This window comes from Actinomyces urogenitalis DSM 15434 (assembly GCF_000159035.1).
GTDB classification, from domain to species: Bacteria; Actinomycetota; Actinomycetes; order Actinomycetales; family Actinomycetaceae; genus Actinomyces; species Actinomyces urogenitalis.
Map to the genome: position 1 here is coordinate 1018594 of NZ_DS999574.1, position 102083 is coordinate 1120676.

At 68.4% G+C, this 102083-nt stretch carries 86 protein-coding genes, 1 CRISPR repeat array and 1 riboswitch; of the genes, 55 read left to right on the forward strand and 31 right to left on the reverse strand.

The window, feature by feature from the left end:
- Window positions 1–68 precede the first annotated feature (68 nt).
- On the reverse strand, window positions 69–938 hold the full coding sequence (locus HMPREF0058_RS04420; RefSeq protein WP_040319520.1) for an aldo/keto reductase: 870 nt from the start codon (window positions 936–938) through the stop codon (window positions 69–71).
- A 130-nt stretch (window positions 939–1068) separates the two neighbouring features.
- On the opposite strand from HMPREF0058_RS04420, the gene HMPREF0058_RS04425 reads away from it, so the two are divergent.
- Window positions 1069–1911, forward strand: a complete 843-nt coding sequence (locus HMPREF0058_RS04425; protein ID WP_006548493.1) for a LysR family transcriptional regulator — start codon at window positions 1069–1071, stop codon at window positions 1909–1911.
- 244 nt (window positions 1912–2155) lie between these two features.
- Complete coding sequence (locus HMPREF0058_RS04430) at window positions 2156–4591, forward strand: glycoside hydrolase family 3 N-terminal domain-containing protein (RefSeq protein WP_006548494.1); 2436 nt, start codon at window positions 2156–2158, stop codon at window positions 4589–4591.
- Window positions 4592–4722: 131 nt separating this feature from the next.
- On the opposite strand, the gene HMPREF0058_RS04435 is transcribed toward HMPREF0058_RS04430, so the two are convergent.
- Entirely contained in the window at window positions 4723–5250 is a 528-nt protein-coding gene (locus HMPREF0058_RS04435; protein ID WP_006548495.1) for an NAD(P)H-dependent oxidoreductase, read from the reverse strand.
- A 190-nt stretch (window positions 5251–5440) separates the two neighbouring features.
- Here HMPREF0058_RS04435 and HMPREF0058_RS04440 point away from each other — a divergent pair, with 190 nt between their 5' ends.
- From HMPREF0058_RS04440 to HMPREF0058_RS04455, 4 genes are all read left to right on the forward strand, one after another.
- Complete coding sequence (locus tag HMPREF0058_RS04440; RefSeq protein WP_006548496.1) at window positions 5441–6034, forward strand: cysteine hydrolase family protein; 594 nt, start codon at window positions 5441–5443, stop codon at window positions 6032–6034.
- Between the two features lie 52 nt (window positions 6035–6086).
- Window positions 6087–6674 carry a methylated-DNA--[protein]-cysteine S-methyltransferase gene (locus HMPREF0058_RS04445; protein ID WP_006548497.1) on the forward strand — a complete coding sequence of 196 codons (588 nt, stop codon included), beginning with the start codon at window positions 6087–6089 and terminating at the stop codon, window positions 6672–6674.
- Between the two features lie 162 nt (window positions 6675–6836).
- A complete protein-coding gene (locus tag HMPREF0058_RS04450) occupies window positions 6837–10319 on the forward strand; it encodes an ABC transporter ATP-binding protein/permease (RefSeq protein WP_006548498.1) in 3483 nt (1160 codons plus the stop codon).
- Window positions 10320–10418: 99 nt separating this feature from the next.
- Window positions 10419–11009 carry a DJ-1 family glyoxalase III gene (locus HMPREF0058_RS04455; RefSeq protein WP_006548499.1) on the forward strand — a complete coding sequence of 197 codons (591 nt, stop codon included), beginning with the start codon at window positions 10419–10421 and terminating at the stop codon, window positions 11007–11009.
- A gap of 108 nt (window positions 11010–11117) precedes the next feature.
- On the opposite strand, the gene HMPREF0058_RS04460 is transcribed toward HMPREF0058_RS04455, so the two are convergent.
- The 3 genes from HMPREF0058_RS04460 to HMPREF0058_RS04470 all read right to left on the reverse strand — a co-directional run bounded on the left by HMPREF0058_RS04460 (window position 11118) and on the right by HMPREF0058_RS04470 (window position 15361).
- Window positions 11118–11984, reverse strand: coding sequence for an aldo/keto reductase (locus HMPREF0058_RS04460; RefSeq protein WP_006548500.1), 867 nt, complete (start codon window positions 11982–11984; stop codon window positions 11118–11120).
- Window positions 11985–12548: 564 nt separating this feature from the next.
- Window positions 12549–13154 carry a hypothetical protein gene (locus HMPREF0058_RS04465; protein WP_006548502.1) on the reverse strand — a complete coding sequence of 202 codons (606 nt, stop codon included), beginning with the start codon at window positions 13152–13154 and terminating at the stop codon, window positions 12549–12551.
- A gap of 44 nt (window positions 13155–13198) precedes the next feature.
- Entirely contained in the window at window positions 13199–15361 is a 2163-nt protein-coding gene (locus HMPREF0058_RS04470) for a PspC domain-containing protein (protein ID WP_006548503.1), read from the reverse strand.
- A gap of 136 nt (window positions 15362–15497) precedes the next feature.
- Between HMPREF0058_RS04470 and HMPREF0058_RS04475 the strand changes: the two genes are divergently transcribed.
- The 17 genes from HMPREF0058_RS04475 to HMPREF0058_RS04555 all read left to right on the forward strand — a co-directional run bounded on the left by HMPREF0058_RS04475 (window position 15498) and on the right by HMPREF0058_RS04555 (window position 31083).
- Complete coding sequence (locus tag HMPREF0058_RS04475; RefSeq protein ID WP_081449151.1) at window positions 15498–16850, forward strand: ATP-binding protein; 1353 nt, start codon at window positions 15498–15500, stop codon at window positions 16848–16850.
- The gene (locus HMPREF0058_RS04480) at window positions 16847–17569 is read left to right on the forward strand and encodes a response regulator (protein ID WP_006548505.1); all 723 of its coding nucleotides are present in this window, start codon (window positions 16847–16849) and stop codon (window positions 17567–17569) included. The genes HMPREF0058_RS04475 and HMPREF0058_RS04480 overlap by 4 nt, the downstream gene beginning before the upstream one ends.
- Window positions 17570–17603: 34 nt before the next feature.
- Window positions 17604–18332, forward strand: coding sequence for an L-threonylcarbamoyladenylate synthase (locus tag HMPREF0058_RS04485; RefSeq protein WP_006548506.1), 729 nt, complete (start codon window positions 17604–17606; stop codon window positions 18330–18332).
- A complete protein-coding gene (locus HMPREF0058_RS04490; RefSeq protein WP_006548507.1) occupies window positions 18329–19465 on the forward strand; it encodes an MraY family glycosyltransferase in 1137 nt (378 codons plus the stop codon). The genes HMPREF0058_RS04485 and HMPREF0058_RS04490 overlap by 4 nt, the downstream gene beginning before the upstream one ends.
- Entirely contained in the window at window positions 19462–19908 is a 447-nt protein-coding gene (locus HMPREF0058_RS04495) for a hypothetical protein (protein WP_229082984.1), read from the forward strand. Before HMPREF0058_RS04490 ends, HMPREF0058_RS04495 begins: the two co-directional genes overlap by 4 nt.
- Window positions 19909–19991: 83 nt before the next feature.
- Window positions 19992–20819 carry a F0F1 ATP synthase subunit A gene (gene atpB / locus HMPREF0058_RS04500; RefSeq protein WP_006548509.1) on the forward strand — a complete coding sequence of 276 codons (828 nt, stop codon included), beginning with the start codon at window positions 19992–19994 and terminating at the stop codon, window positions 20817–20819.
- A gap of 79 nt (window positions 20820–20898) precedes the next feature.
- Entirely contained in the window at window positions 20899–21102 is a 204-nt protein-coding gene (gene atpE / locus HMPREF0058_RS04505) for an ATP synthase F0 subunit C (protein WP_006548510.1), read from the forward strand.
- Between the two features lie 18 nt (window positions 21103–21120).
- Window positions 21121–21720, forward strand: a complete 600-nt coding sequence (locus HMPREF0058_RS04510; RefSeq protein ID WP_006548511.1) for a F0F1 ATP synthase subunit B — start codon at window positions 21121–21123, stop codon at window positions 21718–21720.
- Complete coding sequence (locus HMPREF0058_RS04515; protein ID WP_024036060.1) at window positions 21717–22532, forward strand: F0F1 ATP synthase subunit delta; 816 nt, start codon at window positions 21717–21719, stop codon at window positions 22530–22532. The genes HMPREF0058_RS04510 and HMPREF0058_RS04515 overlap by 4 nt, the downstream gene beginning before the upstream one ends.
- Window positions 22533–22594: 62 nt before the next feature.
- A complete protein-coding gene (atpA, locus tag HMPREF0058_RS04520; protein ID WP_006548513.1) occupies window positions 22595–24226 on the forward strand; it encodes a F0F1 ATP synthase subunit alpha in 1632 nt (543 codons plus the stop codon).
- A 1-nt stretch (window position 24227) separates the two neighbouring features.
- The gene (locus tag HMPREF0058_RS04525) at window positions 24228–25172 is read left to right on the forward strand and encodes a F0F1 ATP synthase subunit gamma (RefSeq protein WP_006548514.1); all 945 of its coding nucleotides are present in this window, start codon (window positions 24228–24230) and stop codon (window positions 25170–25172) included.
- Window positions 25173–25226: 54 nt separating this feature from the next.
- Window positions 25227–26684 carry a F0F1 ATP synthase subunit beta gene (atpD, locus tag HMPREF0058_RS04530; RefSeq protein WP_006548515.1) on the forward strand — a complete coding sequence of 486 codons (1458 nt, stop codon included), beginning with the start codon at window positions 25227–25229 and terminating at the stop codon, window positions 26682–26684.
- A 2-nt stretch (window positions 26685–26686) separates the two neighbouring features.
- A complete protein-coding gene (locus HMPREF0058_RS04535) occupies window positions 26687–27034 on the forward strand; it encodes a F0F1 ATP synthase subunit delta/epsilon (protein ID WP_040319521.1) in 348 nt (115 codons plus the stop codon).
- 1 nt (window position 27035) lies between these two features.
- The gene (locus HMPREF0058_RS04540) at window positions 27036–27440 is read left to right on the forward strand and encodes a DUF2550 family protein (protein WP_006548517.1); all 405 of its coding nucleotides are present in this window, start codon (window positions 27036–27038) and stop codon (window positions 27438–27440) included.
- 244 nt (window positions 27441–27684) lie between these two features.
- On the forward strand, window positions 27685–28380 hold the full coding sequence (nucS, locus tag HMPREF0058_RS04545; protein ID WP_006548518.1) for an endonuclease NucS: 696 nt from the start codon (window positions 27685–27687) through the stop codon (window positions 28378–28380).
- Between the two features lie 56 nt (window positions 28381–28436).
- Complete coding sequence (locus HMPREF0058_RS04550; protein ID WP_006548519.1) at window positions 28437–29771, forward strand: DNA glycosylase AlkZ-like family protein; 1335 nt, start codon at window positions 28437–28439, stop codon at window positions 29769–29771.
- A gap of 82 nt (window positions 29772–29853) precedes the next feature.
- Window positions 29854–31083, forward strand: a complete 1230-nt coding sequence (locus HMPREF0058_RS04555; RefSeq protein WP_006548520.1) for an N-acetylglucosamine-6-phosphate deacetylase — start codon at window positions 29854–29856, stop codon at window positions 31081–31083.
- On the opposite strand, the gene HMPREF0058_RS04560 is transcribed toward HMPREF0058_RS04555, so the two are convergent.
- Window positions 31073–31507 carry a beta-class carbonic anhydrase gene (locus tag HMPREF0058_RS04560; RefSeq protein WP_006548521.1) on the reverse strand — a complete coding sequence of 145 codons (435 nt, stop codon included), beginning with the start codon at window positions 31505–31507 and terminating at the stop codon, window positions 31073–31075. The genes HMPREF0058_RS04555 and HMPREF0058_RS04560 overlap by 11 nt on opposite strands.
- Window positions 31508–31556: 49 nt before the next feature.
- A complete protein-coding gene (gene purU / locus HMPREF0058_RS04565) occupies window positions 31557–32468 on the reverse strand; it encodes a formyltetrahydrofolate deformylase (RefSeq protein ID WP_006548522.1) in 912 nt (303 codons plus the stop codon).
- A 322-nt stretch (window positions 32469–32790) separates the two neighbouring features.
- Between purU and HMPREF0058_RS12675 the strand changes: the two genes are divergently transcribed.
- The gene (locus HMPREF0058_RS12675) at window positions 32791–33222 is read left to right on the forward strand and encodes a hypothetical protein (RefSeq protein ID WP_024036065.1); all 432 of its coding nucleotides are present in this window, start codon (window positions 32791–32793) and stop codon (window positions 33220–33222) included.
- A gap of 675 nt (window positions 33223–33897) precedes the next feature.
- Window positions 33898–34206: a hypothetical protein gene (locus HMPREF0058_RS04575; protein ID WP_006548526.1), complete on the forward strand. Its 309-nt coding sequence runs from the start codon at window positions 33898–33900 to the stop codon at window positions 34204–34206.
- 134 nt (window positions 34207–34340) lie between these two features.
- On the opposite strand, the gene HMPREF0058_RS04580 is transcribed toward HMPREF0058_RS04575, so the two are convergent.
- Window positions 34341–35480, reverse strand: a complete 1140-nt coding sequence (locus tag HMPREF0058_RS04580; protein ID WP_006548527.1) for an ROK family transcriptional regulator — start codon at window positions 35478–35480, stop codon at window positions 34341–34343.
- A 124-nt stretch (window positions 35481–35604) separates the two neighbouring features.
- Here HMPREF0058_RS04580 and HMPREF0058_RS04585 point away from each other — a divergent pair, with 124 nt between their 5' ends.
- The 4 genes from HMPREF0058_RS04585 to HMPREF0058_RS04600 all read left to right on the forward strand — a co-directional run bounded on the left by HMPREF0058_RS04585 (window position 35605) and on the right by HMPREF0058_RS04600 (window position 40948).
- The gene (locus tag HMPREF0058_RS04585; protein WP_006548528.1) at window positions 35605–36501 is read left to right on the forward strand and encodes a carbohydrate ABC transporter permease; all 897 of its coding nucleotides are present in this window, start codon (window positions 35605–35607) and stop codon (window positions 36499–36501) included.
- Window positions 36494–37315 carry a carbohydrate ABC transporter permease gene (locus tag HMPREF0058_RS04590; protein WP_034237049.1) on the forward strand — a complete coding sequence of 274 codons (822 nt, stop codon included), beginning with the start codon at window positions 36494–36496 and terminating at the stop codon, window positions 37313–37315. Before HMPREF0058_RS04585 ends, HMPREF0058_RS04590 begins: the two co-directional genes overlap by 8 nt.
- A gap of 28 nt (window positions 37316–37343) precedes the next feature.
- On the forward strand, window positions 37344–38612 hold the full coding sequence (locus HMPREF0058_RS04595) for an ABC transporter substrate-binding protein (protein ID WP_006548530.1): 1269 nt from the start codon (window positions 37344–37346) through the stop codon (window positions 38610–38612).
- 140 nt (window positions 38613–38752) lie between these two features.
- A complete protein-coding gene (locus HMPREF0058_RS04600) occupies window positions 38753–40948 on the forward strand; it encodes a glycoside hydrolase family 31 protein (RefSeq protein ID WP_006548531.1) in 2196 nt (731 codons plus the stop codon).
- Window positions 40949–41079: 131 nt separating this feature from the next.
- Window positions 41080–46966: a CRISPR direct-repeat array (repeat unit 28 nt; unit sequence GGCTCATCCCCGCTCACGCGGGGTCGAC).
- A gap of 55 nt (window positions 46967–47021) precedes the next feature.
- Here the strand turns inward: HMPREF0058_RS04600 and cas2e are convergent.
- From cas2e to HMPREF0058_RS04630, 8 genes are read right to left on the reverse strand one after another with little or no spacing between them, the layout of a single operon-like run.
- Complete coding sequence (cas2e, locus tag HMPREF0058_RS11725) at window positions 47022–47477, reverse strand: type I-E CRISPR-associated endoribonuclease Cas2e (protein ID WP_316262849.1); 456 nt, start codon at window positions 47475–47477, stop codon at window positions 47022–47024.
- The gene (gene cas1e / locus HMPREF0058_RS04605) at window positions 47402–48346 is read right to left on the reverse strand and encodes a type I-E CRISPR-associated endonuclease Cas1e (protein ID WP_034237046.1); all 945 of its coding nucleotides are present in this window, start codon (window positions 48344–48346) and stop codon (window positions 47402–47404) included. The genes cas2e and cas1e overlap by 76 nt, the downstream gene beginning before the upstream one ends.
- A 5-nt stretch (window positions 48347–48351) precedes the next feature.
- Window positions 48352–49032, reverse strand: a complete 681-nt coding sequence (gene cas6e, locus HMPREF0058_RS12015; protein WP_081449152.1) for a type I-E CRISPR-associated protein Cas6/Cse3/CasE — start codon at window positions 49030–49032, stop codon at window positions 48352–48354.
- Window positions 49023–49739 carry a type I-E CRISPR-associated protein Cas5/CasD gene (cas5e, locus tag HMPREF0058_RS12020; RefSeq protein ID WP_081449153.1) on the reverse strand — a complete coding sequence of 239 codons (717 nt, stop codon included), beginning with the start codon at window positions 49737–49739 and terminating at the stop codon, window positions 49023–49025. The genes cas6e and cas5e overlap by 10 nt, the downstream gene beginning before the upstream one ends.
- A complete protein-coding gene (gene cas7e, locus HMPREF0058_RS04615) occupies window positions 49739–50863 on the reverse strand; it encodes a type I-E CRISPR-associated protein Cas7/Cse4/CasC (protein WP_006548545.1) in 1125 nt (374 codons plus the stop codon). The genes cas5e and cas7e overlap by 1 nt, the downstream gene beginning before the upstream one ends.
- A gap of 1 nt (window position 50864) precedes the next feature.
- A complete protein-coding gene (gene casB / locus HMPREF0058_RS04620; protein WP_034237044.1) occupies window positions 50865–51554 on the reverse strand; it encodes a type I-E CRISPR-associated protein Cse2/CasB in 690 nt (229 codons plus the stop codon).
- Window positions 51551–53206 carry a type I-E CRISPR-associated protein Cse1/CasA gene (gene casA, locus HMPREF0058_RS04625; RefSeq protein ID WP_006548547.1) on the reverse strand — a complete coding sequence of 552 codons (1656 nt, stop codon included), beginning with the start codon at window positions 53204–53206 and terminating at the stop codon, window positions 51551–51553. Before casA ends, casB begins: the two co-directional genes overlap by 4 nt.
- Window positions 53203–56148, reverse strand: coding sequence for a CRISPR-associated helicase/endonuclease Cas3 (locus tag HMPREF0058_RS04630; RefSeq protein WP_006548548.1), 2946 nt, complete (start codon window positions 56146–56148; stop codon window positions 53203–53205). Before HMPREF0058_RS04630 ends, casA begins: the two co-directional genes overlap by 4 nt.
- A 162-nt stretch (window positions 56149–56310) precedes the next feature.
- Window positions 56311–56386, forward strand: a riboswitch (ZMP/ZTP riboswitch).
- 121 nt (window positions 56387–56507) lie between these two features.
- Here HMPREF0058_RS04630 and glyA point away from each other — a divergent pair.
- Entirely contained in the window at window positions 56508–57818 is a 1311-nt protein-coding gene (glyA, locus tag HMPREF0058_RS04635; RefSeq protein ID WP_034237042.1) for a serine hydroxymethyltransferase, read from the forward strand.
- On the forward strand, window positions 57815–58711 hold the full coding sequence (locus HMPREF0058_RS04640) for a bifunctional methylenetetrahydrofolate dehydrogenase/methenyltetrahydrofolate cyclohydrolase (protein WP_006548550.1): 897 nt from the start codon (window positions 57815–57817) through the stop codon (window positions 58709–58711). The genes glyA and HMPREF0058_RS04640 overlap by 4 nt, the downstream gene beginning before the upstream one ends.
- 99 nt (window positions 58712–58810) lie before the next feature.
- On the opposite strand, the gene HMPREF0058_RS04645 is transcribed toward HMPREF0058_RS04640, so the two are convergent.
- Both HMPREF0058_RS04645 and HMPREF0058_RS04650 read right to left on the reverse strand, forming a co-directional pair.
- Window positions 58811–59719, reverse strand: coding sequence for a carbamate kinase (locus HMPREF0058_RS04645; RefSeq protein WP_006548551.1), 909 nt, complete (start codon window positions 59717–59719; stop codon window positions 58811–58813).
- 86 nt (window positions 59720–59805) lie between these two features.
- Window positions 59806–60630, reverse strand: coding sequence for an exodeoxyribonuclease III (locus HMPREF0058_RS04650; RefSeq protein ID WP_006548552.1), 825 nt, complete (start codon window positions 60628–60630; stop codon window positions 59806–59808).
- 89 nt (window positions 60631–60719) lie between these two features.
- Between HMPREF0058_RS04650 and HMPREF0058_RS04655 the strand changes: the two genes are divergently transcribed.
- Complete coding sequence (locus HMPREF0058_RS04655) at window positions 60720–61001, forward strand: hypothetical protein (RefSeq protein ID WP_006548553.1); 282 nt, start codon at window positions 60720–60722, stop codon at window positions 60999–61001.
- Window positions 61002–61006: 5 nt separating this feature from the next.
- Here the strand turns inward: HMPREF0058_RS04655 and HMPREF0058_RS04660 are convergent, their stop codons facing one another.
- The 4 genes from HMPREF0058_RS04660 to galK form a co-directional block, all read right to left on the reverse strand.
- Window positions 61007–62332 (reverse strand): ABC transporter permease, encoded by a 1326-nt coding sequence (locus tag HMPREF0058_RS04660; RefSeq protein ID WP_006548554.1) that lies wholly within the window; start codon window positions 62330–62332, stop codon window positions 61007–61009.
- Window positions 62329–63114 (reverse strand): ABC transporter ATP-binding protein, encoded by a 786-nt coding sequence (locus HMPREF0058_RS04665; protein ID WP_169305822.1) that lies wholly within the window; start codon window positions 63112–63114, stop codon window positions 62329–62331. Before HMPREF0058_RS04665 ends, HMPREF0058_RS04660 begins: the two co-directional genes overlap by 4 nt.
- A 38-nt stretch (window positions 63115–63152) precedes the next feature.
- The gene (locus tag HMPREF0058_RS04670) at window positions 63153–64217 is read right to left on the reverse strand and encodes an efflux RND transporter periplasmic adaptor subunit (protein WP_040319524.1); all 1065 of its coding nucleotides are present in this window, start codon (window positions 64215–64217) and stop codon (window positions 63153–63155) included.
- A gap of 173 nt (window positions 64218–64390) precedes the next feature.
- A complete protein-coding gene (galK, locus tag HMPREF0058_RS04675; protein WP_006548557.1) occupies window positions 64391–65683 on the reverse strand; it encodes a galactokinase in 1293 nt (430 codons plus the stop codon).
- 246 nt (window positions 65684–65929) lie between these two features.
- Here galK and HMPREF0058_RS04680 point away from each other — a divergent pair, with 246 nt between their 5' ends.
- From HMPREF0058_RS04680 to HMPREF0058_RS04745, 14 genes are all read left to right on the forward strand, one after another.
- Window positions 65930–67057 (forward strand): YihY/virulence factor BrkB family protein, encoded by a 1128-nt coding sequence (locus HMPREF0058_RS04680; protein WP_081449182.1) that lies wholly within the window; start codon window positions 65930–65932, stop codon window positions 67055–67057.
- Window positions 67058–67081: 24 nt separating this feature from the next.
- On the forward strand, window positions 67082–68227 hold the full coding sequence (locus HMPREF0058_RS04685) for a mannose-1-phosphate guanylyltransferase (protein WP_006548559.1): 1146 nt from the start codon (window positions 67082–67084) through the stop codon (window positions 68225–68227).
- A gap of 169 nt (window positions 68228–68396) precedes the next feature.
- Window positions 68397–69500: a BMP family lipoprotein gene (locus HMPREF0058_RS04690; RefSeq protein WP_006548560.1), complete on the forward strand. Its 1104-nt coding sequence runs from the start codon at window positions 68397–68399 to the stop codon at window positions 69498–69500.
- A gap of 173 nt (window positions 69501–69673) precedes the next feature.
- Window positions 69674–71245: an ABC transporter ATP-binding protein gene (locus HMPREF0058_RS04695; RefSeq protein WP_006548561.1), complete on the forward strand. Its 1572-nt coding sequence runs from the start codon at window positions 69674–69676 to the stop codon at window positions 71243–71245.
- Complete coding sequence (locus HMPREF0058_RS04700; protein ID WP_006548562.1) at window positions 71245–72510, forward strand: ABC transporter permease; 1266 nt, start codon at window positions 71245–71247, stop codon at window positions 72508–72510. The genes HMPREF0058_RS04695 and HMPREF0058_RS04700 overlap by 1 nt, the downstream gene beginning before the upstream one ends.
- Before the next feature lie 3 nt (window positions 72511–72513).
- Window positions 72514–73794, forward strand: coding sequence for an ABC transporter permease (locus HMPREF0058_RS04705; RefSeq protein WP_006548563.1), 1281 nt, complete (start codon window positions 72514–72516; stop codon window positions 73792–73794).
- A 201-nt stretch (window positions 73795–73995) separates the two neighbouring features.
- On the forward strand, window positions 73996–74463 hold the full coding sequence (locus HMPREF0058_RS04710; protein WP_006548564.1) for a cytidine deaminase: 468 nt from the start codon (window positions 73996–73998) through the stop codon (window positions 74461–74463).
- 73 nt (window positions 74464–74536) lie between these two features.
- Window positions 74537–75886 (forward strand): thymidine phosphorylase, encoded by a 1350-nt coding sequence (locus HMPREF0058_RS04715; RefSeq protein WP_006548565.1) that lies wholly within the window; start codon window positions 74537–74539, stop codon window positions 75884–75886.
- Complete coding sequence (locus tag HMPREF0058_RS04720) at window positions 75886–77175, forward strand: peptidase T (protein WP_006548566.1); 1290 nt, start codon at window positions 75886–75888, stop codon at window positions 77173–77175. Before HMPREF0058_RS04715 ends, HMPREF0058_RS04720 begins: the two co-directional genes overlap by 1 nt.
- 92 nt (window positions 77176–77267) lie before the next feature.
- The gene (gene deoC, locus HMPREF0058_RS04725) at window positions 77268–77921 is read left to right on the forward strand and encodes a deoxyribose-phosphate aldolase (RefSeq protein WP_006548567.1); all 654 of its coding nucleotides are present in this window, start codon (window positions 77268–77270) and stop codon (window positions 77919–77921) included.
- A gap of 179 nt (window positions 77922–78100) precedes the next feature.
- The gene (locus tag HMPREF0058_RS04730; protein WP_040319525.1) at window positions 78101–79303 is read left to right on the forward strand and encodes a metal ABC transporter substrate-binding protein; all 1203 of its coding nucleotides are present in this window, start codon (window positions 78101–78103) and stop codon (window positions 79301–79303) included.
- Window positions 79300–80085, forward strand: coding sequence for a metal ABC transporter ATP-binding protein (locus HMPREF0058_RS04735; protein ID WP_006548569.1), 786 nt, complete (start codon window positions 79300–79302; stop codon window positions 80083–80085). Before HMPREF0058_RS04730 ends, HMPREF0058_RS04735 begins: the two co-directional genes overlap by 4 nt.
- Complete coding sequence (locus HMPREF0058_RS04740; RefSeq protein ID WP_006548570.1) at window positions 80082–81116, forward strand: metal ABC transporter permease; 1035 nt, start codon at window positions 80082–80084, stop codon at window positions 81114–81116. The genes HMPREF0058_RS04735 and HMPREF0058_RS04740 overlap by 4 nt, the downstream gene beginning before the upstream one ends.
- Window positions 81113–81988 carry a metal ABC transporter permease gene (locus HMPREF0058_RS04745; protein WP_006548571.1) on the forward strand — a complete coding sequence of 292 codons (876 nt, stop codon included), beginning with the start codon at window positions 81113–81115 and terminating at the stop codon, window positions 81986–81988. Before HMPREF0058_RS04740 ends, HMPREF0058_RS04745 begins: the two co-directional genes overlap by 4 nt.
- Here the strand turns inward: HMPREF0058_RS04745 and HMPREF0058_RS04750 are convergent.
- Window positions 81900–82991, reverse strand: a complete 1092-nt coding sequence (locus HMPREF0058_RS04750) for a LacI family DNA-binding transcriptional regulator (RefSeq protein ID WP_169305813.1) — start codon at window positions 82989–82991, stop codon at window positions 81900–81902. The genes HMPREF0058_RS04745 and HMPREF0058_RS04750 overlap by 89 nt on opposite strands.
- A gap of 244 nt (window positions 82992–83235) precedes the next feature.
- Between HMPREF0058_RS04750 and HMPREF0058_RS04755 the strand changes: the two genes are divergently transcribed.
- Window positions 83236–84072: an MBL fold metallo-hydrolase gene (locus HMPREF0058_RS04755; protein WP_006548573.1), complete on the forward strand. Its 837-nt coding sequence runs from the start codon at window positions 83236–83238 to the stop codon at window positions 84070–84072.
- 71 nt (window positions 84073–84143) lie between these two features.
- Here HMPREF0058_RS04755 and HMPREF0058_RS04760 read toward each other — a convergent pair whose 3' ends face one another.
- Window positions 84144–85883 carry a phospho-sugar mutase gene (locus HMPREF0058_RS04760; protein WP_040319526.1) on the reverse strand — a complete coding sequence of 580 codons (1740 nt, stop codon included), beginning with the start codon at window positions 85881–85883 and terminating at the stop codon, window positions 84144–84146.
- 184 nt (window positions 85884–86067) lie between these two features.
- Here HMPREF0058_RS04760 and HMPREF0058_RS04765 point away from each other — a divergent pair, with 184 nt between their 5' ends.
- The gene (locus HMPREF0058_RS04765) at window positions 86068–87564 is read left to right on the forward strand and encodes an NAD(P)H-quinone dehydrogenase (RefSeq protein WP_141560463.1); all 1497 of its coding nucleotides are present in this window, start codon (window positions 86068–86070) and stop codon (window positions 87562–87564) included.
- On the opposite strand, the gene HMPREF0058_RS04770 is transcribed toward HMPREF0058_RS04765, so the two are convergent.
- Complete coding sequence (locus HMPREF0058_RS04770; protein WP_006548576.1) at window positions 87530–88177, reverse strand: GNAT family N-acetyltransferase; 648 nt, start codon at window positions 88175–88177, stop codon at window positions 87530–87532. The genes HMPREF0058_RS04765 and HMPREF0058_RS04770 overlap by 35 nt on opposite strands.
- 34 nt (window positions 88178–88211) lie before the next feature.
- Here HMPREF0058_RS04770 and dapE point away from each other — a divergent pair, with 34 nt between their 5' ends.
- The 3 genes from dapE (at window position 88212) to HMPREF0058_RS12025 (ending at window position 90603) form a co-directional block, all read left to right on the forward strand.
- Entirely contained in the window at window positions 88212–89405 is a 1194-nt protein-coding gene (gene dapE, locus HMPREF0058_RS04775; protein WP_006548577.1) for a succinyl-diaminopimelate desuccinylase, read from the forward strand.
- A 120-nt stretch (window positions 89406–89525) separates the two neighbouring features.
- Window positions 89526–90293, forward strand: a complete 768-nt coding sequence (locus HMPREF0058_RS04780) for an LOG family protein (protein WP_040319527.1) — start codon at window positions 89526–89528, stop codon at window positions 90291–90293.
- 142 nt (window positions 90294–90435) lie between these two features.
- A complete protein-coding gene (locus HMPREF0058_RS12025) occupies window positions 90436–90603 on the forward strand; it encodes a DUF3117 domain-containing protein (protein ID WP_006548579.1) in 168 nt (55 codons plus the stop codon).
- A 74-nt stretch (window positions 90604–90677) separates the two neighbouring features.
- On the opposite strand, the gene HMPREF0058_RS04785 is transcribed toward HMPREF0058_RS12025, so the two are convergent.
- Complete coding sequence (locus tag HMPREF0058_RS04785; RefSeq protein ID WP_006548580.1) at window positions 90678–91313, reverse strand: O-methyltransferase; 636 nt, start codon at window positions 91311–91313, stop codon at window positions 90678–90680.
- 138 nt (window positions 91314–91451) lie between these two features.
- Between HMPREF0058_RS04785 and HMPREF0058_RS04790 the strand changes: the two genes are divergently transcribed.
- Window positions 91452–92507 carry a twin-arginine translocase TatA/TatE family subunit gene (locus HMPREF0058_RS04790; protein WP_040319528.1) on the forward strand — a complete coding sequence of 352 codons (1056 nt, stop codon included), beginning with the start codon at window positions 91452–91454 and terminating at the stop codon, window positions 92505–92507.
- Window positions 92508–92632: 125 nt separating this feature from the next.
- Here HMPREF0058_RS04790 and HMPREF0058_RS04795 read toward each other — a convergent pair whose 3' ends face one another.
- On the reverse strand, window positions 92633–93781 hold the full coding sequence (locus HMPREF0058_RS04795; RefSeq protein ID WP_006548582.1) for a P-loop NTPase: 1149 nt from the start codon (window positions 93779–93781) through the stop codon (window positions 92633–92635).
- Window positions 93782–93934: 153 nt separating this feature from the next.
- Here HMPREF0058_RS04795 and HMPREF0058_RS04800 point away from each other — a divergent pair, with 153 nt between their 5' ends.
- Window positions 93935–95854 (forward strand): acyltransferase family protein, encoded by a 1920-nt coding sequence (locus tag HMPREF0058_RS04800; RefSeq protein ID WP_006548583.1) that lies wholly within the window; start codon window positions 93935–93937, stop codon window positions 95852–95854.
- 85 nt (window positions 95855–95939) lie between these two features.
- On the opposite strand, the gene HMPREF0058_RS04805 is transcribed toward HMPREF0058_RS04800, so the two are convergent.
- Complete coding sequence (locus HMPREF0058_RS04805) at window positions 95940–96521, reverse strand: DUF1003 domain-containing protein (protein WP_006548584.1); 582 nt, start codon at window positions 96519–96521, stop codon at window positions 95940–95942.
- The gene (locus HMPREF0058_RS04810; RefSeq protein ID WP_081449183.1) at window positions 96514–97821 is read right to left on the reverse strand and encodes a magnesium transporter MgtE N-terminal domain-containing protein; all 1308 of its coding nucleotides are present in this window, start codon (window positions 97819–97821) and stop codon (window positions 96514–96516) included. Before HMPREF0058_RS04810 ends, HMPREF0058_RS04805 begins: the two co-directional genes overlap by 8 nt.
- Before the next feature lie 78 nt (window positions 97822–97899).
- On the opposite strand from HMPREF0058_RS04810, the gene HMPREF0058_RS04815 reads away from it, so the two are divergent.
- Both HMPREF0058_RS04815 and HMPREF0058_RS04820 read left to right on the forward strand, forming a co-directional pair.
- Window positions 97900–98616, forward strand: a complete 717-nt coding sequence (locus tag HMPREF0058_RS04815; RefSeq protein ID WP_141560464.1) for a YflT domain-containing protein — start codon at window positions 97900–97902, stop codon at window positions 98614–98616.
- Window positions 98617–98649: 33 nt separating this feature from the next.
- Window positions 98650–99447, forward strand: coding sequence for a sugar phosphate isomerase/epimerase family protein (locus tag HMPREF0058_RS04820; RefSeq protein WP_006548587.1), 798 nt, complete (start codon window positions 98650–98652; stop codon window positions 99445–99447).
- A 26-nt stretch (window positions 99448–99473) separates the two neighbouring features.
- Here HMPREF0058_RS04820 and HMPREF0058_RS04825 read toward each other — a convergent pair whose 3' ends face one another.
- Both HMPREF0058_RS04825 and HMPREF0058_RS04830 read right to left on the reverse strand, forming a co-directional pair.
- Window positions 99474–100388 carry a cation diffusion facilitator family transporter gene (locus tag HMPREF0058_RS04825; protein ID WP_006548588.1) on the reverse strand — a complete coding sequence of 305 codons (915 nt, stop codon included), beginning with the start codon at window positions 100386–100388 and terminating at the stop codon, window positions 99474–99476.
- A 74-nt stretch (window positions 100389–100462) separates the two neighbouring features.
- Complete coding sequence (locus HMPREF0058_RS04830) at window positions 100463–102037, reverse strand: aminopeptidase P family protein (protein WP_006548589.1); 1575 nt, start codon at window positions 102035–102037, stop codon at window positions 100463–100465.
- Between the last annotated feature and the right edge of the window lie 46 nt (window positions 102038–102083).

The following is a 102083-nucleotide window of genomic DNA, read 5'->3' on the forward strand; positions in this document are numbered from 1 at the left end:
TCCCACCCGGGAGGGGGCCGGGTCTGGCAGAAGGGCGTGCTGAGGAGGGCGCGAGCCCGTGTGGCCTCTCAGACCTGCTGGGAGTAGTCGTTCGGGCCCCAGACCCACTCCGGGGCCTGATCGGGAACGGTGTAGTAGGCCTGCTGGGGGATGGCGTTGATCGCGTCAACCTCGTCGTGGCTCAGCTCGATCGAGGCAGCTGCGAGGTTGTCAGCCATGTGGGCCGGGTTGAGGGTCTTGGGGAAGATGACGTTGCCCTCGGCCAGGTGCCAGGCGAGGACCACCTGGGCCTGGGTGGCGCCGGTGCGCGCGGCTGCCGCGACGATGGCGGGCTCGGCCAGAAGGGAGGGGTCGCCGTGGCCCAGCGGGTACCAGCGTTCGTAGAGGATGCCGGTGTCCGCAAGCTCCTTCTTCAGGGCGTGCTGGTTCCAGCGGGGGTTGATCTCCACCTGGTTGACGGCTGGCGGAATCGTGGCGACGTCGAGGATCTCACGGGTCTTGGAGGCGGAGAAGTTGGACAGGCCGATGGAACGGAGCTTGCCGGCCTGAACGGCCTCCTCTATCGCTTTCCAGGCCGAGACGTACTCGCCGTAGGGCTGGTGGAGCAGGAGGAGATCAAGGTAGTCCAGCCCCAGACGCTCCAGGGTGGCGTCGATGTCCTTAACTGCCTGCTCATAGGGGTAGGACTGTGGGAAGAGCTTGGAGGTGATGAAGACCTCCTCGCGGCGGACCAGTCCGTCAGCGATCGCCTCATGCACCACCTCACCCACGGCAACCTCGTTGAAGTAGGCGTTGGCCGTGTCGATGTGGCGGTATCCGGCCTCAAGCGCCTGGCGCAGGTGAGTGCGCACCTGCTGGCTGGTCATCTGGAAGACGCCGTGTCCCAGGGCCGGGATAGTGCAGCCGTTGTTCATCGTGAAAACGGGGATCGTGGTCATGGCACTCCTGGTTGTCTTGTGCTGATCGTTCATATGTCTACGCGGTCTGACAACGAGTCTGCCCCTGGAAAAGAGGGTTGTGAAATGCCAAAATTGGAAAGAAATATGTTTTCAGTGCATAAGGGGCATCGTGGACTTTGATCAGCTGCGCCAGCTTGAGGCCATTGCGAGGCTCGGAACTGTCTCGGCTGCCGCCCGTGAGCTCCACCTGTCTCAGCCGGCACTGTCTCGTTCGCTGGCTCGGCTGGAGAAGGAGCTGGGGCATCAGCTCTTTGAGCGTGCGGGGCGTCGGCTGGTTCTCAGTGACGTCGGAGACGTGGGCCTGGAGCACGCGCGAGCCCTGCTCCGCGCCGAGGCTGCGATGCGTGCGGCGGTTGACGAGGCGGCGCGGCGACTGCGCACCCTGCGCGTTGGGACGGTGGCGCCGGCACCGTTGTGGCGGCTGACGGCTCTGACGGTCGAGCGCTTTCCTCAGCGGCTCATGACCTCTTCGATGCTCAGTGAGCAGGAGGTGGCCTCGGGCGTGCGCGAGGGCAGTCTCGACCTGGGCATCACGCTGCGTCCGCACAGCCTGCCGACGGTGCATTCGGCCCCGCTCATGGCCGAGAACCTCGCTGTTGTCCTGCCTCGCGACCATGGGCTGGCTGGGCACGAGGACGTCAGCTTTGCTGAGCTGGACGGTGAGACCTTTCTGCTCTTCTCGGACATCGGCTTCTGGCGTGGTGTGTGCGACGAGTACCTGGCGGGCTCGACCTTTGTGCTCCAGCAGGACCGCGAGGTCTTCCGGTCGATGGCGGCCAGCACGGAGCTGGCCTACTTTGTCACGGACGCTCCGTCACTGGCGGGGGTCCCAGCGGGCCGGGTCGTGGTGCCGATCCGAGACACGAGCGCGCACGCGACCTTCTACCTGGTGTGTCACGAGGAGGCTAGGCCTGAGGCTGAAGAGGTCTTCGCCTGGGTGCGTTCGCGCTGAGCCCTGTGGGGAGAGCGTTTGCAGGCCCAGCCTGCTGAGTCGCGAGTGTGCAGGTGCGTGTACGAACGAGCGCCCTGTGACTGCACACTCATGGGTGGACCTGCGCACTCGACGTCTTGTTTCGAGAACGGAAGCGAATCTCATCCACCCTATTGACCGATCGGCAAAAATGGGGGAGGTTAGTACCGGAGACAACACGGCTGCCCGACCGGGCGGACCGGCCCCCCTGCAAAGGAGCAATGCGATGGAGCAGTATGAGATCGACCACCTGGCGACGGTGAGGGCTGCTGCCCCCGAGTCCGTGGTGCTGCTGGCCAGTGACGGGAGCTTCCCGCTGGCCGCCCCCGGCAAGATCGCCCTGTTCGGCGCGGGCGCCCGGCGCACCGTCAAGGGTGGTACCGGATCGGGGGACGTCAACTCTCGCCACGTCGTCACGGTCGAGGAGGGGCTGGAGAACGCCGGTTTCGAGATCACCACCAAGGCGTGGCTGGACGCCTATGACGAGGTCGCCAACGCCAACCACGTCGCCTTCGTTGCGGACCTGAAGAAGCAGGCCAAGGCTGCGGGTGTGCCGGCCATCATCTTCGGCATGGGCGCCGTTGAGCCGGCACCTGCCTATGACCTGCCGCTGGAGGGTGAGGGCGAGGCTGCGGTCTACGTCCTGTCGCGCGACTCGGGTGAGGGCAACGACCGCAAGCCCCAGGCCGGGGATGTGCTGCTGACCGACTCTGAGGTACGTGACATCAAGGCTCTGGCCTCTCGCTTCGAGCGTTTCCTCCTGGTCCTCAACGTCGGCGGCGTGGTGGACCTGACCCCAGTGGGGGACCTGCCCAACATCCTCCTGCTCTCCCAGCTCGGTGCGATCACCGGTGACGTCTTCGCCGACGTCCTCCTGGGCAAGGTCTACCCCTCCGGCCGCCTGTCCACGACCTGGGCCGCCTGGGGCAGCTATCCCGACGCCGGTGACTTCGGCGACCCGGACGACACCTACTACACCGAGGGCGTCTACGTCGGCTACCGCTACCTCGACTCGGTCGGCAAGGAGCCGATCTTCCCCTTCGGTCACGGCCTGGGTTACACCACCTTCGAGATCGGTGAGGCTGCCATCGCGGTCGAGGGTGGCGAGATCGCCCTGACCACGAGTGTGACCAACACCGGTTCGCGGGTGGGCAAGGAGGTCGTCCAGGTCTACGTCTCCGTCCCGGCCGGCGACCTCGATCAGCCCTTCCAGGCCCTGGCTGCCTTTGCCAAGACCGAGGAGCTCGCTGCCGGCGCCAGCCAGGAGCTGACCCTGCGCTTCGACCTGACCGACCTCGCCTCCTACGACGCCGCCAAGGTCGCCACCGTCCTGGAGGCGGGCGACTACGTCGTGCGCGTGGGCTCCTCCAGCCGCGCCACCAAGGTCGCCGGCGTCCTCACGCTGGGTGAGAGCGCGATCGTGCGCAACGCTCACGACGTGCTTGGTGACCCCGGCTTCACTGACTGGCGCCCCGAGCAGCCGGTCGCCGTCGTCGTGCCCGACGACGCACCTCGCCTGGAGATCCAGGCCAGCGACCTGCGTCGCGAGGACGCTGGCAAGGCCGTGGACCTCACCGAGGCGCTGGAGTACACGTGTGGCCTGTCCGATGACGAGCTGAGCTACCTCGTGCTCGGCCAGTACCACGACTCAGCGGACAAGCAGTCCGTCATCGGCCAGGCCAGTGAGGACCTGGTGGGCGCTGCCGGCCAGACCACCACCCGTCTGGAGGGCCTGCGCACCCTCGTCATGCCGGACGGGCCCGCCGGCCTGCGCCTGGCCTCGAAGGTCGGCGTGGACGCTGACGGCCCCTTCCCCGTGGGCGCAGCCTTTGAGGGCCTGTTCGCCGAGCTCCTGGACGAGGAGTCGTTGGCGGCCCTGGGCGTGGACCCGAGTGTGGCTCCGCGCGTGCCCGAGCGCACCTTCGAGCAGTGGGCCACCGCGATCCCGATCGGCACAGCTGTCGCCCAGACCTGGAACCCCGAGGTGGCGCGTGCCTACGGTGACCTCGTGGGAGCGGAGATGGAGCACTTCGGTGCCCACCTGTGGCTCGCCCCGGCCTTCAACCTGCACCGCACCATCTTGTGCGGCCGCAACTTCGAGTACATGAGTGAGGACCCGCTCCTGGCTGGACGCATGGCGGCTGGCATCACCCACGGCGTCCAGGCGCACCCTGGTCGTGGCGTGACGGTCAAGCACTTTGCCTTCAACAACCAGGAGACCAACCGTCTGAACTCCAACAGCCACGTCTCCCAGCGCGCGGCCCGGGACCTGTACCTGCGCTCCTTCGAGATCGTGGTGCGCGAGGCGCAGCCCCACGCCCTCATGACCTCCTACAACCTGGTCAACGGTGTGCACACCTCTGAGAGCGCCGAGCTGCTGGAGACGATCCTGCGTGAGGAGTGGGGCTACCAGGGCCTGGTCATGACCGACTGGGTTGTGGACGGCATAACCCGCACCGACGCGCCGCACCCGCGGGCCACCGCTCCGGCCACGATCAAGGCCGGCAACGAGCTGTTCATGCCCGGCTGCGAGAACGACCGTCAGGCGATCCTGGCCGCCCTGCGCGGCGAGGAGGGGGCGATCGTCGCTCTCAGCCGTGAGGAGCTGGCCAAGCAGGCCGCGCGCGTGGTGCGCATGGTCTGGCAGCTCGCCGGGCGCTGATCGCAGCCTGGCCCCCGGGGCTGAACGCGTACGACGGCGACCGGGTGAAGAGACATATCCTCTTCACCCGGTCGCCGTCGCGTGTGCCGGGCGTTGCGCCTCAGCCTGGGAGCGTGGAAGCGCGGGGCGTGTCAGCATGCCGGCGCGCTCAGCCAGGAGCGGTAGGCCTCGGCCTGACGCTCCAGGTCCGCGTCGCTGATCTGCATGGCCCCGGCCGTGACGAAGGGCTCGACGAAGCGGGTGCCAATGAGCTTGCTGGTGGTGGCAAAGGGCAGCAGGAGCTGGTCCACGGTGACCTGGTACAGGCCGGTGGGCGTGTAGCGCTCGGCAGCCGCTCCTGGCGAGACAGCCACAGCCAGCTCCTTGCCGTGCAGGGCCGTGCCGGTGGACCCGTAGGCCCAGCCGTAGGTCAGCACGTCGTCCTCCCACTGCTTGAGCAGGGCGGGGGAGGAGTACCAGTAGAGGGGAAATTGCCAGACGATGCGGTCGGCTGCCTCCAGGACGCGCTGCTCGGCCTCGACGTCGATGCGGAAGTCAGGGTAGAGGCCATAGAGGTAGCGCACCTCGACGCCGTCGATGGCCTCGGCGGCGTGGGTCAGGCGCGCGTTGACGCGCGAGGTGGCGATGCTGGGGTGGAAGACGAGGACGGTGGTCTTCATGAGGATTCCTTCAGTGGTCTGAACAGGGTGAACGGCCCCACGGTAGGACCCATGCCTGTCACGAGCCAGGTACGGTCAGTGCCCGTCACCTTCGGTGGTCTTCCTCAGGCGCAGGGGCAGGAGTGGAGGGGAAGACATGCGGCCCGGGGATGCCTGCTAGTGTCAAGACACCTTGAGTGAAAGGACCGTCATGGCACTCCCACAGCCCCAGCCCACCACCTGGCAGCAGTCCACCGGCATCGACGCCTCCCGCGCGGCGCTGGTCGTCGTTGACGTCCTGGGAGGATCGGGTGAGGTGATCGAGCCGCTGCACGAGATGGCGGCCAACGCCGTTGCCCTGGCACAGGGGGCGCGCGCTGCCGGGGTCCCGGTGTTCTTCGCCTGCGACAACCACCTGCCCGGCACCGATCTGGAGACCGAGCTGTGGGGTGCGCACTCCGTGCGCGGAACCGAGGACTCCAAGCCCCTGGACGCCTTCCAGGTCACCGACGCCGACTACGTGGTCCCCAAGCGCCGCTACTCGGCCTTCGTGGGTACGGACCTGGACCTCACCCTGCGCGAGCTGGGGCGGGAGGTGCTCATCGTCGTCGGCTTTGACACGAACATCTGCGTCCTGCACACCCTGGCCAGCGCCTACTACCTGGGCTACCGCACGATTGTGCCTGCGGACGCCACCGCGAGCTTCCTCGTGGGTACCCAGGACGGCGGCCTGGAGTACTTCTCGCGCGTCTTCGACTCCCGCGTGGTGACGACGGCGCAGGTGCTTACCGAGCTTCAGGGCTGAGGGGGCGGCGCAGGCCCTGAGGCTAGGCCAGGGTGCGTGGCAGGATCGGGGCATGACCACCGGCGACTCTGCCCGTTCCACGTACGTCCAGGCCTACTCCTCGCCCCTGGGACCGATGACGCTGGCTGCCTCCACCGGCGAGGGCCTGCCTGACGGCGGCGCGCTCACCGGCGTCTGGTTTGACGGCCAGGCTCACGACCGCGCCGGACTGCCCGACGACGCCGTCCTCGTCAGTCCGGGGGACGACGGCGAGCCGGTCGTGCTCGCCGCCGTGCGCGTATGGCTGGACGCCACTTTCGCAGGCACCGACCCGGGCAAGCCTCCGCTGCTTGCACCGGCTGGTACCGACTTCCAGCTCCGGGTCTGGGAGCAGTTGCGTGCCATCCCGCGCGGGCAGACACTGACCTACGGGCAGATCGCTGCCCGGTTAGAGCCGGTCCTGGGCCGGCCCACCTCGGCCCGCGCGGTAGGCGGCGCTGTGGGGCGTAACCCGCTGTCCGTCGTCGTGCCCTGCCACCGGGTACTCGGAGCCGACGGGGTGCTCACGGGCTACGCCGGCGGCCCCGAGCGCAAGGCCTGGCTGCTCCGCTCAGAGGGAGCGGCCGTGACCGCGCTCGCTGGTGGTGAATCGCTCTCGTGACGCGACGCGTCGGTGGGTTACGCTCACGCGGCTGCAGGGCAGGACTATGGCCTGTGCTCACAGGCCAGGTTGAGCACGCCGTCTGAGGGCGGGACCGCGCTCGCGGACCAGGCCTCGCCCGCTGGCCTGACGCCTCACCACCTCACTGTCCCGGAAGGTCCCATGCTCGAGCTCCGCGCCGTTACCAAGGCCTACCGCACCGCCACGCTCGCCCAGACTGCCCTGGACGCGGTCAGCGTCTCCTTCCGGGACAACGAGTTCGTCGCGGTCCTGGGCCAGTCCGGTAGCGGCAAGACCACGATGCTCAACGTCATCGGCGGGCTGGACCGCTTTGACTCCGGGGACCTCGTCATCGACGGCATCTCCACCCGGGACTACAAGGACCGGGACTGGGATGCTTACCGCAACAACCGCATCGGCTTCGTCTTCCAGGCTTACAACCTCATTCCGCACCAGAGCGTGCTGGCCAACGTCGAGCTGGCGCTGACCCTGTCCGGGGTCTCCCGGGCGCAGCGGCGTGAGCGGGCCCTGGCGGCGTTGGACTCGGTGGGCCTGGCAGATCATGTGCACAAGCGCCCCAACCAGCTCTCTGGTGGCCAGATGCAGCGCGTAGCGATCGCCCGCGCCCTGATCAACGATCCCGAGATCCTGCTGGCGGATGAGCCGACCGGCGCCCTGGACTCGGCGACCTCGGTACAGGTGATGGACCTGCTGCGCGAGGTCGCTGCCGATCGCCTGGTCATCATGGTCACCCACAACCCCGAGCTGGCCCACGAGTACGCCACGCGGATTGTTGAGCTGGCTGACGGGCGAGTCGTGGCCGACTCTGACCCGTACGAGCCGGATAGCCAGGACGCTCGCGAGGCGAAGGAGGCCCGGCGCACGCGCATGGGGACGCTCACGGCGCTGTCACTGTCCTTTAACAACCTCATGACCAAGAAGGGCCGCACGATCATGACCTCCTTCGCGGGGTCGATCGGGATCATCGGCATCGCCCTCATCCTGGCTCTGGCCAACGGCGTCAACGGCTACATCGCGCGTACCGAGGAGGAGGCCCTGACCTCCTACCCGCTGTCGATCCAGTCCACCGGCGTGGACCTGGCCGGTCTCATGCGCGCCGGCGAGGGCGAGCGGGCCGAGGCCAAGGACGGGGAGATCCTCATGACCGAGGGGATCACCTCCACCATGGAGTCCACCACCACCAACGACCTGGCCTCGCTCAAGACCTTCCTGGACTCTTCCGGCTCGGGTGTGGCCGGGCACGTGGCGGCGATCGAGTACTCCTACGACGTCTCGCTCCAGATCTACCTCGCGGACACCTCCGACGGCGTCGTGCGTGTCTTCCCGGACCAGGCCATGAGCCCCATGACATCGGCGATGGGGGACAGCCCGCTGTCAGCGATGACCTCCTTTGACGCCTTCCACCAGCTGCCCGAGGCCAGCACGCTGTATGAGGACCAGTACGACGTCGTCGCCGGGCACTGGCCCCGGTCCGCCAACGAGCTGGTGGTGGTCACGAGCCAGCGGGGCACCCTGGACAACCTCTACGAGTACACGCTGGGCCTGCGCCCCCACGCTGAGCTGCAGACGATGATGAGCGACTTCATGGCTGGTCGCGCCGTGCAGATCGGGGCAGAACCAGCGGGCGCCTCCCCAGCCGCCACGAGTGCGGCGCGAGCCGACGGCGCAGGCCCGGCCACGCCGTCGGCCGGACCGAGTGCCACGGCGACGGCGGAGCCGAGTACGACGGCAACGGCGAGCAATGAGCCGGCCGTGCACAGCTACTCCTACGACGACGTGCTCGGGCGGACCTTCTCCCTGGTACCTGCAGCGGCGCGCTACGCCTACGACGCCGAGCACCGGGTGTGGACCGACCGCTCGGACCAGGAGGAGGTCATGCGCCAGGCGGTGGCCGCGGGGCAGCAGCTGCGCGTGGTGGGGGTGGTGCGTGCGACCGACGACACCACCACCCTCCAGCCCGGCATCGCCTACACCCCGGAGCTGACCCGCCAGGTGGTGCGCGAGGCCGCCGACGCCCAGATCGTGCGCGCCCAGCTCGACCACCCGGACACGGACGTCTTCACCGGACGCACCTTCGCTGATCTCGCCGAGGGCGTGGGCGGCGGGGAGCTGGATATGTCCTCGCTGTTCACCATTGACGGCGAGAAGCTCACGGCCGCCTTCCAGGTGGACCCCAGCGCCCTGCAGACTGACCTGACGGGTCTGGACCTGGGCGCGCTGAGCCTGCCTGACCTGGATACCAGCGGCCTGGACTTCAGCGAGGTGGACCTGAGCGGTCTCGACCTGGCTGCCCTGGCGGGTCAGGTGGACCTGTCGGGCCTGGACCTGGCGGACCTGGCCACGCGCTATCCGCAGCTCGGGCAGATCGACTACGGCGCCGTCGTCGCCTCGGCCCTGGAGGACGGCGTGATCAAGGACGGCGCCGGGGAGTACCTGGCGGGCGTGGCGGGCTCGTTGCTCCAGGGCTTCATGGACTACGTGGCTTCCCAACCGGGCCAGGACACCGACGGCGATGGCGTGCCTGAGCGCGACTGGGCGGGCCTGGCCCGCTCCTACCTCGCCCAACCTGAGGTACGCGAGCAGCTTGCGCAGGCGGCCGGCTCGGACCAGGTGGTCGACTCCGAGCTGCTGACCCAGCGGCTCATCCAGACGCTGGGTGAGGACCCTGCGGTGGAGGAGATCGCCTCGCAGGTCTCGGCGGACCTGGCAGGGGCAGTGGCCTCGCAGGTGGGTAGTCAGTTGACCGCCTCGCTCACGAGCGCGGTCTCCGGTGCGCTGGCCTCCTCGCTGGAGGCGAGTGTGGGCGGGGCGATGACGCAGATGATGACCTCGCTCCAGACCCAGATCGCCACTCAGCTCCGCACCGCGATGGAGGGTTTGGCTACCTCGCTGGCCAGTGCGGTGAGCCTGGACGGCTCGGCTTTTGCCCAGGCCTTCCAGCCCACGATGGACCAGGACGACCTGGCCGCCCTCCTGGCGACCCTCATGACGACGACGGTGCCCACCTACGAGGGCAATCTCGCCTCGCTGGGGTGGGCGGACGAGTCCCGCCCCTCCCAGATCGACATCTACCCCACGAGCTTCGCGGACAAGGACGCGGTCAAGACGATCCTGGACGACTACAACGCCTGGGCGACCGAGGCAGGGCAGGACGCCAAGGTCGTCACCTACACCGACCTCGTAGGTACGCTCATGAGCTCGGTGACGCGGATCGTCAACATCATCACCTGGATGCTCATCGCCTTCGTGGCGATCTCGCTGGTGGTCTCCAGCATCATGATCGCGATCATCACCTACATCTCGGTGCTGGAGCGGAAGAAGGAGATCGGCATCCTGCGTGCGATCGGGGCCTCGAAGTCGGACGTGCGGCACGTCTTTAACGCCGAGACCATCATCGAGGGACTCATTGCGGGCCTCATGGGCGTGGGGATCACGCTGCTCATCTCGGTTCCGGCCAACGCCTTTGTCCAGGCCCGGTTCAATGTCTACCCGATCGCCCACCTGCCGGTGAGTGCCGGGGTGGTGCTCGTGGTGATCTCGGTGGGGCTGACGCTTGTTGCCGGCATCCTGCCCTCGGGGCGGGCGGCCAAGGAGGATCCGGTCGAGGCGCTGCGGGCTGAGTAGCCGGGCCACGGCCCTGCGTGCCGTCAGTGGGGGCCCGCCCTGCCCGGGAGCGTAGGGTCAGCAGTGACCACGACGGTGCTGAGGGAAGGACGCAAGGCGATGGCTGAGTTCAGGGCGGCGACGGACAAGAAGGTCGCGGTGCTCGTGGCCCCGGGGCTGGAGGAGGTTGAGGCGCTGGCGCCGCTGGACATCCTCTTCCGCGCCGGTATCCCGGCGCACCTCATCTCCATCACGCACTCGCGGCAGGTGACGAGCTCTCACCAGGTGGTGCTCAGCTGCACCGCGACCCTGGACGAGCTGTCCGAGGCCGATCTGGACTCCTACGACATGGTTTTCCTGCCTGGTGGGATCCCGGGTACCCCGAACCTCAAGGCTGACGCGCGGGTACGTGAGCTGGTGACGCAGCGCGTGCGTGCGGACCGCCCGGTGGCTGCCATCTGTGCGGCGCCCTCGATCCTGGCCGAGTTGGGGCTGCTGGAGGGGCGCCGGGCGACAGCGAACCCGAGCTTTGTCCAGGTGCTGGCCGATCACGGGGCTCAGGTCAGCGAGGCGAGCGTCGTCGTCGACGGACGGCTGCTCACGAGCCGGGGTATGGCCACGGCCGTGGACCTGGGCCTGGAGATGGTGCGCTTCTACCTCGGTGACGTGGCTGTGGAGGAGATGAAGGAACGGATCGTCTACCAGGGCTGAGGCCTGGTGCGCCTACGCGCCCGGTGATGTGAACGTGGCCTGGCCAGGGCGGAGGCGTTTCCTCCTGCCTGGCCAGGCCACGTCATCAACGTGCCATGTAGACGAGCCTCAGAAGTCGACCTGGTCAGGGTCAGAGTGCTCGGTGTCGTCGACGACGGCGCGTACGGCCTCCATCTGGGCGGGACTGAGCTCGAAGTCGAACAGCTCGGCGTTGGAGCGGATGCGCTCGGGCGTGACGGACTTGGGCAGGATGGCGATGTCCTGCTGCAGCAGCCAGCGCAGGGCCACCTGGGCCGGGGTCCGGCCGATCTGGGCGGCGACGGCGCCCAGCGCAGGATCGCCCAGGACGCGGCCAGATCCCAGCGGGCTCCAGGCCTCGACCGCCAGGCCGTTAGCCTTGGAGCACTCGGCGGCGTCCCACTGGCCGAAGCCGGGGTGCAGCTCGATCTGGTTGACCATGGGGGCCACGCTGGCGTCAGACAGGAGCGCCTCCAGGTGCTTGCGGGTGAAGTTGGAGACGCCGATCGCCCGGGCGCGGCCGGAGGCGTAGATCTCCTCCATGCCGGACCAGGTGGAGGCATTGAGGGCGCGCCAGTCCTGCGGGTGCTGGCGGGAGTTGGCGGGCCAGTGGATGAGGTAGAGGTCCACGTAATCCAGGCCGAGGCGGGACAGGGACTCCTCGATCCCGGCCAAGGCGGCGTCGTGGCCGCGGTGGTCGTTCCACAGCTTGGTGGTGACGAACAGGTCCTTGCGGCTCAGGCCGGCCTCAGCCAGGCCTTCGGCGATACCGCGGCCCACGGCTTCCTCGTTGCCGTAGACGGCGGCGGTGTCGATGTGGCGGTAACCGGCGGCGATTGCCTCCTTGACGCCGGCCGTGGCCTGGGCGGCGTCGGTGACCTGCCAGGTGCCGTAGCCGATCATCGGCATCTGGGTGTTGTGAGCGAGAGGCGTGGTGCCATCCAGGGTGGTGATCATGAGGATCCTTCCGCAGGTGCGGGACGTGGGGGCGCGCGGTGCGGTGCCGTGGCCAGGCTAGGGGAGCAGGTGCTGGGACGGGACCGGTGTTGCTAGGAGCGAATCGGGGAACAAGGGCGTAGGAGAGCTCGGGGAGACGGGCGGCGAGTATTTCCCATGGATTTTTCAGGTTCCCGGGGGGTGATTGTTCAGGGTGAGCGGGTTACATATGAGTCACCGCCGGACGGAACAGGTCACGAGGGTTGGGGAACCCGATGACCGGCCTGGACCGAGACGGCCACGAGTACTAGGGAGCTCGGGGCAGTCGCTTCGGTGAAGGAGGAGCGCTCCGTGGGCCTGGGAACCCACGTCGAGCACCTCAGTGACACAGGCCCTCGGGCCCGGGAGACCGGGCCCGAGGGCTTCGTCCTGTGTGAGCCGCGGTGGGCTGGGGTTGCCTGGCTGGCTGCGTCAGTTCGTCGCTTTAGGTGGTGAACAGTCGGTTCCCATGCTTGCCGCACCCGAACCGACTGTCCAGGGCCTGAAGCGACGCGCTCGGGGGAGACGACCCGCCAGAACAGGACTTCAGCGAGCGGGACGGCGTTTGGGCAGGACCGCGATGACGAGCAACGCTGCCCCGGCCGCTGCCAGCAGGACGATCGCCGCGCTGACCGGGTCGATCCTCAGCCCTAGTCCCGTAGCCAGCAGCACCACGCCGATCGTGACCAGGATGAGGCCCCACAGGAGGGTCCCCGGGCGCGGGCCGGAGCGACGAGCCGGCTCCTCGGCCTCGGGCCCCCTGGCCAGCGAGGATCCGGACCACACGACCTCGGGGTCCTGCGGATTCGCGCCGAGGCTGCGTGCCTGCTCAGCGCTGGAGGCGGAGATGGCGGATGCGCGTCCGGCCTCCTCGCCGCTGCGTGCGCCAGGCCAGGGGCGGGTGGAGCGGATCGCCTCCAGAGGGTCGGTCGGCGCCAGGTCATCTGCCGTGGCAGGCGCGGACCAACCTGCCTGAGACAGCTGCTCGGTGGCGGCAGTCGTGGGCAACGCCTCGGTCGGCGCAGCGCCTGGAAGGACCTCAGTGACCTGAGGGGTCTTCTCCGCGGCTGCCTCAGCATCTTCCGGAGACATGACGGTGGTCGGCAGATCGGCAGGCGAGGGGGCGGACATCGGCTGGGTGGGGGAGGTCATGGCTTCTTCTCCTGGTAAGGGTTGCTGAGACGATGGGGTGGCGCTCATGCGGCGGGCTGAGCGGACTGGGTAGCGGTGGGCTCGGCCTCAGCGGACGGGCTCGGGGTGGCTGAGGGATCCGTGGCGGTGGTGGTGCCCTCCTTGGGCACGGAGCCCGTGGCAATGACCTGGTCTAGGCAGCTGGCCATCGCCGCCTTAGCGGTCGGGGTCAGCGAGCTGAGGTTGTCCAGCGTGACCCACTCGTCGGAGTTCTCATAGGAGTTCAGGTCCTCCTCGTCCTGGCTGGCGTACTGCTTGGCGGACAGGGCCTTGGCCTGCGTCAGGCACTGGTTGGCCTGCCCTGCGGAGACGACCGGGTGCGTCATGTCAGGAATCGGTAGATCAGAGTCGGAGTGAGTCTTGCCCTTGACATCCGTCCACGAGTCGACGATCCAGTAGTCGCCCATCTTGTAGCCGGCCCAGAATGGTGAGCCTGCTGCTCTCTCGGACACGGCGATCTCTCCCATGCCGAGCACGGCCTTGATGCTCAGTGCCGGTTCCTCCGCTGCGGCATTCTCCGAGCGCAGCGTGGCGTGGGTGGACAGGCCGTCGTTCTCGTAGATGACGGTGGACAGCAGGCGCTCTCCGGAGAAGGTGAATCTCTCCGGCCACGTCGTGCTGGTCAGGTCGGTCTGGGCACCGTCAGCCGTCCAGCGCCCGTGGACGTCGCCGTGCAGAGTGCCGAGGTTGACAGCGGTGATGGCCTCCATGCTCTGGGTCTGCTTGGTGAGCAGACGAATCGCGCCACTGCCGACCTCGATCGTGACGTTCTTGACCGGGTACGGGCCGTCGCCGAGCTTCGTGAGATCCACAGTCACGTCAGCGGCTCCGTAGGATCCAAGGTCCAGCACCTTGTCCCTCGACTGGGCAGCGTCCTGGAGCATCCGGTCAGTGACGGTCACGACCACGGGACGCAGCTCGACGGCGCCCGAGACAGATCCGGAGGGAAACGCGGTTCCCAGGGCGAGGACGGGGACGGCCGCGAAGGCGGCCAGCCAGCCGAAGCCGGTCATCCAGCCACCACGCCGACCTCGCAGCGCGCTGATGGTCACCCCCAGCCCCAGCAGGCCGACGACGGCACCCGCCGCCACGAGCCCGGCGCCCAGCACACCCAGCGTGCCAGTCGAGACCCCCAGGACGCTGGCTGCCAGCGCGAGGAGGGCCAGGCCCAGGACGATGAGCGAGACCGTGCGGCCAGGACCGGGGACTCGTGGCTTGGGGGGACGCGGAGGCTGGACCGGCTGGAGCGGGCGTGCCGGGGCGGCGGCCGACGGCGGTGGCGTCGACACTCTGGCACCTCCAGGTGCTCCGCTGTAGGTGTAGACCGGTCGTGGGCCACTGCCAGCCGGCGCCTGGGCAGTTGAGGGCGCTGGTCCGGGCTGAGGCGTAGCGGCCGGTGCCGGCGCGGGCTGAGGCGTAGCTGCAGGTGCCGGTCCGGGCTGAGGCGCGGCTGCCGAGCGCGGCGCCTGCCACGCCGCCGTGCCCTGAGGAGGCACAGGTCCTGCTGCCATTGCCGCAGTCTGAGCCTGACGGTGCTCACGCCGACGCTGGATCACCCGTACCACGGCCCAGACGACCAGACACACGACGGCCACGTTGAGACCGAACCATGCCATACCGGCGATCACGTGGCCGAGGCCCTCACCGACGAACCACCCAGGCAGTATGCCGTGGTCACTGAGCGCCGCACCGGCGAGGATGGCGGCAATCGCGCCAGCCAGGCCGGCGTCGACATCGCCCTCCAAGGCCTGCTGGACGTGAATGCGCCCGTCACGCTCCTCAGGCATGAGCGCCCAGCCCAGCCCGTAGATGATGAGCCCGACGCCGGTAAAGACGCACAGCACCGCCCACACGCAGCGCACGAGCACGGGATCGACGCCGAGGCGACGTGCCAGCCCACCAGCCACACCACCGACCCACCGCTGCTCGGTGCGGACCAGGCCGGTGCGACGCACGGAGTCAAAGAAGCCATCGGTGGGACGCGGACCCCCAGGGGCCTGGTAGTGGTAGCCGGTGGGGTCTGGCTGCGGGCCTGGGTGCCCAGGACCCGCCTGGTAGCCAGGGCCCGCCTGGAAGCCGGCTTCGGCCTGCGCGGACGGGCCAGCGGACTGCTCGCCGCCCTGGGCGGGATCGTGGGGGGCCTGTGAAGGCTGCTCGGGATTGCTCATGGCTCTATGCTCCCGGGCGGGCCTGTCCCAGCGCGATGAGGGGAGACCCTGAGCCGCCCCTGATTCCTCGACTCCGCGCCCCTGGTTCCACCCTCAGGGAGGTATTTCTGTCTCACCCACGTGCCACGATGGAGCCATGACGACGACGGCCACACCACGACGCGCCTCCACGCGCCTGCCGCTGCGCCGCCCTCTGCGTGCCTCTGCGTCCGCCGTGGTCCCCGGTGCTCACGGCACGCCCCTGCCCCAAGAGGCTCCACGCCGTGTGGTCGGCGGAGTCTGTGCCGGTCTGGCCGCGCACCTGGGACTGGCGGTGGCCGGGGTCCGTCTCGCTATGGTGGCGGCTGCCTTCATGGCGGGAGCGGGCGTCCTGCTCTATCTCCTGCTATGGGCCTTCGTGCCAGCCGGCGATCCCTGGGCTGAGGCCGCCGGTCAAGTCCCGCCAGCGCGCGCCCGGCTCGCCTCACGCCTGCAGTCCCCCTCCGACGGCGCCTCACGTCTGTCCGCCAACGCCACCACGCTGCTGGGTGGAGGCGCGCTCGTACTCGCCGCGCTGCTCATCACCGTGTGGCGGGCCGGCTACCTCCCGGCCGGGCAGTGGTTGCTGCCGGCCCTGGTCATCGCAGCAGGCGCAGCCCTGTCCTGGTCCCAGATTGACGCTGTGACCGGGCCTGAGCGTGACCGCGGCGCCACACTGCGCCTGGCAGGCGGGGTCGTCCTGGCCGCCGTGGGCATCCTCCTGGTCATCGGCGCGGACACCCCTCCACGGGTCCTGCTGACCGGAGCGCTGACGGGCGGTGCGCTGGTGATCTGCATCGCGCTCGTGCTCGCGCCCGTGTGGCTGCAGACCAACCGGGCCATGAACCAGGCCCGCGCCGCTGAGGTGCGCGAGGCCGAGCGCGCGGACATCGCCGCTCACCTTCACGACTCTGTCCTGCAGACCCTCACCCTCATCCGCAAGCGGGCGGACGAGCCTGAGACCGTGGCCCGTCTGGCGCGCTCCCAGGAGAGGGAGCTGCGTGCCTGGCTCTATACCGACCGTCCGGAGGCCGGCACCTCGGTGGCCGATGCCGTGCGGGACCTGGTGGGGGAGATCGAGGACCGCTACGGCGTGGGGATCGACCTGGTCATCGTCGGGGACCGTGCCCCGGACCGTGAGACCGAGGTCGTCGTGGCCGCGGCGCGTGAAGCCCTATCCAACGCCGTGCGCCACGGCGCCCCACCGGTCAGCGTCTATGCCGAGATCGCGGCGGAGAGCCTGGAGGTCTTCGTGCGAGACCGTGGGACCGGCTTCGATCTCGACGAGATCGCTTCCGACCGCCACGGCGTGCGCGAGTCGATCATCGCCCGCATGTCTCGCCACGGTGGCCAGGCCAGGATCCGCCGTCTGGAGCAGGGCACCGAGGTCCATCTGGCACTCACGTCCTCCCTCCCCGCATCTTCCTCGTCCTCCTCGCACCGTCCCACCTCCGTATCCTCAGGATCATGATGGCCTCGACCTCCTCCCTCCCCGCCGGCTCTGCCTCACAGGAGACTGGCAGCGGGGCTCCTGCCCGCCTACGACTCCTCGTCGTTGACGACCACGCCCTGGTACGTGCCGGGGTGCGCGCTGAGCTGACCTCCCACGCCGCCGACCTCGAGGTGGTGGCCGAAGCGGACGACGTCGAGGGTGCGATTGCTGCGGTCCACGCGCTTGCGCCCGACGTCGTCCTCCTCGATGTCCACCTGCCCGGCGGCAACGGTGGGGGAGGGACAGAGGTCGTGGCCTCCTGCCATGACGTGCCTGCCACCCGTTTTCTGGCGCTGAGCGTCTCCGACGCCTCCGAGGACGTCGTCGGCGTCATCCGCGCGGGCGCCCGGGGCTACGTCACCAAGGCCATCTCCACCGCGGACCTGGCCCAGGCCGTGCGGCGCGTGGCCGCCGGTGACGCCGCCTTCTCCCCGCGGCTGGCCGGATTCGTCCTGGACGCCTTCGGGGCAGGGACGGGAGAGGTCGCCGTGGCCGACTCCGAGCTGGACCGCCTGTCTGCGCGTGAGCGCGAGGTCATGCGGCTTATCGCCCGCGGCTACACCTACAAGGAGTGTGCCTCCGAGCTCTTCATCTCGGTCAAGACGGTGGAGACACACGTATCCGCTGTGCTGCGCAAGCTTCAACTGTCCAACCGCAACGAGCTCACTCGCTGGGCCGCCGCGCGGCGCATCGTGTGAGGCGGTCACCGGGGGTGAGCAGGATCGTGGGAGGATGACCGACGTGAACGAGGACCGGACCCTGAGTACCGTCGTCGCGCATGTGCGTGACGGGGGGCTCGTCATCATCCCGACCGACACGGTCTACGGCATCGGCACTCTCGCCTCGGACGCGGCCGCCGTTGCACGCCTGCTGGCAGCCAAGGGCCGCGGGCGCCAGATGCCCCCGCCCGTTCTCGTCGCAGGGCCTGACCAGCTCGACGGCGTGGTCGGAGCGCTGCCGCCTGCCGCCCAGGCGCTGATGGAGGCCTTCTGGCCCGGTGCCCTGACCATCATCCTGGACGCCGCACCGGACCTGGGCTGGGACCTGGGGGAGACCGGCGGGACTATCGCTGTGCGCATGCCTGACCACCCTCTCGCCCTGGAGCTGCTGCGCGCCACCGGCCCGATGGCGGTCACCAGCGCTAACCACACCGGTCAGCCCCCGGCTACAGACGCTGCCAGCGCGCGGGTGGCCTTCCCCGGCCGCGTGCGCGAGGCCGGCTCACCGGGCGCCGGCTCGCCCGACCGCAGCGAGGGGGACATTCTCCTGCTCGACGGCGGAGCCACCCCGGGCCCAGTCCCCTCCACGATCGTCTCGCTGGCCGGGGATCATGCCTACTCTCCCCGTATCATCCGCGACGGCGTGCTCTCACTCAGCCAGCTCGCCGTCGTCCTGGACCCGGTCCTCACGCAGGCGGGAGCGTCCCCGATGACGGCCGGCAGCGAGGTCCCGCGTCCGTGAGGCTCTACCTGCTCATCATGCTTATCGCGGCGGCTGTCACCTACCTGACGGTCCCCGTGGTCCGGCACGTCGCCTTGGTCACCAACGCCCTGACGCCGGTGCGTGCCCGAGACGTGCACTCCACGCCGATCCCCCGCCTGGGTGGGGTGGCGATGTTCGCGGGCTTCGCCACGGCGATGGCGGTGGCTTCGCGCGTGCCCTTCCTCGGAGGCGTCATCGACCGCTCGGCCTGGGCCGTGGTGCTGGGAGCGGGGCTGGTGTGCCTGCTGGGTGTCATCGATGACCTGTGGGACCTGGACTGGCTGACCAAGCTCTCCGGGCAGGTGCTGGCGGCCGGCCTCATGGCGTGGCAGGGAGTCCAGCTCATTACCTTCCCCATTGGCGGGCTGACCATCGGTTCCTCGCGCCTGTCACTGATCTCCACGGTGCTCGTGGTGGTTGCGGCAATCAACGCCGTCAACTTCGTCGACGGTCTGGACGGGCTGGCGGCCGGCATCATCGGCATCGGTGCCAGTGCCTTCTTCGCCTACGTCTACGTGCTGACGCGCATAACCTCGCCGGGCTCCTACACCTCGCTGGCGGCTACGGTGGTCGCGGCGCTGCTGGGCATCTGCCTGGGGTTCCTGCCGCACAACTTCCATCCCGCCAAGATCTTCATGGGGGACTCCGGCTCGATGCAGCTGGGGCTGCTGTCCGCCGCGGGCACGATCATCGTCACCGGCCAGATCGATCCTGGTGCCTTCGCCGGGCAGACGGCCCTGCCGGTCTTCCTGCCGATCCTGCTGCCCCTGGCCGTCCTCCTGCTGCCGCTGACGGACATGATGATGGCGATCGTGCGGCGTACCCGGGCGGGCCACAGCCCCTTCCATCCCGACCGTATGCATATGCACCACCGCCTCCTGGCTGCCGGGCACTCCCACCGCCGTGCCGTGCTCGTGATGTACCTGTGGGCCGCCGTCGCCTCCTACTCCGTGGCAGCGATGGCCTTCTTCCCCCTGCGCTGGGTGCTGCCCGGGGCAGGAATCGCCCTGGTGTTCACCGTCCTCATGACGGTTGACCTCATGCCGGGCCTGCGTCAGGCCTGGCGCCGACGCATGACGACCCGCCGGATCCGCCCGAAGGACCTTTCATGACTCCCACGCCACCGCCTCCTGGCCCGCTCAGCCACCAGGAGGTCTTCCGCCGTACTGCTCGGCGTGTGCTCGTCGTCGGCCTCGTGCTGGCGGCCCTGGCCTTGGCAGGGGGAGGGGTGACAGGCGGTCAGGCCTGGTCCGGTGTGCTGTGGGGAGCCGGGGCAGGAGCCGTGCTGACGATCGTGACGGCGGCGGCACTGGCTGTGCCGTGGGATCGCTACCCGCTGCTGGCCTCCAGCGGCGTCATGATCTCCTTCGCCGCCAAGATCGTGGTCATGGTCGCCGTGGTGGTGCTTGCCGGACCGTACAAGGCCAGCTTCTCTGCGGGCTGGTTCTTCGCCAGCCTGGCTGTGATCCTTCTCGCGGTCACGGCTGTCGAGGTCGGCAGCCTGGCCACAGGCCGCACACTGACCGTCCAACCTCCTCAGGACACCGACGACTGAGGTGGACCACGCGTCACTTTCGGCTAGAGTGACGCACGACGCCGTCCCGTCCCGACGGTATCCCATCATCCAAAGGAGGTCTGGTGATCAGGAGCGCTGCCCTGGCGGCCAGCCTGTCCGCACTCGCACCGGCTGCGAGCGAGGTCGACGGCTTCGAGCCTCCTTCAATCTCGGACTTCTTCCCGAAGAGTTTCGCCTTCGTCGGCACGCCCTTTGAGCTCAACCGCATCATGATGGTGCGACTGATCATGGTGGCCGCCCTCCTGCTCTTCTTCGGCATCGGTGCCGCGCGGGCCAAGGTTGTTCCCGGGCGCTTCCAGAACGTGTGCGAGATGCTGCTGGACTTCGCCCGCGTCAACATCGCCGAGGAGATCATCGGCAAGAAACGCGCCCACCCCTACGTCCCCATCATCACCACGATCTTCCTGGGCGTGCTGTTCATGAACATCTCGGGCATCATCCCGGGTCTGAACATCGCTGCCACCAGCGTCATCGGTATGCCGATCGTCTACGCGGTGGTGGCCTACATCGCCTTCGCCTACGCCGGGGTCAAGAACCACGGGGTGGGTGGGTTCCTGCGCGGATCGGTGCTGCCTGGTGGCGTACCCAAGCTGCTGTGGCCGCTCATCATCCCCATCGAGTTCCTCTCCAACCTCATCATGAGGCCGGTGACCCTGACCATCCGACTCCTGGCCAACATGGTCTCCGGCCACCTACTGCTGGCCCTGTGCTACGCAGCGACCAACTACTTCTTCCTCTACGCCGCAGGGGCCATGAAGGCTATGGGCGTGGTGACCTTCTCCGTCGCGATCGTCTTCGTGCTCTTCGAGCTCTTCGTCGCGGCGCTGCAGGCTTACATCTTTGCTCTGCTGACGGCTGTGTACATCGAGTCCTCGATCAACACGCACTGACCTGACCTTCCGCACATCTCAATACCTCTCACACCAGCGAGCAGGCACTGGCCCGTTCGTGCGAACACAAGGAGAAACCATGGAGGGAAACCTCGCGACCATCGGCTACGGCCTCGCCACGCTCGGCCCGGGCATCGGTATCGGCCTGCTCGTGGCCAAGACCCAGGAGGGCACTGCCCGCCAGCCTGAGGTTGCCGGCGCCCTGCGCACCAACATGTTCATTGGTGCCGCCCTCATCGAGGCTCTGGGTCTGCTCGGCTTCGCCGCGGGCTTCGTCTTCTGATCTGGGGCGGTCGCCTCCATGACCTCACTAACCCTGTCCACGGCCCTCGCGCCGGCGGTCCTGGCTGCCTCTGGCAGCGAGGGCAATATCCTGCTGCCGCACAGCTATGACCTGGTGTGGGGCACGATTGCCTTCCTGCTGATCGCTGGGCTCCTCATCTTCTTCGCTCTGCCCCGCTTCACCGCGGTGCTGGACGAGCGCACGAAGAAGATCGAGGAGGGCCTGGCCCTGGCTGACAAGGCCAAGGAGGACCAGAAGGACGCCGAGCTCAAGGCTGCGCGCCTGGTTGAGGACGCCCGCCGCGAGGCGGCCCAGATCCGTGACCAGGCCCAGGACGAGGCTCGACTCATTATCGCTCAGGCCCGCACCGAGGCCCAGGCTGAGGCCGGACGCGCCCTGGAGGCCGCCCAGCGCCAGATCCTGGCTGACAGGCAGGCCGCTCAGATCTCGCTGCGCTCCGACGTCGGCCTCCTGGCGACCTCGCTCGCGGAGAAGATCGTTGGTGAACAGCTGAGCGACGCCGCGGTCTCCTCCCGGGTCATCGACCGCTTCCTGGACAGCCTGGAGTCTGACACCGACGCCCTGGCCCAGGAAGCCGCCCACGGGGAGGCTCGGTGAACACCGGAACCTCCGCGTCTCGGGACGCGGCTCGTCAGGCCTGGGACCCCGTGCTCGTCGCTGCCGGCGCCGCGGGGCAGGAGCTGGGTGAGCAGATCCTCGCCCTGGCTCACCAGGTTGCCAAGGCCCGGCTCGCCGGGCCGCTGACGGACCCCGGTCGCGACGGCGAGGACAAGGCGGCGCTCGTGGGCCGTCTGCTGGAGGGCAAGGTCGACGCGCGCGTCGTCGAGCTCCTCCAGGGGATGGTGCGTGGGCGCTGGTCCGCCCCCGTCGACCTCATCTCCTCTCTCCACGACCTGGGTATCGCCTCGGTCCTGGCGGGTGCACGCGCCGACGGGACGGTCGACGACGTCGAGCAGGAGCTCTTCGACGTCACCGACGTCATCACGGCCAACCGTGACCTACGTCAGGCGCTCGAGCCCTCGCGGCGCACGACGACGGAGGACCGGGTACGTCTGGCCCGCTCCCTGTTCGCCACGCGCCTGTCGGCACCGGCGATGAGCCTGTTGACCTGGTGCGTGCGTCACCGTACTGAGGGCGGCGTCCCGCGCAACCTGCGCCGCGTCACCGAGCTGGCAGCCGCGATGCAGTCACGCGTCATCGCTGACGTCGTGACCGCTGTGCCCATGACCCGTCAGCAGGAGGGGCGCCTCATCGCGGTCCTGCAGCGCAGGCTGGGAAGCGACGTCGAGCTCAACACGATGGTCGACCCTGCCGTCGTCGGCGGGGCCAAGGTCACCGTCGGGAACGTTGTCATTGACTCCACCGTGAGCTCTTCCATCCACGACCTGCGGGCGGCTCTGGCGTCCTGACGCCGCCCACACCACACGTCCCGGTCCTTGGACCGGTTCCACCACCCACAAGGAGACGACAGATGGCTGACCTGACCATCAGGCCGGAGGAGATCCGCTCCGCGCTCGACGAGTTCGTCGAGTCCTACAAGCCCGCCGAGGTGGCTGCCGAGGAGGTCGGTCACGTCGTCTTCGCCGCGGACGGCATCGCCCACGTCGAAGGCCTGCCCGGCGTCATGGCCAACGAGCTGCTGACCTTCGAGGACGGCACCGCGGGACTGGCGATGAACCTGGACGAGCGCCAGATCGGCGTCGTCGTCCTGGGCGACTTCACCGGCATCGACGAGGGCCAGGTGGTCCGCCGCACCGGAGAGGTCCTGTCCGTGCCGGTAGGCGACGGCTACCTGGGACGCGTCGTCGACCCGCTGGGCCGCCCGATCGACGGCCTGGGCGAGATCGCCTCCGAAGGCAGGCGCGCCCTGGAGCTCCAGGCTCCCGGCGTCATGTCCCGTAAGTCCGTGCACGAGCCCCTGCAGACCGGGCTCAAGGCCATTGACTCGATGATCCCGATCGGTCGTGGTCAGCGCCAGCTCATCATCGGTGACCGCAAGACCGGTAAGACCGCGATCGCCCTGGACACCATCCTCAACCAGAAGGCTGCCTGGGACAGCGGGGACCCGGACAAGCAGGTGCGCTGCATCTACGTAGCTACCGGCCAGAAGGGCTCGACCATCGCCTCGGTGCGCGCCACCCTGGAGGAGCGCGGTGCCCTGGAGTACACGACGATCATCGCCTCCCCGGCCTCAGACCCGGCGGGATTCAAGTACCTCTCGTCCTACACCGGTTCGGCTATCGGCCAGCACTGGATGTACGCCGGCAAGCACGTGCTCATCGTCTTTGACGACCTGTCCAAGCAGGCCGAGGCCTACCGAGCGGTATCGCTGCTGCTGCGCCGTCCGCCGGGCCGCGAGGCCTACCCCGGTGACGTCTTCTACCTGCACTCGCGTCTGCTGGAGCGTTGCGCCAAGCTCTCCGACGACCTGGGCGCCGGCTCGATGACGGGACTGCCCATCATCGAGACCAAGGCCAACGACGTCTCCGCCTACATCCCGACCAACGTCATCTCCATCACCGACGGTCAGATCTTCCTTCAGTCCGATCTGTTCAACGCGGACCAGCGTCCCGCCGTCGACGTGGGTATCTCGGTCTCCCGTGTGGGTGGCGCGGCCCAGATCAAGGCGATGAAGAAGGTCGCCGGTACGCTCAAGCTCACGCTTGCCCAGTACCGCTCGATGCAGGCCTTCGCGATGTTCGCCTCTGACCTGGACGCCGCCACGCGCCAGCAGCTCACCCGCGGTGAGCGCCTCATGGAGCTGCTCAAGCAGCCGCAGTTCACGCCCTACCCCGTGGAGGAGCAGGTCGTGAGCGTGTGGACGGGCACCAACGGCTACCTCGACGACCTCGAGGTCAGTGAGGTCCTGCCCTTCGAGGCGGCTCTGCTGGGCTACCTGCGTCGCAGTTCCTCGGTGCTGGAGACCATCCGCTCCACCGGGCAGCTGACCGAGGAGACCGAGGCCCAGCTCAAGGCAGACGTCGAGGCCTTCCGCAGCTCCTACGCGGCTGGCGACCACTTGCTGACCGGCGAGGTCGCCGCTGCCGAGGACGAGGCCCCGGCCGAGCGCACGAGCGAGCAGATCGTGCTCAAGAGGGGCTGACGTGGCAGGCAACCAGCGCGTCTACAAGCAGCGGATCCGCTCCACCCAGACCCTCCAGAAGGTCTTCAGGGCGATGGAGCTCATCGCCTCCTCGCGGATCGGTGTTGCACGTCGCAACGCTCAGGAGGCGGGGCCCTATGACCACGCCCTGAGCCAGGCGGTGGCCGCCGTTGGTACCCACTCCAGCCTTGACCACCCCATCACCCAGGAGCGCAGCGACACCAAGCGGGTGGCGGTCCTCGTGGTCACCTCGGACCGAGGCATGGCCGGCGCCTACTCCGCCACCGTCCTGCGTGAGTCGGAGCGGCTGATCGACCAGCTCGTCGAGGAGGGCAAGGAGCCGGTGGTCTTCACCGCCGGACGCCGGGCCCTGTCCTACTTCTCCTTCCGCGAGCGTGAGGTCGAGCGGTCCTGGACCGGCGAGTCAGATCGCCCCGGCGAGGAGATGATCGAGGACATCGCCCAGGCTCTGCTGGAGAGCTTCCTGGCTCCTGCCGAGCAAGGGGGCGTCGCCGAGGTGCATATCGTCTTCACCCGGTACGTCTCCATGGTCTCCCAGGTCCCCGAGGTCCGGCGGATGCTTCCGCTGACCGTCGTGGACGTGGACGGTCCCAGCGAGCTGGACCGTGAGGACCACGTGCGCGGCACGGAGTACCAGAAGGCTGAGGCCACCGGTGCTGCCCCGCTCTACGAGTTTGCTCCCTCAGCTGAGCTGGTCCTGGATGCGCTGCTGACCCGCTACGTGCGCAGCCGCATCCGCAACGCCCTCCTCCAGGCCGCGGCCTCGGAGCTGGCCAGCCGCCAGCAGGCCATGCACACGGCCACGGACAATGCTGAGGACCTCATCAACACCTACACCAGGCTCGCCAACCAGGCGCGCCAGGGAGACATCACCCAGGAGATCTCTGAGATCGTCTCGGGTGCCGACGCCCTGGCCGCTGAGTAGCGATCCCACAAGCCCACCGACCACTGCCAGACACGGACACGGAAGATACGGATCATGGCTGACGAGACCACCACCGCCCCGGCGGCAACCCCCGGGACCGGACGCATCACGCGGATCATCGGCGCCGTCGTCGACGTCGAGTTCCCGCCCGACGCCATCCCGGAGATGTACAACGCCCTCAAGGTGACCATCAAGGGCACCGGCGAGGGGGACGAGGACCACGAGATCACCCTCGAGGTTGCCCAGCACCTGGGGGACAACATCGTGCGCACGATCTCCCTCAAGCCCACCGACGGCCTGGTGCGTGGCTCCCAGGTTCGTGACACCGGCGCCCCGATCACCGTGCCGGTCGGTGACGTGACCAAGGGTCACGTCTTCAACGTCACCGGTGAGGTCCTCAACCTCGCCCCGGGCGAGAGGCTTGAGGTGACCGAGCGCTGGCCGATCCACCGCCAGCCCCCGGCTTTCGACCAGCTCGAGGCCAAGGAGCAGATGTTTGAGACCGGCATCAAGGTCATCGACCTGCTCACCCCCTATGTCCAGGGTGGCAAGATCGGCCTGTTCGGTGGTGCGGGTGTGGGCAAGACCGTCCTCATCCAGGAGATGATCCAGCGTGTGGCCCAGAACCACGGCGGTGTCTCCGTCTTCGCCGGTGTGGGTGAGCGTACCCGTGAGGGTAACGACCTCATCGTCGAGATGGACGAGGCCGGCGTCTTTGACAAGACCGCCCTCGTATTCGGCCAGATGGACGAGCCGCCGGGCACGCGTCTGCGTGTGGCGCTGTCCGCGCTGACGATGGCGGAGTACTTCCGCGACGTCCAGCACCAGGACGTGCTGCTGTTCATCGACAACATCTTCCGTTTCACCCAGGCCGGCTCTGAGGTCTCCACGCTGCTGGGGCGCATGCCCTCGGCCGTGGGTTACCAGCCGAACCTGGCCGACGAGATGGGTCAGCTCCAGGAGCGCATCACCTCCGCGGGCGGTCACTCAATTACCTCGCTGCAGGCCATTTACGTGCCTGCTGACGACTACACCGACCCGGCTCCGGCCACGACCTTCGCGCACCTGGACGCCACCACCGAGCTCTCTCGTGAGATCGCCTCCCGTGGTATCTACCCGGCCGTGGACCCGCTGGCCTCCTCCTCGCGCCTGCTTGCCCCCCAGTTCGTGGGCGAGGAGCACTACGAGGTCGCCACCCGCGTGAAGTCCATCCTGCAGAAGAACAAGGAGCTGCAGGACATCATCGCGATCCTGGGTGTGGACGAGCTGTCCGAGGAGGACAAGGTCACGGTCAACCGTGCCCGCCGCATCGAGCAGTTCCTGTCCCAGAACACCTACATGGCTGAGAAGTTCACCGGCGTTCCGGGCTCCACGGTGCCGCTGAGCGAGACCATCGAGGCCTTCAAGCGCATCGCCGACGGCGACTACGACCACGTGCCTGAGCAGGCCTTCTACAACATCGGCGGCATCGAGGACCTCGAGCGTCGCGCCGCTGAGCTTGCCGAGAAGTGACCATGGCGGGTACGCGTGAGCTGAGCGCCGAGGTCGTCTCCCGTCGCGGGGGGACGGCCTGGCAGGGCAGCGCCCGCAGCGTCTCGGTCCCGCTGATCGACGGCGAGCTGGGTGTGCTGCCTGGTCGTCAGCCGGTCCTGGCTCTGCTGGGCCGTGGCGGGGTACGGATCGAGACCGTGGAGGGTGAGTCTGTGACCCTTGAGGTTGCCGGCGGCTTCTGTTCGGTGGACCAGGACGTCGTCACGGTGGCGGCCGACCGCGTCGACTCCGAGATCACCGGAGACGACGCCTCGGACATTGACCTGGTCAGCGAGCACGTCGTGGCGACCGACTCGGAGAACCTGGACTGAGATGACGGCAACGGGCTGGTGCGTGCTTGCGGTGCTTGCCGCCGCGCTGGTGCTCGTCGCCCTCATCCTTCTGCGGGTGCGCCTGCTGGCCAGCCAGGTCGGTTCCTTTGAGTGCGCGCTGCGCCGTCCGCAGGACCGCCGCTGGATGAGCGGGGTCGCCTGCTTCGGTGACGAGGCGGTGGAGTGGTACCGGCTCATCTCCCTGTCCTGGCGCCCGAAGTTCCGTATGCCTCGCGAGGACATGGTTCTGACGGACGCACGACGGCGGGGTACCGCCGGTCGCGTCGTCGACGTGGCCTGCCAGGTGGGCCAGGCACGCTACGACCTGGGCATGCTGGAGGACTCCCACTCGGCCCTGGTGGCGTGGCTGGAGTCGGCGGCGCCCACGCAGCCGCGACTGTTCTAGGCGTCCCCCGGCGCCATGCCTACCAGGGTCTGCCAGCCCCTCCGGTGGCAGGGCCTGGGACTAAGCGGGACGACGGCGCAGCCTGGCCGAGCGCTGCCACCCCGGCGCCGATCGAGGCGATCCTGGGGGTCGGGCTGTACGGCACGGCGGGGCCCTGGAGGAGGCGGGCCGGGTGATGGCGACAGGAGGCTACGGACTGCCGGGTGGCTAGGCCGTGCCAGGCAGTGCCGGTAGGCTGCCCGGCGTGCGTGTTGTCATTGCCTCCTGCTCCGTGGACTACTCCGGTCGCCTGGACGCCCACCTTCCCCGAGCCAAGCGCCTCATCATGGTCAAGGCCGACGGCTCGGTGCTTGTCCACTCCGACGGCGGCTCCTACAAGCCGCTGAACTGGATGAGCCCTCCCGCGCGGCTGGCGGAGGTCGAGGTAGACGAGGAAGACGCCGAGATCGGCGTGGTCCAGCGCTGGGAGGTCTCGGCCACCAAGACGGACGACCGGCTCGTCATTCGTCTGTTCGAGGTCTTCTCGGATGAGTCGATGGACCTGGGCGTGGATCCGGGACTGACCAAGGACGGCGTGGAGGCTCACCTGCAGGAGCTCCTGGCCGAGCAGACCGAGCTCATTGGGCCCGGCTGCCGACTGGTGCGCCGGGAGTACCCCACCCCGATCGGCCCGGTGGACCTGCTCGTCCGCGATGGCGAGGGCCACGCGATCGCGGTGGAGGTCAAGCGCGTGGGCGGGATCGACGGTGTCGAGCAGCTGACCCGCTACCTCGACATGCTCGACCGCGACCCGCTGCTGACCCCGGTCCGCGGTGTCTTCGCCGCCCAACAGATCAAGCCGCAGGCCCGGGTCCTGGCCGAGGACCGCGGTATCCGCTGCGTCGTGCTGGACTACGACGCCATGCGTGGGATGGACGATCCCAGCTCGCGGCTATTCTGAGCCCGTCCGCGCACGAGACCCAGGCCCCTGCTCCCGGTGCCAGGCAAGGAGGCTTGATGACGACGTCGAAGCGCAGCCCCGCCCGTCAGCTGGCGGCCCCGGGCTCGTCTGCCCGTGAGAAGTCGCTCCTGCGCATCGTGGCTCAGGGCCTGGTGGCACAGACCCAGGCGCCGGACCCGGCGGAGGCAGTGCGACGCCAGCTGGCCATCCAGGGCCAGCAGCCGTCAGCTGTGCCTCACGCGATCCTCTCGCGCGTGCCGGTAGGACTGACACGTCAGGACGTTGACGCCGCCTTCCAGGCCGGAGCACTGGTTCGCTCCTGGCCCATGCGCGGCACGGTGCACATCACCACGGCGGCGGACCACCACTGGATGCGGGTGGCCCTGGCCCACCGCATGGATGGCTGGATGGCAGGCGACCGCCGGGACTACGGCCTGGATGAGACTGTCCTCTCACGGGCAGGCACGACGGCGCTGGCGGCGCTCGGCGCAGCCCGCCGCGAGGGCCGGGCGGGGCTGACCCGCGCTGAGCTCGTCTCCGCCTGGCAGGAAGCCGGCGTGCTTCAAGGACTGCTTAAGCGCGGGATGCCGCAGCCCGCTGCACGCCGCCACCTCATCCTGGCCCTGCACGTCACCGGCGTCCTGGTCCAGGGCCCGCGACAGGGCAACGAGCACCTGCTCGTGGACGCCACACAGCTGCCCGGCGCGCATCTGGGGCCAGGGGGCAGTGGCGGCGGGCATGGCGGCGACGGACACCGCCAGGCGCTCGCCGAGATCGCCAGGCGGTATGCCACGAGCCACGGCCCGGTCAGCGCGGCCGACCTGGCCCGCTGGACCACTCTGCCGGTGGGTGAGAGCCGGCGGGCGCTGGAGGACGCCGTCGAGATCACCAACGCCGCGGGCTTCGCTGCCGGCCAGGTCGACGCTGCTGAGCGCGGCTTTGTGCCTCTGGTCCGTGCGGTCGCCAAAGGAGGCGATCGCGGCCGGGTACGGGCGCTGGAAGGCCAGGCAAGCGTGCAGGCGGCTGCGCCGTCGTCGGGCTCTCGGCGGGCAGATGACGTGCTCTACATGCGCGCTGATCTGCCCGACCTGTTGGCCGGCAGCCGGGCGGCCGCCCAGGGCACGCTGTTCCTGGCCTCCTTTGACGAGCTGCACGTGGGCTACAAGGACCGCCTGTGCCTGACGAACGAGGCGGGGGAGCACCTCATCTGTCCCTCCAGGAACGGCATGTTCCGACCCCTCCTGGTGGACCGGGGGCGCGTGGTCGCTGTGCGTCCGGTGGGTCAGGGGCTCACGTGGGCGCAGGACGCCAGACGATCAGCCAGGCTCGAGCGAGCTGTCGAGCGGGCGGTTGGGCGGATGGAGGCCCGGCTGAGCGCCGGTCGGGGCTGAGAACGTACGGGTGCCGGGCCAGCGCTCGGAGCCGGGGCGGCTCGCCTGGCTGGTCTGGACCACTTGGCATAGGCTGGCCCCTATGAGCACCGTTGCTTTCACTGGCCGAGTTGTTACCCCCTTCGAGATCATTGAGGACGGCGCGGTCGTCATCACTGACGGACATATCGCCTGGGTCGGCGAGACCAGCCAGGCCCAGCAGGCCGGTTTCGGTGAGGAGATCGCCCACGCCACCGCGGCGCCGGAGGACGGCTACCTCATCCCCGGCCTGGTGGACGTCCACTGCCACGGCGGGGGCGGGGAGTCCTTCCCCAACGCCACCACGCGCGAGCAGGCGATGACGGCGGTCATGGAGCACCGCCGTCACGGCACCACCAGCTTGGTGACCTCATGCGTGACGGCCAGCGGCGAGGTCCTCAAGGAGCGCACCCGCCTCTTCGCCGACCTCGCCGAGGAGGGCGAGATCGCCGGGATCCACTACGAGGGCCCCTTCGTCTCCGTCGAGCGCTGCGGCGCCCAGGACCCCACCTACATCACCGACCCCGACGCCACCCTGACACGCGAGCTGCTGGAGCTCGGGTGTGGGCACGTGGTCACCATGACCATCGCGCCGGAGAAGCCCGGGGTGACGGGGGATGACGGCGTCATCGAGGCACTGCTGGCTGGCGGCGCCCTGCCCTCCTTTGGACACACTGACTCCGAGTCGGCGCCGGTGCGCCAGGCGCTTGACGATGCTGAGGCCCGCATCCAGGCGCGGCTCATGGCCGGTGAGCCCGTGCGCTCACCGCTGCCGACGGTCACCCACCTGTTCAACGGCATGCGCCCCATCCACCACCGCAAGCCCGGACCGGTGCCCTCCTTCCTGGCAGGGGCAGCGGACTGGCGCTGCGTCGTCGAGCTCATTGGCGACGGCGTGCACCTGGCCCCGGAGATCGTGCGCGAGGTCTTTGACCTCGTGGGCAAGGAGAACATCGTCCTCATCACCGACGCCATGGCCGCAGCCGGGATGGCGGACGGCGAGTACGTGCTCGGCTCCCAGCCGGTCACGGTCGCCGGAGGTGTTGCTCGTCTGACCGACGGCGGTGCTATCGCGGGCGGGACCGCGCACCTCATCGACGTCGTGCGCACGACGTGGAAGGGAGGAGTGGACCTGCTCGACGCGGTCTACTCCGCCTCGGTCCAGCCGGCACGCGTCATCGGCGACGAGAGCATCGGTGCGCTTGAGGCCGGACGGTGGGGTGACGTCGTCGTCACGGACGCTGAGCTCAACCCTGTGACGGTGGTGCGCCGCGGCGCCGTCGTCAGTGACTGACCTCGGTCAGGGCGCCCGTGGCGACGTCGTAGACGAAGCCGCGGGCGCGCTGTCCTGCCGGGACGTGCGGGTCTGAGGCCAGGGCCGCCATCATCTCGCGCAGGTCCGCCTCGGCGGACCGGAAGCCCCCAGGCCGCCAGGTCGGGCGGATCCCGGTGCGCTGAGCCAGACGGTCCGCAAAGTCCTGGTCCGTCAGGCCCTCCATCCCACAGTCCGTGTGGTGGACCAGGGCGATCTCCTCCACCCCCAGGGCGTGCTGGGTGATCGCGAGCGAGCGGCGGACGTCGTCGGTCAGGACGCCGCCGGCGTTGCGGATGACGTAGGCCTCGCCGTCGTCCAGCCCCAGGACCGCCAGCGGGTCCAGACGGAAGTCCATGCACGCGACGACGGCCAGACGGGGCTTGGGAGAGCGTGAGGCAGCCATAGACCTAGTGTGCCGCAAAGGCGCTCGCGCGTGCGCGGACGCGCGAGCGTCAGGCGAAGACGACGGTGCGGTGGCCGTTGAGCAGCACCCGGTGCTCGGCGTGCCACTTGACGGCCTGGGCGAGCACCCGGCGCTCGACGTCCTGGCCCTTGCGCTGGAGCTGGAGGGCGGAGTCGGCGTGCGAGGCGCGGGTGACGTCCTGCTCGATGATGGGGCCCTCATCCAGGTCCGGGGTCACGTAGTGAGCGGTGGCGCCAATGAGCTTGACGCCGCGGTCGTGGGCCTGCTGGTAGGGCTTGGCACCCTTGAAGGAGGGCAGGAAGGAGTGGTGGATATTGATGACGTTGCCGTGTAGCGTCTCGCACAGGGCAGGGGAGAGGATCTGCATGTAGCGGGCGAGCACCACGAGCTCGACCTCCAGGGAGTCCACGAGCGAGAGCAGCTCGGCCTCGGCCTCCGCCTTGGTGTCCTTCGTGACGGGGATGTGGTGGAAGGGCACGCCGTAGAACTCAGCCACGTCCCGCAGGGTCTCGTGGTTACCGACCACGCCGACGACGTCGATGGGCAGGCCCTGGCTCTTGGCGCGGAAGAGCAGGTCGGACAGGCAGTGGCCCTCCTTCGAGACCATGAGGAGGGTACGGATGGGACGGTCGGCCTCGTCCAGGGACCAGCGCACCTCGTAGGTGGCGGCGAGCTCGGCGATATCCGCCTCCAGCTCGGTGCGCGGGACGCGGGTGAGGACGGCCACACGCATGAAGAACAGGCCGGACTCTGCGTCACCGAACTGCTGGGACTCAGTGATGTTGCCGCCCCGACGGGCCAGTGCCCCTGTGACCGCGTGGACGATGCCGGGGCGGTCCGGGCAGGACAGGGTGAGGACCAGGTGCTGGGCGTCGCCTGGGGTGGGACAGGAGACTGGGGTGGCCGCGGTCGCAGGCGTGGTGGTCGGGGCTGAACTCATGGCCAGAGGGTAGCGGCGGTGATTGACCGGGATGTTTCGGGTCCGCGAGGCGGACTGAGAGGCAGGTGGCCTTGGTAGTCTGTGAGTGTGACGCTCGACTCATCACGAGAAGACGAGAACGCCGACGTCGACGAGCCGAAGTTGGGGCTGCGTGACCTTCCTGCTCGGGACTGGATCATCATCGGCGTCGTGCTGGGCGCGGTGATCGGTGAGCTCATGTGGCTGGTGCTCTCGCCGATCGGCCCCTACGCGCTGCTGAAATACGCAGGGCGTGTACTGATACCGGCTGCGATGGCGGTGTTCGGCATCGGCGGGATCTTACGTGTGCCTCGGAACGTTCCAGCTCGCCTGGATGGGGAGGGGGCGGCCTCGCGCCCTCGTCGTCACGGGGGTGGCGGGGCTGGTGGTGCTGGTGCCACTGACTGCTGGGGCAAGCGCCTGCACGGTGTGGTGGGCCGCGCCGGTGGTCCAGGACGCGCTCAGCGGGCCGCAACGACGTGTGGTCGAGCGGTGCGAGGGCTGGCAGACGGGGAAGGACTCCAGGACCGAGGAGGAGAGTGGAGCCGCCGGCTACCGACTGGTGATGGCTGACGGCGTGGTCGAGGAGCGTCAGGACGTACTGCGGCACCGATCGGCCTGGGACAAGCGGCTGCCTGCGAGGTTGCAGGAGCTGTGCAGCGGCGAGGGCGGGCCCTCCTTCGAGCTGGTGGTCTACCCGCGCACCGGCGGGATCCGGGACGTGCGGGTGCGCTGAGACGAGACCTAAGGTCTGGGGTCTGTGTTTCCGTGGTCCTGGTGAAACCACGGTGCCTCGTCCTCGCGACCAAAGGGGATACGGCGACCGCAGGACCTGCAGACCCACTCGTAGCGGGTCTGGTCGGTTGTCATCCGTGCATAGCGGCAGCGCCAGCCACAGCTAGGGCCCTCGCCTTCGCTTGCCAGGGTTGAAGCGACGTAGCGGCTGCTACGACCTGGGTGGTCGGTCTGTGTGCGGCGTCTGCGGATGACGGTGCTGAGAGCCCACATCGCCGGGAGCACGACCAGGAGCACGAGCGCTGTGCGCCCGATCAGGAACGCGATGAGGTCGCCAAGGTTGGAAGGCATCAGTCTCGCATGCTGTCTGCGGGTGAGGAACAGATTCGTTCTGTCTGTGGTCTATCGGGGATAGATAGCTGCGAGGTAGACCAGGGACGACGAGGAGGTGAAGTCTCGGTGAGAGGTAGTGGAGCGGGGGTCTCGAGCCCGGACAGGTCCAGGAACAGGCTTAAGACAGCTCGTCGTCGAAGTAGTTGTTATCGATCTTGGAGAGCGTGAAGCGGCGGGTCTCGTGAACAGCGACGCCGTCGCTCCTTAGCGGAGGACAGGGTGACCGGAGGGGATGAACTGATGGTGACGATGACCTCAACGATCTGACGGTTACCATCAGTTCATGAGCGCTATCCAGACGCACGTTGAGGGGACTGACTACGACACTCTCCTCAACGAGGCGCTGCCGCTACTCCAGCTGAACTTCAAGAGCCGTACCCTCTCAGGGTTCCACGGAGGCGAACAATTCCTCGGCGCACATGACGTGGTCATGATGTGCGCCGAGCGAGGCATCCGCCTCAGCGACGAGGCGCTGGCGGACCTGGAGCTCGACGCGACAGACAGCCTGGACGACGACTGGCACACCTACCGCCGCTACGCCGCCCGGTCCCTGGACTTCATCGCCCAGATCCGCGCCCTGGACAACGCATAGAACCACCAGCCAGCACCTGGAAGGCCGCCCGCCGCGCTCGCGGACCGGGTGGTTCTGTTGTCTCAGCTTCCCGTATGCCTGTCTTCCTGAAACGGGCAGAAAGAATCGCTCGCGGGTACTGGGCCCAGTGGTTTCTAGGACGCCCGTCTGCCGACGATGGGCGAGGCGAAGACCAACGAGGCCGCTCCGTACGCCCAGGTGTCTTCGGACCAGGGCTGGACCGTGACCGGGATGTCCCGGCGGTGGATGGGCAGGCGCGACCTGAACCCGTGGGAGAAGCCGGCCTCCCACAGCGGCCATACATCGACTCCCTCGCCAGAGATCGTCACGGTGTCCGGATCGAGGAGATGGACGAGATTCGCTGCGGCGCGGCCCAGGAGCAGTGCGGCGTGGTAGAAGACTGACCGTGCCGCCTCATTGCCGCTCAGGGCCAGAGCATTGAGATGATCCTTGCCTTGGGTTGCGGTCAGCAGGCCGGCCTTGCGAGCCTGGCGGACAAGACCGTCGTCGCCGATGAGGGCCTCCAGGCAGCCGGAGAGGCCACAGGAACAGGGCACGTCGCTCTCAGTGATCATCGTATGGCCGAGCTCTCCGGCACCGCCGCGTCCGCCGTGGATGATCTGCCCCTGGCTGGTGAACGCCGCCCCGATGCCGATACCGATGGTGATGAGAAGGTCGTCTCCTGTGGGCTGGGGTGAGTACAAGCGGTGGGCGAGGAGGAGGGCGTTGACGTCGTTGTCTATGATGACCGGCAGACCCGTGCGCTCACGTACGAGCCGACCCAGGTCCACCTGGTTCCAGCCCAGAATGGGAGCAGTGACGATGTCCGGGTCCTGGGGCTTGCTGAATCCTGGGATCGCAAGCCCGACTCCCATGAGCTCGTCCTGGTGTGAGCGTGCGGCCTGGGCCACGGCCTGGGTGATCTGATCCAGAGCGCCGGGGGAGCGCATGTCAAGGTCGAGCGAGGTGCTGGGTCCTTGCTCCTTGTTCATCTCCACCTCGGTCACGGCGAGGTGGTTGGGCGTGATCTTGACTCCGAGGGCGTAGCGTCGCCTGTCATTGAGGTCGAGCAGGGTCGCTGGGCGGCCTCCGCTGGACGCGTCCGTCCCCGCCTCGCGCAGGACGCCTTCCTCGATGAGAGAACGGGTGAGGTGGGTGATGGAGGCGGGCGAGACGCCTAGCTGTCGTGCAATGGAGGCGCGTGACAGGGGACCTCTGGTGCCGATCAAACCGATGATGGCGTCGGAGAGGTCATTTCCCACGTTGTGTCCCACAAGTCCTCCTCGCTGGTGCTGCCGCAAACATACGTCCCCTTGATCCGGCTCGGAAGTTGCTTGACAGTCATTACTTCATGTCTTACTTTAGCGCTTAAGAAAGTACTGAAGGAGTCGAACTGACATGAGTACTGCTGCAACGACGCGGCGCTCGCGGGGTGGACATGGGCGGTGGGCGGTCTTCTTCCTCGCGCCCAGCTTCCTGCCGTTAGCGCTCTTCACCTTCTTCCCCATGGCGAAGTCGGTGTGGATGAGTCTGCACAACTGGAACCTCATCTCCGCGCCGACCTGGGTCGGCGTCGAGAACTACAAGAGGCTTCTCAGTGATTCGGCAACCATCCAGGCCTTCTGGCACACCCTGCTCTACGTCCTGGGATATCTGCCCTTGGTCTACTGCGGTGGTCTGGCTCTGGCGCTTGTGCTGAACACCCGCCTTCCAGCACGAGGCCTGCTGCGGGCGGTCTACTTCCTGCCGGTCATCACCTCCTGGGTCGTGGTGGCGCTGGTGTGGAAGTGGATCCTCAACCCCAGTAGCGGTGTAGTCAACACCGCGCTGGGGGCGCTCGGTCTGCCCGAACCAGGCTGGTGGACGGACCCCCACTGGGCGATGGCGTCAGTCATCCTGGCCTCGGCCTGGAAAGACCTCGGTTTCGTTATGGTCATCCTGCTGGCCGGGCTGCAAGGAATCCCGGGGGAGCTGTATGAGGCGGCACGAATCGACGGCGCGACCTGGTGGGCCCGGCTTCGCTACATCACCGTCCCGCTCCTGACTCCCTCAACGTTCTTCGTCGTCGTTATCAGCCTCATCAACGGCTTTCAGGTATTCGACCAGGTCTTCGTGATGACTGGCGGTGGACCGCAAGGGGCCTCACAAGTCGTCGTCGGGCAGATCTATGACCTCACGTTCCGGTACGGGCGAGCCGGCGAGGCGGCGGCCCTGTCCTGGTTGCTGTTCGGCGTGATCCTGACCATCACCCTCATTCAGATGTGGGGCCAGAGGAAGTGGGTGCACCATGCGTAACCGTCGTCTGCTTGGTCGCGGAGCCTTGACGGTCCTGGTCTGCGCCGGCGCCGTGATCATGGTGTTCCCGTTCCTGTGGACCCTCATCACCTCGATCACACCTGAAGGCTCCTTGGCAGGGGGGCCCTCGCTCGTGGTGAGGAACCCGACTCTTGACGCCTACCGTGAGCTCTTCACAAGCCTGCCGATGATGCGGATCATCGCGAACTCGATCCTGGTCTCCGTGGTCACTACTGGGCTTCAGCTCCTGACCGGCGCTATGGCGGGGTACGGATTTGCCCGGCTCGAGTTCCGTGCCAAGGGACTCCTCTTTGCCCTCTACCTCGCCACCATGATGATTCCGCTGCAGGTCCTGGTGGTGCCCCTGTTCATCATGTTCAAGGACCTGCACCTGCATGACACGTACTTCGCGCTGATCGCCCCGGCGGTGGCGTCAGCCTTCGGTGCGTTCATGCTGCGTCAGGCGGTCGAGGCCGTGCCGCGAGAGCTTGACGAGGCTGCCACGCTCGACGGCGCAGGTCATCTGAGGATCTTTGCGTTCATCATCCTTCCTCTCATTAAGCCCACACTCGCCACCGTCGGCATCCTCGCCTTCATGTCCACCTGGAACAGCTTCCTGTGGCCCCTGGTGGTGATCCGGTCTCCGGAGCTCCAGACGCTTCCCCTTGGTCTAGCGACCTTGCAGGGACAGTTCACCACGCGCTGGGACGTGGTCATGGCGGGCTCGGTGATCTCCATCCTCCCCATCGCACTGGTTTACCTCTTCGCGCAGCGTCACCTCATCGCAGGCGTGGCGCACACCGGCATCAAGTAACTACCCCACTGATGAAAGGTTCACGACAATGACGTCTTTGATGACTCGCCGAGGCTTCCTCGGCGCGACGGCGACGGCGGCCTTGGCCTCTGTGGCTGCATGCACGCAGGGCTCGGCCACCCGCGACAGTGAGGAGGTCGCCGCAGACGGGTCGGTGACCATCACTTATATGAATTTCTCCGCGAACGGAGGCCATGAGGAGGACCTGCAGGCCATCGCAGACGCGTTCCACGAAGAAAATCCTCAGATCACCGTCAAGCTGGAGACCGTTCCATACGACTCCTACTTCACCAAGCTCCAGACTGCTGTGGCAGGCGGGACGGCCTCGGACGCCTTTGAGCTGAACTACGAGAACTTCGTGACCTACGCCTCCAACGGATCGCTCAAGGCGCTCGATGGGATCGACTCCAGCTCGTACAGGCCCTCGCTCTTTGAAGCCTTTACTCGGGACGGCGCCCAGTACGGACTGCCAGAGTCCTTTAGCAATGTGGTCCTGTTCTACAACAAGACGCTCTTCGAGGAGCACGGTCTTGGTGTGCCGACGTCGGAGTGGACCTGGAAGGAGGAGCGGGAAGCGGCCGAGAGGCTGACTGACACTGCCACGCAGACATTCGGCGACTACCAGCCTGTCAGCTTCCACGAGTTCTACAAGGTACTGGCTCAGTCCGGCGGTCAGTTCCTCTCCGATGATGGCACCCGGACGGCTTTCAACTCTCCTGAAGGCGTTGCAGCGGCCTCATGGCTCGTAAGTAAGCCCGGCGCCGTCATGCCGACCGCCGCTGACGGGGCGGGAGCGCCAGACTTCGACTCCGAACTGTTCAAGTCCGGCAAGCTGGCGATGTGGCATTCAGGGATCTGGATGTTCGATGGCCTTCAGGACGTTCCCTTCGACTGGGACATCGTGGTCGAGCCTGGTGAGACGACGAAGGCCTCAGCAATGTTCACCAATGGTGCGGTTGTCAGCGCGACGACGGCCAAGGCTGAGGCCGCGACGAAGTGGATCACGTACCTCACCTCCTCGTCCACGATGAGCGAAATCCGGCTCTCGTCTGCCTGGGAGCTTCCTCCCGTAGCCGATGACGCTGCCTTCGAGAGCTATCTTGACAGTGGTCAGCCTGCCAACCGTCAGGCGGTCTTGGAGTCCTTGGACAAGACGGTGCTGCCGCCGGTGATTGCCTCCCAGCAGGAGATGCAGGATGCGATGACCCAGGCGCTGGAGAGCGCGGCAGCCGGGGCGCTGTCGGTGGAGGAAGCACTGGCGCAGGCAGCCTCGAAGATCGACAGCTTGCTGGGCTAGCTCCTCCCTCAACCGAATTCGGGGCCGAGGAGAGTCGAATCCCCCCCCCCGAGCCCCATGCCTGCCCGGTTCGGCCGCCGCTCGCGCGCCGAACCGGGCAGGGAGACCACTGCCCTCAACCGACGAGAGACAACAAGAATATGACCGACATGCAGATTCTCCATCGCCCCTACGGCGTCGAGCACCCCTATGCGCGCTCCTTGGACCAACGCAGCCCTGCCGTCGCGGTAGCAGGGGAGGAGCTCATCATTGCGGCCAGGACGACGGCGCCTGCCACGGCCGTTGAGTGTGTACTCTCGCTGCCGTCAGGGACGGTACGCCTACCAATGGCCGCCGTCGATGGCGCTGACTCCGACGCCGCCTTGCTGGCTGGGGGCGACGGGCACCTCGCGGCTGCCCAAGAGGCCGCCCTGGAGGCGGACAACGGATGGCAGGTGGTACTCGCCGCCACGCCGCACGAGACGGGAACCTACTCGTTCGTGGCCTCCGGCGCCGACGGCGTTGTGCGTTCGCAGGAGTTCTCCTTGCGACCGGCCTCCTGGACACAGGAGCCGTGTGGACGCCTTGAGCTGGACGACGAGCGCCTGATTCCTGGCTCGGTACGGTGGCTGCGCTCGGCCGCAGGCATTCACAAGGTCAGGTTCGGCATTCGGTTGGCGAGCGACGAGCACGTCGTTGGATTCGGGGAGCGTTACGACTGGGTGGACCAGCGCGGGCATTGCCTGGACGCCGTCGTATTTGAGCAGTACAAGTCCCAGGGGCAGCATCACCGGACCTACTTGCCGATGCCATGGGCGATGGTCGTCTCTGAGAACACCGGTCGGGCCTGGGGCTTCCACCTTCAGACCTCACGGCGCTCGTGGTACGACGTCGCAGCGTCACAGGACGGAGTCCTCCTCATTGAGGCAGATCTTGACCCCACCACCGATCCTGCCCTTCGTGTCGCGACGTGGAGCGGAACCCCACAGGAGACCCTCAACGGTTTCCTCAACGAGGTGGGGCGAGCGACCCAGATGCCCGAGTGGGTGTTTGGACTGTGGGCCTCTGGAAACGAGTGGAACAGCCAGGCTGCGGTGATGGAGCAGGTGCATCGTCACCAGTCCGAGGGGATCCCGATCAGCGCCGTCGTCATTGAGGCCTGGTCTGACGAGGAGAGCTTTACGGTGTTCCGAGACGCCTCCTACGACGTGGGCGGAGGGCAGCTGCCTGCAGCCGAGAACCTGGTCTATCCCGCAGACGGGGCCTGGCCGGACCCAGCAGGAATGATTCATGACCTTCACGAGCGCGGTATCAAGGTGCTCCTGTGGCAGATTCCCCTGCAGAAGGCGGAGCAGAGCGACAGCGCTCTAGCACAGGCGCAGAGAGACTCCCTGCTCGCCAGCGGGCACATGGTTAGGGAGGCTGACGGTTCGGCCTATCGCAACCGCGGGTGGTGGTTCCCTGGCGCTTACCTGCCTGACCTGTCAACCGCGGCTGGACGGCGATGGTGGACGGAGCAGCGGCGCTACCTGGTTGAGGACCTGGGTGTTGACGGATTCAAGACCGACGGCGGAGAGCACGCCTGGGGGCACGACTTGTGCTATGCCAATGGTCAGCGAGGCGATGAAGCCAACAACCTCTTCCCAGTCCACTACGCGGCGGCCTACGGGGAGCTGCTGCGGTCCGCCGGAAAGGATCCAGTGACCTTCAGCCGTTCAGGCTTTGCGGGGTCACAGCCACATGGGATCTTCTGGGCCGGGGACGAGAACTCGACCTGGGAGGCGTTCCGGTCCTCGATTACCGCTGGGATCACGGCTGGCGCTAGCGGCATCGTGTACTGGGGCTGGGATATCGGAGGTTTCTCCGGGCCGGTCCCGGACGCCGAGCTCTATATGCGTGCCTTTGCTGCGTCGGCGTTGATGCCGATCATGCAGTACCACTCTGAGTTCAACCACCATCGCCGTCCGTGCCGTGACCGCACGCCGTGGAACGTGGCGGAGGCTGCAGGTGAGCCACAGGTGGTGGAGGTAGCGCGTCGGTTTGTGGCACTCCGTCAGCAGCTGCGGCCGTATTTGGCCAGCGAGGCACAGGACTGTGTTGCTGGGGGAGCGCCGCTGATGCGGGCGCTGTTCTTCGACCACGCGGACGATCCGGAGATCTGGAACCACCCGTTGCAGTACAAACTCGGCAGCAAGCTGCTTGTTCATCCTGTCACGCAGCCGGGTGCCAAGGAGTGGCAGACCTACCTTCCTCAGGGTGATTGGGAGGACTTCTGGACCGGTGAGAGGCTCCACGGCGGGCAGATGGTGACCACGGCGGTCGACTTCTTCACGGTGCCTGTGTTCCGACGGGGCTGAGATCGGTGGCCGCGCAGCGCATTGCTGCGCGGCCACCGTCTGCTCTGAGCGGCTCAGTTGGGATCAACGCAATATCCCCGAGACGTCGGGGGAGAAGGTCGCGTTTCTCGGCGCAGGCGCCCATTTGCTCCTTCGCATCTCCGCTCACGCGGGGTCGACTTTGCGGTCACCCACCGGCGGCGGCGCTTGCCGGGCTCATCCCCGCTCACGCGGGGTCGACTCCAGGGCGAGGATCTAGAGGCCTCGGCTCTGGGGCTCATCCCCGCTCACGCGGGGTCGACCTGGCCGCTACTGGACCGCCCGAGGCAAGGGCGCGGCTCATCCCCGCTCACGCGGGGTCGACGCGCAGGTGGCCTCGACCTGGTACCAGCCCGCCGGCTCATCCCCGCTCACGCGGGGTCGACGGGGCAACTCCCGGACTGAGGCCGTGCGGAAACGGCTCATCCCCGCTCACGCGGGGTCGACTCGAGTTTCATCGCCTGGATACATGCCAGGACGGGCTCATCCCCGCTCACGCGGGGTCGACTCCGGGGTCGTGGCGGGGGTGGTGGGCTCATCCCCGCTCACGCGGGGTCGACGGACCCAGCAACCGGATCTGGTGGTGCATGCTGGGCTCATCCCCGCTCACGCGGGGTCGACGATGACGTGGATATCGCCAGCACGACCGCCGCGGGCTCATCCCCGCTCACGCGGGGTCGACCTGTGGGCTGACGACGGCGGCACCACCCGCGCCGGCTCATCCCCGCTCACGCGGGGTCGACGTGCCGTGGGCTTACACGATGGAGCAGGCCCGGGGCTCATCCCCGCTCACGCGGGGTCGACGAGATTGTCGAGGCCTACGACCTGCCTGAGGACGGCTCATCCCCGCTCACGCGGGGTCGACCACCTTTCCTGTGCTCAGTCAGGGGGCGGAGCACGGCTCATCCCCGCTCACGCGGGGTCGACCTCGGACCACCGTGTCAAGGGTGAGCATTTTGGGGCTCATCCCCGCTCACGCGGGGTCGACATAAAGGTGCTTAGCAACAAAAGCGCCTTCGAGGGCTCATCCCCGCTCACGCGGGGTCGACGACTGCTACGGGGACGTAGTGGCCAAGGGTGCGGGCTCATCCCCGCTCACGCGGGGTCGACCTCACCACTTCCTAGGGGCCAGTTCTTTTCCTGGGCTCATCCCCGCTCACGCGGGGTCGACTGGTATTCAGTGGACGGCTTACGGAAAGCCCGGGGCTCATCCCCGCTCACGCGGGGTCGACTAAGTACGGCAAGAATTATGTCGATGGTCGGCAGGCTCATCCCCGCTCACGCGGGGTCGACCTGTCACTGCCTCGGGGATGGACCTTCGTCCGGGGCTCATCCCCGCTCACGCGGGGTCGACCTGGCCGCCATTAGCCAGCAGCGCAAGAATCGGGGCTCATCCCCGCTCACGCGGGGTCGACCCAAGGCCGGGGGTCTGGACTGGAAGAGCCTGCGGCTCATCCCCGCTCACGCGGGGTCGACCTAATGGCGGCCAGGAAGTCGAGGCTAATACCCGGCTCATCCCCGCTCACGCGGGGTCGACTGCTGATCCGAGGTCTACCGCCGGGGGCTGGCCGGCTCATCCCCGCTCACGCGGGGTCGACAAGTCGCCACTTCGACTTCACGCCCTCGGGACCGGCTCATCCCCGCTCACGCGGGGTCGACCAAAGCCCGGCACGGAATCAGCGGGATCATCCGGGCTCATCCCCGCTCACGCGGGGTCGACCCCCGGTACCACACAAAAAATGGCCGAAAGGCCGGCTCATCCCCGCTCACGCGGGGTCGACTTGCGGCCAGTTTCAGAGACCGCGCGGATCGTGGGCTCATCCCCGCTCACGCGGGGTCGACCGGCGCCGGACGGGGCCAGGATACTGGCGCTGAGGCTCATCCCCGCTCACGCGGGGTCGACCGCGGCACCGTGGCAGAGGTGCGCCGGGGTTGGCGGCTCATCCCCGCTCACGCGGGGTCGACGTGGTCACCATCTAGACCCGACCGCGGAAGTTGGGCTCATCCCCGCTCACGCGGGGTCGACGTTTATAAAGGTTTTCAGGGGTCAGGCAAGACGGGCTCATCCCCGCTCACGCGGGGTCGACCCAAGACGCGGGAGGGGCAGAAACAGCACCGCGGGCTCATCCCCGCTCACGCGGGGTCGACTTCACCGGTCTACGCAGATGAGTACGCTGATCCGGCTCATCCCCGCTCACGCGGGGTCGACCAGGGGCCCGATCTTCTCCCCGATCCCGGACAGGGCTCATCCCCGCTCACGCGGGGTCGACTCTGCGCGCCTCCCACGATGTTGGGGGGCGCGGGGCTCATCCCCGCTCACGCGGGGTCGACACCGCCGCCGCCCTGGACCTGGCAGGGACCGTGGGCTCATCCCCGCTCACGCGGGGTCGACATGAGCACTTTGGTCGCCTAGTCCGCGCTCCAGGGCTCATCCCCGCTCACGCGGGGTCGACGCTTGAACTCAACGAGGCGGGCACGCGCTTCCGGGCTCATCCCCGCTCACGCGGGGTCGACTCTCCAATCACGCGGATCGGTCTCGAACCCAACGGCTCATCCCCGCTCACGCGGGGTCGACGCTCGCTCGCGTGCGGTGCTGCGTGATGTGCATGGCTCATCCCCGCTCACGCGGGGTCGACTGCGCAGGACCCGTAGGTTGCGGGAGTTCTCCTGGGCTCATCCCCGCTCACGCGGGGTCGACATAAGCCGCACCGACAGGCGTGACGGCCCGGCGGGCTCATCCCCGCTCACGCGGGGTCGACGTCGCCACCCAGCACCCCAACTACCCCGGCGAGGGCTCATCCCCGCTCACGCGGGGTCGACACGATCCGTCAGGCCCGCGCCGCTGGCTGCCAGGGCTCATCCCCGCTCACGCGGGGTCGACCCGACTCCTCGACAGACTTCAAGTTCACAGCGCGGCTCATCCCCGCTCACGCGGGGTCGACCCACTTCCCTACAGTGCTGGCACCTTTGACACCGGCTCATCCCCGCTCACGCGGGGTCGACAGGAACGCCGGATATGCGACGACTCTTCTTCCCGGCTCATCCCCGCTCACGCGGGGTCGACTAGGGGGCGACCGGCAGCGTCGTGCCGGTGACCGGCTCATCCCCGCTCACGCGGGGTCGACGCAGGCTTGCGGAAAGTTGGCCAGTCGATACGCAGGCTCATCCCCGCTCACGCGGGGTCGACGTGCCGTAGCACCAGTCCGTGGGCCATGCGAACGGCTCATCCCCGCTCACGCGGGGTCGACCCCGGGCGGCCCCCGGTGATGCCTCCGTACTCGGGCTCATCCCCGCTCACGCGGGGTCGACTGTGTGCCCGACAGGGGGCGGTCGTAGTCGTCGGGCTCATCCCCGCTCACGCGGGGTCGACTCGTCAGGCGGGACAGACAGCGGCGGCATCCTCGGGCTCATCCCCGCTCACGCGGGGTCGACTCGTCAGGCGGGACAGACAGCGGCGGCATCCTCGGGCTCATCCCCGCTCACGCGGGGTCGACGATCTCCTCATAGGTGGGGGCAACAAGACGCAGGGCTCATCCCCGCTCACGCGGGGTCGACTCCCGCTGCTTCCGTGGCAGCAAGAGACCTTGAGGCTCATCCCCGCTCACGCGGGGTCGACCCCGCCGGCATCCTGTCCTCCCCGTCCGCCACCGGCTCATCCCCGCTCACGCGGGGTCGACTCAGGGGCCCGATCTTCTCCCCGATCCCGGACAGGGCTCATCCCCGCTCACGCGGGGTCGACCACGGTACGGATAGACCGGCTCACTGGTCCGGGGGCTCATCCCCGCTCACGCGGGGTCGACGGCTGGCACCCTCATGTCCATGTGCTGCTGTTCGGCTCATCCCCGCTCACGCGGGGTCGACCATCGTCATCTCAAGACCGATGTCTGAAGCGCCGGCTCATCCCCGCTCACGCGGGGTCGACATGGCCCGTTATGCGGTGATGGGCGTGAAGTGGGGCTCATCCCCGCTCACGCGGGGTCGACGAGGGCCTGGCCGACGTGCGCCGCGATCTGGCGGGCTCATCCCCGCTCACGCGGGGTCGACTATCCGCCGAAGGTGCGGATGGGGGTGGTGACGGGCTCATCCCCGCTCACGCGGGGTCGACAAATACGCGACGTTATCGCGGATAGCGAGGAGGGGCTCATCCCCGCTCACGCGGGGTCGACGACGTCGGGGATACGGGCCTTGAAGAACTGTCCGGGCTCATCCCCGCTCACGCGGGGTCGACCAAGAGTTACGCGAGTTAAGCCTCGCCCATGCCGGCTCATCCCCGCTCACGCGGGGTCGACGAAACACTCACCTACGACAAATTAGAGGGCGCGGGCTCATCCCCGCTCACGCGGGGTCGACCCCTTAGTCTGAAAAGCCTGGTCATTGAGGCCAGGCTCATTCCCGCTCACGCGGGGTCGACGTCAGGGCTGCCAGGACCTTGAAGGTGTCCTTGGGCTCATCCCCGCTCACGCGGGGTCGACTACGCCACCACACGCAACCCCGCCAACCCCACGGGCTCATCCCCGCTCACGCGGGGTCGACTCGTCGTGGGAGTCGAGTGAGGGCGTGCGGTCCGGCTCATCCCCGCTCACGCGGGGTCGACATAAAGGTGCTTAGCAACAAAAGCGCCTTCGAGGGCTCATCCCCGCTCACGCGGGGTCGACGTCGTACGCGGTATATCGAGCTTCTGCGCTGCCGGCTCATCCCCGCTCACGCGGGGTCGACATCTTCCGCCCCAACAACAAGGGTGCCCTCGCCGGCTCATCCCCGCTCACGCGGGGTCGACCCGCCAATCCCTCGGGTCTACCCCATCAAGTACGGCTCATCCCCGCTCACGCGGGGTCGACACCGTCATGCCACGCGGCGAGTTCATCCGCGCAGGCTCATCCCCGCTCACGCGGGGTCGACTACCTGCGCCCCATCGAGGACGCCATGACCGCGGGCTCATCCCCGCTCACGCGGGGTCGACGTCGAGGGCCTGGGCGTTGTCGTCCATGGCGCGGGCTCATCCCCGCTCACGCGGGGTCGACGAGACCCCGGACGTGACGGCGGAGCGGATGCCGGGCTCATCCCCGCTCACGCGGGGTCGACTGCGCGAGGTCACCGTCGGCACTGAGGAGGTTGGGCTCATCCCCGCTCACGCGGGGTCGACGTCGTGGGCACGTTCGTCGCAGCCTGGCAGGCCGGCTCATCCCCGCTCACGCGGGGTCGACCACGCCAACTCCTCCCTAATAACGTGTGCGGGCGGCTCATCCCCGCTCACGCGGGGTCGACATCACCGCCGTCGTCTCCTTCGACACGCAGGCGGGCTCATCCCCGCTCACGCGGGGTCGACGGTCGAATCATCTAAAGGATGAAGCGGGCGTTGGGCTCATCCCCGCTCACGCGGGGTCGACGGCCGCGACCTCGCCACCAACTTCGCCGCCTTCGGCTCATCCCCGCTCACGCGGGGTCGACCGTCGGAGAGGATACGGATAGACAGAATCGCTGGGCTCATCCCCGCTCACGCGGGGTCGACCCGCAGGGTCCGGCCCATTGCGCGCTGTGTCGCGGCTCATCCCCGCTCACGCGGGGTCGACGCACGGCGACCATGGGTGGCACGTCCACGCTCACGGCTCATCCCCGCTCACGCGGGGTCGACTGTCATGGTTTCCTCATGAGCACAGCACCCGCCCGGCTCATCCCCGCTCACGCGGGGTCGACCGCCGTGATCAACGCGCTCATGGCCGATTCCGCGGCTCATCCCCGCTCACGCGGGGTCGACGTCACCAACCCGTTCAACCCCGCCACCCGGGGCGGCTCATCCCCGCTCACGCGGGGTCGACTCATCGGTCATCTCAGAAATGCCCGCAGCATCCGGCTCATCCCCGCTCACGCGGGGTCGACCTCGAAGGGTGCGCGCGACCCAGGCCTACCCGACGGCTCATCCCCGCTCACGCGGGGTCGACGCGAAGGCGGCGTAGTAGTACACGCTGAAGGCGGGCTCATCCCCGCTCACGCGGGGTCGACCCTTGGAAAACGCTGGAACTTCAAGCAAGCCAGTGAGCGTGTGGGCCGTATTCCTTTACTGCTGACCTAGAGAGCGTTCTGCGGAGTTCCGAAAACGCCGTCGTCGTGCTGCGATCGACCAGGACTCCTTGGCCGGCTTGACTGCTCCGGGTATGGCTGTCCAGCCCTCAGCGGCACGATAGGACGAACGCATCACCGTGCACCCCTCGATATCGATAGGTTCACGCTCATGCCCCAACGAGGCTACGGCGAAACGCTGTTCTGAACGGACCGACCAGATCAGGAGAGCGCGTCCGTCCCCGATGTAGGTCTGGACCATCTCCCACAGGTGCTCGCGCACTCGCGCGGACAACCGCCCGACGAATACTCCTGGAGAGACCTCCAGGAGCCATCTGGTCACGGCGCCGCGAAGGGAGGCTGGAGCGGCCGAGAGAATCAGGACGACCACGATGCATCCATCCCGATCGCATAATTGGCTCCACCTGCGACGGACTGCCGTTGGTAGTCCCACAGCGAGACGACATTGACGGTGAGATCCTCAGTATGTTCTTGGCCGAGAAGCCGATAGATGTCCGAGACGGAACGCTCAATGACATGCCGCTCGAAGATCTGGTCCCGCACACGACGACGCGTTGTTGCCGAAAGATCTTCCATACCTTCAGCAACAACGTCGAACGCCACGGGAATCGTCACCTCTGCCTTGTACAGGTCAGCAATGTCGTAGACGAACGATCGTTCGTGGCCGGTGTGGACAAATCCAAGGCCGGGAGAGCATCCGAGGGCCACGATGACCGCGTGCACGACTCCGTACAGGGCCGCGTGTGCCGCAGAAAGCGCCTGGTTTATGGGATCAGAGGCTTCGAAGTCGTCCGGCCGGTAATCACGGCGTGTCCACGGAACGCCGGTGCGACGGGAATGACTCCGGTAAATCTCGCGAACGCGTGCGCCTTCCTTTCCGCGAAGCTGCTGCATTGTCATGCGACTGACATCTTCATTCGCGAATCGCATGCAATACATCTCGCGAGCCACACGAAGCCGCTTCTGTGGCGAGGAAACTCTTGCAGCTTGCTCGAGAAGAAGACGAGTCGACGTAGCCAGGGAACGTCCGTGCGCGTAATAACGCACACCTCGCTCACCGACCCACACGGCAGTGGTACCGCACTCTCCGAGGAGCATCATGGCTTGGTGACTGACTGATGTTCCAGGACCGAAGAGGATCGAGGTCAGCGAGGCAGCCGGGAGCCGGATGATCCCCTTGTCATCCCTCGCCGTCACCGCGCCGTCCTCACGATGGACGACGCAGTGCTCCAGATAGAGAAATGACAACCGGTCCTGGACGCGGGGCAATGCGGAGACCGGAGCAGGAAGCACCCGCACCATGGTGGTTACCGCACTTTCGCGAGTGTCATGAGACCACAACCGTAGGCTTTGGAACGGCCAATGCCGGATATGAGCGCGGTACGCAGGAGATCAGGATCAGTGACCTGCAGAAGGCCTTCAAAGACCGTTCGGTTAATCGTCACGCGGTCCCGTCGTCCCTGTTCTGGATTCGACCGACCAAACACAGGCCGTGCCCGACGAACCACCGTCAGCGAGGACCCCACTGACTCCGCAGCCCCGTTAACTGGAAGCATGCGGAAACCATGTGCCGCCGCTCGCGAGAGCAGCCACTGGCGTTGCTGCTCGAGCGTGACGTGCCCTTGTCGTTTGCCTCGAACACCGATGCCCTGCGAAATCGCTCGGGAAGGGTTGGCGGCTAGGCGGAACGCCCACACCTGATGCTCAGTCAGCTTGCTCAGGAATGGCTCATAATCAAGGGTTCGGGCCTGCGCCCCGATGCGAGCGGCCTCGTCGAGGAACTGTGAGCAGTCGGGCCTTGACGGGGTCAGGAGGTACAAGGACATCGTCGAGGATGCCTCATCGACGCGCCACAATACGCGGCCTGGTCCGCTGGAGGCAGTTGCTCCGGCAGCCTTGAGAACGACGGCGTGCATCACCTGAGGGGAGCCGAGGTACCGGCGTGCCTGTCTCCTACTCGGGTCGAGCTCGATCTTCGTCAGGAACACCTTCCCGCCTCCTCGATATCAGACATTGGGTCGTGGCTGTCGGGCCGATCGCTGTCACCGACAGGCACGAAGAGCCTCTCGACTTCCCGAGCTTGGTAGTCACGTCGTCGCGGATCGAAGGAGACGGGGGAGTCGAGCGTTGTGTATCCGGAGCCTCGCTCATCTGGAGCTAGAGAGGCAGCATCGATGACGATCTCGGCGCGGAAGCTGTTGTCTTGCCGTAGGCGGAACCAATCTGCGGCCTGCCACGGCTCATCCGTGAGTGCCTGCAGTAGAGAGGCATGCCGGATACCAAGAGACAACGGTTGACTTGGCGGACAGGAGCGCCGCCCCAGGTAGAGAGGAAACACGGGGTGACGAACAGCTACGTCAAGGCCCTCGAGCAGAGTCTTCTCTCCCTCGATGGCCGCGAGATAGACGGCGTCGGCAAGGTAGTACCGCTCAGACAGCGGCATGCTTTGCTTGCCGTCCAGCGTTCGAGCGGTGTGGAAGTCACGCAGCACGGTGCCGGGTTGGTCCTTGCGGACTCCGAAACGTAGCGACAACAAGTCCTCAATCGGATCAGTCCGACGCCGTCCGACGGCGGCAGCCAGCATTCCGATGACGCCGCTCTTGGTGGGAGCGAGTTCAGTCCCACGAACAGTGAATCTGGACTTGACTCCCCACGACTGCAGAGGTCCAGCAAGTCGAAGGAGGAGGACAGACATCAGCTGTGCTCCGGGGTAAGTCCGTGAGCAGCAGCCTCGCACACCTTTCCAGGCAGGTCAGCGAAGGTGATGCGCTCGCCGAGGCTTGCGAGCTCTGGGACATCAGCGAGGGAGACCACGAACGAGGCCTGAGGCTTCAGCCCAAAGTTCTCCTCGATCGTGTGCTCGTACCTAGCCAGGGCCTCGACTGAGCGAGTCAGGAAGCCGTCGGACTCGGTGGTGCGGACGGGCTTCTCGAAGGCACCGACGAGTGAGACCGGCTGGTCGTCCCGCACCGAGACAACCACCGAGTCCGGCAGCGTCCTGTTGGCAAAGGTGTTCTGCTTCCCAGTGGGCATCGACAGGCAGAAGCCCTCAAGAAACACGCTCAGGGCTCGCAGAGCCGCGTCCCGGTCTCCCAGGTTCTCGACCAGCATGTCAAGGTTGACGGTCGCGTAGCGATACATCGTTGCCGAGGAGAACTCGACGGTTCCCATCATTCCAGCACCGGCGTCCTCTTCCATCGCACGTGACTTCTCGTCATCGACGGCGGTGAAGAAGTCATACTCGTTTTCTGCGGCGTGAGTCGAGATGGCGTGCGCGACCTGGCATGCAGCATCGACGTTGAGATCGGCGTCGTCGGCGACCATTCGCCCAAACAGGGCGATATCAACCGCATGCTCTTCCTTGAAGATCTTCTTTGTCTCCTTCGGGTCGATCTTCTCACCTGCGTGAGCAGCGCGGGTAGCCATCTCGGCCAGGCGATTGATCTGACTGGTGGACAGGAAGAGAAGATAGCCAGATTCAGCGGGTGCGTCCTTCTTGCCGCGAGGTGGCGCGACCTTGATCTTGGCTGCGGAGAACACCTGCTCGGCTAGAGCGAGGGCGGAGTCGGCAAGGTCGGGAGCGATCGCGCTGATCCGGTCTGCGAGGAGCTCAACGACTCGTTTGGTGCGGATGCCGACGTCAGTAGCATCGAGGTGCTCGTTGAAGTAGAGACGAGTGGCGCGCTTCCAGGACTGGCTCGAGACCCGCAGGCGTCGAACACCGCCGTAGAGAGCGGACTTGGGAGAGCCCGAGTCATCTCGGTTGACGCACGAGGGCGGAAGGCTCTGAATCAGGTGGATGTCGACGAAGGTGCTCATATCAGTGCTCCAAGGTTGAGTGGGAGTCAGTGGAATCGGTGTTGTCAGGGGTAGGGGTGTGCTCAAGGCCGGCGTACTGCCTCGCCCAGGTGAGTCGGACAGTCTTGGCGCCGTCCGCTTGTTGGAAACGAACAAGCTCGTCAGCTAGCGCTGCGTAGTCGAGTGGAATACGGCGAGCGCGCAGCTGCGAGACGAACGCCTGAAGGTGATGCGTCAGTTCGCTCGTCGTCGTCGAGGTCACGAGTGCGTTGAAACGTGCTCTGGCAGAGGACAGCTCGTCGTCAGGAGGCCCGATCAGGGTGCGGGCGGCCTGGCCGAGGCCTCGGCCAGGAACATGCATCGGTTCAGTGCGTGACTGCTGGTGGATACCATAGAGAGTCATCGCCGTGTGAACAGCGATTTCTTCTCTCGTCGGAGCGTCGCCGTGTCCGGGTGGCACCGGGCACTCGGTGAGCGCCCACACCTCGGGCAACGCACCAGGGGGCATGCGGGCCGCCCGACGCAAGGCAGCGAGCTCTGCTCTGCCGGAGGACTCTCCGCCGCAGTAGCGCTGCTGGAGGCCTCGTGGTCCGCCCAGCCGCCTTTCGACCAGGGAACCTTCCCGGCGCAGTGGTCGGCGGCGCCGTGTGGCGGAATCCGACGGGCCGCTGGTGCTCTCGGAGGGCTGAGGGTCTGAGATGGGTGCTGTCATTGATCTGCCCTTTCATCGTCATGGGCTGCGGGGATCTGGGAGCCTGGCCTCGGCAGGACTTCTGCGAGCTTTCTGCGGAAGAAGAACAGCGCTCGACCGACGTCCATGCGGGATGTTCCGTCCCCGCGGCCTGTGAATGCCGTGCTGGGTGCGTTCTGTGCGAGATGCTCAGCCTGGCGATGTGCCTCCGAGCGAAGGACCTCCCGCCATTGCTCGGCAACGGACTCGGGGTCCGCGTCTGCGATGTCAGCGAGCCACCGGGGGAAGCGCTCATCAATGGCTTGGTAGAACTGCGCTCCAGCCCGTTGACGGGCGGCAGAACTAGTATCGGGGCTTCCGCCAGCAGCACGGTCCAGGTTGGCCGCGAGGTTTCTCAGTGTTCCCGCCGCCTGCTCAGTGACCTCAATAGCGTCGCTCACCAGGGTCAGGAGCCGTGTGTTGTCCCGGCCGAGCAGGGCCGAGGGCACATGAAGAGTGTCCTCGACGAGCTCAGTAATCACGGCCTCCTGGGCGCCGTATTCCATACCGACGGCGTGGATTGGTAGAAGCTTGCGAGGCGGAATGACGCGCTGATACATGAGCCGCTGATAGAACGTGATCACTGCCGGCGGGAGGAAGCGACTGACCTGGCCCCCGGCTTTGGTCGACACCATCGGGCTGAGATGCGGGACGACCGTCGGGAGACCACGCCACATCGCGCGATCCGTTGGGAGCTTGCGAGGCATGTAGACCGTCGCCTTGGCCTTCTGACTCTGGGGCTCTGAGTAGCGCCAGGCTGTGAGGGGCTCGACGTGCTGCCGGTTTTGTGGCGTCGCCTTGTCTCCATTGCCGAGGAACAGGGAGGTAACCTCCTCCTTGCCGTGGAGAAGAACGCGTCGGGTTTGCCACGTGTAGCAGGACACTGGTCCAGTGGGCTGCTTTGACGCGGACCCTCCCGGTCCGTCTGCGGGGCGCTCCCACGGCGGTAGGTCTCGCGACAGGTCGACTTCCTGCAGCCCTTCGACGCAGTTGCACACCACGGTGTTGAGCAAGAGCGTCTGCTCGAGGTTGTCGCCAGCCAGCGTGATCGTCCCGATCTGTCCCGTCCAACCTGGTCCGATGGGATATCCCTTCCCATTTCTTACCTGAGGGTCCCCAACGGCGCCAGAACGGATTCCTGAAGGATCGAAAGCATGGACATGGATGAGCCAACGTGCTGCCTCGGCCCAGGTCATCTGGGACAAGCCCTCACCCATCCGGGTGGTGAAGAACGGATGCCCGTTCGGGATGTCTGCGATTAATGACTCTAGGCCGGAGCTCTTCCCTGAAGCAGTGTGGATACCGGCAACCTGGAAGAACGGCTGCTCGGGATCGCGCAGATCGAAGCGACTGCGGAACCGCTCCAGGTAGGTCGATGCGTCCTGTCCGAGGCTTCCTGGCGAGCTCCAGTATTCTCTCCAGACCTCGAGATCCTCTGGTCCGTCCATCGTCCTGTGGCAGATCGCCAGGAGTAGCCGAAGGATGGCGATGTTCTGGCTGGCGATCTCGCCGTGAATGCCCTCGATCTGTGTAGCGTCGCGAAACAGCGTCAGCAGCGATACCTCTTCTGACTCACCGCTCAGCCAGGTCACGCGGATCCAGGGTTCGTCAAGAAGATTGAAGCTCGGTGTCATCGGGGTGAGACCTCCTTGAGACCCGTAGACGAGGAGTACTCGAGCGTGATGCCTGCCAGGGTGGCTCGGCCGTGTTCCAGGGGGAGGACTAGCTGGCCAGCAAGCTCAGGAATACTCTGCCAGGCAGGTACGAGCCGTGTCTCGAGTTCGGAGATCACGGTGTCGATCACGCGAGGGTTGGAGAGCCGAGGAGGTAGCCGTACCGCGGACATCGCCATAGCTCGTGCGACTTTGGGCTCAGGAGCGTCGTCGTCAGGAATCGGGAGAGCCGGTGCTCCTGCCGTCGGCAGCGTGTAGAGACCGACCTGCCCGCCCTGCCGTCGAGCGTCGATGAGGATGACCTCGAGAGAGTCCTCGCCGTCGCGTACCTGGGCACGCCCCTTCTCATCATTGTCTAAGGCTGCGGAATGCAGCCATCCGATCAGCGACGATGCGCAGGACGCGCGTGGAGGTGATGACAGGAGGAAGGTCCGTGCGGCATCGGTCTTCGCTCTCTTGAGCTCGTCAGCCTTGCTCGCGGCTTCCGCGAGCGCTTTGTCCCAGGCTGGAGGAGTGGATACCAGCTCTCCGTAGACACCCTCGATCAGGGCGTGCACGTCCTGCGGGATGCGTACTTCTCCTGGTCCTTCCATGACCTTGTGCAGCACGGCAGCGCTGCGCAGCAGGTCCAGGGAGCCGTAGATCGCCTGAGCGCCGCCCTCCAAGGAGGGGCTCTCCGATGTCGGCGTCGGCAGCCAGTCAACGAGGCAGGTCGCCTCTGTCAGGCTTGCGGGTCGAGGTCGTTCATGGCGATGAAGACGTCCCATGCGCTGGAGGATCAGATCGATCGGCGCCAGATCGGTGATGAGCAGGTCGAAGTCGACGTCGAGAGACTGCTCGACGACCTGCGTTGCTACGACGACGGCGCGATGGGGACGGTCAGGGCCGCTGCGGGGAGGGCCGAACTTCTTCAGCAGCTCGTCGTCCTTGGCGAGCCTGTCACCGACCGTGAACCGTGCGTGGTGGACGCTCACCTCCTCTCCGAGCTCTGAGCGCAGCAGCTCGTAGGTCTCCTGCGCACGGCGCACTGTGTTCCTGACGACGAGTGCGCACCCGCCGTCGGACAGTGCCATACGCAGGGTGGGAACGAGCTGGTCCCGTCCGAGCCGATCAACGTGCACGCGGGCCGTACGACCGGCCGATGAGGAACCGACGACGCGGGATCCTGCCAGTCCGGTGGAGACCAGACAGGGGAAGGGCGTGCTCAGAGGATCTGGGGACGGGTGTCGTGGCACCCGCTGACCGTCGGCTAGGGCAAGCCCGTGCCGGTAAGCGGAGGTGAGCTCGGCGCAGCGCGCCTGCGAGAGTGTCGCCGAGAGCAGGATGACAGGTACCCCGTAAGCGGCGAGCCACGTCAGAGCGCGGTCAAGGTAGACGTTCATGTGTGTGGAGTAGGAGTGGACCTCGTCCACGATGACCACTTTGCGGGAGAGACCAAGATGACGCAGTGCCAGGTGTGGGGACCGCATCGCGCCGAAAAGGAGGTGATCAACGGTGGTGACGACGAAGTCAGCCAGCATGGCCTTCTTGCGTCCGTTAAACCACGCGCCGATCGCGATATCTGCGCGCCTGCCGTGGGAGCTGTCGAGCTCGCGACCGGCGCGCGCCTCGATCTCGTCCCAGCCGATCTGACAGGGGTGGGGGAGTGTCGAGTCGTCCCCACCAAGGGAACCGAGAAGCTGGCTGCGCAGCTCATATCCGCGGCGGCGGAGCTGACCTGCCTGCTTGTTCAGACGCGCACGGCCGTGAATGAGCTGGACCGCGAAGGTCGATGGAGCGCCGTCAGAGGCATATGCCTCCTCCAGGCTCTCCAACCAGGACAACTCTCGGGCGAACATGGCGTCTGTAGTGGCTTGGGTGGGAAGGGCGAAGAGCACCCCTGCACGTCCGCTGCGCGCGGCGAGCACCTCTGCCGCCATGAGTGCAGCCTCGGTCTTCCCACCACCGGTGGAGTCCTCGATGATGAGCATGCCTGGCATGGGCATCGTTCGGGCCATCTCGACGGCACGAGTCTGAACCTCGGTGGCCGTGGACCCTTCCGGCAGTGAGAACCGGTGTCTCAGGGTGTCGCTGACGCCAGCCTCCTCGTCCCTGGGCCTCCATGGTGCCGGAAGCTCGATTCGGGCCAGTCCTTGTGTGACGCGCTGGCGGTGTCGGTCAGGGGCAAGAAGGTCTCGGCCGTCGTCGTCGGCAGAGACAAGAGGGAAATAGTCTTCAGTGGAGGCCAGCCAGTCAGCAACGATGACCAGACCGGACAGAATGACCAGGAACGGCTGGGACCACGTGCGCTTAGACCAGTGGGCAAGTAATGAGCTGACCTCGCAGTGCTCCGTCACCAGCTCGAGCAGCTCGTTCTGGACCGTGGTCCACGTGCCGGTGCCGATGAGCGGCTCGCGTCCCTCGCTCTCCTGCAGGCTGGCGTACGTGGGCGGGATGCCATGGTGAGCTCCGACTATGCAGGCCAGTGCCTCGGCGGACTCGAAGGACCATCCGTGAACGTTCTCCAGCCATTGCTGAAAGATGCGATGTCCGGCTAGACCGTGGGGGACTTTACGGCGCTCGAGTGGATCTACTGGGACGCGCTCGAATCCGGACTCGCACATGCGGTCGTACAGCTCAGGAACCTTGCTGGCGAACGCGGGGGAGGCCTTGCCGATGTCATGGACGCCCGAGATCCATGCGGCTAAGGCAGTGAACTCCTCAGAAGGGGACAGGCCAGATGGGGACGTGGCGAACTCGCGGTCGATGATCGAACAGATCGATGGGGAGAGCCAGTTCTTGGCGAGGTGGCGGGAGACGGCGGCCGTATCAAGAAGATGGATCGGAAGTGGAAGCCATCTTTCGCGCTCAGGGTTGTAGCCAGATTTCGCCCAGGCTGCGGCGGCAGTGCTCGACAGGTTCATAGGGACTCCTTCGTCGTTCGGGTGCCACGATATGACCTGGCGCGAGCTGGGATGAGCCGGCATAACGTAACGGCGACACCGTTCACCCCGCGTCAGCGGGGATCTGCGCAGGCGAGGTGCTGAGACTTCTCACCCTCGCCTGCGCTCTTGGACGTACCATGGCCCCGTCGTCGTGACTGGCGTTTGGGTGGACCACCACCGGGGAGCGGCGATCGTGCTCACGGCCTGGCCGTCCACCAGCCTGGCTGGAGGCCTGCCGTACCCGGCCACGAGCACGCACCTGTACCTGGTCGCCCGCCTGGGCCGAGGTCGACGCCCCGCGCGGTACGCCGCGCTCAGACAACGCACCGAGGAGAACCATGACTGGTCCCGCCGCCACCTCACTCAACGCCATGCCGCTGGCCGAGCTCGACCCTGAGATCGCCGCCGTCCTGGACGGCGAGCTCGCCCGCCAGCGCGAGACCCTGGAGATGATCGCCTCGGAGAACTTCGTTCCCCGCGCGGTCCTCCAGGCCCAGGGCTCGGTCCTGACCAACAAGTACGCCGAGGGCTACCCCGGCAAGCGCTACTACGGCGGCTGCGAGGTCGTCGACGTCGCCGAGTCGCTCGCTATCGAGCGTGCCTTGAAGGTCTTCGGTGGTGACTACGCCAACGTCCAGCCCCACTCCGGCGCCCAGGCTAACGCCGCGGTCCTTCACGCCCTGGCGCAGCCGGGTGACACCATCCTCGGCCTGGCCCTGCCCCATGGTGGCCACCTCACCCACGGCATGAAGATCAACTTCTCGGGCCGCCTGTACAACGCCACCGCCTACGGCGTGGACGAACACACCCACCGCATCGAGATGGACCAGGTGCGCGAGGCCGCCCTGCGCGAGCGCCCCAAGGTCATCATCGCCGGCTGGTCCGCCTACCCCCGCCACCTCGACTTCGAGGCCTTCCGCTCCATCGCGGACGAGGTCGGTGCCTACCTGTGGACGGACATGGCCCACTTCGCCGGACTCGTCGCCGCGGGCCTTCACCCCAGCCCCGTCCCCTTCGCCGACGTCGTGTCCACCACGGTCCACAAGACCCTCGGCGGCCCGCGCTCGGGCATGATCATCTCCTCGCGCGGTGAGGAGCTGGGCAAGAAGCTCAACTCCGCCGTCTTCCCCGGCCAGCAGGGTGGCCCGCTCATGCACGTCGTCGCCGCCAAGGCGGTGGCCATGAAGGTCGCCGGCACCGAGGAGTTCAAGGACCGCCAGCGCCGCACCGTCGAGGGCGCCGCGATCCTGGCCGAGCGTCTCCTGCGCGAGGACGTGGCCAAGGCCGGCATCACGCTGGTCACCGGCGGTACTGACGTCCACCTGGTCCTCGTTGACCTGCGTGACTCTGCCCTGGACGGCCAGCAGGCCGAGGACCTCCTCCACGCCGCTGGCATCACCGTCAACCGCAACGCGGTCCCCTTCGACCCGCGTCCGGCCCGCGTCACCTCGGGACTGCGTATCGGTACCCCGGCGCTGGCCACCCGCGGCTTCGGCGCCACCGAGTTCACCGAGGTCGCGGACATCATCGCCACCGCCCTCGTGGCCGGTGCCGCCGGCGCGGCCGACGACGAGCTGCTCGCTGGCCTGCGCGCCCGCGTCCAGGCCCTGACCGAGGCCTTCCCGCTCTACCCGGGGCTGGACCAGTGAGGGCCCCCTGGACCGGCGCCGCCCAGGTCCTGGACGGCAAGGCCACCGCGGCCGTCATCAAGGCCGAGCTCAAGGAGCGTGTGGACGCCCTGCGGGAGCGCGGTATCACCCCGGGGCTCGGGACCGTCCTAGTGGGTGAGGACCCCGGTAGCGTCAAGTACGTGGCCGGCAAGCACGCCGACTGCGCCGAGGTCGGTATCGCCTCCATCCGGGTGGACCTGTCGGCCAGCGCCACCCAGGCCGAGATCGAGGCAGCGGTCGATCGTCTCAACGCCGACCCTGCCTGCACCGGCTACATCGTCCAGCTGCCGCTTCCCAAGGGCGTGGACACCAACGCCATCCTGGAGCGGATCGACCCGGACAAGGACGCGGACGGCCTCCACCCGACCAACCTCGGGCGCCTGGTCCTGCGTGGCTCTGAGCCGATCACCTCGCCTCTGCCGTGTACCCCGCGTGCCTGCATCGAGCTCATCACCCGTCACGGGATCGCTCTGGCGGGCAAGGACGTGTGCGTCGTGGGTCGAGGCGTGACCGTGGGCCGCTCCATCGGCCTGCTGCTCATGCGCAAGGACGTCAACGCCACCGTCGACGTCTGCCACACCGGCACCGCGGACCTGGCTGAGCACGTGCGCCGCGCTGACGTCGTCATCGCCGCCGCCGGCTCGGCCGGGATCATCAGCCCTGACATGGTCAAGCCCGGCGCCGTCGTCCTGGACGTGGGCGTGAGCCGCGTCGTGGACCCGGCCACCGGTAAGGGCCGGATCATGGGAGACGTGGCCGACGGCGTGGACCAGGTCGCCTCGTGGCTCTCACCGAACCCCGGGGGAGTGGGACCCATGACTCGCGCCCTGCTGCTGGCCAACGTCGTCGAGACGGCTGAGCGGCAGGCCTGAGACAAGCCTGAGAAACAGGCGGCGCCGTCGTTCCTGCGCTGAGGGACGACGGCGCCGCTCGTCCTCTCGGCCAGGCAGGGCCAGGTGGCCATGGCCGGCTCAGCCAGGCACCACCTGGGTCCCGGCCCGTCCCGCCACGATCTGAGCGGCCTGGCCCAGCGCCCCGATGACAGCGCGCCCGCCGGTGCGCTCGACGAAGGAGGCACACGCCCGCGCCTTGGGGCCCATCGACCCCTCCGGCAGCCCGAGGGCCCGTAGCCGGGCCGGAGTCACCTGCTCCAGCAGCTGTGCCTCGGCGGTCCCGTAGCCCTCCACCACGCCGGGCACATCCGTGAGCACAATGAGCAGCTCGGCCCCGATCTGCTCGGCCAGCACCGCGGAGGCCAGGTCCTTGTCCACCACTGCCTCCACGCCCTCGTGCGTCCCGTCCTCCCAGGTGCGCACGGCAACGCCCCCGCCACCGGTGCACACGACGACGGCGCCCTGGTCGAGCAGGCGGGCGACGACGTCGGCCTCGAGCACGGAGCGGGGCTCAGGGGAGGGGACCACGCGGCGCCAGTGCTCACCGTCGCGCGCCATCGTCCAGCCGCGCTCGGCGGCCAGCAGCCGCGACTCCTCCTCGCTGAGCACCGCGCCCACGAACTTGGTGGGCTGGGCCATCGCCGGGTCAGCGGGGTCGACGAGGGTGCGCGTGAGCAGCCCCGCCACCGCACGCCCGGGCAGGGCGTCAGACAGCGCCTGGGTGATCCAGAAGCCGATCATGCCCTGGGTCTGAGCCACCAGGGTGTCCAGCGGGTAGACATTCGCCGGTAGGTCCGAGGAGGCTGTGGCTGCCGCGAGCAGCCCGACCTGTGGTCCGTTGCCGTGGGTGATGACCAGCTCGTGGCGCGCGGCCAACGGCGCCAGCGCAGCGACCGCCAGGCGTACCTTGGCCACCTGGATCGCCGTGTCGGGCGTCGCGCCGCGAGGAAGCAGAGCGTTGCCACCCAGCGCGAGGACGATCCTCATACCAGTCCCTTCTTCCGGCACCTACTCACCAGGAGCCACCTGAGCGCAGCGCCTGCCAGCCTGCTGGATCGTGCGGGTGGCTGCGCCTAGAGCTGGTACTCCACCACCAGCGGAGCGTGGTCGCTCCACTGCTCGGCGTAGGAGGCGGCGCGGTCGACGACGGCGCTCACCGCCCGGCCGGCGAGGGATGGGGTCGCCACCTGGTAGTCGATGCGCCAGCCGGCGTCATTGTCAAAGGCCTTGCCACGCTGGGACCACCAGGTGTAGGGCCCCTGAGCCTCAGGTTCGAGGTGACGAGCCACGTCCACCCACCCAGAGGCGAACCAGCCCTCTAGGTGCGCGATCTCCTCATCCAGGACACCGGCGACCTTGTTGTGGTTCGGCTTCCAGTTCTTGATGTCCCGCTCGCTGCGCACCACGTTGAGGTCACCGGCCATGACCACCTGCGGCCCGCCGGCCTGGGCACTGGCCAGGAGCTCACCCATCCGGGTATCGACGAGCTCCAGGTGGGCGTACTTCTGGTCCATCTTCTCCGTGCCGATCTGGCCCGAGTGCAGGTAGGCGGACACGACGGTGAGGACGGTCTGAGCATCGGCGTCGGCCAGGTCCACCTCCAGCCAGCGCCCGGAGTCCACGTCCGGCTCCTCGGCCTGGCCAGCCACGCCGTAGCGGGACTCGCCCAGGCGGACCGGCCCGCCCTCGCGCACGGCGACGCCCACCCCAGCGCGCCCCTTGATCCGGCAGGGCCAGATCAGCGAGGAGTAGCCGGGCAGCAGGGCCGCGGCCGTCTCCTCGTCCGCCCGCACCTCCTGCAGCAGCAGGACGTCAGGAGCTGAGGCCTCCAGCCAGGTCCCCATGCCCTTGCGGGCGGCGGCCCGGATGCCGTTGACGTTGACAGTGGCGATTCGCATGCGACCAGACTACGTGGCCCCACGCCTCCTCCAGAGGCAAGCAAGTCATAGAATCGTGCTATCCCGAGGCCGGCGAAGGCGAGGAGACCATGAGGAGCAACGAGACCAGCGCTGCCACCCTCGCGCAGGCGGAGCTGGAGCGCGCGCGGCGCACTGACACCCGCGGTAAGCGGATGCTCATCGCAGGCCTGGTCATCATGCTCGCCGCGGCCCTGTTCCCGGTCCTCGCCTCCTGGGCGCTCGACGGCGAGGCCGCCACAGCACTGTGGCTCGCCTCGATGCCCCTGTGCCTGGCCGGGGCAGCGCTCGCCGCCGTGGGCCACACGCGCCGTCGTAGCGTCTCTAGCCTGCTGCGGGAGGACTGGGGCTGAGGCCGTCAGATCCTGATGGCGTCGATCGGGCGGATCCGCACCGCCACGATCGCCGGGATGATGCCGGCCAGCGCCCCGACCCCGCTGGCTGCCGCCAGGCCGATGAAGGCCGCGGACATCGGGAAGGGCGGGCGGTTCGTGATCTCGGTCTGCATGAGGGTCTCCAGGGGGATCACGCGCATGGCGATGATGGCGATGATGATGCCGACCACGCCGGCCACCACCGTGGCGACCACGGACTCCAGCATGATGGAGAAGAAGATGCGCCGGTTGGTCGCCCCGAAGGAGCGGCGCACACCGATCTCGTGGATGCGCTGGCGCACGGTGACCAGGGAGATGTTGATCAGTCCTAGGGCGCCCAGGACCATGATGAAGACGCCGGCCCCGGTCACGGACAGGGTGAAGACCCGGTTGAAGTCCTCGGACTGGCCGAAGTCGTTGTCGTAGACATTGGTCGCCCCGCGTCCGAAGACGCCGTCGAAGTAGGTCTTGGCCAGCGCGGTCATCTCCTTGCTGCGTCCGGCACCCGCCCACACCTCGAAGGTGGGCTCCTCAGGCTGGACGGTGGCGGGCAGGAGCCTCTCGAAGGGCTCGGCCAGGACGAAGGCCTTGAGCTCCTCGCGGCACACCATCTCCCTGTCCTCCCCCTTCGTGCAGAACTGACCGCCGTCGGGGTCGGCGGGCAGGACGCCCACGACCGTGTAGGTGGCCTTCATCGGTGCCAGGCCTGTGACCTGGACCGGCTCGGTGAGGGAGTCGATGCCTAGCTGGGTCAGCAGCGAGCGGGAGACGACGATGCTGGGGGACAGGTCGTCAGCGTCCTCGGCCCTGAACCAGCGGCCCTCGGCCAGCTGGGTGGGGTGCAGGAGGCCGTAACCGGGTGAGACCACGGTGGTGGACACCGCCGCAGGCCCGTCCGCCAGGCTCAGACGCAGGTTCTGGGAGTAGCTCGTGGCCCACCGCGTGATCTCGTAGCGGCTGACAAAGTCCGTGCGGGCCGCGGCCAGACGAGCCTTCGTGTCCGTGCCGGTGTCCTGGGCCGGGTCCTCCAGGCCAGCCGCGGCGTCGGCGTCCAGGACGCCGGAGGAGCCGTCCTGCGTCCCGGTGGCAGGCGAGACCATGATCTGCACCGTGCCTGGGCGCCCGGCCCACTTCTCCATCAGGTCCTGCTGGACCGCGGAGGAGACCTGCCCGAAGGCGATGATGAAGGTCATGGCGGCTACCGCCACGGCCACGCCGATGAGGGAGAGCATGACGCGCAGCTTGCCGATGCGCAGCTGGGCCCAGGCCTCAACGAGGGCGCCGACGACGCCGGTGACGAACCCGTTCATGCTGGCACCTCCTCCAGGGTCTGGAGCGAGCCGTGCGTACGACGCTCCACGCTGATGGGCGTCAGGCGCCCCTCCTCCAGCCGGTACTGCGTGCGCGCCCGGCTGGCCACGGCCAGGTCATGGGTGATGATGATCAGAGCCGCGCCGGTCTGCGCGCACTGAGCCTCCAGCAGGTTCATCACCGAGGCGCCGGTGTCCACGTCCAGGGCGCCGGTGGGCTCATCGGCCAGAATGATCCGAGGCTTGCGGGCCAGCGCACGTGCGATGGCCACGCGCTGCTGCTCGCCTCCGGACAGGCGGTTGATAGGCCCACCGATCTTGTCCTTCAGGCCGACTGCCTCCAGCAGCTCCTCGGCCCGGGCGGTGCGGCCCCAGAAGGCCAGGCCCCGGTCGTAGAGCAGAGGCGCAGCCACGTTCTCCGTGGTGGTCAGGCCGGGGATGAGGTTGAAGGTCTGGAAGACGAAGCCGAAGGTACGCCCGCGCAGGTGCGCCCGGCGGGACTCGCCCAGCGTCGCCGTGTCCACCCCGTCCAGCAGGTAGCTGCCGGCGCTGGCCTGGTCAATGAGGCCCAGGATGTTGAGCAGCGTCGACTTTCCGGTTCCCGAACGCCCCACGATGGCCACGTGCTCACCGGGGTAGACGTCCAGGTTGACGTCGGTCAGGATGTGGAGCGGATCGGCGTCGGGCACCTCGAAGGTGCGGGCAATGCCGCGCAGGCTGAGTACCGGCGCGTGGCCGGCGGGTGGTGCCGGCAGCAGGTCAGTGGCCTCCTGCGCCTCCAGCGGCTCCGGCGGTGAGGACGGCGTCGGGGCAGAGGTGGTCACAGGATCTCCTGACCGTTCTCGTCGTAGCAGACGTAGTCGTCACAGGTGTTGGGCTCACCTGTGCGGGTGGTGTCCTTGCCCGGAACGAACAGGAGGATCTCCTCGCCCTCGCTCAGCCCCTCGGTGACCTGGATGTTGACGCCGTCATTGATGCCGAGCATGACCTCACGCTTCTCGGCCTTCTCGGGCGCCTCGGGGTCGGTGACCACCCAGACGTTGCCCTTGGTCGTCGAGCCCTCGACGGCGGTGACAGGCACCAGCAGCGCCCCGGTGGCTGAGCCGGCGTCGATACCGATCGTCACCGGCAGGCCGGGGAAGACCTTCTGGTCACCCGGTACCGGGCAACGTACCTCCACGCTCGTGCCGTCACCGGTGGTCGTGGTGACGTCTCCGGAGGTCGGGTCGGTCGTCGTCGAGGTCCTGGCCTTGGTACCGATGCTCAGCCCCTGGCACTGGAAGGGCGCCGGGCCGCCCTCGAGCGTGAGCTCGGCCGTGGTGGGAGCGTTGGTCAGCTGGTACTGCTGGGAGGGCGTGATGGTGCCGGTGGCGGAGAAGGTGCCCGGTGCGACGGTAGCGACCACCATGCCGACGTTGGTCTGCTGGTCCTTGATGACGTTGAAGGAGACGACGCCGGCTGCCGGGGCGTAGACGACGGCGCGCGTGACCTTGTCTGGCTGGGGCACCTCACGCGTGGTGACCATGCCCTCCTCATCGGTCTCCTCGATGACCTGAGGGTCCTGCGCCTCGGTCTTGACGATCGTCAGCAGCGGCGCCCCCTGAGTGACCGTGGCTCCCTTGTCCACGGCGAAGCCCTCGATGACGCCCTCCAGGGTCGCCTGCGCCTCCAGTGCGGCGTCCTCGACGATCTGTCCCTTGACGTCGATGGTGTTGGAGATGTCGCCGAGCGTGGCGGTCGTCGTCTGGGTGCCGACGCTGAAGCCTGGGGTCGGGCCGGCGGAGGCACCCTCTGTCTGGCTGGGGAAGAAGGCGATCTTGGTCAGTGCCACGGCGATGACCAGGGCGATGAGGATCTTCAGGGCGGGCAGGACGTAACGCTTCACGGGTGCCTCCACCTAGGGCAAGAAGGGACGGGAGTCAGCGGCAGCATAAATAACGCTCGTCCCTCCAGGGCTCATCCTTGAGGAGGAGCTGCCCCTGAGACTCATCACCCGTGGGGCTCAGGGATGTGCCAGGCACATCCCTGAGCCCCACGGGCTGGACAGATCGCGATGGCTCAGGCCAGGCGGCCAGCCGGTGCGGAGGGCACGGCGTCCAGGAAGGCCGGGGCACCGAAGCCTTCACGGGCATAGGCCTGGACGACGGCGCGAGCCACCTGCTCGACGGCGTCGGCGTCCACCAGCGCGATCGCGGAGCCGCCAAAGCCGCCACCGGTCATCCGGGCCCCGTACGCGCCGGCAGCGCGAGCAGCGTCGACGGCGACGTCGAGCTCGGGGCAGGTGCACTCGTAGTCATCGCGCAGGGAGTCGTGGGAGGCGTTGAGCAGCGTGCCGACCTCGGCCAGCTTGTCACCGGCCAGCGCCTGGCCGTCGCTGAGCAGAGCGACCAGGTCCTTGGTTCGCTGGATCTCCGTGACTACGTGACGGGTGCGCTTGACCAGCTCCGCGCCGTCCTCGCCGCTGGCCTCCAGGCGCTCAAGCGCCTGGGGAAGGGCCTCGGGTGAGACCTCGACCAGCAGGTCCACCCCGAGCAGCGAGGCAGCCTTCTCGCAGGCCGCGCGCCGTGAGCCGTACTGGCCGTCAGCGTGGGAGTGCTTGGCCTTGGTATCGATCACCAGCAACGCGAGCCCTGCACCCGCCAGGTCGAGGGGGACCTGACGCACCTGGCCGCTGCGGCAGTCCAGCTCCAGGGCGTGCCCGGCCTGGCAACGCAACGAGGCGGACTGGTCCATCCCTCCGGTGGGGGCGCCGGCCATCTCGTTCTCCGCGCGCACGCAGGAGGTCACCAGCCGCTCGCGCCCGGCGTCATTGGGCTCCTCAGCGCTTCCTGCCAGTCCCAGGGCGTTGACCTCATCCAGCGCGACGACGGTGGCTCCCTCCAGGGCCGCCGAGGAGGACAGCCCGCCGCCCAGCGGCACGCAGGAGTACAGCGCTGCGTCGAAGCCGCTGACCGGTCCCAGCCCGTCCTGCTCCAGGGCCCAGGCCACGCCGGCGACGTAGGCGTTCCAGTGCCGGACCTCGCCCGGGGTGCCCTTGGGGCCGATCTGGTCCAGGTCGAGGACGTCGATCGTCTCGCGCGTCTGGGGCGAGACCAGGCGGATGGTGCGGTCCTCACGGCGACGCAGCGCCATGTGGGCTCGGTGCGGCAGGGCGATGGGCAGGGCCAGCCCACCGTTGTAGTCCGTGTGCTCGCCGATAACGTTGACCCGCCCCGGCGCGTACCACACGCCGTCGGGTTCACAGTCAAAGGCCTCGTGGAACAGTGCGGTGGCGGCAGCAACTCCCTCGTCGGGGGACAGTGCGGGGGAGAAGACAGGGTCGTGGGGGGCGGATGTGCTCTCGTAGGACATGGCTTCATCCTGCCAGATCAGGACGGGGACCGTACGGCCTGTGGTCCCCTCCTGCTCTGCCCGGCGTTAGAGTGGGGCGGCCACCCTCCTGCTGGCCCACCTGACCGTGCCCGCTCCCCACTCTGCCAGGAGACCTCGATGGATGCTGCTCGTGCCCAGGACCGTTCCGCCCCCGACACTCCGCCGGAGGGCTGGGGTGAGCCCGAGCGCGCTGAGGACCAGGAGCCGCGTGGCGCCGTCGGGCGCGTGCTGAAACGTGTCCAGGCCGTGCTGGAGTGGTGGAACCGAAGCCGGCTAGGGCGGATGCTGGCGCGTTACGGCAACGTCCGCGGTGGCCTGCTGGCCGGAGGTATCGCCTACACCGGGCTGTTCTCCGTCTTCGCGGGACTGGCCATCGGAGTCAGCGTCCTCATGGCGACCATCGGCCGCCACCCGCAGATCCGCGACGCGGTCCTCGACTCCATCGGCAGCCTCCTGCCTGGTGTGGTGGACGATGGCAGCGGCGGCGGACTGGTGAGCATCGACCAGCTCACCCTCGACTCCGCCCTCAACCTCGGCTCCGTCCTGGGTCTGCTCACCATGCTCTACTCCGCGATGGGACTGATGGGGGCGCTGAAGAACGGGGTACGGGCCATGTTCGGCATCGTCACTCTGCCCCACAACCCGGTGGTCAACCAGCTGGCGAACCTCGCCGGCTTCCTGGTCATCATGGTGGCGGTGCTGGCCACGGCCATGGCCTCGGTCCTGACCAGCGCGGTAGCCGGAGCGATGGACTTCCTGCCCTCCTGGCTGTCGGGGCCAGGGGTCAAGGCGGCCACGCTCGCGCTGTCCTTCCTCATTGACGCCGGGGTGCTGGCACTGATCATCCGCCTGTCCGGACCACGTGTGCCGCGCCGGGACCTCGTGGCTGGTGCGGCGATCGGCGCGCTGGCCTTCGGAGCGCTGCGCCAGGTGGGAACCAGCGCAGTGGGCTCAGTCTCGAGCAACCCCATGCTGGCCTCCTTCGCAGCGCTGGTGGTGCTCATCCTGTGGCTCCACCTGGCCAGCCGGGTGGTGCTGTACGTCTGTGCGTGGATGGCCAATCCGCCGCGGCCCCAGGCCGTTGACCACCCTGACGAGCTGCATGCCGGCCAGACCCCCAACTACGTCACGCTCTCGGTGCCTGCCACGCTGGCCTGGCCGCGTCAGTCGCTCACCGGCACCCTCGAGGTCGACTCCACTGCCCACCCCGACTACGTGCCTCCGGTGGCGCTGGAGGAGGCGGAGCCGGAGCCGGGCGGAAAGCGAGGGCTGCGGGCGCGCCTGACCCTGTGGCGCTACCACCGCGCCCAAGCCAGGGCGCAGGCGCACCTGGCCCGATATCGTGAGCTCTAGCCTGCGGTCGCCTACGCTGGAGAGGTGACTGAGCCCAACACCGCGCCCCGTATCCACGCGATCATCCCGGCCGGAGGCGCCGGAACCCGGCTGTGGCCACTGAGCCGCCGCAACCGGCCGAAGTTCCTCCTTGACCTCACCGGCACCGGACGCACCCTCCTCCAGGGCACCGTCGCCCGCCTGGAGCCCGTGGCGGACTCGGTCACCGTGGTCACCGGTGTGGCGCACCTGGACGCCGTGGCGGGCCAGCTGCCGCAGGTCCCGGCCGCCAACCTCCTGGCTGAGCCGAGCCCACGCGACTCCATGGCGGCCATCGGTCTGGCGGCCGCGGTCATCGCCCAGCGCCACGGGCGCCAGGCCCTCGTCGGCTCCTTCGCCGCGGACCACGTCATCGCCGATGAGCAGGCCTTCGCCCAGGCGGTCCTGCAGGCTGCCGCGCTGGCCCAGGAGGGCTGGGTCGTCACCATCGGTATCCAGGCCACCGGGCCATCCACCGCCTTCGGCTACATCCACGCCGGCCAGAGCACCGCGGTAGCCGGCGCGCCTGACGGTCGCGTGGTCCTGGGCTTCACCGAGAAGCCGGACGCCGCCACGGCTGCGCAGTACCTGGCCAGCGGCGACTACCGCTGGAACGCTGGCATGTTCGTCTCGCGGGCCGGAGTGCTGCTGGACCACCTCGCCCGCCAGCGCCCGGGGCTTGCGGCCGGCGTCGAGGAGATCGCCGCCGCCTGGGACACCCCGCAGCGCGAGGAGACCCTGGCCCGCGTGTGGCCGGGGCTGGAGAAGATCGCCATCGACCACGCCATCGCCGAGCCCGTGGCCGCGGCCGGGGGCGTCGCCGTCGTCCCGGCCTCGATGGGGTGGGACGACGTCGGTGGCTTCGACGCGCTGGCTGAGCTCGTTCCCGCCCGTCAGCAGGGTCCGGCGGCCGGCACAGCGGTGCTGGACGCCCTGGCCGAGGCGGGCCAGGAGACCGACGTCGAGGCCCGGGGAAGCGACGGCGCACTGGTCGCCTCGACCACCGGTCGTAAGGTGACGCTGCTGGGGGTACCCGGACTGGTCGTCGTCGACACGCCTGACGCCCTGCTCATCACGACGCCGCAGCACGCCCAGGAGGTCAAGGGCGTGGTTGACCGCCTGCGCGAGGAGGGGCGCACGGACCTGTTGTGAGCCGGGAGCCAGCGGCCTGGCGCGCCAGTGTGCTTGATGGGAATCTGTCGGGAAGATGTCCGGCAGGTGTCGTGCTCACAGGCCGAGCGTTTATTCTGAGCGGGTGCGCCGTCAGGCCACCTGGCGGCATGCTGTGACATCCCAACCTCCCCTGGAGATCGCAACCGTGATGAAGAAGACCTACTCCGCCCTCGCCCTGGGCCTGGCTGCCTCGCTGAGCCTGGCCGCCTGTGGCTCGGCCCCCACCGACTCCGCCTCCTCCGGCTCCTCTCAGGCCGCTGGCTCCTCCGACTTCAAGGCCTGCATGGTCTCTGACGAGGGCGGCTTCGACGACCAGTCCTTCAACCAGTCCGGTAAGGAGGGCCTGGACAAGGCCGAGTCTGAGCTGGGCGTGGCCACCGTCGCCGTGGAGTCCACTGACGCTGCGGACTACCCGACCAACGTCGACTCCCTCATCCAGCAGAACTGCAACCTCATCATCGGCGTCGGCTTCAACCTCGCCAAGGACCTGGGTGACGCTGCCAAGGCCAACCCGGACATCGAGTTCGCCCTCATCGACTCCTCCTTCACCGACGCCGACGGCAACACGGTGGAGTATGACAACGCCAAGCCCCTCATCTTCAACACCGCCGAGGCTGCCTACCTCGCCGGCTACGCGGCTGCTGGCAGCACGAAGACCGGCACCGTCGCCACCTACGGCGGCATGGCGATCCCCACCGTCCAGATCTTCATGGAGGGCTTCGCCAAGGGCGTCCAGAAGTACAACGAGGACAACTCCGCCTCCGTCAAGGTGCTGGGCTGGGACCCCTCCAACCCGGAGGGCGGCTCCTTCGTGGGTGACTTCTCCAACACCACCAAGGGTCAGCAGCTCACCGAGCAGTTCCTGTCCCAGGGCGCGGACATCATCATGCCGGTGGCGGGCCCGGTGGGCCTGGGCACCCTGGCTGCCGTCAAGGCTGCCGGTGCGGACACCAACGGCATCGTGTGGGTGGACGCTGACGGCTACAACTCCACCGACGGCGGCCAGTACATGGTGACCTCGGTGGTCAAGGAGATCGGCACCGCCGTCTACGACACAGTCAAGGAGGCCAAGGACGGCAAGTTCACCTCCGACCCCTTCATCGGCACCCTGGCCAACGACGGCGTGTCCATCGCCCCCTTCCACGACTGGGACTCTCGTGTCCCGGCTGAGGTCAAGACCAAGGTCGAGGAAATCCAGAAGCAGATCGTTGACGGCACCCTTGACGTCTCGACCGCTTACGACCCCTCCTGATCACCTGCTGGTGACCAGACCACAGTGATCACGCGTCAGGCGTGATGACCGCTTCGTGACGCTGACGCCGTCGGCCCACCACCGGGTCGGCGGCGTCAGTGCACAGGTAGCCGCAAGGCTCTATATTTCAGTTCGTCCTCTCCCGGCGTCAGCCCAGACGGAAGCGAGCACACGTGCAGCTGGAGCTCCGTGGGATCACGAAGGTCTTCGGGCTTCTCGTGGCCAACGACCACATCAACATCACCGTGGAACCCGGTCAGATCCACGCCCTGCTGGGCGAGAACGGCGCCGGCAAGTCCACCCTCATGAACGTCCTGTACGGGCTCTACCAGCCTGACGACGGTCAGATCCTCATCGACGGCGAGCCGGTGACCTTCTCAGGCCCCGGCCAGGCCGTGGCCGCCGGGATCGGGATGGTCCACCAGCACTTCATGCTGGTGCCGGTCTTCACCGTGGCCGAGTCGGTGGCACTGGGGTACGAGCCCGTAGGCAAGGTCGCCGGGGTGATCGATGCTCGCGCCGCTGCGGCCAAGGTCCGTGAGATCTCCGAGCGCTTCGGCTTCGACGTCGATCCGCACGCCTACATCGAGGACCTGCCGGTCGGCGTCCAGCAGCGCGTGGAGATCATCAAGGCGCTGTCACGCGACGCCAAGGTGCTCATCCTCGACGAGCCCACCGCGGTGCTCACCCCTCAGGAGACGGACGAGCTCATCGCGATCATGCGTGACCTCAAGGCTGCGGGCACCTCGATCGTCTTCATCACCCACAAGCTGCGCGAGGTCCGCGAGGTCGCGGACACCATCACGGTCATCCGCCGCGGCAAGGTCGTGGGGACCGCTTCTCCCAGTGCCTCGCAGACCGAGCTGGCCAGCCTCATGGTCGGACACGAGGTCTCCCTGTCCGTGGACAAGGAGCCTGCCCAGCCAGGCAGCCCTGGCCTGGAGCTGCACGACCTCAGTCTCGTCAAGGACGGCACGGTGCTGCTGGACGAGGTCAACCTGGCCGTGCACGACGGCGAGATCCTGGGCGTCGCCGGGGTCCAGGGCAACGGGCAGACCGAGCTGAGCGAGGTCGTCCTGGGCCTGCACCGTCCTTCCACCGGCACGGTGTCCTTCGCGGGCAAGGACGTCACCAGCCTCGACGTCCACCGCCGCCTGGGGGCAGGTCTCGGCTTCGTGCCTGAGGACCGCTCGACCGACGGCATGATCGCCGGCTTCTCGGTGGCCGAGAACATGATCCTCGACCGCTATGACGACCCTGCTTTCGGCTCCGGTCCCTCGATCAGTCCGGCCAGGGTCCGCGCTAACGCCGAGGCGCTGCGCGCGGAGTTCGACGTGCGCGTGACCGACGTGGCCGACCCAATCTCGACGCTGTCGGGCGGGAACCAGCAGAAGGCGATCCTGGCCCGCGAGCTGTCCCGGCCGCTGAAGGTCCTGGTGGCCTCTCAGCCCACCCGAGGCCTGGACGTGGGCTCGATCGAGTTCGTCCACCAGCGCATCGTCGCCGAGCGTGACCGTGGCACCGCCGTCCTCATCATCTCTTCCGAGCTGGACGAGATCTACTCCCTGTCTGACCGCATCGCCGTGATGTACCGCGGCCGGGTGGTCGGCATCGTGCCACCCGATACCCCGCGCTCGGTCCTGGGCCTCATGATGGCGGGCGTCCCGCTTGAGGAGGCCGTCGCCCGCGCCCAGGAGGACGAGGGCGCCACCGCAACGACCGCCGAGGCTGGAGAGGAGAAGTGATGAGCACCAAGACCACGACCGCCCCCGCCGAGGAGGCCGAGGCCCGTCCCGGCATCGCCCGGCAGATCGCTGAGTCCAACGCTCTCATGGGACTGCTGGCCGTCGTCACCGCCATGATCGTGGGATCGGTCCTCATCCTTATCGCCGATCCGGACGTGCGCGTCACCGCCGGCTACTTCTTTGCCCGCCCCTCCGACTTCCTCGGTGCCGTAGGAACCTCCCTGACCGAGGCCTACACCGCCTTGCTGCGCGGCGGCATCTTTGACTGGCAGGCCAGCACCCCGGCGCGCATGTGGCGTCCCATCACCGAGACCCTCACCGTGGCCACCCCGCTCATCCTGGCGGGCCTGGGCATGGCGGTGGCCTTCCGGGCCGGTCTGTTCAACGTCGGTGGCCAGGGCCAGATCATCCTGGGGGCGATGCTCGGCGGCTACATCGGCTTCACCTTCCACCTGCCTGCCGGGTTGGGACTGGTCGCCGCCGTGCTCGGCACGGTCGTGGGCGGCATGCTGTGGGGAGCGATCCCCGGCCTGCTCAAGGCGCTGACCGGGGCGAGCGAGGTCATCACGACGATCATGCTCAACTCGATCTCGACCTTCCTGCTGGCCCACGCCCTGACCACGGACGCCTTCATCGGCGAGGGCAACGCCAACCCCAAGTCCCTGCCGGTCCTGGCTGGTTCCCAGTACCCCAGGCTGCTGGGAGACTCCTTCCGCCTGCACCTGGGCTTCCTCGTGGCGCTGGCAGCAGCCGTCTTCGTGTGGTGGCTGCTGGAGCGCAGTGAGATCGGCTTCCAGTTCCGTGCCACCGGGCTCAACCCTGAGGCAGCCCGCACCGCCGGTATCTCGGTGCCGCGCGTGACGGTGCTGGTCATGCTCGTCTCCGGTGCCCTGTGCGGCCTGGCCGCCTCAGGGCCGGTGCTGGGTACCCAGCACTACCTGACTACCTCCATCGCCGGGTCAGTCGGCTTCGACGCGATGACCGTGGCCCTGCTCGGGCGCTCCAAGCCCCTGGGCACAGTGCTGGCTGGCCTGCTCTTCGGTGCCCTGACGGCAGGCGGCACAACCATGCAGGCCGCCACCGGTACCCCGATCGACATCGTGCTGGTGCTCCAGTCCACGATCGTGCTGTTCATCGCGGCGCCCCCGCTCGTCCGCGCCATCTACCGCCTGCCGGCACCCGGATCCTGGAAGCGCTCGCGCCGTGAGGCGGCTTCCTCGCCCGCGGCCGGTGCTGCCTCGACCACTGCCACCCAGGAGGCCTGAGCCATGATTGCCCTGACCGCAACCCAGTCCTCCACATCCTCCAAGGCCGCTGGGATCACCGAGCCGGTGGCCCTCAAGATGCCGGTGACCGGAGGCATCGTCACCGTGCTGTCCCTGCTCATGGCACTGGCCTCGCACGGATCCACCAGGTTCCAGCTGTCGACCTCGGCCGACTTCTTCGCCATCCCGGTCCTGGAGCTTGGCGCGCGGAGCGTCATCGCCATCATGGTCGTCCTGGCTGGGGTGGCGACGGCGGTCATCACCCGCCGCGCCCTGGCGCGAGCCAAGACCCCGGCCTGGGCCAGCGCCCTGCTGGGCCTGACCTTCATCGTCTCCTTCCTCACCTGGGCGGGTGCCGGGCGCGAGACGGTCATCCCGCTGGTGACCATCCTCTCCTCGGCCCTGGCCCTGTCCGTGCCCCTGGTCTTCGGCGGCCTGTCCGGCGTCGTGGGGGAGCGGTCGGGCACGATCAACATCGCGATCGAGGGCCAGCTGCTGGCAGGCGCCTTCCTCGGCTCGGTGGTCGCCTCGATCACGAAGAACCCGTGGATCGGCATGTGCGCCGCGCCGCTGGCCGGCGTGCTCATCGCTCTGCTACTGGCGCTGTTCGGCCTGAAGTACCGGGTCAACCAGATCGTGGTCGGCGTGGTCCTCAACGTCTTGGTCACCGGCCTGACCGGCTTCTTCTTCTCCACGGTGCTCACGGACAACGCCGCGAGCCTGAACACGGCCACGCGTCTGCCAGTGATCGCCATCCCGGTCCTGTCCCAGATCCCGGTGATCGGCCCGGTGCTCTTCCGCCAGACGATCCTCGTCTACCTCATGTACCTGGCGGTGGCCGTGCTGTCCTTCATGCTCTTCCACTCCCGCTGGGGACTGCGCATGCGTGCCGTGGGCGAGCACCCCAGGGCCGCGGACACGGTGGGTATCAAGGTCATGCGGACCCGCGTCAACAACCTCATGCTCGGAGGCGCCCTGGCGGGCCTGGGCGGTGCCTTCTTCACCGTCGGCTCGGGCCTGGCCTTCACCAAGGACATGTCCGCCGGTAACGGCTTCATCGCCCTGGCCGCCATGATCCTGGGGGCGTGGAACCCGGTCGGCACGCTGTACGCGGCGCTGCTGTTCGGCTTCGCCACCGCGGTGGGACAGACCCTGTCCGTGGTCGGCTCCCCGATCCCGGCGAACTTCATCCTCATGATCCCCTACGTCGTCACGATCCTGGCGGTGGCCGGCTACGTCGGCAAGGTCCGCGCCCCTGCGGCGGAGGGTGTGCCCTACCCGTGATCGGGACCTGCTCCTGAGCACCACGACGGCCCGGCTTCCTGGGAAGGAGACCGGGCCGTCGTGCTGGCGTGGGGGCGGCGCCCGGCAGGGGCTCCGGCGCCGTCGGCCAGGCGTCGTCGGTACTCGATACCGGGGCGAGGGCGGGTGTATCTTCAGTGTTCCACTGCGGGCCCGGGACGCGCGCAGCGGAGGAGGACACCGATGACCCAGCACGTGGTGCCAGGTTCCTACGCGCCGGCGCAGGTCGATGAGGCCACCTGGTCTCGCCTGCACGATCTGGCTGTCGAGGCCATGGAACACGCCTACGCCCCGTACTCACGGTTCCGTGTGGGAGCCGCGGCGATCACCAACGACGGCCGCTACGTCTCGGGCTGCAACGTCGAGAACGCGGGGTACGGCGTCACCTTGTGCGCGGAGTGCGGACTGGTCAGTGAGCTCGTGCGTACCGGGGGAGGACGGCTGGTGGCCTTCGCCTGCGTGGACGGGCGGGGCGAGGCCTGCGCTCCCTGCGGGCGCTGCCGCCAGGTCCTGTCCGAGCACGCTCACCCGCACATGCTCCTGGAGATGCCCACCGGCCGCATGAGCATTGACCAGGTGCTGCCCGGCCGTTTCACGGTCCAGGACATGGCGCAGGTCGAGGGAGCCGTGGCCCCTGAGAGCGCCCACTGACGCCGCGCCGGGCGAGGCGAGAGCCACCCGGTGCTGACCACCTACTGCACGCTGAGACAACCAGGAGCTGTCTATGACCACCCAGCCCAACCAGAGCCCCGCCGTCGAGCCCTTCGACGCCGTTGACGTCATCGCGGCCAAGCGCGACCGCCAGCGCCTGAGCGACGCCCAGATCGACTGGGTGATCGACGCCTACACCCGCGGCGTGGTCGCCGACGAGCAGATGAGCGCCCTGGCCATGGCCGTCTACCTCAACGGCATGGAGCGCTCGGAGATCGCCCGCTGGACCCAGGCCATGATCCGCTCAGGTGAGCGTATGGACTTCTCCAGCCTCGACCGCCCGACGGCGGACAAGCACTCCACCGGCGGTGTGGGAGACAAGATCACCCTGCCGCTGGCTCCGCTCGTGGCTGTCTTCGGTGTCAGTGTGCCCCAGCTGTCGGGGCGGGGCCTGGGGCACACCGGCGGCACCCTGGACAAGCTGGAGTCGATTCCTGGGTGGCGCGCGGCACTGTCCAATGACGAGATCATGGAGATGCTCTCCTCGGCCGGCCCCGGCGCCGTCATCTGCGCGGCGGGCGCCGGCCTGGCCCCGGCTGACAAGAAGCTCTACGCCCTGCGTGACACCACCGGGACAGTCTCCTGCGTGCCACTGATCGCCTCCTCGATCATGAGCAAGAAGATCGCCGAGGGGACCGGTGCCCTGGTCCTGGACGTCAAGGTCGGTTCGGGCGCCTTCATGAAGGAGCTCAGCCAGGCCCGCGAGCTGGCCGAGACCATGGTTGCCCTTGGCAAGGACGCCGGCGTGACCACCCGTGCCCTGCTCACTGACATGTCCACGCCGCTGGGCCGCACGGCCGGCAACGCCCTGGAGGTGCGTGAGTCCCTGGAGGTGCTTTCCGGCGGCGGCCCGGCCGACGTCGTCGACCTCACCGTGGCCCTGGCCAGCGAGATGCTCGACGCGGCGGGCCGTCCGGTGGGCGAGGACGAGATCCGCTCGGCCCTGGCTGACGGGCGTGCCATGGACGTGTGGCGCCAGATGATCCGGCGCCAGGACGGTGACCCGGACGCGCCCTTGCCGGTGGCCGCCGAGACCGAGGTTGTCACTGCACCGGACGACGGCGTGCTCACGCGGCTCGACGCGCTGGCGATCGGCGTGGCCGCCTGGCGGCTGGGGGCTGGACGCGCCCGCAAGGAGGACCCGGTCCAGGCCGTGGCCGGCGTCGAGATGCATGCCAAGCCGGGTGACACCGTGCGCCGGGGCCAGCCTCTGCTGACGCTGCACACCGCCACTCACGAGCGTTTCGCACGTGCCATGGAGGCGCTGGCCGGTGGGATCGTCATCTCCGAGACTGGCTCGCAGGCGGCCCAGGCCGCGCTGGCCCGTCGCGAGGCCGGTGTCGTCCTCGACCGCCTGGTGTGATGACGCCGCCCTCCGACCTCGCCCTCCAGGACGGCCTGGCCCGGCGGTTTCTGCGCTACAGCGCGATCGACTCCCAGTCTGATGCGGCCCGCGACGTCGTGCCCTCCACCTCGGGGCAGTGGGACCTGGCCCGCGTGCTGGCTGCCGAGCTGCGCGCGGCCGGGGCGGCTGACGTCCACGTCTCGGACACTGCCGTCGTCACCGCCCGGGTCCCCGCCACCCAGGCCGGTGCGAGCGCGATCGGCTTCTGCACGCACTTGGACACCGCTGACGCCGGGTTGAGCAGCCAGGTGCGGGCCCGGGTGGTCAGCTACCAGGGTGGTGACCTTGTTCAGGGCACCGGGCCCGACGGCGTCGAACGGCGGATCGCGGTGTCCGAGCACCCGGAGCTGGCTCAGTACGCCGGGCAGCGGATCCTGGTCTCCGACGGCACGAGCGTGCTGGGGGCCGATGACAAGGCCGGCCTGGCTACCGTCATGCAGCTGGCGACCGACCTGCTGGCCCATGACGCGGCAGACCACCCGCACCAGGGGGAGGCTGAGCCGCACGGGGAGGTCTTTCTCGCCTTCGTCCCTGATGAGGAGATCGGTCTGCGCGGGGTGCGTACCCTGGACCTGGACCGTTTCCCGGTTCGCTGGGCCTACACCCTGGACTCCTGCCAGATCGGGGAGGTGGTGGAGGAGACCTTCAACGCCGCCACCGTGACGATCCGCATCCAGGGCGTCAGCGCCCACCCGATGAGTGCCAAGGGCGTGCTCGTCAACCCGATCCTTCTGGCGCACGAGGTCATCGCGCGCCTCGATCCCGCCCAGACGCCGGAGTGCACCGAGGGACGCGAGGGCTACACGTGGGTCCATGACGTGCGCGGCAACCAGTCCACCTGCGTACTCACCGTGTCCGTGCGTGACCATGACCGCGCTCGCTACGAGGCGCGCAAGGAGGAGCTGCGCGCGGTGGTGAACGAGGTGGCGGCGGCGCACCCGCGCGCGGTGGTCTCGATCGAGGTCGATGACGTCTACGCCAATCTTGCCGACGCGCGCCGGCCTGGCACCGAGGAGGCCCTCGACCACGTCTACATCGCCCTGGACCGTCTGGGCATCTCGCCGATCCCGTTGGCTATGCGCGGCGGGACGGACGGCTCCTGGCTGTCGACGCAGGGCATCTTCACCCCCAACGTCTTCACCGGGGCCCACAACTTCCACTCCGCGGCGGAGTTCCTACCGTTGCCCAGCTTTGAGGCGAGCTATCGGGTGTGCCGTGAGCTTGTCCGTCTGGCTGCCGGGCACTGAGCCTTCTAGGCTGGCCCCAGTCCCTCCCGCGGCAGGTGGGCGGTGCCCACCGGCGCTCCTCCCTCGCCGCAGACCGATCGAAAGGACCCCTGATGACCACTCGCGCCGAGATCGCCGCGATCATTGACCACACCCTTCTCAAGCCCGAGGCCACTGGCGAGCAGGTGGCTGCCCTCATCGCCCAGGGCGCTGAGCTCGGCGTGTACTCGGTGTGCGTGTCCCCCAACCAGCTGCCGGTCCAGGTTCCGCAGGGCCTGCACGTGGCGACCGTCTGCGGCTTCCCCTCGGGTGCGCACGCCACGAGCGTCAAGGCCGCTGAGGCGGCTGACTCGGTGGCCAAGGGCGCGCAGGAGGTGGACATGGTCGTCAACCTCAAGCTGGTCAAGGAGCATGACTTCGACGGCGTCGAGGCGGATATCCGCGCCGTCAAGGAGGCCGTGGGCCAGGCCCTGCTCAAGGTCATCATCGAGTCGGCGGCGCTGACCGATGAGGAGATCGTGGCTGTGTGCCGGGCCTCGGAGCGTGCGGGGGCGGACTTTGTCAAGACCTCTACCGGGTTCCACCCGGCTGGGGGTGCCTCCGTCCACGCGGTTGAGCTCATGCGCGCCACCGTGGGGGACCGGCTCGGGGTCAAGGCTTCGGGCGGTATCCGTGACGCGGCGACGGCGGTGGCGATGGTCAAGGCGGGTGCCAGCCGCCTAGGGGTCTCCTCGACTGCCGCGATCCTGGAGGGCCTGGAGGCCTGACCGTGAGCTGGTGAGCAGGATGTGGGAATGCCACGTCCGATCATGACTCGTCCCCCGGTGGCCTTGGCCGCCGGGGGACGAGTCATGACGGGGTCCTGCGACACGCAGATAAAGGCTCTGTAAGCAGAACGAGGGCCTTGCTTGCAAATTTCGGCTACCCGAAACTATGATCGGGGTCCATGAGAACGACTGTCCGATGCTCTCGCCGTACCCTCGCTGTCCTGGGCGGAGCCTCCTTCCTGTCCCTGGCGGCTTGTCAGTCGCGCAACGCCTCGCCTCGAGCCTCAGCCTCCTCGCCGGCTCGGCTCAGGGTCGTGGCTTCCACCACCCAGATCGCCGACTACGTCACCCAGCTGGCCAGCGGCGGTGATGACCTGGCCTTCACCCGCACCGGAGCCGACGGCGCCATCCAGGAGCTCGGTGCCAGGCCGAGCCAGGCCACGCTCCACTTGGAGCTGACCTGCCTGCTGGCTGCCAATGCCTCAGCGCACGAGCACGAGATGACGGTGCCGCAGTCACAGGCCCTGGCTCAGGCCGATCTCTTCCTCGTCTCTGGGGTGGACCTGGAGCACTTCCTGGACGACGCCGTCCTCGCCACGGGATTCAAGGGGACGATGGTGGTCACCTCCGGGGTGCTCGGGGCGGCCGACGTTGATGACCTGGCGGCCCAGAAGGAGAAGGAGGCCGAGCTGGCCTACGCCGTCGATCGGGGTCAGGCTGCGGTTGAGGTCTCCCCGTGGCCCTTCGGGGCTGAGGACGCCGGCAGCGAGCCGGAGTTCCGTTACGACCCGCATGTATGGACCTCGCCGCGCGGCGCTGCGGTCCAGGTGGCCAATATCGGTAAGGCGCTGGAGCGCGCGGCTGGGGCTGGGGTGCGCACGCTGCGCGACCACGTTGAGGCCTACACCAGGCGGCTGGAGCGGCTCGATCAGTGGGTGCGCGACAGCCTGGCTACCGTCGAGGCCAGCAAGCGCGTGCTCTTTACCTCCCACGACGCCTTTGGCTACTTCGCGAGGGACTACGGGGTGCGTTTTGAGGGTGCGGCTCTCAGCGACTTCAACGCCCAGCAGGACGCTACGGCGGACAAGATCCAGCAGACGGTCGATGCGATCCGGTCCAGCGGCGCCGTGGCAATCTTCGCAGAGACCTCGAACAATCCCCGCTCCGTGAACAGGATCGCCGAGCTTGCCGGAGTGCGGGCCGTGATCGGGGATGAGGCCCTGTACGGCGACTCGCTGGGTGAGCCAGGGTCCGACGGCGAGACCTACATCGGCTCGATCCTGCACAACGTCACCAACATGACCACCGCCTGGGGTGGCACGGCGGCGGAGCTGCCGCAAGAGCTCCGGCCGTGGGCGCCGCAGGACGTGCTCGAGCCATGAGCTGGCGGCGGCAGGCAGATGGGGCGCGCCGGCGACGGGCACAGCCCGCGGCTACCGGCCCTGTCCTGGTCCTAGAGGAGGCTTCCTTCGCCTACGGGCGCAGGATCGCCCTGGAGAGGATGACGGGGAGGCTTCAGCCAGGCGAAGGGCTTGCCCTCATCGGTCCCAACGGCTCTGGCAAGACCACGCTGCTGCGGGGCCTTCTAGGGATGGTGCACGTCCCGCAGGGGCGGGTGGAGGTGGCAGGAGCGCCTCCAGGCCGCGCGAGGCCCGGCAGCATTGGCTACGTCCCGCAGGTCAGTGACCTGGACCAGAGCTTTCCCGTCACCGCCCTCGGCGTTGTCCTCATGGGCACCTACCCGTCGCTGGGACTGGGGCGCCGCCCTGGCAGACGCGAGCGTGAACGGTGCCTGGACGCGCTGGAGGCCGTTGGGCTGAGCGGGGTGGAGCGTCGTCGCTTCGGTGAGCTGTCCGGAGGCCAGCAACAGCGAGTCCTCCTGGCCCGCTGCCTGGCCTGCGACCCCGTCCTGGTCCTGCTCGACGAGCCCTTCAACGGTCTGGACCAGCCCAACCGGGAGGCGCTCCTGGAGATCCTGGCTGGTCTGAAGGCGCGGGGGGTCGGCGTCGTGGTCTCCACCCATGACCTGGTCCTGGCTCGCGAGTCCTGTGAGCAGGTCGCGCTGCTGCGGGGGCGCCAGATTGGCTTTGGTCCTCGTCAGGAGGTCCTGGTGCCGGAGATGATCGAGCGGGCCTACGGTGCCGGGGCGGTGGTGCCTGGATGAGTGCGCTCATCGGGCTCTCGGGGGCCACGCCCGCGCTCCGTGCTCTCCGCCTGCCAGCTGCGGTACCTGAAGGGCTTGCCTCCTGGCCGGATCTCGGCGAGCTGGTCCTGACACCCTATCTGCTGCGAGCGCTGGTGCTCATGGTGGTCCTGAGCGTGACCTGCGGCCTGGTGAGCGCCCTGGTCAACCTTCGGTGCGCTGAGTTCCAGGCGGAGGCGCTGGTGCACGCCGTCTTTCCTGGCATCGTGGCGGGGCTGGCCTGGCACGGACGCTCGGGCATCGTCCCGACCGCTTTCGTGGTCGGGCTGGGGGCTGCCGGCGCGCTGACCTGGATCGGGGCGCACAGGCGCGGGGAGTCGTCCGAGGCCGGCACAGCAGTGGTGCTGACCTCCTTCTTCTCTATTGGGCTGGTGGCGCTGCTGAGGGTGGGGGACAGGTCCGGTCAGCTTGAGGCCCTCATGTTCGGCCGCCTGCTGGAGATCACCGATGAGCGCCTAGTCCAGGCGCTGGTGACCTGCGGCGTCGGAGCCTTGGCGGCGCTGCTGACCTGGAAGGAGGAGGTGTGCCTGGCCTTTGACGTCAGCGCCGCGCGCGCCAGCGGCCTGCGGCCCGGATGGCTGGATCTGGTCCTCAACGTGGCGGTTGCGGCCGTGGTGGTCAGCGGTGCGAGCGCGGTGGGGACCTTGCTGGTGATCGGCTACGTGGTCCTGCCTGGCGCCACCGGACGTCTGCTGGCGACCAGCGTGCGCGGGATCGTCCTGGTCGCGGTAGCCACGGGTCTGCTCGGGGCGGTGGTGGGCCTGGCGTTGGTGACGGCCCCGACTGCTCGGCCGGTCTCGCCTCAGGCGGCGATCATCCTGGTGATGGCTCTGGGCCTCATCTCCGCGGCGCTGTGGTCGCGGTGGGTGCGCCGGTGGAGAGGTCAACGCCCTGGGCAGGCGGCTCGGCCGGCGGAGGTGGCAGGCTCCTTCGCGGGACGAGGCTCTGGCCCTGCCGATGCCCGGTGCGTTGGTCCAAGGAGGCGAGGATGAGCCCCAGTCTGGAACTCCTGTGGCTGCCGGGCCTGCAGTGCCTTGTCATGGGAGGGCTGGCGGGAGGCGTGGGAGCCCTGGCCGTGGTGGCACGGAGGGTCTTCACCACGGAAGCCCTCACGCACGCGACCTTTCCTGGTGGCGTCACCGGCGTCGTCGTGGCGGCCTGGCTGGGGGAGCAGGTCGGTGGCGGTCGGGTTGGCGAGCAGGCCCTCAGCCTCGCCCTCATCCTCGGGGCGGTGGCGGCCTGCGCGCCGATTGTCGCCATGACGCGTTGGCTCGTCTCCGCCTGCGGCCTGTCCTCGCAGGCTGCCGGCGGTGTCGTGCTGTCCGTGGGCTTCGCGGCAGGGCACTTCCTGAGTACGTGGTTCGCCCCGCTGCCCCTCAAGGTCGACGCCTTTCTGACCGGGTCGGTGCTCAACGTCAGCCGCAGCGACTTGGTGATCACCACGGCGGTCCTCGCGGTGGCCCTCGCCCTCTACACGCTGACCGGTCACCGGATGGTCAGTGCCGCCTTTGATCCCCTTGGCTACCGTGCGGGCGGGATGAGTCCTGGCGCGGCCGAGGCCTGCATCATGGTCCTGGTGTGCCTGACCATTGGGGCGCTCGTGCCTGCCGTCGGCACGATCCTGCCCATTGCCTTGGTGGCGGCGCCGGCTGCGGCGCTGTGGCGGTGGGTGAGGTCCCTCGACGCCCTCGTCTACGGCTCGGCCCTGCTCGGTGGCCTGACGAGCCTGGCCGGGCTGGCGCTGGCAGCCTGGTGGGGGCTGAGCGCAGGAGGCGTCATCGCCGTGCTGTGCGCACTCGTCTACGCCGCCTCAGCGCTGCTTGGCCGGGTGCGATGGGGCAGGGCCAGGCCGACTGCCGGATGACGACCCTGACTCCGGGAGTCGGTGCCGGTGGTGAGTCCGCCTCCTCCGGGTCCGCTGCTGTCTGGTCCAGGGCGGCCATGACGGTGCCGACCACGTGCCGCGTCCACGCACCATTCGCATCGAGGGCGACTGTGGTCAGGGCAGGGGTGAGGAACCGGCCGAGGGCGAGGTTGTCGACGCCGATGACGGCGACGTCCTGCGGAACTCGCTGGCCGGTCTGCTCCAGGGCCTGGAGGCAAGCCGCCGCGACGTCGTCGTTGAAGGCGGCGACGGCGTCGAAGTGCGTATCGTGTCCGTCCGCCAGCTCATCGAGCTGCTGGCTGAGATCCTCCACCGCCTGGGGTGAGTGCGGGTCGCACTGGAGGGCGGCGACGAGTATGGCCTCATCGCTGGCGCTGATCGCAGCGAGAAAGGCGGCACGGCGCTCCAGCAGCACCGCGTTGGTGGCGGGGACGGCGGCCGATGAGACATAGAGGAACCGACGGCGTCCACGTGAGAGCAGATAGCCGGCCTGCGTGGCACCGAGGGCGCGCTGGAGGTCGTCAAAGAGGGCGTCATAGGTGGTGCCGGGCGAGACCAGCGGGATGCCGAGTCGGGAGACCAGGCTGGCGTCATCGGGGGAGAGCGGGACGAGGGAGAGGATGACGCGCGGGCGCAGCTCCTCCAGGAGCGCGCGTAGCGGGGTTGTGGCGCCGGCTGTGCGCGAGAAGATCGTGGTCAGACCGCGTTCCTGGAAGCCCTGGGCGAAGGCCTCCCACATGTAGTCGCTCAGATCGGCTGCGCCTCCACCGGCGGTGAGGACCAGGACGAGGTCGCTGCCGCCCTTGCGCAGTGCCCGTCCCGCGGCGGAAGGGACGTAGCCGAGGGAGGCTGCGGCCGCCAGGACCCTGCGTCGGGTCTCCTCGGGGATGGAGTCGGCGCGGCCGTTGAGCACGAGGCTCACGGTGGTGCGCGAGACCCCGGCCCGATTGGCCACGTTCTGGGCGGTCACTCGTCTGGTCACGCTGCTCCCTGGGGCTTTGAATCCTGCTGCTCGGGTTGCTCGGGTTGCTCGGGCCATTATGCGGCAGCCGAGGTGGGGATCGGCCGCGTAGATAATACGTGCTACTGTCACGTATCAGTCACTCGTGTTACCTCAAAAGGGCATATCCCTCACCCGCGGGCGGCGATGCTGCGGGACACAGGGACGAGGCTGTTGCAGCAAAGGCGGCTTCAGACCTGGTTGAGGGTGAGGACAGGGGAGCAGCATGCTGAGCTATTACACCGCTGAGCCGGTGACCGAGCGGGTCACGGCGATCCGGTCGCTGACGGGAGAGATTCTCTACCTGGTCCGGGGCAGGGACAGGGCCATCCTGATTGACACCGGGGTCGGGGTGCGCGGGCTGCGTGCGCTCGTGGAGTCACTGACTGACAAGCCCCTGACCGTCCTGCTCACGCACGGGCACGTCGATCATGCTATGGGAGCCGGAGAGTTTGACGAGGTCCACCTCAACATTCTGGACCTGCCCGTCTATCGCGAGATGGCGGGTCTGGAGGTGCGCCGCGAGTACATCGCCATGGGGCTGGGTGAGAGGGTGCAGATGCTGGAGGACGGAGACTTCGTCCCGCCCTTCCCGGTCAACGTCCGGGCGATGAATGACGGTGAGATCTTCGACGCCGGTGACCTCCAGGTTCAGGCGCTCCACTTTCCCGGGCACACACCAGGCATGACCGCCTTCCTCATCGTCGACGAGCGCGTCCTGGTCCTCGGCGACGGCTGCAACCAGCGCACCTTCCTGTTTGACCACAACTCAGTCAGCGTCGAGGAGTACCGGGACAACGTCGTCACGCTCGATGAGCGGACGCGCGGGCGCTACGACCGCGTCTTGATCACCCACGGCGTCATTGACGTCCCAGTGACCATTCTGGGCGAGGCGAGCAGGCTGTGTGACGAGGTCCTGGCCGGGCACAGCGACGAGGTTCCTTTCGAGTTCCTCGGCCACCACGCCCTGGTGGCTCGGGCCTTCGACGAGCAGACCGGGGCGCGCCGCGACGGAGGCTTCTTCAATCTCGTCTACGACCCGGCGCGCCTGCACCGCGCCTGAGGCGCGAAGCGACGACGGCGCCGCTCACCGATGGTGGTGAGCGGCGCCGTCGGACATCCACCCGGGACGGGTCAGATTCCGAGGACCCCACGCAGGTCTGCCTTGATGGCCTCCAGGCGATCGGCGGCGGTGCGCCGGGCGACCTCCACCGGCTCATCGACATCCACCGGAATGACGACCTCGCAGTAGCACTTGAGCTTGGGCTCGGTGCCCGAGGGGCGCACCACCACCCGGTCGTCCGCCGCGGTCTTGAAGATGAGGCCGTTGGTGGGGGGCAGCTGGCCCCCGTTGCCGTCCGAGGCGCCGTCGAGCAGGTCGAAGACGTCCACCACCGGGGACCCAGCTAGCTTGGCCGGTGCCCCACCCGCCCGCAGCCGCTCCATCGCGTCGGTAATGAAGGACAGGTCCTCCACACGCACGCTCAGCGGGCTCGTGGCGTACAGACCGTGCTCGCGGGCCAGGCGGTCGAGCAGGTCCGTGATGGTGCGTCCCTGCTGCTTGAGCACCGAGGCCAGCACAGCCAGACGGACCGAGGCCGAGATCCCGTCCTTGTCACGCACGTGCTCGGGGTCCACGCAGTAACCGAGGGCCTCCTCGTAGCCAAAAACGAGCCCGGGCACGCGGCTGATCCACTTAAAGCCGGTCAAGGCGTTGCGGTGCCCGAGCCCGTGGGCCTGGGCGATCCTGCGCAGCAGGCGCGAGGAGACGATCGAGTTCGCCAGGATCCCGGTGCCGGCGAAGGCGGCCAGCTCAGCGGCCTGCTCGCCCAGGACGGAACCGACCTCGTCACCAGTGAGCTGGCGCCAGCCGCCGGGCGCGTGCTCGTCCGGGATCGCGGCCGAGCAACGGTCCGCGTCAGGGTCATTGGCCAGGACCAGGTCCGCACCCACCTCACGGGCCAGGGCAAGGGACAGGTCCAGCGCGCCAGGCTCCTCCGGGTTGGGGAAGGTGACGGTGGGGAAGTCGGGGTCTGGCTCGAACTGCTCGGGCACCACGACGATGTCGTCAAAGCCCGCCTGCTCCAGCGCCTCGCGGCAGATCTGTCCACCCACCCCGTGCATCGCGGTCAGCACGATCTTCAACGGCGCGGCGGCACCCATCCTGGCGGCACGGGACGCCGTCTGGGTGTACTCGGCCAGCGTCTCCTCACCGATCGTGTCCCAGCCCGAGTCCGGCATCGCTACCTCGGATAGCGGGCCGACGGCGGCGATCTTGGCCGCGATCTCAGCGTCGTAGGGCGGGACGATCTGAGCTCCCTGGCCGGCGTCCGTCACGGCGCGTCCGCCCAGGTAGACCTTGTAACCGTTGTCCTGCGGTGGGTTGTGGGAAGCCGTCACCATGACGCCGGCGTCGTAGCCCAGGTCGCGCAGCGCGAAGGCGAGAGCCGGGGTGGGGCAGGAGCGGTCGAAGAGGATGGCGCGCCCGCCGGCGCCGGTGACCACGCTGGCGGTATCGCGGGCAAAGACGTCCGACAAGTGGCGGGCGTCGTAGCCGATGACGACGGTGAACCCCTCGCCCAGCTGTTCACGCAGGTAGGCAGCCAGGCCAGCAGCAGCCCGGATGACCACGACCCGGTTCATCCGGGCAGGCCCGCCGCCCAGCTTCCCGCGCAGTCCGGCGGTGCCGAACTGGAGGGTGCCGGAGAAGGCGTCAGCGAGCTCCGCCGTCGCCTCGGCGTCCCCGGCCTCATGGCGGGTGAGCAAGGAGCGCAGCTCCTCTCGCGTGGTCTCGTCCGGGTCCTCGTTGATCCAGGCGGTGACGGCATCGGTGTCGAGAAGCGGGAGGGAGGAGCCCGCGGGAGACTGACTCATGACAGGTGACGCTACCGTTCTGACGGTCTTTTCCGTGTGCTTCGTGATGGCTGTCATGCGTGGCGCCAGACACAACAGATCTCGCTCCCGGCGGGGGCCTGCCCGAGCGTCCTGTCAGGGCGGTGGTGGAAGGTCAGTCCTCCGAACTGGCTCCTGGGACTAAAGGCTCGGGCATCATGGAGGGGTGAGCAACGCTGCTACCTCTGCCCGTCCCGACGACGTCTCACCGGTCCGACGCGGTCAGCGCGTCGTCATCATCGGAGGCGGGCCAGCGGGCTACGAGGCCGCCTTGGTGGCCGCCCAGCTCGGGGCCCAGGTGTGGTTGGTCGAGGATCGGGGCCTGGGTGGCTCGGCCGTCCTGACCGACGTCGTCCCTTCCAAGACCCTTGTTGCCGCCGCGGAGTCCCTGGCAGGATCCCTCGCCGACGGGCAGGAGCCGCGCCAGGAGCACGCACCTGAGATGGCGGCGCTCAACGCCCGCGTTCGGCGCCTGGCCAGTGAGCAGTCCCATGACCTGACGGTGCGCATGGCCCAGAAGGGTATTGAGGTCATCCACGGCCGCGCCCGCCTGGGGAGCCTGGACGCCATCGGCACGCGGACCGTGCACGTGCGCCCTGCGCCCGGACCGTGGCTGGGAGCCGGGGAGCAGTGCACCGGTGCGCCGGTCGGTTGCGACGTGCCGCAGGACCTCGCCGCTGACATCATCCTGGTCGCCACCGGTGCCCGACCCCGACGCCTGTCCAGCGCCGAACCGGACGGACGCAGGATCCTCACCTGGACCCAGCTCTACGACCTCGATGGGCTGCCCGAGCACCTCATCGTCGTCGGCTCAGGCGTGACTGGGGCCGAGTTCGCCGGGGCCTACCTGGCGCTAGGCAGCCGCGTCACGCTGGTCTCCAGCCGCGAGCGCGTCCTGCCTACCGTGGATGCCGACGCCGCCGAGCTGGTGGAGGGGCGCTTCCGCGCTCGCGGCATGCGCGTGCTGTCCGGCGCACGCGCGGTTGCCGCGCGCGTCATCGCGGACGACGGTGCGCCAGCCGATGAGTCCGTGGAGGTCGAGCTGGCTGATGGTCGTGTCGTGGTCGGCTCGCACTGCCTCATGGCTGTGGGCGCTGTTCCGGCCACGGCGGAGCTCGGCCTGGCCGAGGCGGGAGTTGAGCTCACCGACTCCGGTCATATCAAGGTCGATCGGGTCTCGCGGACCACTGCCTACCGGGTCTACGCCGCCGGGGACTGCACCGGCGTCCTGCCGCTGGCCTCCGTCGCAGCCATGCAGGGCAGGATCGCCATGCGTCACGCTCTGGGCGACGCCGTGTCCCCGCTGGAGGTTGGCACCGTAGCGCAGGCCGTCTTCACGATGCCGGAGATCGCCTCGATCGGCATCGGGGAGGCAGAGGTCAAGGCCTACGACGCCGTGTCCACCACCGTCCCCCTGGCACGCAACCCCCGGGCCAAGATGGCCGGAGTCAGCGAGGGCTTTGTCAAGCTCTTCTCCCAGCGTCGCAGCGGGGAGGTGCTGGGTGGGGTCATCGTGGGCCGGGCTGCCAGCGAGCAGGTCCTCGCAGTGACCCTTGCCGTGACCCACCGCCTGACCGTGGAGCAGGTGATGAACGCCTTCAGCGTCTACCCCTCGCTGTCAGGCACGATCACTGAGGCCGCCCGCCAGCTGCACGTGCGCTGAGCGGCGCTTCGGGGTACCCCGGAGGTGCCAGCGTGTGCCACTGCGGCTCCAGGACGAAGCCCAGCGACCGGTTCATCGTCAGGGACGCGGTGTTGACACCTGCTCCTCCGGTGCCCCAGCACCGGGCGCCCAGGGCGTAGGTAGCCAGGATTGAGGCGGCCTTGACCGCACGAGCCAGCCCACGACGTCGGTGGGCCGCCGCGACACCCGTGCGGTCGACCTCCCAGCGGTCCGGCAGGCGGCCCATCCAGGTGTAAGCGACCATCTCACCCTCGGTGTCGACGGCGACGAACCCCAGGCTGCTGCCATCATCCAGCCGGGTGCCAAGGTCAGTGGGCACAGGATCGTGGTGGGAGGCTGGGGTGTCAGGAAAGTCCGGCGCTACTTGTTCGTCCAGGGACCGCAGCGCGATCATGTCCGTGCCGACCAGGCGGCGGAGCTCATAGCCGGCCGCCTGGGCCGCCGCAGCTGCCTCGACCATCGGTCCCAGGTCCGCGTCCCCGGCCAGGACCAGCCTGGCACCCCAGGAGCGATGCGTCACCGTCCACCCCTGGGCGAGGAGCACAGCGTGCTCGGGGTCGTCCTCACGCAGGATCCGCGAGCTGTCACTCATGGTGTGCCCCTATCGCTGCGCCTATCGTTCCCACATGAGCTCGACCGTCCGTCCTCCCGCCTCCCGCAGCCCGCGCCTGCCTGCCCTGGAGGGCTGCCTGGCAGAGCTCGCCCTCGGCCTGGTCAACGTGCCCAGCGTCTCGGGCACGGAAGAGACCCTGGCTGACGCGGTCGAGGCCGCGCTCGCCGCCTGCTCCCACCTGGAGGTGGTGCGCCACGGCAACACCGTCGTCGCCCGTACCCACCTGGGGCGGCCCCACCGCGTCGTCGTCGCCGGCCACCTCGACACCGTCCCGGTCTCCGAGGTGAGCTCGAACCTGCCCGGTCGCCTGGAGGAACGCGACGGCCAGCAGGTGGTGTGGGGGCGCGGCGCCGTCGACATGAAGGGCGGCGTCGCCGTCATCCTCCACCTGGCCGCCATGCTGACCGCCCCACGTCACGATGTGACCTGGGTGCTTTACGACCAGGAGGAGGTCGCCGCCGAGCGCTCCGGCCTGGGCAGGGCAATGGTGGCGCACCCAGACTGGTTCGAGGCGGACTTCGCGGTCCTGGGCGAGCCGACGGCCGGAGGGATCGAGGGCGGCTGCAACGGCACGCTGCGCCTGGTCCTGGACGTGCCCGGCCGCGCTGCCCACTCCGCCAGGGCATGGCACGGAGCCAACGCGATCCACGCCGCCGCCGAGCTGGTACGCCGGGTCGAGACCGCGCCGGTTCGCCAGGTCGAGGTCGAGGGGCTGACCTACCGGGAGTCCTTCAGCGTCGTCCTCATCGAGGGCGGCACGGCCACGAATACCGTCCCGCCCGCCTGCCGGGTGACGGTCAACTACCGCTTCGCCCCGGACCTGAGCGCCCAGCAGGCGCTGGGTCGGGCGCTGAGGATCCTGGCCGCCCACAGCGCCGACGACGGTGAGGTCGGGGCAGGTGAGACGTGGCCGGTGATCGACGTGGGCACCGGGGCCGTCGCCGTCACGGTGGACGACCTGTGCGAGGCCGCACGCCCCGGCTTGACCTCCCCGCTGGTCGGTGAGCTGGCGGGTCTCGTCCGCGCCCGCGGGGGAGCGGTCGGCCCCAAGCTCGGGTGGACCGACGTCGCCCGCTTCAGCGCCGCCGGGGTGCCTGCGGTCAACCTGGGGCCGGGGGACCCCATGCTCTGCCACACCGACGACGAGCACTGCCCGGTCTCCCAGCTCGACGACGTCGCCGCGACCGTGCGCGACTGGCTCTCCTGATCCCGACGCTCACAGCCCGCGCCGCCGCGGCTGGCAGCCGGCAGCGTTCACCGAGTGTTCGCCAGCCGCTCAGGTGTGGCGGCCCGCCAGAGCACCAGCGGGTGAGGCAGGATCATGGGCATGAGCAAGAGAGAGTCCTACCGCAAGGGCCCGGTGCTGCTGCGCGGCACCCAGATCCCCTCCCAGACCACGGACGCGCGCCTGCTGTCCAGCCGCGATGACACTGACTGGCTGCACAAGGACCCCTGGCGGGTCATGCGCATCCAGGCTGAGTTCGTCGAGGGCTTCGGGGCCCTGGCCGAGCTCGGGCCGGCTATCAGCGTCTTCGGCTCGGCCCGGACCTCTCCGCAGGCGCCGGCCTACGCCCTGGCTGAGCAGGTGGGAGCCGGGATCGCGCGGGCCGGCTACGCCGTCATCACCGGCGGCGGACCTGGCGTCATGGAGGCTGCCAACAAGGGCGCTCATGAGGCTGGCGGGGTGTCCGTGGGCCTGGGCATCGAGCTGCCGCACGAGCAGGGAATGAACGACTACGTGGACCTGGGAGTGAACTTCCGGTACTTCTTCGCCCGCAAGACCATGTTCGTCAAGTACTCCGACGGCTTCGTGGTGATGCCAGGCGGCTTCGGGACCATGGACGAGCTCTTCGAGGCCCTCACCCTGGTCCAGACCCGCAAGGTCAAGGAGTTCCCCGTGGTCCTGGTGGGCCGGCAGTTCTGGTCCGGGCTCGTGGACTGGCTGCGTGGGACCCTCGTGACCGAGGGGGTCATCTCCGCAGACGACCCCGGTCTCTTCCACCTCGCGGACACCGCCGAGGAGGCCGTGGACTATGTCGTGGGTGCTGCCCGGCGCGTGCGCGCGGGGGAGGCCGGGCTGGCGGACGAGGCCTGACGCACGAGTCTGCAGCGGGGCGCACAGTAGCCGACCCTGAGTGGATTTGGCCACCTTTTAAAGGTTGCTTAAGGCCCCATGTCGTACAATAAACGGGGTCGCGCGGTGAGGATCCGCGTGTGTACACGTGAAAGGGGAGCACATGGCTGCCATGAAGCCCAGGACCGGTGACGGTCCCCTCGAGGTTGTCAAGGAGGGGCGCTCCATCATCATGCGGGTCCCGCTGGAGGGCGGTGGCCGTCTCGTCGTTGAGATTTCGCCTGATGAGATCCGTGAGCTCCAGGAGGCTCTCAGCTCAGTCAAGATCTGACGCGTTGTGGCTCCCAACGGAGCCGACGGCGGTGGGGCCGGGTCCGCAAGGATCCGGCCCCTTTGCTGTGCCTCCTAGGCGCGGCGCACGGCCACCAGCAGCCCGTCGCCCACTGGGAGCAGGCTCGTCAGCAGCGCCTCCTCCTCACGCAGCGCCTTGCCCAGCTCGCGTGCGGCGACCGTGGCAGCATCACGCCGGGCCGGGTCAGCCACGTGGTCATTCCACAGGGCACGGGTGACGGCCAGGACCCCGCCCACGCGCAGCATCCTCAACGCCTGGGTCGCCAACGCGGCCGCCTCCTGCGGGCCGACGTCCAGGACAACCATGTCGTAGGAGCGCGGTGCCATGCGAGGCATGACGTCGGAGGCTCGTCCCTGGATGATGCGCGTACGCGAGCTGGCGTATCCGGCAGCGTCAAAGGCTCGGCGAGCCTCCCGCTGGAGCTCTGGCTCGACGTCGATCGTCGTCAGCACGCCGTCAGGTCCCATGCCGGCCAGCAGCCACAGACCGGAGGTGCCGGTGCCGGTGCCGATCTCCGCGACCGATCGTGCTGCCACTGAGGCGGCCAGCATCCGCAGAGTCGCACCCGTGGCCGGCGAGACGGGCGAGGTGCCCAGCTCCAGGCCACGCAGGCGCGCCTGGGTCGTCAGCTCGTCCTCGAGGGGAAACTCCTCGGTGTAGGACCAGCTCAGCGTCTTGTCGGCACCCATCGGCGTCCTCTTCCTGCGTCAGTCGTGCCCCGGGGCAGGGCGTGCACGTGCCCTATTGTTCCAGGTCCTGGCGATGGCGCAGGACGCCCACGGCGGACGATGCGGCCCGGGTGCCTCCTGCTCCATATACTGGCAACCGTGTTTGGCATCTCCGGCGGCGAGTTCTTTGTCATCCTGCTCGTCATTGTGATCGTGGTGGGGCCTCAGCGGCTGCCTGAGTACACGCGCAAGCTCACCCAGCTTGTTCGTCAGCTGCGGCTGTTCATTGACAACGCCAAGGAGCAGATCGCTGAAGAGGTGGGTCCTGAGCTCGGGGACCTCAACCTCAAGGACCTGGACCCGCGCAACTACGACCCGCGCAAGATCGTGCGTGACGCGCTGGGCGAGGACCTGGACGCGATCCGCAAGGACCTGACCAGCCCCTTCGAGTCGGTCCTGTCCACCGCCAAGAAGACCTCCGACGACGCCGCTGCCGCCCTGTCCCAGGACGCCCAGTCGCGGTCGGGCAAGTCCCTGTCCCAGATGATCGAGGACAAGGCAGAGCAGACCCGCAAGGCCAAGGAGGAGAGCAAGGCCGGCGCCCAGCCTTCCCCGCAGCCTGGGACGCAGACTGACAGCCAGCAGGACGACCTCGACGGTGACCAGGCACCTGCTGACGCTGGCGAGCAGAGCGCCCCGGAGGCAGAGGAGGCGGCGACGCCAGACGCCGGGGCGGCCGAGCGCGAGGCGGCGGCCGCGGCCTCAGCCGACGACCAGGACGAGACCGAGCCGGAGACGGCCGGGGAGCCGGAGCCTGCGGATGCAGGGACGACAACCGCTGACGACGTCGAGGAACCAGGGGAGGGGCTGGATCCGCAACAGGCTCCTGAACCTGCTGACCAGGCGCAGGAGCAGCAGGAACCGGACGAGTCCGAGCAGGCCGACGAGGCTGCAGAGCCGGATCCGGCTGAGGAGACCAGCCGCCGTGAGCTGCTCACCGACGCCGTCGACACCGTGACCGAGGCGGTGACGGAGATGGGCGACGCCATGACGGACGTTGCGGACGGCGTCTCCGGGCTGGCCGAGATCCCCTCGACCCTCGCGGTCGAGAACACCGCTTCTCCAGCGCGTCCGCTGTCTCCGCGTGAGATCGTGCGTGCTGCCAACGCCGCCGCGCGCACGCGCCGGGAGGCGGCCACCGCCGTCGTCGAGTGAGCCGATGAGACGGGTCGAGAAGGCTCGCCGTAGTCGTTGCGTGCGCACAGAGCCCGGCTCGCAGGTACGGGGAGGGGCCGACCACCATCGTGGTCGGCCCCTCCCCGTACCTGGTCAGCCGCCGCTCAGCCCACGGGGCTGATACCGAGCTTCATACCTGACAGTCCACGCTGCTTGTGGCCCAGCTGCTGGGCCACCTTCGTCAGCTCCAGCGCTGCCGGGGCGTCGGCGGCAGGCTTGCCGTCCTGGCCGATCGTGGCCGGCACGCCCACGTCCGAGCCCTCACGCAGCTTGATGTCCAGCGGAAGCTGGGCCAGGAGCGGCACCTCGTAGCCCAGGGTCTGGGACAGCGACTGGCTGACGGCCTGGCCGCCACCAGATCCGAAGACCTCCAGGCGCGAGCCGTCGGGCTGGGGCATGTAGGACATGTTCTCGATGACGCCGACGACCTTCTGCTTGGTCTGGGTAGCGATGAGACCTGTGCGCTCGGCCACCTCGGCGGCAGCGGTCTGCGGCGTGGTCACCACGAGGATCTCGGCGTTGGGCAGGAGCTGGGCCACCGAGATGGTCACATCACCGGTCCCGGGGGGAAGGTCGAGCAGCAGCACGTCCAGGTCGCCCCAGAAGACGTCGGAGAGGAACTGCTGGACGGCTCGGTGCAGCATGGGACCGCGCCAGACCACCGGCTGCTTGTCCTCGACGAACATGCCGATCGAGATGACCTTCACGTCGTGCGCCACCGGCGGGACGATCATGCCGTCCAGCTGGGTGGGAACCTGGTCCACACCCAGCATGCGCGGGATCGAGAAGCCGTAGATATCGGCGTCCACCACGCCCACGCTCAGGCCCTGGGCGGCCATGGCGGCAGCCAGGTTGGCCGTCACGGAGGACTTACCGACCCCGCCCTTGCCGGAGGTCACGGCGTAGACGCGGGTGAGGTTGCCGGGCTTGGAGAAGGGGATCTCGGGCTCGGCCGCGCCGCCGCGCAGGTGGCTGCGCAGGGCGGCCCGCTGCTCGTCATTCATCACGCCCATACGCACCTGGACGTCGGTGACGCCCTCCAGCGCACCGACCTCCTTGCGGGTGTCAGCGGTGATGGTGTCCTTGAGCGGGCAGCCGGCCACGGTCAGCAGGACGCTGACGGTGACGACGCCGGCGTCACTGATCTCGATGGACTCCACCATGCCGAGGTCGGTGATGGGCTGACGGATCTCAGGGTCGATGACGCGTCCGAGCGCCTGGCGCACCTGGTCCTGTGTAGGGATGGTCGACATGCGTCCCATCCTATGTAGGAGGGGACGGGTGCTGATCGTGGTGAGGAGCACGTAGCGCGTGTATCACCCTGTCGTGCCACAGCAGCGGCGCAGATCCTGCCTAGGCTGAAGGCATCCCGACCCCGGGACCACGACCCCCAGAGAGACCCGCACATGTCCCGCTTCCTCCACCCTCAGCCGGCACCCCACTGCGGGGAGCCGGCCTCAGCCGCTGCCCAGGGGCGTGCCGGCACGCGTGTGGCAGGACTCGACGGGCTCAGGGCCGTCGCCGTGGTCCTCGTGCTCGTCTACCACCTCGTCCCCGGGCTCCTGCCCGGCGGCATGGTCGGGGTCGACGCCTTCTTCGTCATCTCCGGCTTCCTCATCACCAGCCTCCTGGTCAGCCAGCACCGCGCTACCGGCGCCATCGACCTACGCCGTTTCTGGGTACGACGCCTGCGCAGGATCGTGCCCGCCCTGCTCATCGCGGTCGTCGTCGTGGTCTCGCTCGCGGCCTTCCTGGGAGGTGACGTGCTGCTGGGTGTGCGCCGTCAGGTCCTCGGGGCGGCGACCCTGGTCTACAACTGGGTCGAGATCGCGGCAGGCTCGTCCTACTTTGACCTTACCCAGCCGCTGCTGCTGACCAATGTCTGGTCGCTGGCGGTGGAGGAGCAGTTCTACCTGCTGTGGCCCTTCGTCATCATCGCCGTCCTGCGCAAGGGCACGGGCCGTGAGCGCACGCGCCGCGGCGCCTGGCTGTGCCTGGCCCTGTCAGCGACCTCGGCGGCCGTGGCCGTCATCGCCTCGCTGGCTGGCGCCTCGGCCTCCCGGGTGTACATGGGCACCGATACCCACGCCTTCGGCCTCATGCTCGGCGCGGGGCTGGCGCTGTGGCACGGGCAGGCGACCGACGCCGAGGCGTGCCGGGCCATGAGCGTGGGAGTGCGTGAGCGACTCCTGCGAGGATCGCTGGGCTGGCTCGGCCTCATCGGGCTGCTGGCCTGCGCCTACCTCGCCAGTGACTCCAGCCAGGCCGGTGCCTGGCCGCCGGCCTCCACGTTGTGGCTGGTGGGAGCCTCGCTGTGCGCGCTGGCGGTAATCCAGGCCGTCACCGCGGAGGTCAGCCAGCGTCCCGGCCCGGCCCGCTGGCTGACGGCGGTGCTGGACCTGCGGCCCATGACCTGGCTGGGACAGCGCTCCTACGGCTTGTACCTGTGGCACTGGCCCATCTGGGTCCTGGCCTTCTACTCCATGCCGCCCTCGACCGACCCGCGCCTGGTGACAGGAGCCGTCATGGCCCTGACCCTCGGCGTCGCCGAGCTGTCCTACCGCTACGTCGAGACCCCGATCCGCCTCAAGGGGCTCAAGGGCTGGCTGCGCGGTGCGGCTCATGCCGGCCCGCGCTCGGTGCTGGCGATGTCCGGCGTCGTGACCTGTCTGGCTCTGCTGGTCGCTCTCGCCTTCGCCGCCCAGCCCCGCCACTCCAGCGCCGAGGAGGCCATCGCCACCGGTGCTCGCGCGCTGGCCTCCTCCCAGGCCTCCGCCTCACCCTCGGCTGCGCCCTCGCCGACGGCGAGCCCCACGCCGGCCGCCGAGGTGAGCGGAGACCAGGTCGAGGTCGTCGGAGACTCCGTCACCCTGGCCTCGGCTCCCGGTCTGGAGGCCGTGCTTCCCGGCATCGCCATCGACGCGAAGGTCTCGCGCTCCTTCTACGCGGCCGTGACCACGGTGCAGGAGATGGACGCGCAGTACGGCCCGCGCCCCTACGTCGTCGTCGCCCTGGCAACCAACGGGACAGTGAGCACTGAGCAGCTCGACGACGTCCTGTCCTACCTCGGCACCGAGCGGCGCCTGGTGCTGGTCACCGGCTACGGGCCGGCCCGCACCACCTGGATCCCGGGTGCCAACCAGGCCATCCAGGAATTCGCCGCCGCACACAGCGATCAGGTGGCCGTCGCTGACTGGAACGCCGCGATCGCCCCGCACCTGGACCTGCTCGCTCAGGACCAGGTCCACCCCGGGGCCGAGGGCGGGCAGCTGTACGCCGACACCGTCCGCCAGGCCCTGGAGGTCGTGGCGAACGCAGGGCGCTGAGGCCCTGCCGGCCCTCCGGCGCTGAGCTGCGCGGCCTGCCCCCTAGCCCGGTCCCAGGCACGGTGCCCCGGTCCCGGCGTGGGCCTCACGGGTGATCGTGCTCGCGCTCCTCGTCGCTGAGCTCCTCGACCACCTCGGTGACCTCGGCGACGATCTCCTCGCGGCCACGGCGCTCCTCGGCCAGGATCTCCTCGAGCATGTCGCGCAGCTCCCCACGCACGAAGTCACGCGTGGCGACGTCGTTCATCGCCAGGCGCAGCGAGGCGATCTCGCGTGTGAGGAACTCGGTGTCCTGGAGGTTGGACTCGCTGCGCTGACGGTCCTGCTCGGCGGTGACGCGGTCGCGGTCGTCCTGCCGGTTCTGGGCCAGCAGGATCAGGGGCGCGGAGTAGGACGCCTGGAGCGAGAGCATGAGGGTCAGTGCCGTGAAACCGAGCTCGGCCTTGTCGAAGCGCAGGGACTCTGGGCCGTAGGCGTTCCAGATCATCCACACCGCCACGAAGACGGTCAGCCAGATGAGGAAGGTCGGGGTGCCGGAGAACCGAGCGATGGCCTCAGCCACGCGGCCCGAGGTGTCCGAGCGCGAGGCTGAGCCGCGGGCAGGATTAGTCCACCGCATCCACCGGGCACGGCCCTTGGGCAGCGGCTGGTCAAGAGGCTCAGGCATTGGCGCTCCTCTCAATCATCTCGTCGGTGACGTCGTCATCGGCCTCGCGCCAGTCATCGGGCATGAGGTGGTCAAGCACGTCGTCCACGGAGACAGCGCCGAGCAGGCGTCCGGCGTCGTCTAGCACGGGCAGGGCCGTGAGGTTGTAGGTGGCCAGCAGACGGGTCACGGTACCGATGGAGTCCTCAGGATGGACCTTGTCCAGGTCCTGGTCGAGGATCGAGCCCACCAGGCGCTGGGGCCGCTCGCGCAGTGCGCGCTGGAGGTGGACCATGCCCAGGAACTGACCGGTGGGAGTCTCCAGCGGCGGACGGCATACGAAGGCCACCGTCGCTAGCGCCGGGGGGATCTCCGCCTTGCGGGCGTGGGCGAGGAACTGCGCCACGCTCGCCTCCGGAGGCAGGATGATGGGCTCGGTGGTCATCAGGCCACCGGCGGTGTACTCGTCATAGGTCATCAGCCGCCGCACGTCCTCGGCCTCCTCGGGCTCCATGAGGTCCAGGAGCACGGTGGCCTGGGGGGCAGGCAGCTCAGCCATGAGGTCGGCAGCGTCATCAGGCTGCATGGCGTCGAGCACGTCCGCGGCGCGCGAGACCTCCAGGGCGGAGATGAGGGCGACGGCGTCGTCGTCACTGAGCTCCTCGACGGCGTCAGCCAGCCGCTCGTCCTCCAGCTCGGCCGCCACCTCCACCTGACGGGCCAGGGGCAGGTCGGACAGGACGTCGGCGAGGTCGGCCGGCTTGAGGTCCTCCATCGTGGCCAGCAGCGCCGTAGCGCCCTGCTGGTCCACTGATCCTGCCAGCCCTGTGACGTCCTCGGGACGCAGGGTGAGCGTCTCACCGCGGCGCAGGCCCAGCGGTCCGGAGGAGCCTCGCTGGACGAACAGGCGCGTGACCTTCCAGTCCTTGTTACGGTCCCTCTCGATGGCGACGTCGCGGATCGTGACCTTGCCGGTGCCGTCACGCAGCGTCACCACGCGGTCCAGCAGCTCGCCGACCACGAGCGTCTCGACCTTGCGCTGGGAGAAGCGGCGGATGTTGACCAGCCCGGTGGTGATGACGGCGCCGGGCTCGATCGCCGTGACACGGGACAGGGGCAGGAAGACCCGGCGGCGCCCGGAGACGTCGATGACGAAACCGACCGCTCGGGGCTCCCCGCGCAGACGGATGAGGACGACGACGTCATGCACCTTGCCCACCGCGTCCCCCAGGGGGTCGAAGACGGTGGTGCCCACCAGCCGGGCGACGTAGACCCTCGTGGTGCTGGAGCGTGAGCTTGCGCGTGCCATCGTGTTCTCCACGAGCACAGAGTATGCGCCAGCAGCGTGAACGTCCCGTTGACCGCTGCCTGCCGGGGCCAGGCGTGGGACCATACACTCATGAGTCAGCCCATTGGAAGCGCGAGCCCACACTTGTCCGGCGCGTCTCACGGCCGGACCATGCCTCCTGGGCAGGAGGTGGCCTCCTTCGCGACCTACCCCGAGGCCCAGCACGCCGTCGACATGCTCAGCGACGAGGGCTTTCCCGTCGAGCACCTGGCGATCGTCGGCACCGACCTGCGCCAGGTGGAGAACATCACCGGTCGGATGAGCTGGGGCAGGGCCATCATCTCCGGGGCGGCCTCGGGCCTGTGGCTCGGGCTGTTCTTCGGTGCGCTGCTGGCGCTGGTGGGCCCCAGCCAGATGGGAGGCGCGGCGCTGATCGCCTCGGCGGTGGTCATGGGTGTGCTGTGGGGGACCCTCTTCCAGGTCGTCGGGTACGCGATGACCCGCGGACGCCGTGACTTCACCTCCACCAGCGCCGTCATCGCCTCGCGCTACTCCATCATCGCCGCCGAGCACATCACGGACGCTGCTCGTGCGCTGTCCGGCCTGCCGGGCAACCTCACTCGTGGTGGCGAGGCGGCCAGACGCGCCGAGGAGCGCCGTGCGGCTCGCCAGGCCGCCCGCGACGGCGCCCCGACCGCCTTCGGCTCGCGCCCGGACGAGCAGCCTCGCTTCGGGGTGCGCGTGAGCTCGGCGGAGCAGGTCCACGGACAGTCTCCTGCCGAGCCTGCCGCGCCGTCCTCGACGCCGTCGACGGACCAGGACGCCTGAGCGCCCGTACGGCTAGGGACGAGGGAGACTGGCGTGAGGACCCCGGTCGGGCTGTCGACGGCCTCGTGCCCGCTGGGCAAGGCGGAGAACACGTTTCGCCTGGCCGCCGAGCTGGGCTACGACGGCGTCGAGGTCATGGTCTGGTCCGAGCGCTCGACCCAGGACCCGCAGGTCCTGGCCGAGTTGGCACAGCGCTACGGCCAGCCCGTGCTGGCGGTCCACGCTCCGACCCTGCTCCTGACCCGCTCGGTGTTCGGCGTGGACCCGTGGCGCAAGATCGATCGCTCGGCCGAGCTGGCCATGGCGCTGGGCGCACCGACGGTCGTGCTTCATCCACCCTTCTTCTGGCAGACGCGCTACGCCCGCTCCTTCGTGCGTGGCATCCAGGATCGTGAGCAGGCCGGTGGCGTCTTCTACGCGGTGGAGAACATGTTCACCTGGAGGCCGCGCGACCCGCACTCCAGCCGGGACTTCCAGGCCTACTCACCCACCTGGGACCCGGTGGGGCAGGGGTACCGCTCGGTGACCCTTGACGTCTCGCACGCGGCGACCGCCGGCTGTGACGCGCTGGCGATGGCCCGCTCGCTAGGGCCGACGCTGCGCCACCTGCACCTGACTGACGGCCTGCCCGGCTTCCGCGACGACCACCTCCTGCCTGGCCAGGGGAACCAGGACTGCGCCGGGCTGCTGCGCTACCTCACCCGCACCGGCTTCGCTGAGCGCGGTGGCCAGGTGGTGGTGGAGGTCAACACCCGTGGGATGAGCGAGGCGGAGCGTCGCCAGGCGCTGGCGGGCGCGCTGTCTTACGCCCGCCGTTTCATGGAGGACTGACCTCCTGGTGGTTGCCGCCGGGTGACCTAGCAGCACTCGGCCTCGTGCTCGCTGTGACCAGCTGGCTCGATCTGGAAGGTCGCGTGGGTGATGCGCACGGGGAAGTGCTCGGCCACGCACTGCTGGAGGGCATCGAGGAGCTCCTCGTAGCGTCCGGCGTCCAGACAGGCGTCCTTGACCACCACGTGGGCGGAGAGGACCGGAAGGTCGCTGGAGACCCGCCAGGCGTGCAGGTCGTGGACGGCCAGGACCTCGGGAAGCTCGCCCAGGTGACGGCGGACCTCAGCCAGGTCGAGCTCGGTGGGAGTGAAGTCCATGAGGACCCGGCCCGCGGCACGCAGGAGAGCCCCCGCGCGCGGGACGATGAGGGCGGCGATGAGGAGGGAGGCGACGGCGTCAGCCTGGACCCAGCCGGTCAGGCGGATGACGAACCCGGCCACGATGACCCCGAGGGACCCGAGCGCGTCACCGGTGACCTCAAGGATGGCAGCGCGCATGTTGAGGCTGGCGGCGTGCCCACCTGAGAGCACGAGGAGGCTGGCTAGGTTCGCCGCCAGCCCGATGACCCCCATGACGAGCATGCCATCGGCGTGGATCGTCTCGGGCCGCACGAGGTTGAGCACGGCGCGGACCGCCACGGTGACCCCGACCAGGCTGAGCATGCCTGCCTGGAGGGCTGCGCCGATGACCTCGCTGCGCCTCATGCCCCAGGTCGAGCGGTCCGTGGAAGGGCGGGAGGCCAGGTGGGCGGCGAGCAAGGCCACGACCAGGCCGGCTGAGTCGGTGGCCATGTGCCCGGCGTCGGCCAGAAGCGACAGGGAGCCGCTGAGCCAGCCGACGACGACCTCACCCAGAAGCACCGTGGACGTCAGGGCCAACGCGACAGCCAGGCGGGTAGGACCGGCACCCTGGGCGTGATCGTGCTCGTGCGTCGTCGTCATGGCACTACACTATCGGCGGGGCAAAGAGATGAGAACACGCCACAGGCGCGTTCTCGCCAGCGACTGACGCGATCTCAGTCAGCGATAAGACCGCTGACCCAGGCCTCGACCTCGTCCGCGGTCCGCGGGACCCCCGCCGTCAGATACTCCACGGTGCCGTCCTCACGCACGACGACGTCGTCCTCGATACGCACGCCGATGCCGCGCAGCTCCTCAGGCACCAGCAGGTCATCGGCGCGGAAGTACAGGCCCGGCTCAATGGTGAAGACCATGCCAGGGGCCAGCTCGGCGTCCATCGACATCTCGCGACGCGCCTGGGCGCAGTCGTGAACGTCCAGACCCAGGTGGTGGCTGGTGCCGTGGACCATCCACCGACGGTGGTACTGGCCGTCAGTGGACAGGGTGTCTTCGGCGCTCACGCCCTCGGGCAGCAGGCCCCACTGGGCGATCTTGGCCGCGATGACCTCCATCGCCGCGGTGTGGACGTCGCGGAAGCGGCAGCCGGGCTCGTTCGCGCGGGCGAAGGCGGCGTCAGCGGCAGCCAGAACAGCCTCGTAGACGCGGCGCTGAGGCTCGGTGAAGTGGCCGTCGACCGGGATGGTGCGGGTGACGTCTGCGGTGTAGAGGGAGTCGACCTCCACACCAGCGTCCACGAGGACCAGCTCGCCGGGGCGCACGGCGCCGTCGTTGCCGATCCAGTGCAGGGTGTTGGCGTGGTTGCCCGCGGCCGCGATGGTCTCGTACCCCAGACCGTTGCCCTCCTCGCGCGCCTTGGCGCCGAAGGCACCCTCCAGCACGCGCTCACCGCGCCAGTGACCGGTGGCACGGGGGATCGAGCGAATGAGGTCGTCGAAGCCCTCCTTGGTCACGTCCACGGCCTTCTGGAGCTCGGCGACCTCCCAAGCGTCCTTGACGATGCGCAGCTCGCTTGTGGCCTCGGCCAGGGCGTCGTCGATCTGCGTGGCCTCCTGGCCGGCGGCCAGGCCCGCCGCCTGACGGACCTGGTTGACCAGGGCCGTGACCGCGGCGTCAGCCTCAGCGACCACGCGCAGCTGGACCCCGTCGACGCCGGCGTCCTTGGCCAGGGCGTCACCGAGGGTGTCAATGTGGGCGGCGCGGATACCGGTGACGGCCTCGACCTCCTCGATCGAGGGACGCACCCCCACCCACAGCTCGCCGTAACGCGGGTTGGCGTAGAACTCCTCGCTGGAGCGCGAGGCGCGGGGGCGGAAGTAGATGACAGCCTCGTGGGTGGGCTCGCCGGCAGCCGGGGCCTGACCGGGCGCGGTCAGCGGGTCCAGGACTAAGACGGCGTCGGGCTCGAAGTCCGTGCCGGTGCCAGCCAGGTGGGCGAAGGCCGAGTGCGGGCGGAAGCGGTAGTCGCAGTCGTTGTTGCGGGTCTTGAGCGGACCGGCTGGGATGACCAGGCGCTCGCCGATGAACTTCGCTCCCAGCGCCGCCTGGCGCTTGGCCGCCCACGGCTCAGCCTCGCTGCGAGCCGGAAGCTCGGCCGGACGCGGGCCCCAACCTGAGCCGATGAAGTCGCGGAAGGCCTGGTTGGCGGGCTGACGTGAGCGGTTGTTGCCACGCTGGGCGAGGGACTGGGGCTCCTCTTGGGCGGAGGTCGAGGTGCTCTGGGTGTCGTTCATAGCCGCATCCTGTCACTGCTTGGCCTGCGGGGCCACAGCGCCCCAG

What these genes read in the sequence shown, in the direction of transcription:
- HMPREF0058_RS04420 (WP_040319520.1), bottom strand. Translation starts at nt 938, where the DNA reads ATGACCACGATCCCCGTTTTCACGATGAACAACGGCTGCACTATCCCG.
- HMPREF0058_RS04430 (WP_006548494.1), top strand. Translation starts at nt 2,156, where the DNA reads ATGGAGCAGTATGAGATCGACCACCTGGCGACGGTGAGGGCTGCTGCC.
- HMPREF0058_RS04435 (WP_006548495.1), bottom strand. Translation starts at nt 5,250, where the DNA reads ATGAAGACCACCGTCCTCGTCTTCCACCCCAGCATCGCCACCTCGCGC.
- HMPREF0058_RS04440 (WP_006548496.1), top strand. Translation starts at nt 5,441, where the DNA reads ATGGCACTCCCACAGCCCCAGCCCACCACCTGGCAGCAGTCCACCGGC.
- HMPREF0058_RS04445 (WP_006548497.1), top strand. Translation starts at nt 6,087, where the DNA reads ATGACCACCGGCGACTCTGCCCGTTCCACGTACGTCCAGGCCTACTCC.
- HMPREF0058_RS04450 (WP_006548498.1), top strand. Translation starts at nt 6,837, where the DNA reads ATGCTCGAGCTCCGCGCCGTTACCAAGGCCTACCGCACCGCCACGCTC.
- HMPREF0058_RS04455 (WP_006548499.1), top strand. Translation starts at nt 10,419, where the DNA reads ATGGCTGAGTTCAGGGCGGCGACGGACAAGAAGGTCGCGGTGCTCGTG.
- HMPREF0058_RS04460 (WP_006548500.1), bottom strand. Translation starts at nt 11,984, where the DNA reads ATGATCACCACCCTGGATGGCACCACGCCTCTCGCTCACAACACCCAG.
- HMPREF0058_RS04465 (WP_006548502.1), bottom strand. Translation starts at nt 13,154, where the DNA reads ATGACCTCCCCCACCCAGCCGATGTCCGCCCCCTCGCCTGCCGATCTG.
- HMPREF0058_RS04470 (WP_006548503.1), bottom strand. Translation starts at nt 15,361, where the DNA reads ATGAGCAATCCCGAGCAGCCTTCACAGGCCCCCCACGATCCCGCCCAG.
- HMPREF0058_RS04475 (WP_081449151.1), top strand. Translation starts at nt 15,498, where the DNA reads ATGACGACGACGGCCACACCACGACGCGCCTCCACGCGCCTGCCGCTG.
- HMPREF0058_RS04480 (WP_006548505.1), top strand. Translation starts at nt 16,847, where the DNA reads ATGATGGCCTCGACCTCCTCCCTCCCCGCCGGCTCTGCCTCACAGGAG.
- HMPREF0058_RS04485 (WP_006548506.1), top strand. Translation starts at nt 17,604, where the DNA reads ATGACCGACGTGAACGAGGACCGGACCCTGAGTACCGTCGTCGCGCAT.
- HMPREF0058_RS04495 (WP_229082984.1), top strand. Translation starts at nt 19,462, where the DNA reads ATGACTCCCACGCCACCGCCTCCTGGCCCGCTCAGCCACCAGGAGGTC.
- atpE (WP_006548510.1), top strand. Translation starts at nt 20,899, where the DNA reads ATGGAGGGAAACCTCGCGACCATCGGCTACGGCCTCGCCACGCTCGGC.
- HMPREF0058_RS04510 (WP_006548511.1), top strand. Translation starts at nt 21,121, where the DNA reads ATGACCTCACTAACCCTGTCCACGGCCCTCGCGCCGGCGGTCCTGGCT.
- atpA (WP_006548513.1), top strand. Translation starts at nt 22,595, where the DNA reads ATGGCTGACCTGACCATCAGGCCGGAGGAGATCCGCTCCGCGCTCGAC.
- atpD (WP_006548515.1), top strand. Translation starts at nt 25,227, where the DNA reads ATGGCTGACGAGACCACCACCGCCCCGGCGGCAACCCCCGGGACCGGA.
- HMPREF0058_RS04535 (WP_040319521.1), top strand. Translation starts at nt 26,687, where the DNA reads ATGGCGGGTACGCGTGAGCTGAGCGCCGAGGTCGTCTCCCGTCGCGGG.
- HMPREF0058_RS04540 (WP_006548517.1), top strand. Translation starts at nt 27,036, where the DNA reads ATGACGGCAACGGGCTGGTGCGTGCTTGCGGTGCTTGCCGCCGCGCTG.
- HMPREF0058_RS04550 (WP_006548519.1), top strand. Translation starts at nt 28,437, where the DNA reads ATGACGACGTCGAAGCGCAGCCCCGCCCGTCAGCTGGCGGCCCCGGGC.
- HMPREF0058_RS04555 (WP_006548520.1), top strand. Translation starts at nt 29,854, where the DNA reads ATGAGCACCGTTGCTTTCACTGGCCGAGTTGTTACCCCCTTCGAGATC.
- HMPREF0058_RS04560 (WP_006548521.1), bottom strand. Translation starts at nt 31,507, where the DNA reads ATGGCTGCCTCACGCTCTCCCAAGCCCCGTCTGGCCGTCGTCGCGTGC.
- purU (WP_006548522.1), bottom strand. Translation starts at nt 32,468, where the DNA reads ATGAGTTCAGCCCCGACCACCACGCCTGCGACCGCGGCCACCCCAGTC.
- HMPREF0058_RS04575 (WP_006548526.1), top strand. Translation starts at nt 33,898, where the DNA reads ATGAGCGCTATCCAGACGCACGTTGAGGGGACTGACTACGACACTCTC.
- HMPREF0058_RS04585 (WP_006548528.1), top strand. Translation starts at nt 35,605, where the DNA reads ATGAGTACTGCTGCAACGACGCGGCGCTCGCGGGGTGGACATGGGCGG.
- HMPREF0058_RS04590 (WP_034237049.1), top strand. Translation starts at nt 36,494, where the DNA reads ATGCGTAACCGTCGTCTGCTTGGTCGCGGAGCCTTGACGGTCCTGGTC.
- HMPREF0058_RS04595 (WP_006548530.1), top strand. Translation starts at nt 37,344, where the DNA reads ATGACGTCTTTGATGACTCGCCGAGGCTTCCTCGGCGCGACGGCGACG.
- HMPREF0058_RS04600 (WP_006548531.1), top strand. Translation starts at nt 38,753, where the DNA reads ATGACCGACATGCAGATTCTCCATCGCCCCTACGGCGTCGAGCACCCC.
- cas1e (WP_034237046.1), bottom strand. Translation starts at nt 48,346, where the DNA reads ATGGTGCGGGTGCTTCCTGCTCCGGTCTCCGCATTGCCCCGCGTCCAG.
- cas5e (WP_081449153.1), bottom strand. Translation starts at nt 49,739, where the DNA reads ATGTCTGTCCTCCTCCTTCGACTTGCTGGACCTCTGCAGTCGTGGGGA.
- cas7e (WP_006548545.1), bottom strand. Translation starts at nt 50,863, where the DNA reads ATGAGCACCTTCGTCGACATCCACCTGATTCAGAGCCTTCCGCCCTCG.
- casB (WP_034237044.1), bottom strand. Translation starts at nt 51,554, where the DNA reads ATGACAGCACCCATCTCAGACCCTCAGCCCTCCGAGAGCACCAGCGGC.
- casA (WP_006548547.1), bottom strand. Translation starts at nt 53,206, where the DNA reads ATGACACCGAGCTTCAATCTTCTTGACGAACCCTGGATCCGCGTGACC.
- HMPREF0058_RS04630 (WP_006548548.1), bottom strand. Translation starts at nt 56,148, where the DNA reads ATGAACCTGTCGAGCACTGCCGCCGCAGCCTGGGCGAAATCTGGCTAC.
- glyA (WP_034237042.1), top strand. Translation starts at nt 56,508, where the DNA reads ATGACTGGTCCCGCCGCCACCTCACTCAACGCCATGCCGCTGGCCGAG.
- HMPREF0058_RS04645 (WP_006548551.1), bottom strand. Translation starts at nt 59,719, where the DNA reads ATGAGGATCGTCCTCGCGCTGGGTGGCAACGCTCTGCTTCCTCGCGGC.
- HMPREF0058_RS04650 (WP_006548552.1), bottom strand. Translation starts at nt 60,630, where the DNA reads ATGCGAATCGCCACTGTCAACGTCAACGGCATCCGGGCCGCCGCCCGC.
- HMPREF0058_RS04655 (WP_006548553.1), top strand. Translation starts at nt 60,720, where the DNA reads ATGAGGAGCAACGAGACCAGCGCTGCCACCCTCGCGCAGGCGGAGCTG.
- HMPREF0058_RS04660 (WP_006548554.1), bottom strand. Translation starts at nt 62,332, where the DNA reads ATGAACGGGTTCGTCACCGGCGTCGTCGGCGCCCTCGTTGAGGCCTGG.
- galK (WP_006548557.1), bottom strand. Translation starts at nt 65,683, where the DNA reads ATGTCCTACGAGAGCACATCCGCCCCCCACGACCCTGTCTTCTCCCCC.
- HMPREF0058_RS04690 (WP_006548560.1), top strand. Translation starts at nt 68,397, where the DNA reads ATGAAGAAGACCTACTCCGCCCTCGCCCTGGGCCTGGCTGCCTCGCTG.
- HMPREF0058_RS04700 (WP_006548562.1), top strand. Translation starts at nt 71,245, where the DNA reads ATGAGCACCAAGACCACGACCGCCCCCGCCGAGGAGGCCGAGGCCCGT.
- HMPREF0058_RS04705 (WP_006548563.1), top strand. Translation starts at nt 72,514, where the DNA reads ATGATTGCCCTGACCGCAACCCAGTCCTCCACATCCTCCAAGGCCGCT.
- HMPREF0058_RS04710 (WP_006548564.1), top strand. Translation starts at nt 73,996, where the DNA reads ATGACCCAGCACGTGGTGCCAGGTTCCTACGCGCCGGCGCAGGTCGAT.
- HMPREF0058_RS04715 (WP_006548565.1), top strand. Translation starts at nt 74,537, where the DNA reads ATGACCACCCAGCCCAACCAGAGCCCCGCCGTCGAGCCCTTCGACGCC.
- HMPREF0058_RS04720 (WP_006548566.1), top strand. Translation starts at nt 75,886, where the DNA reads ATGACGCCGCCCTCCGACCTCGCCCTCCAGGACGGCCTGGCCCGGCGG.
- deoC (WP_006548567.1), top strand. Translation starts at nt 77,268, where the DNA reads ATGACCACTCGCGCCGAGATCGCCGCGATCATTGACCACACCCTTCTC.
- HMPREF0058_RS04730 (WP_040319525.1), top strand. Translation starts at nt 78,101, where the DNA reads ATGAGAACGACTGTCCGATGCTCTCGCCGTACCCTCGCTGTCCTGGGC.
- HMPREF0058_RS04735 (WP_006548569.1), top strand. Translation starts at nt 79,300, where the DNA reads ATGAGCTGGCGGCGGCAGGCAGATGGGGCGCGCCGGCGACGGGCACAG.
- HMPREF0058_RS04740 (WP_006548570.1), top strand. Translation starts at nt 80,082, where the DNA reads ATGAGTGCGCTCATCGGGCTCTCGGGGGCCACGCCCGCGCTCCGTGCT.
- HMPREF0058_RS04745 (WP_006548571.1), top strand. Translation starts at nt 81,113, where the DNA reads ATGAGCCCCAGTCTGGAACTCCTGTGGCTGCCGGGCCTGCAGTGCCTT.
- HMPREF0058_RS04755 (WP_006548573.1), top strand. Translation starts at nt 83,236, where the DNA reads ATGCTGAGCTATTACACCGCTGAGCCGGTGACCGAGCGGGTCACGGCG.
- HMPREF0058_RS04760 (WP_040319526.1), bottom strand. Translation starts at nt 85,883, where the DNA reads ATGAGTCAGTCTCCCGCGGGCTCCTCCCTCCCGCTTCTCGACACCGAT.
- HMPREF0058_RS04770 (WP_006548576.1), bottom strand. Translation starts at nt 88,177, where the DNA reads ATGAGTGACAGCTCGCGGATCCTGCGTGAGGACGACCCCGAGCACGCT.
- dapE (WP_006548577.1), top strand. Translation starts at nt 88,212, where the DNA reads ATGAGCTCGACCGTCCGTCCTCCCGCCTCCCGCAGCCCGCGCCTGCCT.
- HMPREF0058_RS04780 (WP_040319527.1), top strand. Translation starts at nt 89,526, where the DNA reads ATGAGCAAGAGAGAGTCCTACCGCAAGGGCCCGGTGCTGCTGCGCGGC.
- HMPREF0058_RS12025 (WP_006548579.1), top strand. Translation starts at nt 90,436, where the DNA reads ATGGCTGCCATGAAGCCCAGGACCGGTGACGGTCCCCTCGAGGTTGTC.
- HMPREF0058_RS04785 (WP_006548580.1), bottom strand. Translation starts at nt 91,313, where the DNA reads ATGGGTGCCGACAAGACGCTGAGCTGGTCCTACACCGAGGAGTTTCCC.
- HMPREF0058_RS04795 (WP_006548582.1), bottom strand. Translation starts at nt 93,781, where the DNA reads ATGTCGACCATCCCTACACAGGACCAGGTGCGCCAGGCGCTCGGACGC.
- HMPREF0058_RS04800 (WP_006548583.1), top strand. Translation starts at nt 93,935, where the DNA reads ATGTCCCGCTTCCTCCACCCTCAGCCGGCACCCCACTGCGGGGAGCCG.
- HMPREF0058_RS04805 (WP_006548584.1), bottom strand. Translation starts at nt 96,521, where the DNA reads ATGCCTGAGCCTCTTGACCAGCCGCTGCCCAAGGGCCGTGCCCGGTGG.
- HMPREF0058_RS04815 (WP_141560464.1), top strand. Translation starts at nt 97,900, where the DNA reads ATGAGTCAGCCCATTGGAAGCGCGAGCCCACACTTGTCCGGCGCGTCT.
- HMPREF0058_RS04825 (WP_006548588.1), bottom strand. Translation starts at nt 100,388, where the DNA reads ATGACGACGACGCACGAGCACGATCACGCCCAGGGTGCCGGTCCTACC.
- HMPREF0058_RS04830 (WP_006548589.1), bottom strand. Translation starts at nt 102,037, where the DNA reads ATGAACGACACCCAGAGCACCTCGACCTCCGCCCAAGAGGAGCCCCAG.